The sequence below is a fragment of the Pseudomonas sp. QS1027 genome (assembly GCF_002814235.1).
GTDB lineage: Bacteria > Pseudomonadota > Gammaproteobacteria > Pseudomonadales > Pseudomonadaceae > Aquipseudomonas.
This window is the reverse complement of record NZ_PHSU01000027.1, coordinates 57,258-170,183: the sequence shown is the minus strand read 5'-3', so window position 1 is coordinate 170,183 and position 112,926 is coordinate 57,258. Positions and strand designations below refer to the sequence as shown.

The following is a 112,926-nucleotide window of genomic DNA, read 5'->3' as shown; positions in this document are numbered from 1 at the left end:
GCTTTCACTCAGGCTCAGGCTGCGGGCCGGCAGCCACGGCACGTCGGCCGGCCAGGTATCGGGCTGCGGCTTGACCTGCAAGAGCATCTGCGCGGAGCTGACGCGCATCAACTTGCCGGGCTTGGCGCCCTGGGGCACCTGGCCCTGGTTTTGATTCGGCTGGGCGTCCACCAGGGTCGCGGTAAACACCTGCGCGGGGATCGTCAGTTCGCCGCTGTGTTGCGGGTAGATCGCATAACGCCACTCGATCACGCCATGGCGCACGCCATTGATCAGCTTTTCGTAAGTGCGCGACTCACCCAACTGCTCGATACGGGCGTCGGGGATTTGCAAGGGGGTCAGGCTGCTGTCGTCATACAGCGACACCGAGTGATAGATGCGCAGGGTCAGCACGGCCTGGGCCTGGACGTAGACGCTGTCCTGGTCGAGGCTGGCGTCGATGAACACCGGCGCCAGGTTGTTGACCGCCGCCTGGTCCTCGCCTTGCACCACCTGCAGGGTGATCGGTTCGCTGCTGAGTTCGCCCAGGTGCAATTGCGGAATCACCACGCTGCCGTTTTCCTTTGGCGTCAGGGTGACGATCCAGCGCGTGGTGGCCTGGCTCTCGCCGCCCAGGGTGGTCAACTGGTTGACCTGGCGGGTGCCGCGCACTTCGAACTGCGGGTCCAGCGGCGCCAGGTCGGGTTTGCCGAACTGGGTGACATCCTTCGATTCGAGGGTCAGCTCCACCGACTCGCCGGAGTTCAGGCGCGTGCGGTCGACGCTGGCCAGCAAGCCCTCGGCATGGGCCGACAGGTTGGCGCAGAGCAGCAGCGTAAGGAACAGGGAGAAGCGCAGGGTCATCGGGTCTTGTCCTGATGGAGCTGTTGTTCGTACCAGAATTTGCGCCGCAGCAGCTCTCCCGGATCATCGGGGATCTGTCGCAGCCATTGTTCCAACGCCTGATGGCGTTCACCGTCGATGATATCGGCGGCGGCCCGCAAGGGCGGGTGGGTGGTCTGTTCGTCGCCCAGCTCGCTGCCCGGTACCTCGTTGCCGCCGGGCTGATTGCCCGCCTGGCTGGCCTGGGCGTCCGGCGGCTGATTGCCGGTCGGTGGGTGCTGCTCCTGGGGTGTGGACTGCGCCGTGGCGTTGCTGGACGAGTTCGTCCCGGCCGGGGCCGATTGCGCGGCGTTCTGTTCGTTGCCGGTCTCGGCGGAATCGGCGGGTTTGCTCGGCTCAACCGGCTTCGCGGCCTGCTTTTCCCTGAGCAACTCTTCCACCAGTGTCCGGTTCTGCAAGGCCGGCCGCAAGTCCGGCTGACGTTCCAGGGCCTGTTCGTAGGCGTCCAGCGCTGCCTCCAGCTCGCCACTGCGGGCCAGGGCGTTGCCCCGATTGTAGTGGGCGTTGGCATCGTCGCCTTCGGCAAACTTCTTCGCGGCGGCGGCGTAGTCGCCGGCTTCATAGAGGGCGAGGCCTTGCCATTGCGGGTCCTCGAAATGCCCGGCGGCTTCGAGCGGGCGCTTTTGCTCAAGCAACTGCTGGCCCTGTTGGTCCGGCCGCAACCACAGATCCTTCAGCTCAAAGGCCTGGCTCGGCTGTGGGAATACAAAGAACAGCGGCAGGCAGAACAGCCAGCCACGCCGTCCGGCACAAGCGGCCAGCAGCAGGAGCGGCAGCAGCAGCCAGTAACCCTGGTCGGCCCAGCTGTCGAGCTGCACGGTCTGGCCGTCCTTGCGCAGGTGGCGCGGGCCATCCAGCAGGCCGAGGCCTCGCAGGTCGCTGTCATCGAGACGGGCCTGGCGGTAGCGGCCGCCGATTTCGCCGGCGAAGTCCTTCAGGCTCTGGCTGTCGAGATGCGGCACCAGGATCGTGCCCTGGGCGTCCTTGAGGAAACCGCCGTTCTCCTGGGCCACCGGCGCCCCATCGCGGGTGCCGATCCCGAGGATCAGCAGGTCGTGGGGCTTGCCGTCCAGGGCCTGGCGGATACCTTGGCGCTCCTGTTCGCTGAGGGACGAGCCGATCAGCAGCAGCCGGCCTTCGCCGAGGGCGCCGCGTTCGAGCAGGGTCAGGGCCCTTTTCACCGCGAGGTCGGCGCGATGGCCTTCCTCGGGCATGATCGAGGGCTTGATGGCGTCCAGCAGATTGCGGCTGGTGCCCAGGTCATCGGACAGCGGCACCAGCGTGTGGGCGCTGCCGGCGTAGACGATGATCGCCGTCTGCGAGTCGCTGCGGGCGCGCAACAGGTCGAAGAGTTTGCGCCGGGCCTGTTCCAGGCGATTCGGCGGCGTGTCGGTGGCGAGCATGTCCGGGGTCAGTTCGAGCAGCACCACCAGCGGGTCCAACGGTTTCTGGGTGGACTCTTCGACCCGTTGCCAGCTCGGGCCGAACAGGGCCAGGGCGGCCAGGGTCCAGCCCAGGCCGAGGGCGATCAGGTGCAGTTTGCTGCTGTTGCGGCTGCCGCCATTGAGCAGGACCCGATGGAATGCCGTCGGCAGGATCATCTGCCAGCGGCCGGCGCGTTTCTGCCGGTGCCAGAGTTGCCACAGCAGCCAGCCCAGCAGTGGCAGGACCAACAGCCAGAGGGGGCGGAACCAGTGCGGCCAGAGGACTTCGATCATCGACGCCTCCGCAAACGCAGGCGTTCCAGGCGCTGGCGCCATTCCGGGCGCTGCGGCAGGAACTGTCGGCGTGCCAGCCAGCGTTGCAACAGATTGTCCGGCCAGCGTTCGCGGATCACCAGCAACACGCTGACCAACAGGGCCAGGCTCAGGGGCCAGTGATACAGCGCCCGGGCGGGGCGGGCCTGGGTCGGCTGCTGGGCGACAGGTTCAAGCTGGTCGAGGGTTTCCTTGATGGTTTTCAGCTCCTGGCCGTCGCGGGCACGAAAATAGCGCCCGCCGGTGATGCTGGAGATCTCCTTCAGCGCCGGTTCGTCGAGGTCCATGCTCGGGTTCAGGCCGAGCATGCTCAGGGTCCCGGTTTGTTGCGGATCGGCACCCATGCCGATGGTGTAGATCTTCACGCTTTCTTCGGCGGCCAGGTGCGCGGCGGTGATCGGATCGATTTCGCCAGCGTTGTTGGCGCCGTCGGTGACCAGGATCAGCACCCGGCTTTGCGCCGGCCGCTGGCGCAGGCGCTTGATGGCCAGGCCAATGGCGTCGCCGATGGCGGTGTTCTTGCCGGCGATGCCGATTTTCGCTTCGTCCAGCCAGATGCGCACGGTGCGTCGATCGAAGGTCAGCGGTGCCTGCACATAGGCCTTGCTGCCGAACAGGATCAGGCCCACGCGATCACCTTCGCGGTGTTCGAGAAAATCGCCGAGCAGGTGCTGGACGAGGCCCAGGCGACTGATGTCTTCGTCCTCCCAGCGCATGTCGGGGTATTCCATGGAGCCGGACAGGTCCACCGCCACCAGCAGGTCGCGACCGCTGGCAGCCACCGGCAAGGGTTCGCCCAGCCATTGCGGCCGTGCGGCGGCGGATAACAGCAGCAGCCAGAGCAGGACGTAGGGCAATTGCTGGCGCCAGCTCGGCAGGCTGACCCGGGCGCGGCGTCGGGCCAGGCTTTCCAGGTCGGCGAGAAAACTGATCTTCAGCGATGCTTCGCCGCTGTCGGCCACGGGCAGCAGGATGCGCATCAGCCAGGGCAGCGGCAACAGGGCAAAGAGCCAGGGCCAGGCGAACTCAAACATGTTTGCGGATCCAGGTGTCGATCGCCTGGCTCAACCCGGCGATGGCCTTGTCGTCGAGCTTGCATTCGGGCTTGTAGGCGCCTTCCACCAGCACCATCCAGCGGGTCAGGCCGGCGGCCGGACAGCGGTTGTCGAGGAACGCCAGCCATTTGCGGCCATTGAGGGTGTGGCTCTGGCTGTAGGGGTAATGGTTGCGGCACAGGCGCTTGAGCAAACCGTTGAGTTGTTGCAACCAGGCCCCGGCCGGTGCGCCGTCATAGGGTTTGGGCAACTGCGCGAGCTCCGCCAGGGCGGCCAGGCGTACCGGGTCCAGCGGCTGCTCGGCGCGGGCGACGGGGCGCTTGGCCGGGAGGAAACGGCGCAGGTACCAGAGCCCGACGCCCAGCAGCGGAATCAGTGCCAGCAGCAGCCACCAGCCCGGTGCCGGCGGCCAGAAACCCTGGATCGGCGGGGTGATCAGCGGTTGCAGTTGCTCCAGGCTGCTCATGGCTGTTTCCCCGGTCGCTGCGGGTTCAGGTATTCGCGCAACTGCTCGACCATTTCGCTCTGGGTGCTCAAGGGCATCAGCAGCACCCGCAGTTTCTGCGCCAGCAGCTCCCAGCGGGCAATCCGTGCTTCGCCCTGGGCGCGATAGGCCTGGCGCAGTTCCAGGTTGAGGGTATCGAGTTCCAGTTGCGCGCCGCGTTCGGCAAAGCGCAACAGGCCGGCGGCGGGGAGGGCGTGGTCGAGGGGATCGGAGACCGGCAGCATCAGCAGGTCGCAATGGCGCGAGAGCAGGTTGAGCTGTTGTTCGGCGGCGTCGGTCAGGGCTCGCTCGTCACAGATCACGATCACCAGGCTGCCGGGGCGCAGTACTTTGCGCGCGCGGATCAGCGCCAGGCCCAGGGCATTGGGATCGGCGGCGGTTTCGGTATGCAGCGAGTGGTTGACCCGCACCAGGCGGTTGAGCAGTTGCAACAGGCTTTGCTTGCTGCGCCGGGGCTTGATTTCGTAGTGCTCGTTGTCGCCGTAGACCAGCCCGCCGACCCGGTCGTTGTGGCCCAGGGCGGCCCATCCGATCAGGCTGGCGGCCTGGGCGGCGAGCACCGACTTGAAGGTCAGGCCCGAGCCGAAGAACAACTGGCGGCTCTGTTCCACCAGAATGAAGATCGGCCGTTCGCGCTCTTCGTGAAACAGCTTGGTATGGGGTTCCTGGGTCCGGGCGGTGACGCGCCAGTCGATGGTGCGCACATCGTCGCCGGCCTGGTAGACCCGCACCTGGTCGAAGTCGACCCCACGCCCACGCAACTTCGAGTGGTGCAACCCGATCAGCGGGCTGCGCTGGCTCGGCGTCGAGAACAGTTGCACTTCGCGCACGCGATGGCGCATCTCGATCAGTTCGGCGAGGGTGGTGCGGATGCCGGGTTCGGCGGGCAGGGGCGCGATCATGGTCCGGGTCAGGCGACGGCGACGACATCGAGGATGCGCTGCACCACCCGATCCTGGTCGATCCCGGCGGCTTCGGCCTCGAACGACAGGATGATGCGATGGCGCAGCACGTCGAACAGCACCGCCTGGATATCCTCGGGGCTGACGAAGTCGCGACCGGCCAGCCAGGCATGGGCCCGCGCGCAGCGATCCAGGGCGATGGAGCCGCGAGGGCTGGCGCCGTAGGCGATCCACTCGGCCATTTCCGGGTCGAACTTGGCCGGCGTACGGGTCGCCATCACCAGTTGCACCAGGTACTCCTCCACCGCATCGGCCATGTACAAACCGAGGATTTCCTTGCGCGCGGCGAAGATCGCCTGCTGGCTGACCCGGCGCTCGGGCTTGGTTTCGCCGTTCAGGGCTTCGCCCCGGGCCTGTTGCAGGATGCGCCGTTCGACCGCGGCATCGGGGAAACCGATCTTGACGTGCATCAGGAAACGGTCGAGCTGGGCTTCGGGCAGCGGGTAGGTGCCTTCCTGCTCGATCGGGTTCTGGGTCGCCATCACCAGGAACAGCGGCGACAGGTCGTAGGTGCTGCGCCCGACGCTGACCTGGCGCTCGGCCATGGCTTCGAGCAGGGCCGACTGGACCTTGGCCGGCGCGCGGTTGATTTCATCCGCCAGCACCAGGTTGTGGAAGATCGGGCCTTGCTGGAACACGAAGCTGCCGGTTTCCGGGCGATAGATCTCGGTGCCGGTGATGTCGGCGGGCAGCAGGTCGGGGGTGAACTGGATGCGATGGAACTGCGCTTCGATGCCTTCGGCCAACTCCTTGATGGCCTTGGTCTTGGCCAGGCCCGGGGCGCCTTCGACCAGCATGTGACCGTCGGCCAGCAGGGCGATCAACAGGCGCTCGACGAGTTTTTCCTGGCCGAGGATCTGCGCTGAGAGAAAGGTTCGCAGCGCAAGCAGCGCTTCACGATGTTCCATCGATGAGTGTTCCTGGAGAGGGTCGCCGACGGCATTCGAATGAATGTCACGGCTGGGGGCGTTACTTTAATGCATCGGGGGCGGTGGCGACTAACGGCTATGGGGATTTTTATGGATTTTGAGGAAAAGTCTTACCTTGTTGGGAATCATCTCCTGCAAGTAGCCCCACCCGGGCGATTTTCCACTGGGCGGGGCGAGGTCGCGCTACGGGTTATTGGGCCAGTGCACAGCCATAGTCCTGGATCTCACCGGCGGAGCCGCGGCTGAAATCCCTCAGGCTCAAACGGTTGGCCAGCAACAGCAAGTCACCGCCGGGTGCCACCACCAGGGCCAGGCCGTAGTGGGACAGGCTGTCGCCCTGTTGGCGGGCGTACTCACCCAGCACCCTGAACGGGTTTTCCTGTTTCAGGTCCTGGCTGTCCAGGCGTTTCGCCAGGTACTCATGGCCGTTCAGCCTGACCGCCAGTGGCTGCCACGCCTGGGTCACCCGTGGGGCTTGTTCGACCAGTTGCTGGTAGACCTCGGGGCGCAGGCAGGCCAGATGGATATGCAACTGGCCCTGGGAGCGACCGTATGGCGAGTTGATCGCTAGGGAAAGGAACTCATCCTTGATCGGTTTGCCGGCTTCGGCGGACAGGCGCCCACGTTGCTGCCAGGCACTGGCGAAAAAGGCGTAGGCATTGTCCTCAAGTAGCAGCGGACTCTCGATGCCGGTGACCCGGTCCGTTGGAATGGTCAGGTCATGCAACGGCCCCTGGCGATCCTTGAGCAAGGCAACGTGCTGTTGCAGATCCACCCTCAGGCATGGCGCGGGGTTCTGGGCGTCCTGCTGATGGGGTACGCATTGCTGGCTGACAATCTGCCAAAGCGCATTGCCTTTACCGAGCCCCCAGATCAGCCAGGACCCCGCTGCCAGTACTGCGACCACCAACACCAGCGCAAAAACCTTCAGCCACTTGCTCATGCCACTTTCCCGATCAGAAGTAAAAAACCGCCACACTCTAAACCACAGCTTCGTACTTTTTTGTGTCGGTTCTGATCGCAGATGTTTCAGGACAATCCGCTGTCAGCCCAGCTCGCTGACATAGGTGCCGGTGCCGGCGAGAATATTTTTCAGGGTTTGTTCGACTTCGGCCAGGTCGGCCGCGGCGGTCTGGTGCTGGATCTCGAGATGATCGTCACCATTGAGGGCGTCGGCATCGGCGGCGGCGATTTCGATCAGCAGGCGCGTGGCGCTCAGGGTGACCTTGATCCCGTCCAGGGTCGACGGTTCGCCATCGAGGGTGATCTCCAGCTCGTCCTCGTCGGGGTAGCGGGTCATCAGGAACATTTCGCCCTTGTCGCTATGGCAGCAGAGCATCGCCATGTTGTCTTCTTCATCGTCGCAGGGGTTGGCGATAAGGTGGGCGGTGCTGAGCTGCATGGGGGCGTCCTGTCTGGGTGGGGGGAGCGCTATTTTGCCTGTATCCAGGATATTTTTCAGGGCTGAATGACTGGAATGCTCAAGGGTTATAAGCAGCCTCCCGATGCGGTTTAACTATTTTCATCGTCAGGAGCACTCGTACAGACCTGTCATTTCTGACAGTAGACGCTAGCGACGGAAGTCTTGATACTCACCCTCAAGCCGAGTTCCAGCGTTTGTCGTCCGGTTGAAGATTTTTCATAAAAATCTTTTTGCGGAGGACGAGGCCTTGAAAGTCTCAATCTTGATGTGTACCTATAACGGTCAGCGTTTTCTGGCCGAACAGATCAATTCCTTTGAGCGTCAAAGCCATTTCAATTGGAGCCTGGCAATATCCGACGACGGCTCTACGGATAAAACCCTGGAAGTCGTCCGCAGTTGTGCCAGTGATTGGCCGCGAGAGCGCCTGAAAATATTTTCCGGGCCGAAGAAGGGCTTTGCGGCCAACTTTCTCTCGTTGACCTGTCGTGCTGAAGTTCAGGCGGACTTTTACGCCTGGTCCGATCAGGACGATATCTGGAACGAAGACAAACTCGAAACGGCGTTGATGTGGCTGCAAAGTGTGCCTGAGCAGGTCCCGGCACTTTATTGTGGTCGCACCCAATTGATCAGTGAGTTGGGCATCGCCGCCGGCCAGTCGCCAAAGTTTTCCCAACCACCGAAGTTTGCCAATGCCTTGGTACAGTGTATCGGCGGTGGCAATACGATGGTGTTCAATCATGCCGCCCGGGAGCTTCTGCGCGAAGCGGGCCCGCATATCGCCATTGTTTCCCATGACTGGTGGGCTTACCAACTGGTGTCTGGGGCCAAGGGCGGCGTGGTCTTTTACGATCCCCATGCCAAGACCCTCTATCGTCAGCACAAGAGCAATCTGGTGGGCAGCAATGCCGGTTGGTATGCGCGTCTTTATCGGCTGTGGATGGTGCTCCATGGGCGATTTAATGAGTGGAACAGAAAAAATATCCGAGCGCTGGAAGTGATGAGCCACCGCTTGGACCAGCAGAGTGTTGAAACCCTTTCAAACTTTAAAGCGGCTCGCGATCAACCACTGTTTCCTCGGCTCGCCGGTATTCGCCGTTCCGGCGTCTATCGACAGACAATCGGCGGCAATCTGGGGCTGCTGTTTGCCGCCTTGATTAGAAGGATTTGAACGCTTTTTGCGATTGGCTGTTTGTTTGGTTCGGCTGAGAAGTCGTCGTTTTTTTTGTTTTTCAGAGGCATTGACCGCATGGATGAATTCACCAGCAGGTCGAAGGAGATGTCGAGGGGCGTGTGGCATCACCGAGGCGTCTCTCTAATGTTGTTGCTGGCCAGTCAATGGGAGGCGGGGCTCGGGTGGGATTTTTTCCAGAGCGGCCGTGGGGGGATTACCCATGTCCTCTGATATTGCTATCTCCGCTGAGGGGCTCAGCAAGTGTTATCCAATTTACAACAAAGCCAGTGATCGGCTCTTTCAAGTGCTGTCGCCGAGGCGAAAGAGTCATTATCGGGAGCTCTGGGCGCTGAAGGATGTCTCGTTCGAGATAAAAAGGGGCGAAGCCATTGGTCTCATTGGTCAAAAGGGTTCTGGCAAGTCGACCCTGCTGCAACTGATTTACGGAACCTTGAGCCCCACTTCCGGAACTCTCCGCGTTCAGGGACGTGTTGCGGCGTTTTTGGAGTTGGGAGCAGGTTTCAATGCCGAGTTAACCGGGCGTGAAAACGTCTATATGGCGGCATCGCTGTATGGACTGAGCCTTGAGGAAATCAATCTGCGCTTTTCCGCGATCGCGGCCTTTGCGGATATCGGCGGATTCATGGAGCAACCGCTCATGGCCTACTCGAGCGAAATGTACATCCGCCTGGCTTTTGCGGTTATCGCCCACGTAGACGCCGATATCCTGGTGATCGATGAAGCCCTTTCCATGGGCGATGCCTGTTTTCTCCAGAAATGCATGCGGTTTCTTCGCAAGTTCAAGGAGGAGCATTCGCTGATTGTGGTCAGCCACGACACGACGGCGATTATCGATCTGTGTGATCGGGTGATCTGGCTGGACCAAGGGGAAGAAAAGCAGATGGGACCAGCCAAGGTGGTCTGCGAGTCGTACCAGAATCATTTGTTTCGTTCTATGAATGACGAGTTGGCAGAGTCAGTGGTTGTTCATGGCGATGGGCATGAAAGCATGACCAAGTGCCACTGCCATGATGGCCTGGCGCGGCGAGATCCGCGCGCTGACAGGGTCAATTCGAATGACCTGGAGGTTTTTCGGTTCGACCCGCAGGCGCCTGGCGTCGATGCATTTGGTGGGGATGATGCGCGCATTCTCGACGTCAGGCTCAACGACTCTTCGGGGGCTGGATTGACATGGGTGCTGGGGGGGGAGCGTGTCACGCTCAACATCGAGGCGCAGACCTTTGTTTTGCTGGAAGGCCCCATTATCGAGTTTTTTCTCAAGGATCGCTTGGGGCAGACGCTGTTTGGCGACAACACCTATATCAGGCAGATCGGAAAGGATCTTAGCGCCCAGGCAGGCTCGCTGTTATCGGCGGAGTTCGAGTTCTTCATGCCTTGGCTGGCCAAGGGCGACTATGTGATTCAGGTCGTGATCGCCGACGGCGAGCAACATGACCACAGGCCACTGCACTGGTGTCACGAGGCCCTGTTGATCAGGGCGCATCATGATCCTGCGTCGAGGTAGATGAATGAACCCGCATTCGCGAGCGCCCATCTCCCCTTGGGCATTGATCAAAAACCTGTGGCTGCAAAGAAGCCTGGTTTTACAAATGACCCGCCGGGAAGTGACGGGGCGTTACAAGGGGTCAGTGATGGGACTCTTGTGGTCGTTCCTCAACCCGCTCTTCATGCTGGCGGTTTATACGTTCGTCTTTTCGGTCATTTTCAAGGCGCGCTGGACCAACTCGCCACAGGAAAGCAAAGGTGACTTCGCCATCCTGCTCTTTGCCGGCATGATCGTTCACGGGCTATTCGCTGAAGTACTGAATAAAGCCCCCGGCTTGATCCTGGGCAACGTCAACTACGTCAAGAAAGTAGTCTTCCCCCTGGAGATACTGCCGGTCATTTCCATGTGTGCCGCTCTCTTTCACAGTGGTGTCAGCCTCCTCGTGCTGATCTGTGTAATCGTGCTGATGGATGGCACCTTGCATCCGACCCTTTTGTTCCTTCCCCTGATTGTCCTGCCATTCATCATTTTTACCCAAGGACTGGCCTGGATCCTCGCTTCGCTGGGGGTCTACTTGCGCGACGTGGGGCAGACCATCGGCATCATCACCACGATCATGCTGTTCTTGTCTCCGGTCTTTTTTCCGGTGAGCTCTCTGCCCGAAAACATGCGCCCGTTGATGATGGCCAACCCGCTGACTTTCATCATTGAACAAGTTCGTGCCGTGTTGATCTGGGGGAATACACCTGACTGGAGCGGATTGGTTCTGTATTCAATCATGGCTCTGCTCACTGCATGGGCAGGTTACGCGTGGTTCCAAGGCACTAGAAAAGGCTTCGCCGATGTCCTATGAATCCCTACGCCAAGATGAGCCAGCCATCGTTGTAGATGCTGTCGCCAAATGCTTCCACATCTATGATCGGCCGCTGGACCGCTTGAAACAGTCGATCATGTCGCGCATCGGGCGCATGTTCGGCGCCCAGGCAAAATCTTATGGCCGAGAGTTCTGGGCACTGACAGATGTCTCGTTCACCCTGGAAAAGGGTGAAACACTTGGCATCATCGGGCGTAACGGTTCAGGTAAGTCAACGTTACTGCAACTGATCTGCGGCACCCTCAGCCCCAGCCACGGACAAGTGCAGACATTCGGCAAAGTGGCTGCTCTGCTGGAACTGGGTGCCGGTTTCAACCCCGAGTTCACGGGCCGGGAGAACGTCTACCTCAGTGCGGCCTTCTATGGCTTGAATCGAACAGAGATCGACGCCAGGTTTGACAACATCGTCAAATTCTCGGAGATCAAGGATTTCATCGACCAGCCGGTCAAGACCTATTCCAGCGGCATGTTCGTCCGGCTGGCGTTTGCCACTATCGCTCATGTGGATGCTGACATACTGATCATCGACGAAGCACTGGCGGTCGGCGATGCGGTCTTTACCCAGAAATGCATGCGTTTCCTGCGTCACTTCAAAAAAGACAAGACGCTTTTGTTTGTCAGCCATGACAGCAACTCGGTGATCGCCCTCTGCGATAAGGCCCTTTGGCTTTCAGAGGGGAAGATGAAGGAGTTGGGCGAGGCCAAGAAGACCTGCGAAAACTACCTGACGCATATCTTGGGGACTGGCAACAAAGAGCTGAAGGCGCAAACCGACGAGGCCGGAGAAGCCGCCCTGGCCGCGGGAAAAATCAGAGAAGTCTGGGCCAACGAGAAGCACTACGAGTCCAATGGCGCAGGTGCTCTGTTTCAGCTCAACATCAGCGACTCCGCACAGATGGGGCCATACGGCGCCGAAATCAGACACGTGCGCATTAAAGCTGAAGACGGCAGCGAAGTCAGGACCTTGAAAGGTGGAGAAATCATTACGCTCTCCATCCACGCCCTGGCTCACAGCACGTTGCAAAGCCCCATTATCGGATTTTTTGTAAAAGATCGGCTCGGTCAATTTCTGTTTGGCAGCAACACCTTGAATATCAAAGACAGCCTCTCGCGGCGCGTTGAGGCCGGGCAGGCGCTCACCGCCAACTTTACCTTCGCCATGCCCTGGCTCGCTCAAGGCGACTACTCCGTTCAGGTCGCGCTTGCCGATGGCGACCAACGAGATCACACGCAACATCATTGGATTCATGATGCCGTGATTTTTCATTCCAGCAACGATCCGTCCGCGTCCGGGCTGATCGGTATTCCCATGCTGAAAATCCAGTTGAATATTAATAGTTGAGGCTGGTATTCACATGCATCCTTCAGCACTGAATTATGGTCGCCTGTTCTTTGAAACCTATCGTGCCAACTTGCCTGTCCGCGCAAAAGTCGTAGACATCGGTTCCCAGAACGTAAATGGCTCCATCCGCGACGTCTGCCCCGATGGCTATGAATACATCGGCGTGGACTTCGTGGCTGGCAACGGCGTCGATATCATTCTCGATGACCCGTGCTTACTGCCTTTTGAAAACGAGAGCATTGACGTCGTGGTGTGCAGTTCGTGCTTTGAACACTCGGAAATGTTCTGGCTGGTCTTTAACGAAATTCTGAGAGTCCTCAAGCCTGTCGGCCTGCTCTACGTGAATGCCCCCAGCAATGGTTACATACACCGCTACCCGGTCGACTGCTGGCGCTTTTACCCGGATGCCGGGCATGCACTGGTTACCTGGGCCAAACGCAATGGCTACAACCCGGTGCTGCTGGAGTCCTTTGTCGGCCCCAAATCATCTGAAGCCGCGGAGGGCGCCTGGAACGACTTCATCTCGATCTTCGCCAAGGACCAAGCGCTGGAGCAGCAGTTCAAGCGCAAGATCATCGACTCGCTGGAACACTTCGACAACGGTCAAATACCCGGCTCCAATGAGCTGATCAACTTCAATGCGGCCCCTGAAGATTTCAGGCTGATTGAACAGTTACGCCTTGACCGCAACACGCTGGCCGCACAAAAACTGGACCTGGAAGTACAAGTCGAAGACGCCAGCCAGCAGATTGTCAGACTCGAGTCCCTCAACAAGAGTAGCGCCGAAGAAGTCAACAGTATCCGTAAGGAATTGCAAAGCCTGCGCCTGCAGCTTATGCAGGCCGTCGAACATAACAATGAGAGGTCCGCTCAACTCGAGACGACCATCCGTAGTATTCACCAATCTACCAGCTGGAAGGTGACGGCTCCCCTACGGCTCGCCTCTCGTGCCATTCGGGGCGAACATCCACTGGTCGCGGGAGGGCTGCGCGCACGCGCGCTCAGTAAAGTGAAATCCCTCTACTGGACGATTCCACCTAAATACCGCACAAAAATCTTGCATTGGGGCTACCGGAATCTCGATATCGTTTTCCGTGGCAGTGCCCACTATGAACAGTGGAAGCATGGCAGCCAACACCATGCCAGTATTGCCCACAATAGCGACAACACCTTGATCATGATGGACACTGTATCGCCCATCGGTCAATTTGAAGGGCGTATCGCTATTCATCTGCATATGTATTATCACGACCTGGCTGTGGAATTCGCCGGTTACCTGAGCAACATGCCGTTCGTCTACGACCTTTATGTGTCGGTTAAAGACAGTGAAGGCGAGAAGGTTTGTCGCACCCTGTTTACCAACCTGGAGCACTGTAACGCGATCACCGTCGAAATCGTTCAAAACCGCGGCCGAGACATCGCACCGATGTTTTGCGCTTTTGGCGAGTCGCTGAAAACATACGATTATGTCGCACACTTGCACAGCAAAAAGTCCCTGTACAACGCCGGTGCTACCGAAGGCTGGCGGCAATATCTGCTCAGCAACCTGTTGGGCAGTCCGACCACCATTCGAAAAATTTTCAATCTGCTGTGGAATGGTCGAGGAATTGTCTATCCACAGAACTACAAGCGCTTGCCTTATCAAGCGAACACCTGGCTTGCAAACAAGGCAATGGGCGCTGCCTGGTGCGCTCGACTCGGCATAACACCGGTCCCACGAGGCTATTTCGACTTTCCTGCGGGCTCGATGTTCTGGGCCAGGGGCGATGCCTTGCAGCCGCTATTTGGTGCCCACATCACCCTCGGTGATTTTGCCGAGGAAACCGGCCAGACAGACGGAACATTTGCGCATTGTTTAGAACGACTACTGGTCTTGTCCGTAAAAAAACAAGGCCTGCAACCGGCTATTATCAAAGATTTGGAAAGCCCTGCGTGGTCACCCTGGAGACTGGACCAATACACCAATCGCTCTTTTGCAAGCATGGTGGAGCAATTCTCCAATCCGAATATAAAATACATTGCATTTGATATTTTCGATACGTTGGTGGTTCGACCATTAATTGATACGGAATCGATAAAGGCCATCGTCTCGGCTAATCTCTCCACGCCGCTGGCGCAGCTGTACTCCAGCTACAGGAGTATTGCCGAAGCCGAGGCACGGCAACAGAAAGGGAAAGATGTTGGCCTGGAAGAAATATACGCCAGGTTCCAACAGCTGACACGCTTACCCGCAGAAGATGTCAGCAATATCCGCACAGTTGAAGAGCGCACCGAGTATGAATCGCTTTCGGCACGTAGCGGCGGGGTGGAGCTCTTCAACAAGGCCAGAGCGACGGGCAAGCCGGTCATCCTGATGTCCGATATGTTCCTGCCAAAATCACTGATTGTGAAGGCGCTCAGGACTCATGGCATTGATGGCTGGTCGGAGTTCTTTCTCTCTAACGAGGTGGGCCTGCGTAAAGACAGTGGCCAACTTTATGATCACCTGCTGAAGACATACGATCTTCGGCCAAATGAATTGCTGATGGTCGGAGACAATGAACGCTCCGACTTTCAAATCCCTTGTGACAAAGGCATTGTTGGCCTGCACGTACTGCGTGCGACTGAACTCGCCAGGAGTCTGCCAAGATTGCACACGTTTGTCGAAACCTATGAGTTTGCTCACGACCTGAATGCAGAGCTGACACTGGGGCTCCTGTTTTCGAAAAATTTCTCGGCCGTCTCCTACCCCAACATCAACCCCAGCTCCTTGTTTGATGCCACGCCTTACAACCTGGGTTACAGCCTGGTCGGTCCGATGCTGACCAGCATGGCCCAATGGTTGGTCGATACCGCGGCCAATGATGATGTCGAGCGGCTGTACTTCCTGGCGCGCGAAGGCCAGTTGATGAAGTCGGTGTATGACGTCTGGGCGAAAGATCTTACCGATGTCCCTGTCGCGGACTACCTGGTGGTATCTCGACGCACCTGCAGCGTACCGCTGCTAAAGCAGATTGAAGACATTCATCGGATTGCGAAGAGTGACTACCACCTGAACACCGCCGCCAACTTCCTGATTGAGCGCTTCGGGCTGGAACTGAGCGACGCGGAATGGGAAGAGGTGTTTAAAGATACCGGCATCGGGAGAACGACGTTTATCGAGGTCCACCACGGGCACCTTGATGCCGTACAGCCCCTATTGCTTAAGATTGCGGACGATATCCTGACGCAAGCCGCCACCGAACATCAGGCACTGGCGCTTTACCTGAAGTCCATGAACCTGATGAGCGATCAGAAATCGGCGGTGGTAGACATCGGTTACGGTGGCACCATCCAGGGCTACCTGTGCCAGCTCACCGGCAAGAAAATCGACGGTTACTACCTGGTGACCGATGTTCGCTCGGTTGACGTTGCAAAAGCCAATGATGTGACGATCCGCGGCTGCCTGCTGGAAAACGTGGCACGCAATCAGACCGCACCCATGCTGTACCTGCGCAGCTTTGAACTGGAAAAATTGTTGAGTTCGAGCAATGCGCAAATCATGAAGTACACATCCGCCGATGGTATTACCGTCCAGGCCCACCGCCGTGAGCTGTCAGAGCAGGAAATAAGCTGTGTCGCCTTCCGCGAAGATCTGCAAAAGGGCGTCATTCAATTCGCGGAGGATGCAGCCCATATCAGGAAGACCCTGCTGAAAAGCTACGCACCACCGGTTGAAATCAGCAAGGCACTCGTCAACGAGTTTTTCTCCAGGCACTCGAGCGATGAGTCGGAGTTATTGGCTCAAGTGGTATTGGATGATCACTACTGCGGTCGTGGGGTTGTGTAAAAAAGGGCGGTCATGCTCAGGTGATCGCTCTTTTTTCATTGGATCGCCAGCCCTCGGTGCTTGAGGCTGTAGACCAAGGCTTTGGCGATGGTGGTACCCGACGTGAGCAACCGCCCTGCGGTGGGAATGTGTCTGATTTTGCCCGCACTACCAGCCAATGTCCGAATATGTCGCAGCGCCGCAAGCAGCGGCGTTCGCGCACTCGTTAAGCTGCGCAACGGAGAGTCGCCCTCGAAATGACAGCCTGTGCACCCGGCCGTTGCCGTCGTGTGCGACTATCTTGAACGTGAATGTGACCCCTGGGTCGCGGCCAGCTTCATCAACCTGTCACTCTGTACTGCCCAGCTTTACCCTGCAGAGTGATGCAGGTCCCCTTTTCCGGGGAAGAAAACGCGACGCTTCTCTCTATATAACAAGCCCAAGCGGAGTACCACAGATGGCGTTCTTCACCGCAGCCAGCAAAGCCGACTTCCAGCACCAACTGCAGGCGGCACTGGCGCAGCACATCAACGAACAGGCACTGCCACAAGTGGCGCTGTTCGCTGAGCAGTTCTTCGGCATCATTTCCCTGGACGAGCTGACCCAGCGCCGGCTCTCCGATCTCGCCGGCTGCACCCTTTCGGCCTGGCGTCTGCTGGAGCGTTTTGACCACACCCAGGCACAGGTTCGCGCCTACAACCCGGATTATGAACGCCATGGCTGGCAGTCGACCCACACCGCCGTCGAGGTCCTGCACCCCGACCTGCCGTTCCTGGTCGACTCGGTCCGCACCGAACTGAACCGCCGCGGTTACAGCATCCACACCCTGCAAACCACCGTGCTGAGCGTGCGTCGCGGCAGCAAGGGCGAGTTGCTTGAAGTCCTGCCCAAGGGCACCCAGGGCGAGGGGATCGACAAAGAATCCCTGATGTACCTGGAAATCGATCGCTGCGCCAACGCCGCCGAGCTGAGCGTGCTGTCCAAGGAGCTGGAACAGGTCCTGACGGAAGTGCGTATCGCCGTCGCCGACTTCGAACCGATGAAGACCAAGGTCCAGGAGCTGCTGGCCGGTATCGACGCCAGCCAGTTCGCCATCGACCCGGAAGAAAAAACCGAGATCAAGACCTTCCTGCAGTGGCTGGTGGACAACCACTTCACCTTCCTCGGCTACGAAGAGTTCGTGGTCCGTGACGAGCAGGACGGCGGTCATATCGAATATGACGCCAACTCCTTCCTCGGCCTGACCAAATTGCTCCGCGCCGGCCTGACCCCCGACGACACCCGCATCGAAGACTACGCCGTCAACTACCTGCGCGAACCGACGCCGCTGTCGTTCGCCAAGGCCGCGCACCCGAGCCGTGTGCACCGCAACGCCTACCCGGACTATGTCTCGATCCGCGAGATCGACGCCGACGGCAAGGTCATCAAGGAATGCCGCTTCATGGGCCTCTACACCTCTTCGGTGTACGGCGAAAGCGTGCGGGTCATTCCTTACATCAGCCGCAAGGTGGCTGAAGTCGAGCGCCGTTCGGGCTTCCAGGCCAAGGCCCACCTGGGCAAGGAGCTGGCCCAGGTGCTCGAAGTGCTGCCCCGCGACGATCTGTTCCAGACGCCGGTGGACGAGCTGTTCAACACCGTGATGTCGATCGTGCAGATCCAGGAACGCAACAAGATCCGCGTGTTCCTGCGCAAAGACCCGTACGGCCGCTTCTGCTACTGCCTGGCCTACGTGCCGCGTGACGTCTACTCCACCGAAGTGCGACAGAAGATCCAGCAAGTGCTGATGGATCGCCTGAAAGCCACCGACTGCGAGTTCTGGACCTTCTTCTCCGAGTCCGTGCTGGCCCGTGTGCAACTGATCCTGCGGGTCGATCCGAAGAACCGTCTCGACATCGACCCGCTGCAACTGGAAAACGAAGTGATCCAGGCCTGCCGCAGCTGGCAGGACGACTACAAGAGCCTGGTGGTCGAAGGCTTCGGCGAGGCCCAGGGCACCAACGTGCTGACGGACTTCCCGAAAGGCTTCCCGGCCGGCTACCGCGAGCGCTTCGCCGCGCACTCGGCCGTGGTCGACATGCAGCACCTGCTGAGCCTGAGCGAGAGCAATCCGCTGGTGATGAGCTTCTACCAGCCGCTGGGCCAGGTCTCCGGCCAGCGCGAGCTGCATTGCAAGCTGTATCACGCCGACACACCGCTGGCCCTGTCCGATGTCCTGCCGATCCTGGAAAACCTCGGCCTGCGCGTGCTCGGCGAGTTCCCGTATCGCCTGCGTCACAACAACGGTCGCGAGTTCTGGATCCATGACTTCGCCTTCACCGCCGCCGAAGGCCTGGACCTGGATATCCAGCAGCTCAACGACACGCTGCAGGACGCCTTCGTCCACATCGTCCGTGGCGATGCCGAGAACGACGCGTTCAACCGCCTGGTGCTGACCGCCGGCCTGCCATGGCGCGACGTGGCACTGCTGCGGGCCTACGCCCGGTACCTGAAACAGATCCGCCTGGGCTTCGACCTGGGTTACATCGCCAGCACCCTGAACAACCACACCGACATCGCCCGCGAGTTGACCCGGTTGTTCAAGACCCGTTTCTACCTGGCCCGCAAGCTCAGCGTCGAAGACCTCGACGACAAGCAACTGCGCCTGGAACAAGCGATCCTGACCGCCCTGGACGACGTCCAGGTGCTGAACGAAGACCGCATCCTGCGTCGCTACCTTGACCTGATCAAGGCGACCCTGCGGACCAACTTCTACCAGACCGACGCCAACGGCCAGAACAAGTCGTACTTCAGCTTCAAGTTCAACCCCCACGCGATTCCCGAGTTGCCCAAGCCGGTACCGAAGTTCGAAATCTTCGTCTACTCGCCACGGGTCGAGGGTGTGCACCTGCGTTTCGGCAACGTCGCCCGCGGCGGCCTGCGCTGGTCGGACCGCGAGGAAGACTACCGCACCGAAGTCCTGGGCCTGGTAAAAGCCCAGCAAGTGAAGAACTCGGTGATCGTGCCGGTGGGCGCGAAGGGCGGCTTCCTGCCGCGTCGCCTGCCACTGGGCGGCAGCCGTGACGAGATCGCGGCCGAGGGCATCGCCTGCTACCGCATCTTCATCTCGGGCCTGTTGGACATCACCGACAACCTGAAAGACGGCGCCCTGGTGCCGCCGGTCAACGTCGTGCGTCATGACGACGACGACCCCTACCTGGTGGTGGCGGCGGACAAGGGCACCGCGACCTTCTCCGACATCGCCAACGGCATTGCCATCGACTACGGCTTCTGGCTCGGCGACGCCTTCGCCTCCGGCGGCTCGGCCGGCTACGACCACAAGAAGATGGGCATCACCGCCAAGGGCGCGTGGGTCGGCGTACAGCGCCACTTCCGCGAGCGCGGCATCAATGTCCAGGAAGACAGCATCACCGTGGTGGGCGTCGGCGATATGGCCGGCGACGTGTTCGGCAACGGCCTGTTGATGTCCGACAAGCTCAAGCTGGTCGCGGCCTTCAACCACCTGCACATCTTCATCGACCCTAACCCGGAGCCGGCCAGCAGCTTCGCCGAGCGCCAGCGCCTGTTCGACCTGCCGCGTTCGGCCTGGTCGGATTACGACGTCAGCCTGATGTCCGAAGGCGGCGGCATCTTCTCGCGCAGCGCGAAGAGCATCGCGATTTCCCCGCAGATGAAAGAGCGCTTCGACATCCATGCCGACAAGCTGACCCCGACCGAACTGCTGAATGCCTTGCTCAAGGCGCCGGTGGACCTGTTGTGGAACGGCGGCATCGGTACCTACGTCAAGGCCAGCAGCGAAAGCCACGCCGATGTCGGCGACAAGGCCAACGATGCACTGCGCGTGAACGGTAACGAACTGCGCTGCAAGGTGGTGGGCGAGGGCGGCAACCTGGGCATGACCCAGCTCGGTCGCGTCGAGTTCGGCCTCAATGGCGGCGGTTCCAACACCGACTTCATCGACAACGCCGGTGGCGTGGACTGCTCCGACCACGAAGTGAATATCAAGATCCTGCTCAACGAAGTGGTGCAGGCCGGCGATATGACCGAGAAGCAGCGTAACCAGCTGCTGGGCAGCATGACCGACGAAGTCGGCGGCCTGGTCCTCGGCAACAACTACAAGCAGACCCAGGCCCTGTCCCTGGCGGCCCGTCGCGCAGTCGAGCGGATCGCCGAGTACAAGCGCCTGATGAGCGATCTGGAAGCCCGTGGCAAGCTGGACCGTGCCATCGAGTTCCTGCCGTCGGAAGAGCAACTGGTCGAGCGCGTCGCGGCAGGCCAGGGCCTGACCCTTGCCGAGCTGTCGGTGCTGATCTCCTACAGCAAGATCGACCTCAAGGCGGCATTGCTCGAGTCCAAGGTTCCGGACGACGAGTACCTGACCCGTGACATGGAAACCGCGTTCCCACCGATGCTGGTGAGCAAGTTCGCCGACGCCATGCGCCGTCACCGCCTCAAGCGCGAGATCGTCAGCACCCAGATCGCCAACGACCTGGTCAACCACATGGGCATCACCTTCGTGCAGCGCCTGAAGGAGTCCACCGGCATGAGCCCGGCGAACGTGGCCGGTGCCTATGTGATCGTGCGTGACATCTTCCACCTCCCGCACTGGTTCCGTCAGATCGAGGCCCTGGATTACAAGGTGTCGGCCGAGACGCAACTGGAGCTGATGGATGAACTGATGCGCCTGGGCCGTCGTGCCACGCGCTGGTTCCTGCGCAGCCGTCGCAACGAGCAGGATGCTGCCCGTGATGTCGCGCACTTCGGTCCGCACCTGGCGGCGTTGGGCCTCAAGCTCGACGAACTGCTGGAAGGCCCGACCCGTGAAGTCTGGCAGGCCCGTTACCAGGCCTACGTCCAGGCCGGTGTGCCGGAGTTGCTGGCGCGTATGGTGGCGGGTACCACGCACCTGTACACCCTGTTGCCGATCATCGAAGCCGCCGACGTTTCCGGCCACGATGCCGCCGAAGTGGCCAAGGCCTACTTCGCGGTGGGCAGTGAGCTGGACCTGACCTGGTACTCCCAACAGATCAGCGACCTGCGCGTGAGCAACAACTGGCAGGCCCAGGCTCGCGAAACCTTCCGCGACGATGTGGACTGGCAGCAACGTGCGATCACCATCTCGGTGCTGAAACTGGCCGACGCGCCGCAAGACATGGAAGCCCGCGTGGCGCTGTGGCTTGAGCGCAACGCGAGCATGGCCGAGCGCTGGCGTTCGATGCTGGTGGAAATCCGTGCCGCCAGCGGCACCGACTACGCCATGTACGCGGTAGCCAACCGTGAGCTGATGGACCTGGCATTGAGCGGCCAACCGGTGCTTTGATAGCCTGAAGCAAGTGGTAACCAAAAGCCCCGGCTCGTGAGAGTCGGGGCTTTTTTGTGGGGGCGATATAAGAATGTTTGCGGTTTTATAAGCGTGCTGTGATCAACCGAAAAACCGTTCACGGGTTGAACTGTTGAAGGGCGTTAATAGATATGTCATGGGTAAGTAATGTAGATTGGAAAGTAGAGGAAGCGATTGATTATTTGAACTTTTTATCGCGTGGATGAAGATTAGTATAAGGGTGTTTAAGTTATTTAAGGTTTTTTGGAAATGGCTGTTTCCGCGCTTGAAACATCGGATGTTGCAGTGGCTGTTGAGGGGGAAGAATATTTCACCCTGGTGAAAAGCCGACTGCCGGACTGGCTGAAGGACGCGCCCTTCGAACCCCGTAGTTCCTATGTGGACAACATGCGCCGCAATCAGGCGAACAAAGCCGATTTGAGCGCTTATCTGGAGGGCTTGCAGAGCCCGGAGGACTTTGCCGCACCGCGCTTGCAACGTGCCCTGGACAATGAGTTCGGCACGGGTCTGGATGTGTATGAAGACCAGCTCAGGCATGTGCATATCCTGGCGGCACAAACACCCTCCACGCCGTATCAGCAAACGCTCACGCAACAGACGCTGTTACAGGCGGCCTTGCAGAACTTCGAAGAAAGTGAAACGACTTACTTTGGCTTCGATCGAGGTTCGCAGATACTTCGCAAAGGGCAAGGTGTCTTGCTGAAGGCCTTTACGCCACGGGCGTTCGCGCGGTTATGCCGTGAGCTGGATCTGGGCGGGAAATATAAAGAACATATTGAGTCTTTTCTGTTGCGCAAGAGTGCTTCCGGGCAACGCGACGATGAGTTTCGTCGATTGTTCGTGGCTCACGAGGTCTCCGAATTGGCGCTCCAGGCCGATATCGCCGTGATGAAAGGGCATATCGACGACTCGGCTTACCGGATGCTCAAGCAATGGGTTGGCGGAAGTTCAAGCCCTCTCTGGAGCCTGCACGCCGTGCAGTTTCATGAGCTCAAGATGCTCGATGTACGTATTCCCGAAAGCGGCTATCGAGGCGCCTTGCTCAAGGGCGTGCTGCTGATCCGTTTCGATGTCGCGGCCGCCCGCGAGTCTTGTCCTTGTGTGGTGTACCTGTCCGGCGATTCCGAGCAGGCGCTCAAGCAGTATTCCAGCCTGGCGGCCTTCGAGGATGACCTCAGGCGCAGGTTGCGCGACCAGGGTTATCTGCAGGAGTTTCGACGCTACCTCCATTTGCGCACGCAACCGGTGTTTTTCACCGCGTTGAACGAGCGCCTGAATCCCTTGAGTACCGAGACGCGCCGGCGTGCGCCCGATGAGCAGGCGCGCCTGCAACTCCAGCTCGCGCAAATAACCGGAGATCCCTTCTTCGAGCTTTATGTGCAGCACACCGACAAGATGCTCGATGATGCCCGGATGCTGGCGGTATCGACGGACGCGGAAGACAAGAAGGCCCGTAGCGCTCGCTGGCATGCCTTTCTGGACTGGGGTGTCAATCTGCTGTTTTTCGTGCCCGGACTCGGTGAGGCGATGCTGACGGTGGCCGGTGCCCAGATGATGGTCCAGCTTTACGAGGGGATCGAAGAATGGGAACACAGCGACAAGAAGCAGGCCGTGCTGGTGTTTCTCGGTGTGGTGCTGAACCTGGAGCTCGGTGCCTTCATGCAGGTCTTGGCGCGCGACGACGAAGCGGCGGCTTTTATTGACTCCCTCAAGCGGGTCAAGCTGCCGGATGGGGGAGACCGGTTATGGAAAGCCGACTTGGCGCCCTATCGACATCAGCCGGCCTTGCCCGAGGGACTCAAGCCTGACGAATCAGGACTGCACCTGCGCAATGGCAATACTTTCCTGGATCTGGACGGCGACTACTACAAGCTCAAGCCCAGTCGCGTCAGCCATGAGTTTCGCGCCGAGCATCCCACCCGGGCGACCTATTCGCCGTTGTTCAGCCATAACGGTTCAGGCGCCTGGACCCATGAGTTGGAGGAGCCGTTGCGCTGGGACGCATTCACGCTGTTCAAACGCCTGGGGCCTGACCTGGCGGACTTTTCCCCGGAGCAGGCGACTCGCATCATGACCATCAGCGGCGTGGAGGCCGATCAGTTGCGTCCGATCTACCTGGACCAGACAAGCCGGCCGGCGCTGCTGAGCGATACGGTGGAGCGCTTCAGGGTCGATGCGGATATCCAGCGGTTTATCGAGACTGGTACCACCAATGGCGGCGTTGTCGATTGGCGTATCCAGGAACAGTTGCTGGAGGCCTTGTGGCCGCCGACCAAGGTCTTGCGCTTCGTCAATCGCGAGGGGCGGGTGTTGAAGGAATATGGCCCGGTGGCTAACGCGGGGTTGCCGGTGGTGATCGTCAGCGAAGCCCAGATACGTGACGCCGAACTGCTGAACGTGGTGTTGCAGGGGCTTGACCCTGACGACGTCAATATCCTGCTCGGGCGTCGGCCGGGTGAGGCGCGGTTGAGCCGCGCGGAACAGCTGTCGGCGTTGAACCGGCGGCTTGCCGCCGAGGCGCAGAACCAGCGCAGTGCGCTGTTCGAGGCCTATTACGAGTTTCGTACCCGCTCGCGAAATGCCTTTGTCGCCTTGTTCAAGCAAGACAGGTCCATCTTGCCGACGGTAATTGCCGATGAGTTGGTCAGCGCGGCCAACGGCTATGAAGTCGCGTCGCTGGAAGCGGGGAGGGTGCCGCTGCGCTTGGCTGAGGAGAGTCGCTGGTATGCGCAACAGGTCCGTATCGCGCGGGCCTATGAAGGGCTTTTCATCGAGTCATCGGTCAGCCTGGACAGTGACCGGTTGTTCCTGCATTCACTGGAAAACCTGCCGGGCTGGTCGAACGGCCTGCGCATCGAGCTGTATGAGCCTTCCGCACTGGCCCCGGGTGGGCGACGCCTGGTCGACAGCCTGGGGACGACCTCATCCGAAGCCCCCCTGGCGTTGGTGCGCAAGTCGGGGGGGTATGAGATTGAAGGGCAGGACCGGCCTGGCAACCTCCAGGTGGCGTTATTGCAGGCTCTGCCGGATAACGAACTGCGGGCACTCGGTTTTTCGCGCAGCACCCGCCCGCAGTTGTTCAAACAGGCGGTGGTGAGCCGCCTGATGCTGTCGCGCGCGCGCGTTCGTGCGTTGCTGAACATACAAGCGATCAAGCCCGGATTCAGCTCGCCCATGCGTTTGAGCGACGGGCGATTCGGTTATCCGCTCGGTGGGGTGAAGAGTACGCAGGCCGTATCGCCGAGCCATTTGCGGCTGCTGGTGGACAAGCTTTATCCCGGCAAGGACCTGGAGACGGTTCGCCGGTTCCTGTCCCTTGAAGGGCTGGATGACAAGGCGTTCCTGAAGGTCCTCAAGAAGCAGCAGGTCGAGTACCACAAACTGAAACTGATGCTCGAATACTGGCGCATCGACAGTGAGTATGAGCATGGCAGTGGCGGAGTCGGTAATTGGCTGGTCGGCAGGGCTTCCAAGGCACGGGTAGTGGAGCGGATAAAAAAGTGCTGGCGCCGAGAGTCAGAGCTTGTGCTCGATGCCAACGGCCAACCGCTGGGGTATGAGCTTGACCTGTCGAGGGAGCACCTGCTGAAGCTGCCTGAACTGGAAGAGGGCAGTTTCGAGCATGTGGTCTCATTGAAGCTGGCGGTGGTCGGACGTCGGGAGCGCCGTGACTTCGATGCCTTTCTCAAGCGGTTTCCCAAGCTGCGTGAGTTGCAGATCACCGGGGGCAGGCTGACGCAGTTGCCTTCAAGCCTTGGTGGGATGGGGGAGCTGCGCAGGTTGCAGCTCAACGACAACCGGATCGTCTGGACCCCGTTGCTGGGGCAGCAATTGCGCAGTATGACGCGCCTGAGGCGCCTGAACCTGGACGGCAACCCCCTGGGGCTGTTCAGCGCCAGGGGCATGCTCCAGCTGCAAGGGCTCCAGTTGCAGCGTACCGGCTTGTCCGCCTGGCCGACCGGGGCGCTGGAACTGCTCGACCTGGCGGTGCTGGATTTGCAGGGAAACCAATTGACCTCCATCCCCTGGAGCTTTTTCAGCCTGAGCAGTCGCAGGATGCGAACGGTATTGCTTTACGGTAATCCGTTTGATGACACGACACGCTATATGATTGCCCGGTTCATTGATCGACCCTCGATACGTTTCGCCTTGCCGGGGGACATCGACGCCCCGGAACAGGGGGTGCCGAAGCTGACGCCTTTCGTGGAGAACTGGCTGGACAGCAGTTTTTCGATTGAGGAGCAGGAGCGCAAAAGGGCGTTGTGGGACATGGTGGCCCAGGAGCCTGGGAGCGGAACCTTCCTCGAGTCGATTGCCGCACTGCGTTCCTCGGCGGACTATCGCATCGAATACCGGGGGCAGTTGAGCCGGCGCGTCTGGCGAATGATCGAGGCGGCGACTGCCAGCACCCGCTTGCGCCAGATCCTGTTCGACTGGACGACCGACCTGGACACCTGTGCCGATGGGTTTACCGAGGTGTTCAGCCGGTTGGGCGGCGAGGTATTGCTCTACGAGGCGGATCAACTGGTGGGCGATGCCAGGGAAGCGGCGTACCTGGCCTTGGCCCGGGGACGCTCGCGGTTGGCGCAACTGAACGATATCTCCAAAGTCGAAACCTCCAGCCAGGAGATTGCCAGGGCCGCCCGCATCGAGGATGCCAGGGCGCAGGCCATGGCCGCGGCGCGTGAGCGTCACCAGAGCGAGGCCGACATCGAGGCCGCAGGGCGTGTGGCCGCCGAGGCCGCCGATGAACGCTGGCCCCATGTCGATGAAGTCGAGATCTACCTGGCCTACCGTGTCGATCTCGCTGTGCGCCTGATGCTCCCTTGGCAACCTTTGTCCATGCTGTATCGGGGGAGCAGCAACGTCACCCGGGAGATGACCCGGGAAGCGGGTGATCGGATCCTGGCGGCCGAGACAGTGCCGGGCAGACAGGTCGAGCTGCTGCTTGAACAACCGGTCTGGAAGGATTACCTGAAGACCCTGCCCGAGACGCAGCGCCACGGGGCTGTTGCACAGGAGCAGTTGCAAACCCTGGAAGAACTGCGTGAGGCGCTGGAGGAGCTGGCACGGCAGCCGCAAGCCTCGCCGCCGGAAATCGCCACTTGGACCGCGACGGTGTGGCAGGGGGCAAGTGTCTTGGGTATCGCCGCGGCGGACATTCCCATCGGCCGGGAAATGGACGATACGGTGTATGAACGGGCGCTCGAAGAGATCGATCGTCAGCGAAAAGCCGGGGAGGTACGGATTACCCAGCGAGCGCTGGACCGTTCTCAGATGCCCGAGAGTTCAGACCTGTGAAACCCGCCCCAGGAAAACAGTTTCGGCTGTCTCGCAGGGGACGGGTTGGTGCGTAGCCCTGTTCAGATACCGATATTGCCCAGGGTTTGCACGATACTGCGCAAGGTCACGGCGATGGCCGGGTGTTCGAGCTCGAAGCGCTCCACGGCGAGGTTGACGCCATCCGCCAGGTTGGCGTCCTGGGTGGAGGTTTCCAGTTTGATTTGTGCGTCGATCTGCTGCATCAGCACGTGCAGGTGTTCACGCTCTTCCGGTGAGAGAGGTGGATTCTGCTCCAGTTGCTCGCGCAGGGTATTGAGTTGGTCTTGCAGTTCGCGGGCAGGCATTGTGGTGCTTCCTCTTTGGATAATCTCTGGCACATAGACCGCCATGTGGCGATAAAGGTCTGTACCTGATGTCAGAGTAATCCACTCGCGCGCGGCCTGCATGACCTTGATCAAGATCGCCGTGTCAGGGCTTCTCGCCCTTGAGCCGGCGCAGGGCGATATCGTCCAGGCAGGTCGACAGTTCGCCCAGGTGATCGATCACCGAGTGCACGCCCAGGCCGAACAGCTCGACGGTGGCCTTGCCGCGTTTGCGCTCCCGTTCCTTTTGCGGCAGCGCCTGCCATTCCACGGGCGACAGGCCGCACAAGGGCCCGCAGGAAGCCAGGCCGATGGTCCAGAGCCCGGCATTCAGGCCCGATTGCAGCAGGCGGGGTTCGCCGCTGACCAGCACGCAGCCGTCCAGTTGGCCCACGCCGAGGGTCATCAGCGCATGCCAGCAGGCGTTGGGCGCCGGCCATTGGGCGCAATTGGCGGGGGTGAGGGAGGCCTTGACCCAACTCGGCAGGGTTGCGGCGAGGGGTTGGCTGATCGTGTGGGGCAATTCATCCAGCCAGACACAAGGTACACCGCGTTGCTGTAGGCCTTGGAGGACGTCCAGTGCACCCGGTGTCGCGTGGTTGTGCTCGCCCGGGTCCAGGTGAGGGCGGGCGCGGGCGCCGAAATCCACCAGGCAACCGGTCAAGCCGAAGAGCAGGGCGGTGGGCGCGGGCAGCGGTACGGCAGCGGGTAATGGCATGGCAACGTCCCTGAAATGACTCCGCAGGTTAAGACACCGCCATGACAGTTGGATGACGGGGACCCCGCGCCCTGAATCTGTAAATCTTTGTAGGACTTGTCTCGACCAGACTGCCTAATCGAAGTTATCCGCTTTATACTGGCCGCTTTTCGAGGGCCCGGTTGCTCAGCCCCGTTTTATCCAAGGAGTTCTTTTTATGCGCTGGATCAATCGTCTAGCTCAACTGTCCCTGTGTGCCAGCGTTGCGCTGGTGCCATTTGCCGCACAGGCGGCAGACGAAGATCCGTGGGAGAGCGTCAACCGCCCTATCTTCAAGTTCAACGATGTGCTCGACACCTACGCACTGAAACCACTGGCCCAGGGTTACCAGGCGGTGACGCCGCAGTTCGTGGTCGACGGCATCCACAACATGTTCCGCAACCTGGGCGACGTGAAAAACCTCGCCAACGACGTGTTGCAGCTCAAGCCGCACGCGGCGGGCGTGGACACCTCGCGGATCTTCTTCAACACCATCTTCGGGGTTGCGGGTTTCTTCGATGTCGGCACCAAAATGGGGCTGCAGCGTAACGACGAAGACTTCGGCCAGACCCTGGGACACTGGGGCGTGGGCAGCGGTCCGTACGTGGTCATCCCGTTCTTCGGCCCGAGCACCTTGCGTGACGCGCCTTCGCTGTACATCGACACCTACACCGAACCCTATCGCTACATGAACGACATTCCGGCGCGTAACATCGCGTTTGGCGCGGACATCATCGACGTGCGCACCAGCCTGTTGTCGAGCGAGAAGCTGATCACCGGCGACAAATACATCTTCATCCGCAACGCCTACCTGCAGAACCGCGAGTTCAAGGTCAAGGACGGCAAGGTTGTAGACGATTTCTAGTTTTCACCGGGTAAATGAAAAAGGCGACCTCAAGGGGTCGCCTTTTTCGTATCCGCCGGTCCTCAATTCATCTTGAGTATCTGCAACCCCAGCCGCTGGCCGCCGCCCTCGTCATGGACCCAGACCACCTCCGTCTCGGCCTCCAGGCCCTTGAGCGCCGGGTGATCGGAGTCAATACGCACCAGCAACTGGTCGCCGGCCTTGAAGGCCCGTGGCGCGGCGATCTGCATGCCGCTGCTCGAGAGGTCCAGGCAGGTGGCGGAAATCTCCAGTCCGGCGTGGATCAACGTGACGTCGGCGTCGACGCGCATGCGGATGTAATCACGCTTTTCACTATAGTCCTGATCGGTTCGGCTCATAACTTCAGTCCTTCGATTCCGTTGTGGTTTGCACTGTTCTTATAACTCCCGGTGATTTGAGGTGTAAAGACGTCAAGCGACCATCGGCATGAGCTTGAAACGCCCGGCGGATGGGAGTACCGTCTGCGCCTTAGAAGGGCACCTCTGATACCGATGCACCGGACGTGATCGTCCGACCCGATTCGGGACAGAGAGGCTAGAAAGCGAATCCAGTAGTACGAGTCGGGCACGTTGCCTTGCTGTCTACGCCAACCTAATTCTGGCGCCGTTTGCCCACATGCAAAAAACCAGTGCCACGCTGCTGATAATTGATGACGACGAAGTAGTGCGTGCAAGCCTTGCGGCCTACTTGGAAGACAGCGGATTCAGCGTCCTGCAGGCCGGTAATGGCTTACAGGGTCTTGAGGTATTCGAGCAGTCCAAGCCTGATCTGGTGATCTGCGACCTGCGCATGCCCCAGATGGGCGGCCTCGAGCTGATTCGTCAGGTGACCGACCTGTCGCCGCAGACGCCCGTTATCGTGGTGTCCGGCGCGGGCGTCATGAACGACGCTGTCGAAGCGTTGCGCCTGGGCGCTGCCGACTACCTGATCAAGCCCCTTGAGGACCTCGCCGTCCTGGAGCACTCCGTGCGCCGGGCGCTGGATCGTGCGCGCCTGCTGCTGGAGAACCAGCGCTACCGCGAGAAGCTGGAAACCGCCAACCGCGAGCTCGAAGCCAGCCTGCACCTGCTCCAGGAAGACCAGAACGCCGGTCGCCAGGTGCAGATGAACATGCTGCCGACCAGCCCGTGGAGCATCGACGACTTCCAGTTCGCGCACCAGATCATTCCGTCGTTGTACCTGTCGGGCGATTTCGTCGACTACTTCCGCGTCGATGAGCGCCGCGTGGCGTTCTACCTGGCGGACGTGTCCGGCCATGGCGCGTCGTCGGCGTTTGTCACCGTGCTGCTGAAATTCATGACCACGCGCCTGCTGTTCGAATCCAAGCGCAACGGCACCTTGCCGGAGTTCACCCCGTCGCAAGTGCTGGGTCATATCAACCGCGGCCTGATCAACTGCAAGCTGGGCAAGCACGTGACCATGGTCGGCGGCGTGATCGATGAAGAAACCGGCTTGCTGACCTACAGCATTGGCGGGCATTTGCCGTTGCCGGTGCTCTACACCCCGGACAGCGTTCGTTACCTGGAAGGGCGTGGTTTGCCGGTGGGCTTGTTCAACGAGGCCACCTATGAAGATCACATCCTGGAGTTGCCGCCGGCGTTCAGCTTGACGCTGATGTCTGATGGCATTCTGGACCTTTTGAAGCAAGATACACTCAAAGAGAAAGAGGCTGCTTTACCTGAACTGGTAAAAACAGCCGGGGGCAGCCTGGATGGCTTGCGCCAGGTCTTTGGATTGGCCACGCTAGGGGAGATGCCGGATGATATCGCCCTGTTAGTGTTGAGCAGGAACATTTGATGAGTACCGGTAGAATCCAGTTCGCCGAGCAGGATGGCACCTTCGTTCTGAAGTTTGTCGGTGAAGTTCGCCTGACCCTCTGTTCAGCGTTGGATGCAACAATTGAAAGGATCTTCACGGCGCTGAACTTCTCGGCGATCGTGATCGACCTGACGGAAACCCGCAGCATCGACAGCACCACGCTGGGTTTGCTGGCCAAACTGTCGATCCTGTCGCGGCAGAAGGTGGGCTTGTTGCCGACCGTGGTCACCACCCACGACGACATCACCCGGTTGTTGCAGTCCATGGGTTTCGACCAGGTCTTCAACATCGTCAACCATCCGATCCCGTGCACGGATTGCCTGACCGACCTGCCATCGCAGGACCAGTCGGAAGAGGTGGTGCGGGTCAAGGTGCTGGAAGCGCACAAGATCCTGATGGGCCTGAACGACTCGAACCGCGAAGCCTTTCACGACCTGGTGAATGCGCTGGAGCGTTCCTGACCGATTGACGCCACGCGCGTACAAAAAAGGGCGACACCTTCCCAGGTGCCGCCCTTTTTGCGCTTATCTCGAACCTAGAGCCGGCTTGAACCGGCGATAAACGACAATACGGTCCTACGCGGTCCCCTGTGGGAGCGGAGCTTGCCCGCGAAGAACGATAACGCGGTCCCTAGCCGATCGCGTTACCGCCCCTCCAACAACTCCCCAGCCTGATCCAGCAATGCCAGCGGATCCTTGGCCTTGTGAATATCCACCGACAACAACTGCCGAAACCGCCGCGCTCCCGGAAAGCCGGTACCCAGCCCCAGCACATGCCGGGTGATATGGTGCATCGCACCACCATCCGCAATATGCGCCGCCACATAAGGCCGCAACTGCACCAGCGCCTCAGCCCGTGAAATCACCGGCGCCTCACTGCCAAACAACTGCCGATCCACCTCAGCCAGCAGATACGGGTTGTGATACGCCTCACGGCCCAGCATCACCCCATCAAACGTCTGCAAATGCTCGTGGCACTGCTCCAGTGTCTTGATCCCACCGTTGAGGATGATTTCCAGCGCCGGGAAGTCCTGCTTCAACTGGGCGGCCACGTCATACCGCAGTGGCGGAATATCCCGATTCTCCTTCGGCGACAGGCCTTCCAGAATCGCGATTCGCGCATGCACGGTGAAACTGTGGCAACCGGCTTCCTGCACCTTGCCGACGAAATCGCAGAGTTCGGCGTAGCTGTCACGGCCGTTGATACCGATACGGTGTTTGACTGTGACTGGAATCGACACTGCGTCGCGCATGGCTTTCACGCAATCAGCTACCAGCTCGGGATGCCCCATCAGGCAGGCACCGATCATATTGTTCTGCACGCGGTCGCTGGGGCAGCCGACGTTGAGGTTCACTTCGTCGTAACCGGCGTCCTGGGCCATACGGGCGCAGGCGGCCAGGTCGGCAGGGACGCTGCCGCCCAGTTGCAGGGCCAGTGGGTGCTCGGCTTCGTTGTGACGCAGGAACCGCTCATGGTCGCCATGAAGGATGGCGCCGGTGGTGACCATTTCGGTGTAGAGCAGGGTGTGCTTGGAGAGCAGGCGTAGGAAGAATCGGCAATGTCTGTCAGTCCAATCCATCATCGGGGCGACGCTAAAGCGTCGAGATGGCTCGGAGCGGGAAGGTGTAGCGTCGTTCAAAGGCATGGAAGGTCTGTCGCTGTAGGCGCAGCCGGCGCGGATGGGGCAGGGCGCGGGCTTGAGTGGCGTGAGGCTGAATGGGGCGGAGTTTATCAGGAAATGGGTTTGATCGCCGGGGCTGGCAAGGGCAGCAGGCGTTTGAAATGTTTCGCTTCAAATGCTGGCTTGAGCGCTTCGAGTGCTCCACTACCCTTATTGTTGCTGCCCATTCTCCCTTCTGCTGTATTGCGCGAAAGCACTCTCCTTGGGTGCCGCGCTGGAAGCAGTTGAAGAGCGCGACGCTGAGGCCGGTAAACTCAGCTGCTCGCATCGCGACATTTGGCGCTATGATTGTGCCAAATGTCGTAGGGAGGTCACCGCTATGTCCGCAGCGAAGCCAGCTAACAAGCCAACCGTTAAATCCACAGGAAAAACAGAGAGGGTGCCCGGGACAGCGAGCGTCACCAGAAAACCTACTGAGGTGCTATTACACGGCCGCAAAGGTGATGAGCGCATGCTGATCATCCGGTACACGCAGGAAGGCTTTGACCTGAGTGACGTCAGGGACATGCTTTCAACATCCGCTCTGTACATGGAGCACGGCCTGGTTCAGCGCATTACAGGGAAGTCTGTCAGGACCGTCCAGCGTTTGGCGAAAGAGACCAAGCCAGTACGCCTGAACCAGCAACAAAGTACGGTTGCGTTTCAGTATGCCCAGACCTTGGAGCACGCCACCAACGTGTTTGGCAGCCAGCAGTTGGCTGAGGATTGGCTGAAGAAACCCTGCAAGTACCTGGACGGTAACGTCCCGCTGGAACTGATCGAAAACTCGCTTGGCTTCCAGGTGGTGGAGGATTACCTGACCCGGATTGAACACGGGGTCTACCAATGAATCCATTGCCCTGGGACGGGCGGTGGCACGCTTGGCGCCTTGATCGCGAGATTTACAAGGACACGTGGGACAGTGGCATTGGTGCGCAACGATCCGGTGGCCGATGGAACCCACCCGGCCGCCGGGTGATTTATGCGTCGTCGGACCCGTCCACGGCTATTCTGGAAGTTGCGGCCCACTTGGGATTTGATGCACTGGATAGGGTGCCCCATGTGCTGACGTGCTTTGAGGTGCTGGATTCGTCGCTTATCAAGGTTGTGCAGCCAGAAGATGTGCCGAACCCGAATTGGCTTGTCCCTTCGTTACCCTCGCCCAATCAGCGACAGTTTGCTGATGAGTTGTTGGCGCAGCATCCCTTCGTGCTGATCCCTTCGGCGGTGACTCGGCATTCCTGGAATTTGCTGGTGAGCTGCGATTTGGCGGCTGAGCAGTTCAGACTTGTGTCGCAGGAGCGGTTTGGGCTGGATACTCGGTTGCTTAAGTAAGCGGTGATTGGCCAGTAGGGACTCAAACCAGTGCTTATCTATGAGACATAGCGGAAAGGCTTGGCTTTTTATGGGCATGTTATCTCTCACTTTACTCTAGGTGCTGAGCGATTGTTGCTGAAGGTTGCTGCTTCGCTATTTCTGGTTGCCTGGTCCCTCCCAAGCGTCTTATGGTTGGCCTTCGCGGCAAATCCCGCGACGACCTTGGCCGGTCGGAATGGCAACAGCTCTTCGCAATCAACGGGAGCTTCACTCAATGGACTACACCCCTCTCGATTCATCCAAACCCACCGAACACACCATCCTCTTCATTGACAGACAAGCCCCACTGCATGATCTGCTGGCCTGTGCGGCCCAACGCATTACGTCTGCGCGGGATATGTTGGACAGCGTGTCGTGCATGAGCACTCATCATTCGGACGGCATCGATTTGATGCGCATTTCTGGCGTGGCCGCGCTGTTGCTACAAGATGGTTGTGATGTGCTGCGGGTCGTTGAGCAGCGCTTAATGGCCTGACCCTGTATCGGGTGGCGTGTCGCTCAACGAAATGATCAGGTGTTATCTGATGGCGATCGAGCAGGCACGCCCCCTTGGAAAACTGTCCTCTTTTCAGAGTTCCGGTTCATAGATCATCAAGGGAGATCTTTATGGTTGGCGCGCTCTCACGTTCATGGCAGATAGCGACCAGTTCCATGTCCTCCAAGAACTCCATCATAGCCTCATACTCTGTATCGGGAACGCAGTAGAGTGCCGGCTCGTTGCGATTGATGGGGGACACAGGGAAGTTGCCATCAGCCGTCACGGAGTCAATTGGAATTTTCTTCAGGCTGGAGATTCTTGCGACCGTTTGTGACAGAAAAATATGAGTCACGAAAGAGCTCCTTGCGGATATTAACGGAGGATTGGCTACCATTCTTGGCAGCCTACGGGAGCTTAACTTTTCTAGTGTGTAGGATGTTTCTGGTGGTCGGCTAAGAACTGTCTCAAACAGCGGTATCGCTCTTCTTTTGGTGTTTATCTGCCTTTATATCTAGCGCCATTTTTCATACATCAAGGATGTGAAACATGGCTCACGGATTCATCAATGAAAAGACCACTCATTACCCCAGTCTAAAAAGCCAGCTGCTGATACAGCGCGGCTCACATGCGCTCACCAAGTTCGACACGACCAATAGTCACCTGCGCCGCTCGATGGTGACCCCAGGGCAACTGGTGATCGTGCCCGACGACAGCACGGCCTCCTGCACCTTTGAAGAGGCCTGGTTGATGACACGGGCCCGGGAAGTCGATCTGGCTCTGAGTCTCGACCCCAGAGCGGGTGTCGAGATCCTGAACAACTATGATTTGTTGCAAGGCTTGCTGGGCTACAGCTCGATTGGCATCGGCAGTTCCACTGCGGCCTGGGGACGGCATTTGACCGGGGTTGAGGACACCTTGAAGCAAATCGAAAAGCTGCATCAGCAGCATCTGAAAGGTGGCGCTTCGGCCAGGGCCGAGTTCATCGCCAAGCGCCAGGCATTGTTCCAGAAGCTGGACATGCAACTCCAGGGCGTCGGTCATTACGGCACCAGCCTGCGGCACAACAAGTCGATCAAGAAGATGCTCGGCATTTCCACCCGGAGCTACCTGCATCGCCAGGAAATCGACGGGTATGCACAACGGATCAACAAGATTGCCAGCACCTCCCGTTTCCTGGGCAAAGGTGGCTATGTGGGCATGGCGCTGGACGTGGGCGCTGCTGGATTGGAAATTCAGGAGGCATGTTCGACGGGGCGGGAGGATCAGTGCAGGAAGGCGCGGTATGTGGAGGGAGGTAAAGCGGCGACAGGGATTATAGGGTCTCACTTCGGAGGAAGGCTTGGAGCCCATGCCGTGGGAGTTGTATGCGTCTTTGGACTCGGTGTCGTCTCGGGAGGATGGGGCGCTTTGAGTTGCGGGATTATTGGTGGCGCTGCCGGTGGCTATACCGGCGGGATCATCGGTGGAGGACTGGGAGAACGTTTCGGTAATTTTATTTATGAAAGGGCGTACTGATGGAGACGTTGAGGTTCGTGGCTGATGTTCTATTCTTGTTTTCTACCTTCTTTGGTACGGGACTTTTAGCCTATCTCGCCAAAACCAAACTGGATGTGGCCGAAGCATATTTTAAGGATAACGCGACGATGATCGGTCATCACCGCTGGTGGGGTGGTAACTCCTATGACAGTCGAATCATGCGAGTGTACTTTGTCGGCTCATTCTTCATGTTTCCAAAGCTTTACATACGACGAGGATTACTCACCGAACAGGAGCTTGAACCTGTTCCGATAGCCCTGCGGCGCTGGTTCAAACTTCCCCAGTATTTTGGAATATTGTTTATTTTGCTCTGTGTCTTTCATCTGGTGGTGCCCGTATTCGATGAATAACGCAGGCTCCAAGAAATCCTGATATTGCTTCCTCTCCAACCATCTCTGGAGCAGCGTAAAGCAAATTGGCGAGATGTGTACTACACTGCTCGCTGGCGCGGGTTATGTAGCCATTAGCTCGTATTTGTCGAGAATCTTATACATCTTCAACGTCAGGGGGTGGTATGCCTTCAACCGTTTCGCAGCCTCGATACCAAGAGCAAGTGAATCTAATAGATGGAATTTTGGTGGATAATGAAGTGTTCACCAAACTGATGAGTGATGCAAAAAAATGGGTCAGGACAAATGTAGGCAGGACAGTGTTTCCCGAAGAGGCGGGAAAGGTGTGTGTATATTTGTTGGAAAATCAGTCGGAGTTGATAAAGAACTTTAATATTCTTCGATTCTGGAAGTACGGGTTTGCAGATGAGCCGTACACAGATAAGGATAATGAAAAAATATCGATGCTTGCTGCTAGGTTGCGGCGTGCGACGAATTTGGTTTTCCATATGGCAAATGAAGCACAATGGAATACGAATCAACTAAAGAAAGGTGGCTACGTAGAAAAAGATATGAAGACGCCACTACTCCAATGGGCTGAGAGGCTGAGAACGCTTGTCGCGGTCGCTGACACTTGGCAGGAAAGCATAAAGTGGGCCGCCAGCCTCACGCCTGGGAACGTTGTGGATGTTAGTCTGGATTCCGACTAGATGTGTGGATGCTATGAGCCTCTCGTTAGGTTCAAGTCCCCAGGTAATATTGGGGCGAGGGGGAGACTTAATAAGCTGATAGCTAGTAAAAAAGTGACAGATCCTTCTTGCAGGCGCAAGCGAGGCCAGCCCCGATGTTTGGAAAAAGACACCGGGGCCATCCCCCTACGACTGTTGCTCGTTCCAGGCCGTGCCCTGCACCGGCTTGCCTTTGAAGGTCCCGCTGGCCTTGGCCACGCCTTCATAGGTATCACTGGGCTTGCTGCCAGGAAGCGTGGGGAAGGGAAAGTCTTGCGCATCCACCAGGCTGACGACATGGAGCACGGCATCGAACGATGGAATCTCTACCTTGAACTCCATGAAGAACACCACACCGGTCGGACCGGTCCAGGTCTTTCCGGTCGGCGTCATCGTGCAATCGGTCTGGAAGTAGGTGGTCCCGTCGGGGAACTCGATCGTTGCCTTGCTCGGCACCGGCACATCGAGCTTTGGCGCAGGAGCACCCTTGCTGAAGGTCGTGTAGTGCGAGATGTGCACTCCGTTGTCCAACTGCATGGTCTGCAGGAACCACAGGGCCGGGTGGGCAGCGTCTCCGAAGTTGCCATACTCGTGGTCCATCCACGTAAGCCCCTCTACTGCAAACACATCGTCGCCGACGGTCAGTGTCCCCTCCGTGTGTATCCGCGTCAGCGAGTAGTAGTAGTTGTTCTGCTTCAGGCCGCCCGGTTTTTCCGGGTAGTCCAGCACACCATGGCCCCATACAAACAGCGGGCGCCCTTCCTGTGACATCTTCAACGAAAACTTCACGACCGTCTTGGTGTCCGTGTCCACCATCACGGCTTCTATCTGCATGTTTTTTGTCGGATCAGCCTGTGGTGCTTTCATCGTCACATACGACACGCCGTCAAGGCCTGTCTGCTTCACCCACCAGTCCTTGCTCGGGTCGCTTTCCGCCCAATCCTTGATACCCGGAATCAAGGACGTCAGTTGATAGTGCTTCTGGTTCTCTACATCCGTCAGCATCACCTGGAAGAAGCCCAGCGGGTAGAACGCCGCCGTGTTGATCTCAAAGCCGAAGACACGCCCGCCCGCCTTGAGCGTGCCGGTATGCCACCACCATTCGGTGGGTGCGCCGATGTGCAGGTACTGGTCCTTGGGAAGATGGAGGACCACTTCGGATGGGGGAACGGGGACAGGAACAGGAGTATGCGCAAGCTGCGATGACTTCATGATGTCGCCTCTCTCTATGGAAACCAGGTTGTGGGTGTCGACCGCGCCTGTACCTGCGCACTGCTGTGCGCTTGTGCGGGCGAAAGAGATCTACTGTCAGCGAAGGCTGGGGAAGGGCTGTCAGGGCGAAGAAGGGGTGTCGCACACTCGAGGTGACACCTGGGCTGGTCATGTCTTCTTCCATGAAAGAGGAGCAGCGTGAGTGGCCGGTTATCGGGACTGTGAGCTTCAAGCGTCCTGGCCGATAAGGCTAGCTGATAATTCTGAAGCAGCAATATCAATTTGATGTCATTGGTTGTTCAGGACTGGACGCCGAAAGGACATTGTCGGTATGCCCCCCCCCCCCAAGGGTGAGTGCTACTCCGACCCGGCTTGCTGCACGGGTGGCAATCATGCTTTCCTGCCATATCCGTGGGATCGGTGGCCTGCACACGCAATGTGCAATCAAACTTCTGAATACCAGCATGGGGCCTGTTTATGTCGAATGAAGTGAAGCTGGTTGTTTTGATTTCCACGCAGGTAGGGCGAGGGCAGGCGCAAATTGATGCATTTGAAAAACTTGCCCCACTGGTCAGAAATGAAGAGGGATGCCTGCAATACGATCTTCATCGGGTTGCTGGCAATGACGACCAGTTTGTTTTGATTGAGCGATGGGCATCGACATCAGCGCTGGAGGCTCATGACCTTGCGCCTCATATGATTGCGGCGGGTACACACAACCCTACCTTCAGGGCTGGTCCCGCAACCGTTTTGCACCTTGGTCCAACGATTCCGGCCTAGCTGACTCTGTATTGGTGTCAGCGGAAAGCTCTATGTAACGCCTCGAAACGAAAGGCTCCAACCCATCTAGTTCTCAGACGTTATTCTGGCGGCAATCAGCATTGTCCCGTTGGTTTTGCATGTCTAAAAATCGTGGAAATGGATACCGCTACCAGATCCTTCGATCGGAAGCTCGGAAGGCCGCCCAACAGTGGGCTCGGGAAAATCAGAACTTGATCTCCAGAGGGATAGATACGTCGAAGATCAGCTATGAGCCTATTACTCATGCTGCCGTGGAAGCATCAGGTCTCTGGGGTGATGAAGATACTTTGTATCCTTGGCATGAAGTACATGATTGGAAGCAAGGCGATACGAGAGGCTTCGACGTATCCCTATGGTTCGATCAAGAGCTTTGCGGCTTGTGCTACGCGTCTCCCTGAAAGAGCAAGCTGTGCATCAAAATTGTTATTCTCGAAGGGAAACCTGACCGGACCCACCCTTTGCGGGGCGCTGTCGCGGCCCCGGCTCTGACGGCGCTTGAAAACTATGCTGTGATGATCGGCTGCACTTACATTGAGGTGCAAGAACCAGCCGTTGGTGCGGTGCGTGTCTACGAAAGCCTCGGTTTTGCATTCGATCCGACCGGCCGCCCTGTTATTGCCGTTGAGCAGTAATACTATTCCATCAAATCTCAAGGCCCGTGAGGTGTCTATGAAAAAGCCTAAGCATGAACCCAAGCCGATGATGGCCGCTCGCTTCCAGGCTGAGGCCCGTGCCGCATTGACCAAGCGCTCTGACAAGCGCAGCCGTTTCCTTGACGTTGCCCTTGCTCAGGGTGCCGAATTCGAGCCTGTCGGCCGCCTTGCCGGCTGAAGTGCCTCTGAATCAGCAAAAGCTGCCCTAATCGGCGGCTTTTTTTGTGTCTTGCGATTTACACCCTGACATAGGAACGCCAATGCTTCGGGGACACCACAGATCTCCGAGGGTCGGGCCTTGGTGTTCAGTCTCGGAGAGTCATGGAGGCAGGGGCTGATAAACATGATGATCATGTTTCCCAAGATGTTTATCTGGCGTGGGATTTTGACCCAACAAGAGGTCGATGCCATTATTTTGAAAATCCTTTTTTCTTGCTGCTATCGTCTTCTGTATATGGGAGCAGTTTCAATAAGCTCGTTACTTATAAGTTTGTATCCGATTGTAGTCATTCCTGACACATTTCTTCATGTTCCCTGATGTTGGTTTGTGTATGCCAGAACAACTTCCGTAAGCTTCTTCCGAGTGGCTGAACGTTCCTTTCGTCCGCACGGAAAGTTTCATGTTCGGACGCTTGAGCTGTTTCAGCGCATCAGCGAATATCACCGGCTAAGCTATACCCACGTATTGGGTCCTCAGACTCAACAGCCAAGATCCCGGACTAACGCCCCATGCCGGGACGTGACTTTCAATTCGCAGAAGAGGTTTCGCGTCTATGCAAGACAGCCATATCACCGTCAGGCCGCTGTCGGAGATTGACGCGCAACCGTATAGAGAAATCCGCCTTCGTGCGATTGTCGATTCCCCCGCCACCATGTGGCCAACCGTTGAGGAAGAACTGGCGTGGCCCGTGGCGCAAACCGAGGATCTGCTTCATGCCACGGTGCACAAGATTGTGTTCGGGGCCTTTGCCGGAAAAGATCTGGTTGGGGTCACCAGCCTGCACCGTGAGCCTGTTCGACAGGCCGAGCACACCGGCTTTGTATGGGGGGTCTTTGTTGATCCGGCTTACCGTCGACAAGGAACGGCCCGAAAACTCTTCGAAGCCGTCGTCGCGCAGGCCAAGGCGACTGGGGTCATTCAGCTCCATCTGTGCGTCAATACCGAGAACTTCGCCGCCAGCAGCTTCTATCGCTCACTCGGCTTCGAGTCCTTCGGCATCAAGCCACGGGTGCTGTGGATCGGCGGACGCTTTTATGATGAAGAGCAGATGGGGCTACGCCTCGATGACTAACGGCTAGGTGTCGGGATCCTGGGCAACCCTGATGGGCAGCAAGAGTGCCGAGTAAAGACCACTTTGTCGGCACGGCGCCAATCTAGGTTCTATCGGGAATGTCCGCTTCTTCCACCATCACGCAGTTCCGGCCATTCTGCTTGGCCCGATACAGCAGCTTGTCCGCCTTGTCGAATACCGCGGCGATGGCCCCCCTCTCTGGCGTCCAGAGGGCAACGCCGAATGAAACCGTGATATGTCCGACGGTATCGATGGATTCGCTTTCGATCGAGGCCCGAAGCCGTTCGGCCACTTCGGCCGCCGTCTTGAGTGAGCTGTCCGGCAGTAGCAGTACAAATTCCTCACCACCCACCCGACAGGGCAAGTCGTTCGCCCGTGAGTTCTGTTTCATCAGGCCGGCGACGACGCGCAGGGTTTCATCGCCCGCACCATGACCGAAGGTGTCGTTTACCCGCTTGAAGTAATCGATGTCCAGAGACACAACCGCGAATGAATGACCGGTTTCCTCCCAGAGCGTCAGCGCATCCTGCATGGCCCGGCGATTGGCCAGCCCGGTGAGTGCATCGCTCTGGGCCTGCCGGTTCAGCCGGCCGATCTTTTCCTGGAGCAACCCGACGCTGAACAGCAGGGCGCGACGGATCTGCCAGGCCTCGTTGAAAAAAGCTGAAACCGCGCTGATGCGCTTATAGCTGTCAGGAGCATCCAGGCGTTTCGCATACCTGGCCAGTAGAGAAAGGGGGCTGGCTATCTTCGTCCCCGACCACCAGATGAGAACGAGGCCGAGCAGTCCCAGCGGCGCTATTCCCTTGCCGACCTTGGCCATCAGGTGATTCAGTGTGGCGAGGGTATTGTTAAGCGGCTGTTGTGAAACGACGCCCCAGCCGCTGCTGGGAACGGTTTCGAAACCGGCAAGCATCTCGATGCCGCTGGCATCGTGCGACTGGACGCTACCGCTCTTTTTTTGCAAGACGGCATCCACGATGGGGTCATTTCCCACGATGACGCCGATGTTGTCGGGTCGAGGGTGATAGAGCACGCGACGTGTTTTGTCGACCAGATAAACATAGGCCCCGTCATGACGGATATGTTGATCGACCAGGGTGTGCAAGGCGTTTTCCTGGTCGAGCCGGACGGTCCCGCCGATAAGGCCCAGGTATTCTCCCCTGGCGCCGAATACGGGATAAGAGATGAAGATCACGAGATTGCCGGCGATGGACTTGAATGAGTTGCTGATCTGCGGCTCGCGGCTTTGCAGTGGCTCTGTGTTGCGCAGCGCCTGGCCATTGATGTTCAGACCTTCTGGCGCCGACGCCACGACCGTGCCGGAGGCGTTGGCTATCAGGATGGAATTGAAACTGCTGTCCTGCTTCAGCAATCGCAGGGCTTCGCCACCCAGGCGTCCCTGGTCATTAAAACCCTTGCCGATAACACTGGCGCTGTATTTGAGCTTGTCGATGTCGGAGCTGAGGACTTGCTCGATGCCGGCGGCGATTCTTGAGGCGTAGTCCTTGTTGTTATCGAGTGCGTGGGTGATCAGTTCCTGTTTCTGAACCTTGTAGATAACCCAGAAACTGTTGGCCAGGGTGGTGACTGCGGAGAGTAGTGCAATCATCAGGATGAGAGTGCGCAGGTTAAGCGTTGGCTTTGGCCGGGTGGGCATTTGATGAGATCCGGATAGACATGGAAATATCTGTGGCGTTGGTGAAACACGGGCGGCGATGGGCGCGCGGGGCTTACGCTGTCCTATCGCCTCCGGGTTTGCTATTGCTGGGTGGACCTTCAACCGCGGCGTGTCAGCCCCGTTAGTGTATCGGCAATTGTCCTGGTCCGCCGCGAGGTCCCTTCGGTCATCTGGCCGGAGTCTTCCAGGGCGTCGAGCAAGCTGCGCAGGGTGCCCGACGACGAGGAGTGGGTTCGGTTGGGCAAAGGAGAGAGATTCATCAAGGACTACCTCGGGGTAAACCGCGGATTGTTATTGTGGATAACAGCGGTCCATTGCCGTAGGGGCGCTTGCAGGGCTTGGCGATGCTGATTTGAGCGTTGCCTCGGCGTAACCCGTGCTGTTCAGCGTGATATCTATATGATTTTAGATGTTGATTTTGGTCAATGAAACCACTCAGGGGGCCGGGCTTTTGCGGGGCACCTTCGCGGAGATGGTCGTGGGATTGAGGAAGACAGCGAAAGGCCAAGGTTGGTAGCATTCGGCCACTGTTGACTCTTTGATCGTATAGAGATGTGAATTGATGAAAAAGAAGCTACTGGCAGGCCTGTTCTTGGGTATGGGGATGGCGGCCTGTTCGTTGAATGCCGCAGCCAGCGACAACCTCTTCAAAAGTTACGCGTACGGAACGCCAATGGCCGATTACAAAACGGCTGATGGTTACTACGATTGCTCTGCCGAGATTGGGGCGACAGCGCTTTGTCTTGATAATGTCGATTTCATTGAACACAAGTTTATGGCGGCGTTGGTGTTTTCCGGCGCCAAGTTGATTATGGTTTCCCTGGTCAGCCCGTTTGATCAGGACTTGTATGCCAGTGCTGCAGGGACACTGGGCAAGACGTTTAAGCTGTCTGCCCTGTCGGATGGCAAGTCCCAGTTGGATGTGATTCAGCTTGCCGCGACCTCCCCAAGTCGAGAGGTGTTCGCGTCCAAGCTTCAAAACTACGAGTCTGGCGGGCTGAGTGGTGGCACGTTGAGCTATACCTTTATTGAAGGTGTGGACCGCGACAAGAAATTTACAGATATTGCCGCGCAGTTGGCTGCGTTGCCAGACAACGTACGTTCGGCAGAACTTATGTTGACAGGTGAAGGCTCTGACTCGGCGCTGATTATCAGGTTCGGCTTCCCAAAGCTTGAAGCGAATAAAGTGGCTGAGGCGGCCAAAAAGCCAGCCGAATCCTTCTAGGTACAAGAGGGAAGGGAATACCCAAAGCCCCACAGGCTAAACCGAGAGGAGCTGTCCATGGTCCGAGATATCCTGGTTCTGATCGAGCTGGCTCCCGAGGGCCTTGCTCATCTGGAAGCTGCCGGCTTCAAAGCCCATGTGGCGCTGTCAGCCGAAGCGAAGGTCAGCACGCTCAAGACCCTGGGCCCTCAGGTTCAAGCGGTTCTGACAAACGGGTCTACAGGGCTCTCGGCCGATGAAATGGCCTCTCTACCTCAACTGAAAATCATCTGTGCCCAGGGCGCGGGTTACGAAAAGGTCGATCTGGTTGCGGCTCGTGTGCGTGATATCGTCGTAACCCATGGCCCTGGCACCAACGATGCTTCGGTCGCCGACCATGCGATCGCACTGCTGATGGCGATTGTCAGAGGTATCCCGCAGGCTGACGCCGCCGTCCGTCAAGGCCAATGGTCTCGATCCAGGCAGCCGCGTCCCATGCTCTCGAAAAAGAACCTGGGGATTCTGGGGTTGGGGAATATCGGACAGCAGATTGCCCGGCGCGGTGCCGGTGGGTTCGAGATGTCGGTGGGGTACCACAGTCGTCATCCACGATACGACTCGCCTTTCACCTATTTCGATACGCCGGTGGCCTTGGCCAGCTGGGCCGATTTCCTGATCGTGGCCACGCCCGGTGGTGCGGGGACATTTCATCTGGTCGACGCCACGGTCCTGAAGGCCCTCGGCCCCGACGGCTACCTGGTCAATATCTCCCGAGGCAGTGTGGTGGATACCGCTGCACTGATCTCGGCACTGACCAACAGGGAAATCGCCGGGGCGGCACTGGATGTCGTGGAAGGCGAACCCGATGTGCCAGTGGAGTTTGCCAATCTGAACAACCTGATCCTGACGCCGCATATAGCGGGGCGCTCACCGGAGGCGGTCACCGCCACGCTGCAACTGGTCATTGAAAACCTGACGGCGTATTTCTCAGGGCGCCCCGTCCTGACACCGGTGCCATTGGCTTAGTCACGATTTCATGGTTGTTCATGATCGACTGGTCGCCGCCCTCAGCCCCTTAAAGCTTGAACTGTGCGACCAGGACATTGAAGGCGACGGCCAGGCGTGACAGGTCCTGGCTGGAGGCGTTGGTCTGGTTGGCGCCAGCCGCGGTCTGGGTCGAAAGGTCCTGGATGTTCAGCAGATTACGGTCGACCTCGCGGGCTACCTGGGCCTGTTCTTCGGACGCCGAAGCGATCACCAGATTGCGCTCACTGATGCTGACGACCCTGTCGCTGATCTTCTCCAGCGCCGCCCCGGCGCTCTGGGCCAGTTCGTGGGTGCTGGTGGCCAGCGACAGACTCTTGCCCATGGCCGTGACGGCTCCATTGGCACCCGATTGCACGCTACTGATCATGCCTTCGATTTCTACGGTTGAGGTTTGGGTGCGGTGTGCGAGCGCTCGCACTTCATCGGCCACCACCGCAAACCCGCGCCCCTGTTCGCCAGCACGGGCGGCTTCGATGGCCGCATTGAGCGCCAGCAGGTTGGTCTGTTCGGCGATGCTGCGGATGACGTCCAGTACTTTGCTGACGCTCTGAATATTCCCGGCCAGTTCGATCACCGTCTCGGTGGACTCGGTGATCTCTTCCACCATGGTGCTGATGCCGGTGAGCGTATGGTTGACCTGGCTGCGGCCATGAGCGGCGTCGTCGGTTGCGGCTTTGGAGGCCTCGGAGGTCGACACGGCATTGCGCGCCACTTCCTCGACTGCCGCCGTCATCTGATTGATGGCGGTGGCCGCTTGCTGGATTTCATCATTCTGCCGCGTCAGGCCATGGGTGCTTTCCTCGGTCACTGCGCTCAGCTCCTCGGCTGCCGAGGCCAACTGATCCGAGGCACTGGCGATCTGCTGGAGGGTGTGCCTCAGGCCGTCTTGCATGTCCGCCAAGGCATTGAGCAATTGCCCCGCTTCATCGCCACGGGTCGTGGAAATGCTCTGGGTCAGATCGCCACGGGCAATGCGTTGCGCATGCTCGACCGCTACCGCCAGTGGGCGGGTGATCATGCGTGTAATCAAGATGCCAAGAGCGGCGGCCACAAAAAAGGCGATCACAATCCCGATCAACAACATCAGTGTGGAGCTGGTTTTGAGTTCCTGCGCGCCCTCGGCACCTTCTTTGACCTGCCGATTGTTCGAATCGATCATGATTCGCAGGTCATCGCGGGCGTTGTTGAACACGTCAAGTGACAGGGTGTTCAAGCGAGTGCGTGCCTGGGCAAGATCGTTGGCGTCCATCAGCTCAATGACCCTCTGGGCACCTGCCACATAACTGGGCCACCGCGCTGCGTACTGGTCTCCCGCCGCCCGCTCATCAGCTTCCAGGGGCGTGGCACGGTAGGTCGTGAAAGCCTTTTCCGCACGAGCCAGATACGTTGCCAGGGACTGGCGAATACGCGTCTTGTCCGCTTCGGACACGCCGCCGTCCTGAGCGTCGAGCAACCGGTAGAGCTCGCGGTTGTGAGCGATCAGGCTGGACAGCGTCTCGTTGACGTTGCCTACCGAAACCAGGTTGTTGGAAAAGGTGAATGACAGCGCAGCGGCCAGGCGGTTGATCCCCGCCATGCCTAATCCACCCACGGCGAGGGTGATCAGGGCGCAGATAGCAAATGAGGACAAAAGCTTGGTCGAGAATTTGGATTGATTCAGAATGTTCAAGTGGCAAGCTCGGTGGATTAGAGGTGATTATCTCGGAGCTTAAACGATTCTTCACGACCTGATCCGAGTGATGTCAAAATAACATCATTCTCTTGGCGGTGCTCGCCGATCCTGACACCGGCAGGTCGGTGCAGCGGGTGTTTCCTGCCACCTTTTGAGGCTTGGTGCATGTCACGCTGCGCTATATTCATGGGCCCCGGCGGGCCGCACAGATAGTGCGGCAGTTGTCGGGGGCTTGCAGTCCTGATTCGAGACCCGCTGATGGGTGTCCCCGCTTTTCGGGTCAAGGGCGCCCCTTCAGTCCATCTCCAGCAGCAGCTGTCGCGCCGATGGCTCCCACTGCTCGGCGTAGCCGGGAACGATGGCGTCATTGCGCGTAATAACGATGGGGAATGCCTGAATGTCGTAGACGGTGAAACGTTGCGGATCAAGTGTCATGGGTTTTCTCCAGGGATGGGTATTGAAAGGACGCAGGCGACCACGGTTCATGCCTTGGCCCTCGGGATGAAAGGCGGCTTGGCAAACCACACCAGCGCAATGGCCAGCAGAAACGCCGCACCCAGGACGAGCGCGACATCGTTGAAGGCGATCTGTGAAGCCTGGACATCGACCATGCGGTTCAACAACTCATGGCCGAGCGTCGGGTTGCCATGCCCCAGGGTCGAGACCGCCTGCCGGGTGGTGGCGTCATAGGCACTCAGCGACTCACCCAGCCGTGCGTGGTGTTCCGTGGTGCGCCGGTCCCACAGCAGCGACGTGATAGAGACCGACAAGCTCGCGCCCAATGTGCGCAGGAAGGTCGACAGCCCGGAGCCGGCGGCGATCTGCTCGGGTTTCAGGTCGGACAGCAGGATGACGTTGATCGGCATGATGAACAGCGCCAGGCCAAGGCCCTGCAACAGCTGGATCAGGGCGATGTACGGGAAGTCGATCTCGACCACGAAGCCCGCCCGCAGGAATGACGCACTCGCCAGCAGCACAAAGGCGCCGCACACCAGCAGGCGCATATTGAAGCGCGCCGCATACTTGCCCATGAACGGGGTCAGCAGCACCGGCATGATGCCCATCGGCGCCAGTGCCAGGCCGGCCCAGATCGGCGTGTATCCGAGCGTGCGTTGCAGCCACAGCGGCATGATCACGTTGACCGCGTAGAACGCCGAGTAGGCGAACACCAGGGCCAGCGCGCCGGCCGCGAAGTTGCGATGGTGCAATAGCCGCAGATTGACGATGGGTTCACGCTCGGTCAGTTCCCAGATCAGGAAAAAGATCAGTCCGATCACCGCGACGATGGACAGCACAACGATCAGCGGCGAGTTGAACCAGTCCGCTTCATTGCCCCTGTCCAGCACGATCTGCAACGCGCCGACGCCAGCGATCAACGCCACCAACCCGATCACATCCACCTTGACCCGCTCGGTTGCCTCCGGCCGGCCACGCAGTTGGCTGGCCACCAGGCTGCAGGCGAAGAGGCCGACCGGAATGTTGACCAGAAAGGCCCAGCGCCACGAATAGCTGTCGGTGATCCAGCCTCCCAGCAGCGGTCCGGCGATCGGCGCCACCACGGTGACCATGGCGATCGTCGACAGGGCGAAGCCACGCCGCTCGGGCGGGTAGATCGACAGCATCAGGGCCTGGGTGGTCGGGATCATCGGCCCGGCCACCGCCCCTTGCAGGGCGCGACACAGGATCAGCAGGCCCATGCTTGGGGCCAGGCCGCAGAGGAGCGAGGCCAGGGTGAACAGTCCGGTCGACCAGAGGAACAGCCGCAGTTGGCCGATGCGGCGTACGAGAAAACCGGTCAGTGGCAGGGCAATGGCATTGCTGACCGCAAAGCTGGTGATGACCCAGGCGCTCTGGCTGCTGCTGACCCCCAGGTTACCGGCGATGGTGGGCAACGAGACATTGGCGATGGTGCCGTCCAGTACTTGCATAAATACCGCCAGCGCCAGGCCGACGCTGGTCCAGCCGACACTGGCCGGACGAAAGCTCCCGAGCGGAGCGGGGCGGCTCATGAGCGATCCGGCGTGGGTTCGCCGGTAGTGTGGTGGGCCTGGTTGCTGTTGGTTCGGATGATGCGTTCGATCAGTGCATCGGCCTGGGCCAGTTGGTCGCGGTAGACCCGGGTGTCGAGCACCGGCTGGGTGGGTGATTGCTGTGACAGGAGGGCGCCGCGAGTGTCGTGCAAATCGACGCTGACGCTCGTGGACAGGCCGATGCGCAGCGGGTGGCTGTCCAATTGCTCGGGCCGGGTCAGGACGATACGCACCGGCACGCGTTGCACGATCTTGATCCAGTTACCGGTCGCGTTCTGCGCCGGCAGCAGGGCAAAGGCGCTGCCGGTGCCGATGCCCAGGCTCTCTATCCGGCCGTCATAGTGCACCGCATTGCCATAGACATCGGCGTGGATGTCGACCGTCTGGCCGATGCGCATGTCGGTCAACTGCATTTCCGTGAAGTTGGCTTCGATCCACACCTGGTGCAGCGGCACCACCGCCATCAGCGGCTCCCCGGGCTGGACCCGTTGACCGAGCTGGGCGCTGCGTTTGGCGACGTAGCCGCTGACCGGCGCCATTACCGTGGCCCGCGCTTGCCCGAGGAAAGCCGTGCGTAGCGTGGTGACCGCTGCCTGTACCTCGGGGTGCGAGATCAGCACCGTGTCATCGACCAGGGATTTGCTGGCCTGGTAACGCTGGCGCGCCGCCTGCCTCGCGCTTTGTGCCATCAGCAGGCTGTCGCGGGCATGGGCCAGTTCTTCGGCGGGGATCGCCCCTGAGGTCGCCAGCATCTTGCGCCGCTCGTAGTCGGCCCGCGCCTTGTCCACCGCGACGCCGAGGGCAACCCAGTCGGCTTCTGCGCCATCGACGCTGCTGTACAGGCCGCGGACCTTGCGCACGATAGTCGCCAGGTTGGCTTCGGCACTCGCCAGGGCGAGTTGGCCGTCGCTCGGGTCCAACTGCACCAGCACGGCACCCGCCTGGACGAAGTCGCCATCGTCGGCGCCGATCGACACCACGGTGCCGGGGATCTGTGGCGTGATCTGCACGACATTGCCTTGGGCATAGGCGTTGTCGGTGGTCGCGTACCAACGTCCGTACAGGCCGTACCAGCTTCCCCAGGCGATGGCGCCGAGCACGACGGTGGCCCCGAGCAGGCGCAGTAGCCAGGGGCGTTTACTTTTGGCAGGTGCTGCAGGTGGCGCGCTACTCCCGCTGGTGGGTGCCGTAGCGGGTGGGGAGAGGGGCTGGGTGTCGCTCATGGGAAGGCCTTGGCAAGTTCGTCTGAAGTGGGTGGACGGCGTTGAAGCCACGAAGACAGTGTTGGACGACTTCATCAAAGGCAGATAACGTTGTTTTATCTAAAAATACTGAATTTGAATCATGCCGCTAGCAAGCGAGATCCCCACGATTCCAGCGCTGGATCACAGTGAGCGCAGCGACGGCCCCGCGTTGATCGCCTTGAGGGGAGAGGACGCGCCGGACAACGAGTTTCGACTGGGGACCCGCGAATACGACTGGCACCATCACTTGCGTGGCCAGTTGTTCTGCGTCGAGAGCGGTCTGGTCCATGTCCGAACGGTGCAGGGTTCCTGGCTGCTGCCGCCCAACCGCGCGGGTTGGATACCCGGCAATGAAGCGCACAAGGTCAGTATCAGCGGCGCCATGAGCGGCTGGACGGTCCTGATCACTCCGCAGGCTTCCCGCGAGCTGCCGGATCAGCCTTGTGTCATTGGCATCAGTGAGTTGATGAACGCCCTGGTACGCCGGGCAGTGTCCTGGTCGGCACAAGAGGTGTTGGACGCCTCGCAGGAGCGGATGATTGCGGTGCTTCTGGACGAGATCCGGCAGGCGCCCCATGAACCGTTGCATCTGCCCATGCCCAGTGATCGGCGTTTGTTGCGCATTGCCCACGCGGTGCTGGAGCAGCCGCAAGACACCCGCACCCTGCAGGCCTGGGCATCCTGGGCGGGACTGTCGCCCAGCACGTTGTCACGCCTGTTCCTGGCCGAAACGGGAAACAGCTTTGCCCAGTGGCGCCAGCAGGCGCGCTTGACCCATGCATTGGAAATGCTCGCCAAGGGTGTTTCTGTCGCCGAGGTGGCGGACGCGCTGGGATACGCCACCCCCAGCAACTTCATTGCGATGTTCCGGCGCTGCTTCGGCGATTCTCCGGCGCACTATTTTTCGAAAAGATCGCGCTGAGGCCAGTGCGGGAATTGCCGGGGGAGGCTCACACCTCTTTAGGTGCCAGGTACGCGCAGACCAGGTGGAGCAACTCTTCTTTCAGCTCGGGGGATTGCAAGGTTCCTCTTCGGGCCGCGCTATGGATGACTCCTTCAACGGCGGCGGAGAGGACTTGCGCCACCATCGGACTTCGTGACCCAGGGTAGGCCGCCACAACGGCGGCATAGCGCGCCAGGTATTCCGTTTCGAAGACGCTTTGATCGGATACCGAGTTTGCGTACGGCGAGGTTTCTTCAAGCAGCACCCGATGCAGTTCCGGGTGAACGCTGTGTGCCGCGATCATGCCGCCGACCAGGTCCTCCACCAGTTGCCTGGCGGACTTTTCACCGACCCGCACCGCACGAATGACTGCCAGCACCTCATTGAGGTGACGTTGCCGAATGGCTTCGATCAACGCCTGCTTGTCCGGAAAGTATTGGTAGAGCGAGCCAATGCTGACGCCGGCCACCTCGGCGACCTCGTTGGTATTGAAACCGGCCCAGCCTCGCTCGCTCAAAACGCGAGCACCCGCTTGGACAATGGAATCGACCGTGGCCCGGGAGCGCGCCTGGCGTGGTTCCTTGCGCATCGGGGAGGGCGGCGATGGAATACGAGTAGTCAAAAAATACCCCTGGGAATCAAAATATAAACATATTACTCACATTCCATAACGTCAAAAGGGATCACTGATCATGAGCTCGTTACCCTTGCTCCGCAGGCTGTTCAGCTATCAGGAATGGGCCAACGGCGAGCTGTTGAAAAAGATGGAAGGCTTTGATCCCGAACGCCACAAAGACGAACGCCACAGCGCCTTGCGCCTGATCAATCACTCCCTTGTCGTCAGCCAGATATTTGTTGCACATCTCGTTGGCAAGAAGCACGAATTTTCCACCGACAACACAGCGGATACGCCGTCGCTGGCGCAGCTGCGCGTCGCGGTAGTCGCCTCCGATCGTTGGTACCTCGAGTATCTGGACACGGTGACCCCGGCATTGCTGGCCGAATCCGTGCCTTTCGTTTTTACCGATGGCGATCGCGGGTATATGTCACGCGAGGAAATGCTGGCCCACGTCGTCACGCATGGCGGCTACCACCGCGGTGAAGTGGGGCAAATCATGAAGCAGCTGTCCATTGAACTGCCCTGGGACACCTTCGCGGTGTACCTGCATCGCACAGAACCTTCACGTCGGTTGACCGTATCGTGACGCAAGCCCCCACCTTCCATCAGGAAATCACCATGTTTTCGCTACCCCTGACCTCTCGTGAAATCAAACTCGTGCGGCGTCCCGATCACACACCAGGCCCCGAACATTTCGAGATCGTCGAGTCGCCGATGCCGCATCCTGCCGCCCACGAGGTGCTGGTGCGCAATCGGTGGTTCCGCATCTCGATTTCCGCGCGTCTGATGATGAGCATCGGTGCACAGGACATCAAAGGCATCCCGTTTGCGCCGATCAATCCGGGAGACACGCTGGCCGACGGGGCGATTGGTGAGGTGGTATCGGCACCGCCCGAGAGCGGCTTGCAGCCTGGCGATCTGGTTTCACACCATTGCGGCTGGCGCGAGTACGCGGCCGTCGCCCTGGACCAATGTGTACCGCTGCGCTCAGGGCCCGTCGATCCGGTGTCCCATCTTGGTCATGGTTGGACCGCCTATGCCGCGCTGACTCGCGGTGTCGAGGTTCGGCAAGGGGATACGGTTTTCGTTTCCAGCGGCGCGGGTGCCATCGGCTCGATGGCGGGGCAGATTGCCCGCCGGCTCGGGGCAGGGCGTGTCATCGGCAGCACCAGTTCCCATGACAAGGCCGCGTGGATGAAATCCGAACTCGGCTACGACGAGGTTATCGTCACCGGTAGCACGCCGATGGTTGAACTGTTGGCCGCTGCTGCGCCAGAGGGGATCGATGTCTATGTGGACATCGTCGGCGGCGAGCAATTGCGTGCCGCGGTGGAGGTCGCCCGGCAAGGGGCGCGCTTCGTGCTGCTCGGTGCCTTGAGCGCAGAGCTGGCGGCCAAGGGCGCGACAACAGTCGCACCGGTGGAGCTCGATTCGTTTCAGCTCATCCTCAAGGGCATGACGCTACGTGGCTACAGTGCCGACAACGATCCCGACGCGTTCAACGAATGGATCGAGCGCCTCGCCGTATGGCAACGCGATGGCGGTCTCCATCTGCTGTCCTCGAAGTTCAGCGGGATCGAGAGTGCGCCGCAAGCCTTGCATGACGCCTGTATCGGACGGCTCAAGGGATTGGTGTATGTGGAGTTGTAGACATGGATCAAACAGGTGACTCCATGCCCGATAATCCGCTCGCCTCTGTTTTATTCGTAATTAATATTCAGGGCGCTGTACGCCACAATAGCCGCCTCTCCGGCGGCATCGGAAGTCTGGTTGTAATTGCCGGCTTTGAAATACAGGTTCACGCCGTCCCAGCCTGATTTCGGAAAGGTGAACGTCTGGGTTGATGTTTGCCCCTGCGCTGTCACTTTAACCAGCACGGTCATTTCGCTGGCAGAACCTTTGGCTTCTATCGTGTAATCTATTTTGTCGTTAAGGCGGATGCCTGATAACAAGGTTGATCGGCTCTCTTTGTCGCCATAGTGTGTTTTGGTTCCGGCGATAATGGCACCGTCTTTCCAACGGAGTTTGAGCAACTCCGATCCCCCGGGTTTATCGCCATGAATCTGCGCGAAGATAATGGATTTGGTTTGTGGGTTCTGGACGATATAGGCTTCACCGGATTGGCTGGCATTCAACGGGCCGCCGATGGCGAATTCTCGTTTGCCCCTTAGCTCAACGCGGGGGTAGTCGCTGTGGGCCGTGGCTTTGAGCCCTGAAGGCGTGTTGAAGATGATGGCGCCTTCAGGCACGCCTTTGTGGCAATTGTTTGCGGTATAGCAGTTTGTGTAGAAGTAGGCATTTTGCAGATTGTCAGTGATCGATACTTCCTCCGGCAGATTGGCGCCATTGAAATCCTGGAGAAGGTACGAACTGGTCAGAATGGGAAAGTTGTGGCCCGGTGCTTTGCTCGCATCGAGTGAAAAGGCAGAGGTGCAACTGAGTGTCATGGCGATGGCGGCGATGGAGTTGATAATGGATTTGGTGTTGAACAGTTTGTAGGGGCTCACAATCATCTCGTGCTGCTCCAGGTATTGATTTTGATTAGGTCACTTTAAAAGATCGGGACCTTAGTGTTCCACGATAGCGTGCCGGGTTCCGCTCGCCAAATGAAACATGAGCAATCATCGTTTCTGGTCTGAAAGCTATTCGTTTATGATCAAGCCAACTTTTACGTTTTCCAGAGGATTGGCGATGGCGGAACTCTTGGCTGTGATCTCCATTACCCTATTGGCTGTCATCAGCCCTGGCCCCGATTTTGCCATGGTGACGCGTAACAGCCTGATGTTGTCCCGCCGAGCGGGCGTGCTTACGGCACTGGGCATCGGGCTGGGCGTGCTGGTCCACGTCAGCTACACCCTGATTGGCCTGGGGCTGCTGATCCAGCAGTCGCTGTGGCTGTTCAACACCATCAAGCTGGCAGGGGCTGCATACCTGATCTGGCTGGGCCTGAAGATGCTGCGGACCCAGCCCAGTGGAACGCTGGCCGAGAGCGCTGTTGCACCGCTGTCGGATTTTGCCGCGCTGCGCACGGGTTTCCTGACCAATGTCCTGAACCCGAAGACGACGATCTTCATCATCAGCCTGTTCATGCAGGTGGTTCGTCCCGATACGCCGATGGCTGTGCAGATCGGTTACGGGGCTTTTATCTCGGGGGCGCATATGGCCTGGTTCAGTGTGGTTGCCTTGTGCTTTTCGGCGAGCGCCGTGCGTGAACGGTTGCTGGCGGTGCGGCATTGGATCGACCGGGCGTTCGGCGGGTTGCTGGTGGGCTTTGGTGTTTTGCTGGCGGTTGCCAGAGGGGTGCGCTGACGGTGCATGGGTTGCAAGATGCATTCAAGATCGTAAAGGAACTGTCTTGATTGCAATCAATGCTTAAAATGCGTTCATTGATGAACGGTAGGATGTGCCAAGACTAGCATGACGATTCGTAATGTTGATGAACAGCTAAAAGCGCGCTTGCGAGTGCAGGCGGCGCTACATGGTCGCTCCATGGAGGAGGACGCCAGCTATATTCTGCGTCCGGCATTGCCTGTAGTGTCCGAGCGCTCCGGCTCGCTGGTCGATGCCATTCGGGCACGGATCGAACCTTTAGGCGGTGTGGATTTGGACATCGTGCCACGCGAGGTAATGCGTGAACCTCCGGATTTCGATGCGTGATCATTCTGGAGTATTAATGTACTGTCCGAAATAATGCGACCTGATAAAGAAACTCCAAATCCATGAGCACTCGTGGACTCCAGGCGTCATTTCCCCGCCCCTAGGCACAAACCTTGGCAATCTGCTCACGCAGCCAGGTGTTGGCACTGTTTTGCTCGGCTTTCCTGTCCCACAGCATGTCGATTGTGAAACTGGGCAAACCCGATGGCGGCTTGCAAAAAGCGAACTTTGTTTCATCACAGATCCGCCTCTGGAGACGGCGAGGCAACATCAGAACCAGATCGGTTCCACTGATCATTTCAAGTGCCGCCACATAACTATTGGCGCGGGCGACAATCTGCCGGGTATAGCCTTGTTTGCCGAGCCAGCCATCCACCATATTGGTGTCTGAGGTCCAGGGCGTCGGAAAGATATGCTGACGTGCGACAAAGGTGTCCAGATTGAACTTGTTCTCTGGCGGCGTGAAATGCTTGTCGACCACGCACACCAGGTCATCGTCCAGCAATATCTTTGATTTGAAGGGCTTGGCGTCACGGTGAAAATTCGGACCGGCACAAATAACCAGGTCAATGCGACCGTCTACCAGTTGTTCGACCGGAACATCCTTATGGAATTTGTGGGTGTTCACGATGATTGGCAGATGACTCTTGATAAAGCTTTTCAACAGGTCGGGAAGGATCAGGAGTTCGAAGTACTCCGGTGCGCAGATATTAAAAATGATCTCTTTTTCGGTTGGGTCAAATACGTTTATTCCGGAATGACACAGGTTGATTTTTTTTATGATGTTGACCACATGGCTGTACATGCTGGTGGCCTTGCTGGTCGGCCACATGGCATTACGGGTGTGGATGAACAGCTCGTCCTCGAAGCTGGTCCGCAGCTTTTTCAGGCAGTAGCTCACGGTGGACTGGCTGACGCAAAGGGTTTCGGAAACCTCGGTGACGCTGCTCTGCTCATAGACTGCGACGAATACCATCAGGTCCTGCATGTCCAGCTTTCTGAGCAAATTGCTATTGAGCATAAAATCCGTCTCGGTCAGGTTCCATAGGCGTTACTTTTGCTCATATTTTTAGCCAAGCAGCCGATTTATATATTAGGGGATGGAATTTGTTTTTTAAATAGCGTGTGGGCGACCCCTTCACTATAAAGGTCTGGCTCTCGCGTTATCCTTGCCAAGAAGAAAATCGCCATGATTCATGATTGTGTCTCCCTCGTTGTGGTCGTTAGCGACGCCTCGGTCCTTCAGGCTCACGAGGGATGAGCATGAATATTGCCAACTGGCTGGACGCCGCCGGCCAGCGTTGCCCGGAGCGGCCGGCCTTGTTCGAAGGGCAGCGGCAAGTCGCCAACTATGGCGCCTTTGCCGCCCTGGTCCGCTACCGCGCTGCGTACCTGATCGACGAACACGGGATTGTCCCTGGCGACCGTGTTGCCCTGTTCATGGAGAACTGTTGCGAATATCTCGAGCTGCTCTACGCCATCTGGTGGGCCGGGGCGGTAGCGGTGCCGATCAACTGTAAGCTGCACCCCGTCGAAGCCGGCTGGATCGTCGGTAACACCGAGGCCCGGCTGATTTTCACCGATGGCGGCCAGGTGTTCTCGCCCGAGAGACTGCCCCTGGGTTGTCTGGAGTTGGATCGAGAGGATATGGGCGCGCTTGTTTCGACCGCTGCGCCCCCCGACAGGCCTTGTCCGCGTCAGGCCGATGACCTGGCCTGGTTGTTCTACTCCACCGGCACCACCGGCGACGCCAAGGGCGTGATGCTCAGCCACGGCGACCTGACGGCCATGTCACTGCGCTATCCGGCCGATACCGATCCGCTCGGCGCGGATGATGCGGTGGTGTATGCCGCGCCGATGTCTCACTGCGCGGGCCTTTACCACTTGATCCATGTGCGCCGCGCCGCCCGCCATGTCGTTCCCGAGTCTCGTGGTTTCAAGGCTGACGAGTTGTTTGAGCTGGCGGGCACGCTGGGCAATATCAGGTTGTTCGTGACCCCGGCCATGTTCAGGCAGATTGTCGAACGGGGCCGTCAGCAGGGTTACGGCGGTGAGGGTATCAAGACCATCGTCTATGACGGTGCGCCCATGTACCTCTCGGATCTGGCGGGTACGACGCAGCTGCACCCGTGGTTGAAGGTGAGTGCAAACGATACTTTCGTTCCTTGAATAGATTTTCACGGATGCCCGGCCATCTCCGTCTTTGCCTCCAGAAGGTTTCCTCACGGGCTGATCAGCCCATGTGGAAACCTTGAAAGGACCTTCGATGACTATTGGATGTGCCGTGCGTAATGCTTCGGGTTGAAGCGCAAGACCATCACGATCATCACGGCCATCACCGCCGTCAGCGACCACCAGGCCCACTCGAAGCTGCCCAACTGGTCACGAATCACCCCGGCAATCAGCGGCGAGAGCCCGGCGATCAGATAGCCGATGCCTTGCACGAACGCGGTCAGGCCGCCGGCACGACGCGGGTTGTCCAGGTGGTCGAGGGAGACGATCAGGCTCATCGGGAACAATCCGCCGATACCCAGGCCCAGCAAGCATGGCCAGAGCAGGGTGAAGTGTTGCGGGCTGAGGCTCAGGCCGCAGAAGCCGGCGATGATCAAGAGCAGCAATACCGCCAGCACCAGGCGGCGGTCCTGGCTGCGGTTGGCAATGGCCGGGGTGACCAGGCCGGACACCACTTCCATGGCGGTCAGCAGGCCCAGCAGCAAGCCGGCGCTTTGTTCGCTCCAGCCTTTTTCCACGTAATAGGGCGCCAGCCAGGCCAGCACGCAGGTGTAGGACGCCGTGCCGAGGCCGAAGAAGATCGCCAGCAGCCAGGCCCTTGAGTTACCGAAGAACGACTCCTGTTGGGTGCTCGTCGAAGTCTGCGGCAAGTGCGGGACCGCCGAGCGCTGGGCGAACCAGACCACCAGGCCGACCAGCGCCAGCAGCGCCCAGATGGCCAGGCTGATCCGCCAGCTTCCGGTTTGCGCCAGGACGAACGGCGAGAACGACGCTGCGAGCGCGGCACCGCCCATGATCGAGGTCACGTAGCCCCCCATGAACAGCGAGACGTTATTGCTGAAGCGCGACTTGATCAGCGCCGGCATCACCGCTTGGATCAGGGCGATGCCGAGGCCTGCCAGCACCGCACTGAGGATCAGCTCGACGGTGCTGTCCAGGTAGAGTCGCGAAGCCGTCGCCAGGCCGATGATCAGCAAGGACAGGACAATGGTGCGGTGTTCGCCGAAGCGCTGGGCAAAACGCATCCCGAGGAACATCGCCAACCCCATCGCCATGACCGGCAGCATGGTCAGCAGCGAGGCCGCGCTGAAACTCAAGGGGATATCGCCGCGAATCGCCGATAGCAAGGGCCCGACCGCGGCCATGGAAGGCCTCAGATTGAGGGCGACCAACACCACACTGACCATCAACCATGCGGCGTGGGTGCTTGAAGCTCGTACATTTTCCATTGGTGAGCCTTAGTTAACAAAGCTCTGATTAGGTCATCGCAGGTGGGCAGGTGCAATTTGATAAATAGGGTGGGGGTATCGAGAAATTAGGATTCGGTCTTTTCCAGGGCCGAAAGGTGCCCGTGCGCTGTCAGATGGAGTTGACGGTAGGCGGCCACCAGTTGATCAAGGCTGAACGCACGATTGCGCCCACTGGGATTGGGCAGGACCCAGACCGCGGCATTGCCGAAGGTCTGTGGCTGAAGGCCCCAGGCCACGTCCCGTTGGCCGGACAATCCGCAGTACGCCGCCTTGCCGAGAAAGGCCACGAAACGGGGCGCGTAGCGGGCGATCTTGTGTTCAAAGTCCTGGGCGATGGCGGTGAACTCAGCAGGGGACAGCTGATCCGCGCGCGCCGTGGGCCGTTCAACCACGGCGGTCAATCCACACCCATGCTGCAAGATCGTCCGATCGTTTTCCGGGTGGATTTCCTCGGGGGTAAATCCGGCCAGATGCAGCGTGCGCCAGAAGCGATTGTTTCGGCCCGCAAAGTGATGCCCCTGGGCGGCTGCCAGCAGTCCCGGATTGATGCCGCAGAAAATCACCGCAAGGCCTTCATCAAGAATGTCTTCGAGTCTTTCAGCCACACCACACCTCACAAGCCCGGCGGGTGCCGAGCAGTCCATTCGATCTCACCCGCAGATCACCTTGACCGCATTGCCTGCCAGCTCCGTCAGCTCCGCTCGGGACTTGCCCGCCCGGGCCCGTATCGAAAGGCTGTGCAGCAGGGAGGAGGCGAGTACGGCAAGGGCGGCCGGGTCGGCATCGGCTTTCAATTCGCCGGCGTCGACGGCCAGGCGCAGGCGTGCTTCGAGATCGGCATCGAGCTGGCTCAGGCGATCCGCAAGCAGGTCGCGTATTTCACGGTCTTCGGCGGCCTCGGTGGTGGCCGTGCCGATCACAAAGCAACCCCGTGGCTGACCGTCACCCGAGAAATAGATCGACAACTGCCCCTCGTAGAAACCCAGCAACGCCTCGCGCAAGGTCAGCCTGCTGTCCGTCAGTGCCTCGTGCACGGCGGCCGAGGCCTGCGCCCAATACTGCTCGAATGCCTTGATATAGAGGGCGTGTTTGTCGCCGAACGCCGCATACAGGCTGGGACGGTTCATCCCGGCCGCCGTGGCGATGCTGTCCAGCGACGCGCCGGCATACCCGGTACTCCAGAAAACCCCAAGCGCCTGCTGCAGGGCTGTCTGCGGGTCATACGCACGAGGTCGGCCACGGCCTTTGGCCTCGGTAATTTTATTTTGTGCCATGTTGTATAAAAATCCTTGAGTGAAGGCTTGCGTGGGGATATTCTTACACCATCGCACAAAATTAAGGAACCAGAAGTTCCTGAATCTCAGGTTTGTTGTGGCGGAGCTCGAAGCGGGTGGTGCTGCGATGAAACAGGTGCGGTGGAGCAACCCTCCAGACCGCGCATGGACTGCTTTCTCACAGCAACGATTGATCTCGGGACCGCAGGTGATTTCGCGGTTTCGATTTCCCGGTTAAAGGTGCATTCGATCATGACCCAACAGTTCGACATCCCCGCTTCGCAGAGCTTCGAGCACCCCGGGCCGAACCCGGCTGGCACGTTTGTCCGCAAACCCATCAAAGAGCGGTTGCGGCCACTGCTGATGGTCGGTGTCCCGGTACTTTTCGCGGCGGTCGGGTATGCCCGCTATCTGGCCGGCGAGCCCTATGTCTCGACCGACAACGCCTACGCCCGGGTGGCGAAGGCCTCGGTCAACGCTCGGGTTTCCGGGCAGGTGGTGGAAATCGCCGTTGAGGACAACCAGTGGGTGCGCAAGGGCCAGGTGCTGTTTCGGATCAATCCGGAGCCGTTCCAGATCGCGGTCAACCGCGCCGAAGCCCAGTTGAGCGTGGTGCGGCTGCGCATCCAGGGGCTCAAGGCCAGCTACCGCCAGCAACAGGCTGAACTGCAATCGGCCAAGGAGTCGGCCGGCTTCGATCAAAAGGAGCTCACCCGCAAGCAGGCGTTGGTGGCGACCGAGTTCGTCTCGCGTTCTGTCTACGAGCGTGCGGACACCGACCTTAAAATGGCACGGCAGCACGTGGCGTCTATCGAACAACAGATCGCCAGCACGGTGGTTGCGTTGAACGGTAATCCGGATATCGAAGTCGATAGCCACCCGGCGATCCGTGAAGCCAAGGCGCAACTCGACGAAGCGCAGCTCTACCTCTCGTACGCCACGGTTTATGCGCCGGACGATGGCATCGTCGCCAAGGTCGATGATCTGCAGGTCGGCAACTATGTCAGCAACGGTGCGCCGGCTTTTGCCCTGTTGTCCCGGCGGGTTTGGGTCGAGGCCAACTTCCGTGAAACGGAGTTGACCCATATGCACCCGGGCCAGGCCGCGACCATCCGTATCGATACCTATCCGGGGCACGCCTTCAAGGCCCACGTGATCAGCATGAGCCCGGGGGCCGGCGCGGACTTCGCCCTGTTGCCGCCGGAAAATGCCACCGGCAACTGGGTCAAGGTGGTCCAGCGGGTTCCGGTTCGACTCGAACTCGATCAAGCCGATCCGGATCTGCCGCTGTTCTCCGGTACCAGTGCCACGGTCAAGGTCGACACCGGCTATCGCTCGTCCTGGTGGCAGCCGCTCGCGGCGCTGTTGAGCGCGGGGACTGACCAATGAACGCCAAGCCCGGAGGGGAGGGCGCGCGTACCCTCAGGTTTGCCGCGCTGTTCGTGACCTATATGCAGTCCGCCAGCCTGCCGCTGCCGAATGCGGTGCTGCGGTTTATCCAGGGCGCCCTGTCGATGAGCGACGACCAGGCGGGTTGGGTCTTCACTTCGTACCTGGCGGCGAGCGCGATCACCCTGCCGCTGGCGCAGTGGCTCGCCGGTCGCTACGGCTTGAAGGTGGTCTATCAAGCCGCGATAGCGTTCTTCATCCTTGGCCTGCTGCTCGCGACCCAGGCAACCACTGCGCTGGAGTTCGTCGGTGCACGGATTGTCCAGGGCGCCGCAAGTGGTGTGCTGGCACCGCTGTCGATGGCCATCGCCATGGAGACTTTGCCGCCTGCACGGCGTGGGACATTTGGCCCTAGGTGGACGGCCATTGTGCTGCTGGGCATCGTCAGCGGCCCGAGTCTCGGTGGCTGGCTCGGCGAGCTTTACGGCTGGCGCTCGATCTTCTACATCAGCGTTCCGTTGTCGGCGTTCATCTTCCTTGTGGTGACCCTTTTGCTCCAGGAGAAAAAGGCCGAGCAACGCCCACCCTTTGATTTTTTCGGCTTCGGCAGCTTCACGCTGGGCATGATCGGCCTGCAAATGTTGCTCGACCGTGGCGAGCGCCTGGAGTGGTTCGCTTCACTGGAGATCTGGCTGGAAGCTGTGGCCTGTGCGTTGGGGCTCTACCTGTTCGTGGTGCATGTGTTGACCGCCAAGGTGCATTTCCTCAGCAAGGGCTTGTTCCGGGACCGCAACTTCGTGCTGTCCACCGTGATGTTTTTCGCCCTCGGTTTTGTGCTGCTGTCGACCATGGCGCTGACCTCGCCGATGTTGGATGAACTGCTCGGCTTTCCGCCTGACACCACGGGCTATCTGACGATACCGCGCGGTGTCGGGTTGGTCGGTGCCTTCCTGTTGATGGGGCGCGTTCCCGAACGTCTCGACCGTCGTCCCTTCGTGGCCGGGGGCATCGCCGTGGTGATCTATGCCAACTGGCTGATGCTCGGTTATTCGCCGTTGATGGATGGGTGGCCAGTGGCGGTTGCGGGTGCGCTCCAGGGCGCCGGTCTCGGGGTATTGATGCCGGCGCTGAGCAAGGTGGCGTTCAGCACCCTGGACCCGAAGCTGCGCCCGGAAGGGACGGGCTTTTTCAATCTGGCCCGGGTCTACGGCAGCACGATCGGCGTGGCGGTGGTGCAGGCCTGCTTCTTCAACAACACGCAGGCGATGCACCAGGCGCTGGCCAGCCATCTGACCGCGTATCGCGTGGCGGCCTCGACGTCGTTGCCGACACTGGGTGGGCTCAACGAACTGATCACCGGCCAGGCGGCTTTTATCGCCATCGTCGACCAATTCAAGATTTTGATGTGGGCGATGCTGCTGGTGAGTCCGCTGGTCCTGTTGCTTCGCAAACCCGTTCCGACCAACTAGTTTTCGTGGAGTCTGGCAAATGAAACCCCATGCGTTCGTTCTCAACAGACAGCGGTTCCCTGTGACGGTCGGTGCGGTGTCGGCGGCTTTTTTCCTGTCTGCCTGTACCGTCGGCCCTGACTACAAGGCTCCACCGGAAAGCCTGTCGCAGCACTATGACCAACAGGCCGAGCAGGGGCTGGGTCAGAGCGGCAGGATTGACCTGGGCAAGAAGGCCAGTGGTGACTGGTGGTCGGCCTTTCAATCACCCAAGCTCGATCAGGTTGTCCGTCGGGCAATCGATGGCAATCTTGAGCTGGTGGCGGCTGACGCGACGCTCCGGCAGGCGGCTTCGTCCGTGCTTGCTGCGCAGGGCGCGCTCTATCCGCAGGTCGACTTTGCCGCCCAGGCCGGTCGCCAACGGGTCCATACCGCCGCCGACCCATCGGTGGCCAATTTCTACAGCATCGGGCCGCAGGTCAGCTTCGACCTGGATGCGTTCGGCGGTAACAAGCGGCGGGTTGAACAACAAGCCGCCCTTGTCGATCTTCAGACGCATCGCTACGAAGCGGCCTATCTGACCCTGACTGGCAACGTCGCCAGCCAGGCGCTGCTGCTGGCCTCTGCCAACGCGCAGAGGGTGGCGGTCGAGACACTGCTGGCCAATGACAGCAGGAATCTTGAGCTGGTGCGCATGGCCCACCTCAACGGCAGCACCACGCAGATCGATGTTGCACTGGCCGAGACGCGCTTGGCGCAGGATCGCACGCTGTTACCGCCCCTGGCCCAGCAGCGGGATGCGGCACGCCATGCGCTGTCGATTCTGACCGGGAAGGGGCCGGCTGACTGGATCGCGCCGGACTTCGATCTGGCCGAGTTTGTCTTGCCCTCCGGCGTGCCGGTCAGTGTGCCTTCGGAAATGGCCCACGACCGACCCGATGTCCGGCAAGCCGAAGCTGACTTGCACATGGCCAGTGCCGCCGTGGGTATCGCCACCGCGAACCTGTATCCGCACGTCGAGCTTTCCGCGTCCTTGGCGCAGGCCGCTTCCGGCAATGGCGGCGCGGCGCTCTGGGGTTTCGCGGCGGGGCTGGCGGGGCCGATCTTCGATGGCGGAACGCTCAAGGCTGAACGCCAGGCGGCAGTTGACGGCTACAAGGCGTCTCTCGCCGGCTACCAGCAAACGGTCATCCAGTCGTTCGGCCAGGTCGCCGACACGTTGCAGGCGATCAACCATGACGAGCAGGAAAACCTCGCCCAAGGGGACGCGCTGCGCGCCGCCGAAACCAGTTTGCGCTTGAACCAACAGGCCTACGCGCAAGGCGAGAACAGTGTGCTTCAAGTGCTGGAGGCCGAGCGTGCGTACCAGCAGGCGCTACTGGGACAGATCCGTGTGAAGACCGCCCGGTATCTCGACACGGTGCGGCTGTTCGTGGCGCTCGGCGGTAACTCTGTCGGTGTTCTTGAGCAAAAAGTGGCGGGTCGCTAACAGCGGCAACGCCCGAACCCCTGGCCAAGCCATGTATTAGCGGACCTTCTTCGCGTACTGGCCGGCATCCCCAAGTTTTATGAACGGTCACTGCCGTGGTTGCGGTTGTGGCCCCAGGCAATGGAGTAAAGGCATGACTTATCACGATGCGCTTCGCGACACCAGATTCCCTATTGCTCACGGAACCGGTGAGATGCCTGCCGTTGGTTTTGGCACGCTGTTTCGAGACCTCTCGGTGACCACGCAAGCGGTCAAGGCAGCGTTGGAAACGGGCTTTCGTCATTTCGATTGTGCGGAGCGCTATCGCAACGAGGAAAGTGTCGGTGTAGCCCTACAGGAGGTTTTGCAGACCGGTAAGGTTCGGCGAGAAGAGCTGTTCATCACCACGAAGCTGTGGAATACCAACCATCGTCCCGAACGCGTCGAGCCGGCGTTTGCCGCCAGCTGCCGCCGACTTCAGGTGGATTACATCGATTGCTACCTGATCCATACGCCCTTTGCCTTCCAGCCCGGCGATGACCAGGACCCGAGGGATTTTCAGGGGCATGTCATCTACGATTCGGGCGTCACCTTGATCGAGACCTGGAGGGCGCTTGAGCGCCTGGTGGATGAAGGTCGGTGCAAGTCCATCGGCCTGTCTGATATCACCCTGGAAGCGTTGAAAGCGCTGGTGGCCGTGGCGCGGATAAAACCTGCCGTCGTACAGGTTGAATCCCACCCTTACCTGCCTGAATGGGAACTGCTCGAGTTCTGCCAGGAGCACGGCATTATCCTCCTGGCGTTTGCGCCGCTTGGACATGGCATGGAGCCCAATGTGCTGGAGGAACCGGTGATGACCGCAATCGCCCAGCGCTTGCAGAAAACCCCGGCGCAAGTCGCATTGGCCTGGGCAGTACAGCGGGGAAGCGCTTTTCTGACCACCTCGGCGACACCAAGCCATATCCAGGAAAACTTTGATATTGCCACCTTGCCGCACCGGGCCATGGCTGAAATCCGCGAAGAAATCACCACCCGGATACGCTTCAACTCGGTGGTGGAAACCGGCGTGCCCGGGTTTATTGCGCGCAAGAAATAACCCGTAAGCAGGGGCGGCTGTTGTAGGGCCGCCCCTTTTTTACGAGCCATTCTCCAGGCTGGGCTATGGTAGTTTTGCCAATTTCCCGAGGTGGAAACGATGGATGTATTTCAGACCATGCGTTTTTTCACGGTGGTCGCTCAAAGCGGCAGCTTTACCGGGGCCGCCGAGATCCTGAACAGCACCACCGCCAACGTCTCCAAAGCCATCTCCAGCCTTGAGGCCAGGCTGCAAACCCGCCTGATCAACCGGACGACCCGGCGCCTGGCACTCACCGAAGCCGGTGTGCGTTATTTGCAGCGCTGCGAGAAAATCCTCGATGAGGTGCGTGAAGCGGAAGAGGAGGCCGGTACGGCTCAGGTCATGCCGGCTGGCCGGCTGAAGATTCACGCCATGTCGGCCATCGGCAATCACTATGTGATCCAGGCCATCGCCAAGTATCGAGAGACCCATCCCTCGGTGATGTTTGATCTGGTCCTGACCAATCGGCTGCCCGACTTGCTGGAGGAGGGCTACGACATGTCGATTGTGCTGGCGCGGGATCTGCCCGATTCAGGCTTTGTCGCGCAGCGGCTCGGCAGCACCTACAGCATTCTCTGCGCTTCGCCTGCCTACCTGGAAAAACGCGGGCACCCCGAGTCTCCGGGAGATCTTTGTTCACACGATTGCCTGAGAATCGTGAACACGGTCATGCCGGCTGAAAACTGGATATTCGAAGGGCCCGAAGGCATGGAGAGCGTCACGACGCCATTGTCTCCCTTGCACATCAATACCGCCGATGGCATGACCGTCGCGATAAAAAGCGGAATGGGGATCGGGATACAGCCTATTGCGTCTGCTGTCGAGGGACTGAGGAGCGGAACATTGGTGCGGGTACTGCCCAACCATCATCTTGAGGAGTTGAATTTGTTTGCAATCTACCCTTCGCGAAAGTTTGTCGATGCCAAGATAAAAACCTGGGTAGAGTTTCTCAAAGGTGCGATTCCGGAGTTGTTGGCGGTCAATAAGGAAGTGGTCGGTTTGCAACAACGATAGTGGCTTTTTTATCTGGCCGTGCGGGGAAGGAGTGTCGACCCTCCATCGTCCACAAAAGCACTCAGCCGTTTGAGCAGCCCGTGCCCATCACTTGATATTGCAGGATGTGGCGCTGGCCATGGGAGTCCTCATAGGTCATTTGCACGGGCACCGGCGCGCATTGGTCGGCGGCCTCGGTGATGGCAATGATTTTTTCAATATCGGGTTTTGCTTCGGATGTGTAAGTTTCTACAGGCAGCTTGCTGGTGGCGGCGGTTGAATAGCTGTCGTCGGCAAATGCTTGCGTAGCTGCACTGCCAAGAACAAGGATAAGTGCGATTTTCGAGAAGTTCATGATGTTCACCGTATCGTCTGGGATTTCGAGTGTTTACCGCGTGAGTGGTGAATGCTTATTGCATTGGCTCACTGGGTAGTGACGATACTAGGTGCTTGTTATTCCCTCACATAGTGGCTCGCTGGACAAACACTGTTGCCAGATTCCACATCAATGACCGACTGGAAAAGACAACGGCCCCAAATCAGGGGCCGTTGTCGTTTTGCGAGGCAATGGTGCCGAGCTGCCTTATTCGGTGGTTCGCTCATGGTGGCTGGAGACGAATTGCTTGAAGCGTTCGGTGGGCAAACCCTCGAACAGTTCCGTCGGCGTGCCCTGGACGTCGATCAGGCCGCCGTGCATGAACACCACGCGGTTTGACACGTGGCGGGCAAAGCCCATTTCGTGGGTGACCACCAGCATGGTGCGGCCTTCTTCGGCCAGGGAGCGCATCACCCGCAGCACTTCGCCCACCAACTCAGGGTCAAGGGCCGAAGTCGGTTCGTCGAACAACATCACCTGCGGGTTCATCGCCAGTGCACGGGCAATCGCCACGCGCTGCTGCTGGCCACCGGACAGGTGCGCCGGGTAATAGTCGCGGCGGTCGTACAGGCCGACCTTGTGCAACAGGGCCTCGGCTTCCTCGACGCACTCGGCACGGGAACGCTTGAGCACCCGCATCGGGCCTTCAATGACGTTTTGCAGCACGGTCATGTGTGACCACAGGTTGAAGCTCTGGAACACCATGCCCAGGCAGCTGCGCATGCGCTCGACCTGGCGGGCGTTGCTCGGGGTCTGGCGGCCGTCGGCGTGCTGCTTCATTTCGATCATTTCACCATTGACGGTGATGATGCCCTGGTCGGGGGTTTCCAGCAGGTTGATACAGCGCAGGAAGGTACTTTTACCGGACCCACTGGCGCCGAGGATCGAGATCACGTCGCCCTTGTGGGCGTCCAGGGAAATGCCCTTGAGGACATGGGCGCTGCCGAAGGACTTCTGAATATTAGTCACCGACAGGGCAGAGGCGGACTGAGTGCTCATGGCAGGCTCCGTATCAAATCAGGAATGGGTAGGCAGCGAAGGGCTGGCTTTTTTGATGGCGTCGACTGGCCGTTCACGCAAGTGCGGCGAGAGACGATACTCGAGCCAGGCGACTGCACGAACGACCAGGAAATTCAGCACCAGGTAGATCAACGCTGCGCAAATGAACACTTCCATCGTGCGATAGGTGCGCTGGATGATCTGTTGCGCGACGCCCGTGACGTCCCACACCGTCACCAGGCTGGCCAGCGCCGTGGACTTGACCAGCAGAATGGCTTCGGTGGAGTAGGCCGGCAGGGCCTGGCGCAGGGTGACCGGCGCAATGATCCGGCGCAGCAGTTCCCACGGCGACATACCCACGGCCTTGCCGGCCTCGATCTGCCCCTGGGGCACGCTGAGCAGCCCGCCACGAATGATCTCGGCGGTATAACCGGCGGTGCACAAAGCCAGTGAAACCACCGCGCAGCCATAGGGCGACTTGAGCAGGACCCAGGCGAAGCTGTCGCGGATGGCCGGGAACTGGCCCAGCCCGTAGTAGATCAGGAACATCTGGATCAGCAGCGGCGTGCCGCGAAACAGCATGATGTAGAAACGCGCCGGGTAGCTGAAGAACCACCAGCGGCTGACCCGCAGGCTGACAATGCCGACGGAAAGGGTAAGGCCGATCACCAATGAGCAGAAAAACAGCGTCAGCGTAGTGGGCAACGCGGCCAACAGCTTGAGCATGGTGTCAGCAAGGAACGGAAAATCGATCATAAGTAGTCCTTCCGACTCTGACTAGACTGGGCTGCGCTGCTGCGTGCGACGCACGCGAGCCTCGGCCATGTTGAAAAGCCGACCGGACAGGCCAGTGAGAACCAGGTACACGATGCCCCCGATGATGTAGAACGTGAAATATTGCCGGGTCGATCCGGCCGCGACCTGACTGGCCCGCATCAATTCCACCAGGCCGATCACGGAAATCAGCGCGGAGTCCTTCAGGCTCATTTGCCAGACGTTGCCCAGCCCGGGCAGTGCAAAGCGCAGTACCTGGGGGATCAGGATCCGTTTGAAACGCATGGCCCGGCTCATGCCGATGGCCAGCCCGGCTTCCAGTTCGCCCTTGGATACGGCGAGAAAGGCGCCACGGTAGACTTCGGCCTGATAGGAGCCGGAAATCAGCCCGACCGCCAATGCACCCACCAGGAAAGGCGGCACGTCGATATAGCCTTCGCCGCCGAACCAGTGGCCAACCGCGGTGACCACACTGGCGCCGCCGAAGTAGAACAGGTAGATCACCAGCAGCTCAGGGATGCCCCTGAACAGAATCGAATACAGGTCTCCGAGCCAGCGCAGGGTGCGCCGACGGGATAGCTTGGCCGCAGCGACCAGGCTGCCAAATACCGCACCCACCAGCAGCGCCGCCAGGGTCAATATCACGGTCATGCCTGCTGCCTTGAGCAGCGCCATTCCCCAGCCTGAGTCACCAAAACTGAGTAGCTGCAAGAGGTTCATAGAAGGTCCCACTTATGATGAAGGTTCAAGCAACCCGGCAACCGTTACGTTGCCGGGCCATTCAGAATCACTGCTTAGGGGTAAGGTCTGCCTTGAACCACTTCTCGCTCAGTTTCTTGATCGTGCCGTCAGCCATGGCTTCCTTGAGGGCTGCGTCGAACTTGGCTTTGAGCTCCGGGTCTTTCTGACGGAAGCCCAGCGCTTCGCCTTCACCCCAGATCGGGCCTTTGATGACCGGGCCGGTAAAGACCAGCGGCTTGTTCTCTGGCTTGTCCATGACCGAATTGAAGAAGGTTACGTCGTCGAAGGCGACGTCGATACGACCGGCCAGCAGGTCGAGGATGGCTTCGGCCGAGCTGCCGTACTCGCGAATGGTCGCGACATCCTTGAAGTTTTCATCAATGAACGGGGTGTAGATGGTGCCGGAGGCGATACCGATGGTCTTGCCTTTGAGGGCCTTGCGCAGGTCTTCAACGCCGGCGCGGACTTCCTTGGCATCGGTGCCCAGGGTGATGGCGGCGGCGTCACCGGTTTTGCCCGGCAGCAGATCGGCTTTCAGCGAGACGAAGCTGGCCGGGGTCTGGGCATAAGGCGTCGAGAAGGCCATGACCTTCTGGCGTTCGTCGTTGATGACGATGGCGTCCATCAGCACGTCGAATTTGCCGGCATTGAGGCTGGCGATCATCCCGTCCCAGTTCTGCACCACGACGTTGCACTTGAGCTTCATGCGCGGGCAGATGATATCCATCAGCTCGGGTTCGAAGCCGCCGATCTTTCCACCTGGGAGCGTCAGGTTCCAGGGCTCATAGGCGCCTTCGGTGGCGATATTCACCGAGGTCCACTCTTTGGCCTGCAGTGCCGGGGCACAGGCCAGAACCATTGCACTGAGCGCTACAGAACCCAACCAGCTTGATTTCTTCGACATCTTGATAACTTCCTGCCTAATCAATGGAGTGTTGCGAACTGATCCGGCTCAGGCCGAATCTCCAATGCTTGCCTGCGCAACGGTTCGTGTGCAGACAAGACAAAACCATAAACAGCCAACCTGCCAGTCAAGCGGGTTAATTCGCACCCCTGATGGTTTCAGCCTGGCTGGCTGCCCCCTCTCCATGTGCCCCTGATCGATCGATCAAGCCGTGATCATCGGCAGGTTTGTGACCTTGCTCCCAAGCGTAAACAGGTGCTGCGCATGGACCTTGCTACCAACTTATACGCACACACATTTACTTGTACATACAAGCATATGCAATCAAGCGGCCAACTTGAGGGGGCGCCGCTCAATAAAACCTGGGATTTGGCTGTAGGGCTTGCAGGACAAGGGCTTGCTGAGGGGAGTTTTTTTTGGGGGAGTTTTGCCGAGGGGATAAGTATTGTTACCTAGGCTGGGAATTGCGCTACGTTGGGGCGCTCGGTGACAGTTTGAGAGATCTTAGTGCGCGTTGGGGAACGCTGGGTGTGGGGGCTTGTGTGACGGAAAAAGCCGTCCTCCAGTCGTCGAGAGGCAGCGAAACGCCTGCCTTGACGGCCAAAGGACGGCCTTGGGGTTCAACCGGTTTACTTGAGGTTTTTCTGCACCGTGGCCAGCACCTCACCACTGCGCACCTGTTCGGTAACACTCACCATGTCCACATAGAAGGCACGATCATGGTCGGCGACCGGCACGCGACTGCGTACCAGGTCATAAACCGCCTTGGTCACGCTGGACGCCTTGTGCACGTCATGGAAGTCCAGCGCCTGGCAACCCACCAGCAGCTCGATCGCCAGCACCGATTCGAGCTTTTCGGACACTTTATAGGCCTTGATAGCGGCGTTGTACGCCAGGCTGACCAGATCCTCCTGGTTGGCACAGGTCGAGAAGCTGTCGACCGTGGAGGGGAACGACAGTGCCTTCATTTCCGCATACAGGCCCGCCGCAGTGTATTGCAGAATCATATAGCCGCTGTTGAGGCCCGGGTTGCGCACCAGGAAGGCCGGCATTTCGCTGAAGTGCGAGTTGACCATGCGGTCGATACGGCGCTCGGAAATCTTCGCCAGGCTGGCCAGCGCCACGCACAGCGAATCCGCCGACATGCCGATATAGCTGCCGTCGAAGTTGGCGCCGGAGATGGCAATGCCGTCGCCGTCTTCAAGCGGGTAGATGATCGGGTTGTCGCCCGAGGAGTGGATTTCGTTCTCGATGTTTTCCCGGGCGTGATCGATAAAGCGTTTCGACGCGCCGTGCACCTGGGGAATGGCCCGCAGGCTGTAGGCGTCCTGTAACCGGTAGTCGATGTTTTCGGCGATCAACTGGCTGTCGTGCAGCATCGCCTTGATATCCCTGGCGGTTTGCGCCTGCTCCTTGTGAGCCTTGATCGAGTGATAACGCGGGTCGAAGGCCCGAATCGTGCCCTTCAGCGCTTCCAGGGAAAGGGCGGCGACGACGTCGGCCAGGGCCGCGCTCTGCATGGAATTGTAGAGGGCCAGGATGGCGATGGCGGTCACCGACATGGTGCCATTGAGCATGGCCAGGCCTTCCTTGCACTGCAGGTCCGTCGGTTGCAGGCCGACCTGCTCCAGTGCGGTGGCGCCATCGACCCATTCGCCGCCATTGACCCGGGCCTTGCCCTCACCAAGCAGGACCAGGGCCAGGTGCCCTTCGACAGCGAGGTAACCCACCGAACCCTCGCCGGGCGCAAACGGCACGACGTCATGGTTGAGCAGCCCGGCAATCAGTTCCAGCAACTCCAGGCGCACCCCGGAAAACCCTTTGCCGAGGCTGATCAACACCATCAACTGGATGGCCCGAACCTGTTCACGCTTGAGCGGCTCGCCGACGGCGACGGCGTGGGAACGCACGATATTGACCTGAAGCTCCTTGGCATTCTGCGGCGAAATCACATGCCGGACGTTGTCGCCGAAGCCGGTGGTCACCCCATAGACCAGTCGATTCTCATCGAGGAAACGCTCGACCAGACCCCGGGATCTGTTCACGCGGTTCTTGTAGGTCTCGGAAAACGACACCTTGGCGGAGTAACGGGCTACCGCGACGAACTCTTCGATGGAAGGTTCCCTGTCGCCAAGAACGACCTGAGTGATCTGCTGAGGATGAGCTGTCATTGCGAACTCCCGAGAAACGAAATGATTGAGGGGCCGGACCGGCTGAGTCATCGCTCGATTGAGCGTGGGAGAAGGCTAAAGCGATTTATCGATGAAGAAAATATGGCAATTTCTGTCAGTTTTAATAGAATTTCTAAACTTAAAATGCCTTCGAGAGCTTTTTACTGCCATGAGCCGTCTACCGCCTTTGCGAGCCCTCCAGGTGTTTGAAACCGTCGGTCACTGCGGTGGCATCTCCCAGGCGGCCAAGCGCCTGAACCTCTCCGTGGGCGCGGTGAGCCAGCAGATGAAGTTGCTGGAAGAGGCCCTGGGCATGAGCCTGACGGTCAAGGAGGGACAGCGCCTGCGGCTGAACGCCATTGGCCTGCGTTTTCATGCGCGATGTTCTGGCGCCTTTGAAGAGTTGAGAGCCGCGGTTTCCGAAGTCGAGCGTTCGAAAAATCCCAACAACCTGTATGTCAGTGGCCTGCCTTCACTCATGACCAAGTGGTTGGGGCCCCTGACCTACGAATGGCAGCATGAGCATGGGGACCTCGACATCTATCTGGATAGCACCCTGGCGGATACCTCGGAGGAGGAAAACGCCGATTTTCGGATCGGTTATGGCGAACCAGGCCAATATGCCGAGCACAGCGTCGTGCTGTTTCGCGATTGTGTGGTGCCGGCCTGCTCACCGACGCTGTTGGGCCTTCCAGGCTATCCAGGCCAGGTGGAGCAGGCCGCTGACCTGCTCCAATACCCGCTGATCCGTATCGATTCGCGGCCTAAATTCGACTCGCCACCCTCATGGGCCGAATGGTTCGAGCACGAAGGTGTCACCGTCGAACAGGCGATTGTCATCCGTCGCAGTTTTTCTTCGTCGAGCATGGCGATCCAGGCCGCCATCGATCACCAGGGCGTGGTGCTGGCGCAGTTTTCGATGATTTCCCGCGATATTGATGAAGGGCGCCTGGTCATTCCCTGGGGCCGCGCCATGCCGCTGCCTTCGCCGTATTACCTGAGTTGGCATCCCAACACCCTGCAGAAATCCCAATGCCGGGCCTTTCAGCGCTGGTTGATTGGCCGGGGCAGGGCACAAGAAGAAATCACCGCCGGCTTGATCGTCGCCCTCTGAGCGAGCCAAAACCAAGTATCGTGAATGTTGCGCGGGGTTTTGGTAGATTCCCCGCGCTTACAGCCTGCCTCGCACGGCAGCTTCAGAGACTGAGCTTCAGATTCGGAAAGGTTCATGGCCAAGAAACCCGCGGCGTCCTCCACTGACACTTCGATCAACGCTTCCAAGAAGGGCGCCAGCCTGACCTTGATTGATGTGGCAAAGGTGGCCGGCGTTTCGCCGATGACGGTTTCCAGGGCCTTGCATCGACCGGAACTGGTGACCGAGGAGACCCGGGAAAAGGTCCGTGAGGCGGTGCGCAAGACCGGCTATGTTTCGAATATGCTGGCCGGCGGCCTGGCGAGCAACAAAAGCCGTCTGGTGGCGATTTTCCTTCCGACCATTGCCAACTCCATTTTTGCCGACACCGTGCAATCACTGATGGATCGCCTGACCCAGGCGGGCTATCAAACCTTGCTGGGGCTGACCGGCTACTCCGCCGAGCAGGAAGAAAAACTGCTGGAAGCGGTCCTCGGCCGCCGCCCGGACGGTATTGTCCTGACGGGCACGCTGCACACCGAATCCAGTCGTCTGCGACTCGCCCAGGCGGGTATCCCGGTGGTTGAGTCCTGGGACTTGAGCGAAGATCCCCTGGATATGCTGGTGGGCTTCTCCCATGAAAAGGTCGGGGAGGAGACCGCCCGGCATTTGCTGAAAAAGGGCTACAAGCGTTTCTCGGTGGTGACCATCAGCGACCCCCGTGGCCTGCGCCGCTGCAACAGCCTGATTGCCGAGCTTAAGCGCCAGGGCATCGAAGAGGTGCCGATGGAGATCCTGGCGCCACCGGCCACCCTTGAAGTGGGCAGGGAAGGGCTGCGCCGCCTGCTTGAACAGCCCGTGCCGCCGGACATTGTGGTGTGCAGCTCCGACACTGTGGCTCAGGGCGTCCTGGCCGAAGCCGCCAGTCGCGGGATGAATGTACCGTCGGACCTGGCAGTCATGGGCTTCGGCGATCTGAGCAGCGCGGCCCAGGTTCACCCGGCCTTGTCGACCGTCAGCGTCGATGGCAAGAACATTGGCCTGCAAGTGGCCCAGGCGCTGCTGGAGCGCTTCGAGTATCCCGCCGGCAGTCATCATCCCGTGCGGATCGACACCGGTTTCACCCTGATCGACCGCGCCAGTACCTGATCCTCAAAACAGCTTTTCCCGATAACCACAGGGTTGAATGATTGCGCAATCAGTGTAGTATCGGCGCAAAGGTCATCTGCCCTGCCGGGCGGGACCTTTTTTTGAATCTCTCGATGATTGCGCAATCATTTGCCGATCATGCTGCTATCAGGAGCCGTAAGGGCCACATGGATTCGCCGCTGTACTCACAATAAGGAAAATAATAGTGATCACGCCTACGCCATCGGTCGCGAAGACCAACGTCCGCTATCTCATCCTCGTGATGATCTTCATCGTCACCGTATTCAACTACGTTGACCGCGCCACGTTGTCCATTGCCGCACCGAGCATGCGCAGCGACCTTGGTTTCGATGCCATGACCATGGGCATTGCCTTCTCGGCCTTCGGCTGGGCCTACACCTGGATGCAACTGCCCGGCGGCATCGTCCTCGACCGCTTCGGCTCGCGTCTGGTGCTCGGCATGAGCCTGATCATCTGGTCGGTGTTTACCTTCCTGCAGGGTTACGTCGACCTGTTCAGTTCGGCCTTTCTGGCGCTGTTTGTCCTGCGCTTCATGATGGGGGTGGCCGAAGCACCGGCGTTTCCAGCCAACAACCGCCTGACGGTGATGTGGTTCCCGCGGCATGAACGGGGCCTGGCCACGGCGGTGTTCCAGTCCGCGCAGTATTTTGCCCTGGCGGCGTTCACCCCGGTGATGGTCTGGCTGGTCAGCACCTGGGGCTGGCAGCACGTGTTCTGGGTCACCGGTGTGGCAGGCATCCTGATCGGCCTGCTGTGGTTTCGCATGGTGCAGGAACCGCGCAAGGACAAGCGCACCAACCAGGCTGAAATCGACTACATCGAAGCGGGCGGGGGCCTGCCCACCATCGGCGACGTGAAGACGCCTTTCAGCTGGAAAAGAATGAAGGCCATCGGTGGCAATCGCATGATGCTGGGGATCTACCTGGGTCAGTTCTGCCTGACCTCGATCACCTGGTTCTTCCTGACCTGGTTCCCCACCTACCTGATCGAAGCCAAGGGCATGACCCTGTTGAAGGTCGGGCTGGTGGCCGCCATTCCCCCCATCGCCGGTTGCCTGGGCGGCATGATCGGCGGTGTCTGGTCGGACTGGATGCTGCGCAAGAATTTCAGCCTGACCGCGGCCCGCAAGACGCCGATCATCTGTGGCCTGTTGCTGTCGAGCAGCATCATGGTCGCCAACTACACCCAGTCGATCCCCCTGGTGATCCTGGTGATGTCCATTGCCTTCTTCGCCAAAGGGGTCGGCAACCTGGGCTGGTGCATCGTCGGTGACGTTTCGCCGGCCCGGGCCATGGGCGTCAGCGGGGCGATGTTCAACTTCTGCGGCAACCTCGCGAGCATCGTCACTCCCATCGCCATCGGCGTGATGATCAACCAGTTGGGCTCTTTCGACGTCGCGTTGATCTACGTGGCCGGCATGGGGCTGCTGGGGGCGTTTTCCTATCTGTTTATCGTCGGGCCGCTCAAGCGCCTGGAGCTCGATGATTTCGAGGATCCACCGGCCAAGCCTGCCGACGAGGCTGCACTGAGCAGCGAACTGACACCACAGCGTACCTGATCCTTTTCAAGACCTCATCACCGTTCAAGGAGAGCCCCATGCTCGCAGCACAACACGCCATCAAATCCTCCGACGACGACCGTATTGCCTGGGTGCGTGTGTTTTCGGTGATCCTGCCGCTGGCCAACCCGATCAGCGATGCCAAGGTGCTCACCGGACGGCAGAAGCCGATGACCGAAATCGTCATCCTGTTCGCTGAAATCGAAACCATCGACGGTCATCGTGGGCTCGGCTTCAGCTATTCGAAGCGGGCCGGTGGGCCGGGGCAATTCGCCCATGCCCAGGAAATCGCCCCGGCGTTGATCGGCGAAAACCCGAGTGACATTGCCAAGCTGTGGACCAAGCTGTGCTGGGCTGGCGCTTCGGTGGGACGGAGCGGCCTGTCGACCCAGGCCATCGGTGCCTTCGACGTGGCCTTGTGGGACTTGAAAGCCAAGCGCGCCAATCTTTCCCTGGCGCGCCTGCTCGGTGCCCAACGTGATTCCGTGCGTTGCTACAACACCTCCGGTGGTTTTCTGCACACGCCGCTGGATCAACTGATGAAGAACACCGACCTGTCCCGTGAAAAGGGCATTGGCGGTATCAAGCTGAAGGTCGGCCAGCCGGATTGCGCCATCGATATCCAGCGTGTCAGCACGGTTCGCAGGCACCTGGGGGACGACTTCCCCTTGATGGTGGATGCCAATCAGCAATGGGATCGCCCGACGGCCCAACGCATGTGCCGCCAGTTTGAGCAATACAACCTGATCTGGATCGAAGAGCCGCTGGACTGCTACGACGCCGAGGGCCACGCCGCCCTGGCCCTGCAATTCGATACGCCGATTGCCACCGGCGAAATGCTCACCAGCGTTGCCGAGCACGCCGAGTTCATCAAGCTGCGTGGCGCCGATTTCCTGATGCCCGACGCACCGCGGGTGGGCGGGATTACGCCTTACCTGAAGGTCGCGGCCATGGCCGAACACGCGGGCCTGATGCTGGCGCCGCACTTCGCCATGGAACTGCATGTTCACCTGGCGGCGGCTTACCCGACGGAGCCTTGGGTCGAGCATTTCGAATGGCTTGAGCCGCTGTTCAACGAGCGCCTGGAAACCCGTGACGGTCGCATGCTCGTGCCCACTCGTCCCGGTCTGGGCCTGACGCTCAGCGCGCAGGTCAAAGCCTGGACTGCACAAGTCGCCGAGGTGGGTATTCGTCCATAAGCCCCTGTTCGAGAAGGTGCGTGAAGCCGATGAGCACCTCACCAGAGGTGCCTTTGGCAAAGTCGTTATCAAGGTCGCTGGAGCCTGATCTGTTTCAACGACCGATTGATACGCACACAATCAAAAGTCGTCGGATCAAAGCCGTTATCGCCGAACCACTCCAGCACGCTCTCATGCTCGGGGTGGTCGGCGTCATTCAGGGCCGTCAGGAACTCGTCGTAGCCCAGCATGCCGCCGATATCTTCCGGCGGCCGGGCGTTGGCGCCGTCGATGCAGTAGGGCAGCTGCGGGCAAACGTCAGCGGGGATGATTTTTTCCAGCCTGATCACGTGTTCCCAACCATCCCTGAAATCGTAGACATAGCGGAAAGTCCGATTCCCCCGCAGGGCGCCGATCAACGTCTTGCGTTTCTCCGCAACGATCGGCGGTTTCCAGCCGGTGCTGGAGTCGGAAACGCCGTAGCTGTCACCGGAAATTTCAAATTCATGCAGGTGCGTGTCCGTCCAGCCCATCGTCGTCTGAATAACCTGGTGCAGGTTGCCCAAGGTGATGCTTTCGGGGACCGCCACCTGGCGCCAGATTGTGGGTGTTATCCACTTCAGCTCAATACGTAAAATCAGCACACGGTCGGTTTGGGGTGTCGGCAGTTGGGCAATCTGGGTCATGAGTCAGGCAGCCTCTCGAAGGTCAATGGGCAAGGAGCGAGGTCAGGGATCGCTCTGGGCTTCATCAGTCATCCACTTCAAGTGTTCTGTCTCTGGAGTATCTGTTGTAGGAGCTTGATGGGTGGACGCCATACTCCGATGGTAGCGACGTTGTTCATCGGCGAAAATCAGACTGCAAGGACAAGTTTGGTATGAATTGACCTACAGAAACAGGGCTGTATTTAAACGTATCGAACTGGGAGGAACCATTTACTCTTGTCGGGCTGTTAGCGTTTCGAGTGTTTTTTGGAGCGTGTTGATATCCATCGGCTTTTGTATGCATTCATTGAATAGGGAGGCCTGGCATTTTCTTCGCACCTCCTCCGGCGGGTTGGCGGTGATGGCTATAATGGGCATGCTCTGCGGATCAAACCCTTGCTGGCGAATCTTCATGGCGGTTTCAATGCCGTCCATTCCGGGCATTTGAATATCCATCAGGATGGCATCGTAGGATTTGCACAACATACCCAGGGCTTCATAGCCATTGCTGGCCATGTTGACGCTGCAATTAAGGCTTTTCAAGATATTGCAGTGAAACTCACGTACTCGCTCATCATCGTCAACGATCAAGATGGAGAGCCAAGTGCTCGGCTTGGATGGGGTGTCGGTAGGGCTGGTTTCCTTTAGCTGCCGATTAGGGGATTGCTGGCTGGTCGGGAGCCTGATGCGGTTCGGGTGGGTGTTTTGGCACATAGAAGATCCCTCTGTTCCCTGGGACGATTTGCTTTGTGATTCGCTTTGAAATTTATAAAACGAATGGGCTTGTCGTTCAAGAGGGCGGTATATCGTTGGTTGCTGGTGTTTCTGTAGGTCAAATCTTGTTGATGTGTAGGGCGCAAGATCATTTTGTGCGACCAGGTTGATTTCTTGGTGTGTCCATTGCCAAGTTAGGCAAAGTGTGCAGAAATTGATTGAATCAAGGACTGAAGGCCCAACTCATGCAGATTGATAAGACATGGCATCTGGCTGCCACTGATAGTGAAGTGGATTGGACTGAGTTCGAGCTGCAGCTTTGGAGGGTATTCAATGCCTTCAAGCGTTGGCAGTTGGAGTGCGAAAAAATGGCCAACGATAATAAAATGTCAATTGATGAGCTTGCGGTACTTCACGTTATTCGGATGAATGATCGCCCTAAAACCATTGCGGAGGTGGGGCAACTGTTGAATCGCTCGGATTATTTTAATATTAATTACAGTGTGACAAAGCTCAGCGAGCGAGGGTTGATCAAAAAATATCAGCCGTTCAAGAACCGGCCGGTGCAACTCAGCGTTACCGAGGAAGGTCGCAAGAACACGGAAAAATACACAGAGGCACGCAAAAATATACTGTTTGGGGAGTTCTCGCGCGAAATCGGTGGTATCAATCTCCAGGAGGTCGTTCTCGGACTCAGGCAAATCAAGGGTGTGTATGAAGAGGCTCATCGAGCGGCTTCGACTTACAAGCCTGTCAAGGCGGAGTCTGGTTGAGTTCAGTAGTATCCCTTCATGGAGCATGGTCGGTATGGCAATTCTGCGCTAGTTTTGACGACCTCAAACCCCTGAGGTCCTCATGATCACTATCCGTCTACTCGATGCTCAGGATGCACAGCGTTTCACCCAGCTACGCCTCCAGGCTATTGAAACCTCGCCCACTGCCATATGGCCTACCTGGCAGGAAGAGCTGTCCCGTTCGACCGAGCAGACGGTTGCACGGATTCAATCGACCTCCACCCAGGCCGTGTTTGGAGCCTTTCTCGGTGACCTGTTGGTCGGCTTGACGGGCGTACGCCGCGAGCCGCTTTCGCAAGTGGCGCACAAGGCGACGATCTGGGGTGTGTTCGTTGATCCTGCTCAACGGGGCAAGGGGATTGCTCAGCTCGCTCCTTCGGCACGCGCAACCTCGCCGCGCAGGGCATTGGCCAGCTCTTCGCAGCAGCGGTAATAGGTTCGCTCGGCGATCTTGACGGCTTTGAACCCTTCTTCCAGTGTGTCTTGGGGCGACTTGCTCAAGGCGGCGACCGTTGTGCGCCATGCCATGCGGGCGTTGTCTGCTTCGGTCAGGTAGGGTTTCAAGAGATCTGCGTCAATCATCGTCATAGAGGGCGATTCCTGTCTCTGGTTTTTCTGTGGCAGGCCTGCTGTCGGACTGGATATCCGTCGCCGCTGTTTTTTCTTCGTTCAGCTTAGGGGGCGGCGGATGAACTGTCGACTGTTCGTACGTGTGCCTGAAGCCCCGCTTGTCGTCCTGTCGATACCGGGCTTTGTCGACGATGAGGCATACTCTGCGCCGCCGAGATGAAAAGGATCAAACCATGTTGTTGAGTAAACGCGAGCAGGCGCAAATCGAGCGCCGCCTGGTTGCGACCCTGACCGAGGCCTGCGAGACGGCCAAGGCCCGAATCGTCGGGTTTGTCTGGCTGACCCACGAAGTGGACTTCGCGCACTTTCCTTCCAGCCTGCGGGTGACCTGGGTTTTCGATACCCGGGCCAACCGCGATCAGGCGCTGGCTGGCGAGTCCGCCCAGATGCTCGAACTGACCGCCGAGGCCTTGCGCGAAGCAGACGTTGAGGTCAAGCAGGTCGCTGCCCATCTGGCGTTCGACAGCGAGGAACATTGCCAGCAAGTGAGCGCCGGCAACTGGCAACAGCACCTTGCTCGCAGTCCGCGGCCGGGGCGCCACTGAACCATGGCCAAGGATATCGACAATCCCTGTATTTCCGTGTGCCAGCTCAACAGCGAGATGTGCCTGAGCTGTGGGCGCTCCAAGGAAGAGATCAAGCAGTGGAAGCGCATGAAGCGCCCGGAAAAAATGGCCGCGGTGCAACGCGCGGCCCTGCGCCTGAAAAGCCTGCAGAAAAAGAAGCGTTAATCCGCGTCAAAGTCCGTGGAGCGGGTCAGCGCCTCCCAGGCGTCGAGTTCCGCAGCATAGCTGGCGAGCTTTTCCCGAACCAGTGTGAGCGCATCGCTGCCCAGTAGCAGATGAGCCGGCGGCTGCTCGCTGGCGATCAGGGTGAGCATGGCCCTGGCCGCCTTGGCGGGATCGCCCAGTTGTTTGCCGCTCTTGGCTTCGCGGGCCGCTCGGATGGGTTCGAACAAGGCGTCGTAGTCGGCGATGCTGCGGGGCGAACGAACCATGGAACGGCCCGCCCAGTCGGTACGAAAGGATCCCGGGGCAACGGCGGTGACCGCGATGTTGAACGGCCTGAGTTCCTTGCCCAATGCCTCGGAGATCCCTTCCAGTGCGAACTTGCTGCCACAGTAGTCGGCGACCCCGGGGAAGGTGATGAACCCGCCCATGGAGGTGATGTTGATGATATGGCCGCGACGACGCTGACGCAGGTAAGGCAGCAGCGCCTTGGTCACCGCCACGGCGCCAAAGACATTGACCTCGAACTGTTGGCGTATCTCTTCGAGCGATGACTCTTCGAAGATCCCCTCGTGACCATAACCGGCGTTGTTGACCAGGACATCGATCGGTCCCACGGTGGACTCCATCTCGGCAATCGCTGCATCGATCCGCCCGAAATCGGTGACATCGAGCAAGCGCCCGAAGGCTTGGGAAGGGCCCAGGGCTTCAAAGGCTTGCCTGGCCGACTCGTTGCGCACCGTACCGATCACGCGATGGCCGGCGGCAATCGCCTCGATGGCGAGGGCTCGCCCGAAGCCGCTGCTGACGCCGGTGACAAGCAGGGTTTTGACTGAGGACATGCTGATTTCTCTCATGGCAAAGGAATGGGTTCGGCAACGGGAGGCCCCGCTGTACGAATGCCTCAACTTTAGTCCCCATGCGTCGCGAGGGAGAGCTCGCTTCCTCTGAATGTCTAGCCTATTCCTATGAGCGGTCTGTTATTCCGGGCCAGCCTTGAGCACAATCGATGACAAGGCCAGTGAGGACGGGAAACCAGGTGAACGCCGAGACGTGGGACGGGAGTGACGTGCGCAAGCGCATGATTGCACTGATGGACAAGCTGACACCCGAGGAAGGTTACAACCTCACGGTGCTGCCGCAGGTGCGTTTCCTGCGTTCCAATCGGCCGTTGAGCCTGACCCCGGTGTTTTACCAGCCCGGTATCGTCATTGTCTGCCAGGGTAGCAAACGCGGTTTCTTCGGCGACCAGGTCTACCTCTACGATGAGCAGCATTACCTGGCCGTTTCAGTGCCGGTGCCGTTCACCATGCAAACCCAGGCCAGCGAGCAGGCGCCGTTGCTCGCCATCTACCTGTACCTGGATTTCAATGTCGTCGCGGATCTGATCCTGCAAATCGACCAGCAGGGCGGCGTTGCTGCGTCCAAACCCCAGGGCATGCTCTCGACCCCCATGGACCGGGCGATGAGCGAGTCGGTCCTGCGTTTTGTCGAGGCCATGGGGCGGCCCCTGGAGGCGGAAATCCTCGGCCCTTCACTGGTCCGTGAAATCTACTTTCGGGCGTTGACGGGGGAGCAGGGCGGCGCCATGCGCGCGGCGCTGACCCTGCAAGGTCAGTTCGGCAAGATAGCCAAGGCCATTCGCCGAATTCACGGGGCCTTCAGCCTGCCACTCAGTGTGGAGCAACTGGCGGCTGAAGCGGGCATGAGCGTTCCTTCGTTCCACAGTCATTTCAAGTCGGTCACCCAGACCTCACCGCTGCAATACCTCAAGTCGATCCGGCTGCACCAGGCACGGCTGCTGATGGTCCGCAACGATGTAAGCGCCGCCAGCGCCGCTTTGGAAGTGGGCTACGAAAGCGCTTCGCAATTCGGCCGTGAGTTCAAGCGGTTGTTCGGCAACAGCCCGATTGAAGAGGTCAAGCGCATGAAGGCCAGTTTCGTGGTGCCGCCGCCGGGATGGCCTGCCAGCGCCAGCCCGATACCGTCCTTCGCACGCCCGGCAATGATCCTGCCATAAAACCCGCCTGTCGCCCCACGCGGGCCGTTCTGCAAGACGCCTTGAGCTGAACTATGTTGTTAACAACCACGCCTGCATTTTGCGGCCTGGGGGACGAGTGACTCTTGGCGTTCAAGCAATCTGCGGCGTCAGTTCGAGGCGACCGATGGTCTCAGTGATTGCCCGGTTACACCGATAGTCTTGGAATAACACGGCAAAAGGGATTCTTGCAGTCATGTTCAATACTCATCTGAAGAAGAGATTAGAGAGCAAAGAAGAAGAGCTTTTCAAGTTGCACCAGTTGTTCCACGGCATGACGGCAGAAATGGTCTCACTGGTGCTCGACCCGCAGTTCCGCATCATCGACTTCAATCAACGTTTTCTCGACCTGCTGGGGTATAACGCCGAGCAGGTGCGGGATCGGCCGTTGGACCAGATGGTTCCTGCCTATGTCAAAACCCTGGACTGCTACCGTAACCTCCAGGCGGCGGTGGCCAAGGGCGAGTCGGTCAGCGACAATTACCGTTTCCTGCGCGCCGATGGCAGCCTGGCCTGGTTGCAGGGCTGTTGGCAGCCGGTCCGGAACGAGAAGGGCGAGTTGTTGCATATCCAGTGTTTCGCTCGCGATGTCAGTCAGACCGTTGAGACCATGAAGGAGAACGAGGCTTTTATTCGCGCGCTGCTGCGTTCCACGGCGGTGATCGAGTTCAATCTCAAGGGCGAAGTGATCACCGCCAATGACCAGTTCCTGCGAGCCATGGGCTACTCGCTGGCGCAGATCGTCGGTAAACATCACCGCATTTTCTGTTCTCCCGAAGAAGCGGCGTCCAGTCAGTACCAGGCCTTTTGGGCGACCCTCAATCGTGGGGAGTTCGTCGCGGATCGGTTCAGGCGCGTCGACAGCCAGGGGCGCGATGTCTGGCTGGAGGCCACTTATAACCCGGTCCATGATGCCCAGGGTCAACTCTACAAAGTGGTCAAGTTCGCCAGCCTGGTGACCGACCAGGTGGAGCGCGAGAAAGAGGTCAGCGAGGCGGCGGGCATTGCCTACGACATCTCGTTGCAGACCGACACGACCGCACAGCGCGGGGCCACGGTGGTCAAGGACACGGTGCTGACCATGCAGGCTATTTCCGAGGAAATGCAGTCGGCGTCGGAGGGCATCGAAGCGCTGGGCAAGCAGTCGATGTTGATTACTTCGATGGTCCAGACCATCGGCGGCATTGCCGCGCAAACCAACCTGCTGGCGCTCAATGCCGCCATCGAGGCGGCCCGGGCCGGGGAGCAGGGCCGTGGTTTCGCGGTGGTGGCCGACGAGGTCCGGCAACTGGCGGGACGCACCAGCGCCGCCACCGAGGAAATCGTCACTGTGGTCCAACAGAACCAGAAGCTGGTGGACGAGGCGGTGCGGGACATGTCCACCAGCCGGCACAAGGCCGAGCAGGGCGTGTCCCTGGCCAATCAGGCCGGCGAGGTGATCATCGAGATCCAGGATGGCGCCAAGCAGGTGGTAGGCGCGGTGGGGCGGTTTGCCAATCAGCTGAAGTGAACGACAAGGGGCGTCTGATACTCAGGCGCCCCTCGTTTTAGAACACCGCCCGCAGCGCCAATATCGCCAGGTAGATCAGGGCCACTCCGCACAGGCCATGGCTGAGCCGCTGCCAGCCCGGGGACGCGGCTTTCCTGAGGACGTTGACCAGGGCCGCGATGACAAAGCAGCAGGCCACCGAAGCGAACATGAAGCCGGCAAAGAACATCAGGGTTTGCCCGTGGCTCGGGGTCTGGCCGACGATACCGGAGAGGGCGCTGCCCAGCGCGCCCCAGTAGACGACATTTTTCGGGTTGGCGATGGAGATGGTCGCGCCGACCATCAGGGCGTTTGTCCCCGGCCGTTCGGTCGCGCTTTCGGCCTCGGGCAATTGCCAGGCGTCCCTCAGGCTGCGGATACCCAGCCACGCCAGATAGGCCGCGCAGGCGCTCGTGAGCGGAATCCGTACCTGCTCGTGTTCCAGCAGCAGCGAAAGCCCCGTCAGCCCGATCACCGCCCAGAGCGCGTCGCCCACCAACGAGCCGATTTGCACCAGCAGCGCCGGCTTGAAACCATGAAGCAAGCCGCGGCGCAAGGTTTCCGCCAGGACAGCCCCCGGCGACAGGCAGAACACCACGCCGAAGATCAGCGCGCAGAAGAAGATCGTGAGCATGCAAGCCTCCAATAACCGTTTGGCGGCATTGTCGACGCAGACCTGAAAGCGATCTTGTACCGGATTGCGCTTTTCAGCGTTTCACGGCGCTTTGATAACGGCCGGGCGTCAGCCCATAGGCCGCCTTGAAATGCCGGTTCAGATGGCTCTGGTCGGTAAACCCCAGGGTGTAGGCAATGTCGCCAGGCGCTGCGCCGTTGCGCAACAGTCCCTGGGCACGCCGGGTCCGCAGTTGCATGGCCCACTGTCGCGGGCTGAGTCCGGTTTCGCGCTGGAAGGCTCGCAGGAGGTGGAATTTCGACAGGCCGAACTCGTCGCTCAACTCTTCCAGGCTTTGCGGAGCCTGCAAGCGCTCGGCGATGATGTCCTGGGTCCGGTTCACCAGGCCGCGCCCCACTGCGGCGGTGCCCGGCAGGCGCAACCCGCTCAACGTCACGATCTCCCCCAGCAGCACGACCAGGGTCTCCTCGGCGATGGCCCGGAGCAATGGGTCTGGCAGCAACGACTGTTCCACCGCCCGCGCGAATTTTTCCGCGAGCTGCGGCTGATAGCAGAGCGCCCGGCCAAACTCCAGATGCTCCAGCCCCAGGTCCGTCGCCAGTTGCCCGGCACTGACATAGAGGCTCACGAAACGCCAGGGCGTATCGGGCGCGGCACCTCCGCCCTGGATCTGGCCGGGATTGTAGAGGGTGATGTTGCCGGCGCCAGCGCTGAAGGTCCGCCGGTCCAGCCAGACCTTTTCCTCGCCCAGCAGATTGACCCCGATCACGCATTCATCGTGGCTGTGCCTGGCGAAGTTCAGGCCTGTGCAGGCAGTGCTGGAAATCTCGTACTTGTCCAACCAGGCATAACGTATGGAGTTCAAAGGGAGGGCCCGCCATTGCACTGTGGCGCTCAGGATACCCAGCCTTTGGGGGGTGATCCATGGGTGTTTAAAAATATCTTGTTACGTTTTATGGGTGTTTGTGGATAATTTTTTCATGAGCGGTATGACCAGGGTTTATTGCGAATAGGGCATGTAATCTATTCGCCGTGTTGTGCGTAAGTCTTGTCGTTTATTTTTTAAAAATTCAATTTATTCAGAGGGTTATAAATTAACGATTAAGTTCAGTGTTTTGGCATTAGATGGACATTCTTGTTGTTTGAGCTAGGTTGAAAGTTCTCCCTGAGTTGGAGAGATTTCTATCAAAGGAGTGAGAAGAATGAACAAGCCTTTATCCAAACCTGAACTTAAACATGGTCGTGTCGTTTCGCCGTCCAGCCGTGGATCGGTGGCTGTGGAACTGGGGCTGCTCGGTACCTGGCAGGTCAATGAAATGGAGGGTGGGAAGAATTTTCCGGCGCTCACCGCCGGGCCGTTCCCCAAGCCGTTTGAAACCGATGACCAGAGCGTCGTCCCACCCGCTGACGGTTACATCCTCAGTGGCGGGAAAAACGATGCCCGTGACTGCATCAATTTCACCGACGAGGAGTTGAGCAAGAAGCTCAACCGCCCTTATGCCTGGCCACTGTTGAACGTCAATCCGGGGCAGGCCTTCCATGTGCAGTGGGAATACACCGCCGCCCACGTCACCCGGGGCTATCGCTGGTTCATCACCAAGGACGGCTGGGACCCGAAACAACGCATCAGCCGTGCGCAACTGGAAGCCAAGCCGTTTTACGAGGATTTCTACACCCAGGTGCCGTACTACCAGCACAGCGATGAGTTGAAGGCCAAGGTGGAGCACGAGGTGAAACTGCCGGCGGGCAAGAAGGGCCGGCACGTCATCGTCCTGTTGTGGATCGTCGCCAATACCGGCAACGCCTTCTACCAGGCGTTTGACGTGGATTTCAAATGACCTTGCCGCTGGGCAATCGATCTCATGCAAATTTCTAAAGGACTGGAATGTGACCACAATCGATTTTTCACTGCTCAAATCCAAGGCCAGCGATGCGGCGTCGGCGATGCCGAGCCTGGCCGGCAAGAAAATCCTCATGGGTTTCTGGCACAACTGGGCCGCGGGGCCGAGCGATGGCTACCAGGGCGGGAAGTTCGCCAACCTGGCGCTGACGGATGTGCCCACGGAGTACAACGTAGTGGCGGTGGCCTTCATGAAAGGCAACGGCATCCCGTCGTTCAAGCCGTATAACCTGTCCGATGCGGAGTTCCGCCGCCAGGTCGGTGTGCTCAACGGTCAGGGCCGTGCGGTGCTGATTTCACTGGGCGGTGCCGATGCCCATATCGAACTGCACAAGGGCTCCGAGCAGCCGCTGGCCAACGAAATCATCCGCCTGGTGGAAACCTACGGTTTCGATGGGCTGGATATCGACCTGGAGCAGAGTGCCATCGACTATGCCGACAACAAGACGGTGTTGCCCGCCGCCCTGAAACTGGTGCGCAACCATTACAAGGCCGAGGGCAAGCACTTCATCATCAGCATGGCCCCCGAGTTCCCCTATCTCACCACCAACGGCAAGTACATCGATTACATCACCGCGCTCGACGGCTACTACGACTTCATTGCGCCGCAGTATTACAACCAGGGCGGTGACGGCGTCTGGGTGCCGGAGGCCAATGGTGGCAGCGGGGCCTGGATCGCGCAGAACAATGATGCGATGAAGGAGGATTTCCTCTACTACCTGACCGATAGCCTGGTCACGGGGACGCGGGGCTTTACCCGGATTGCGCCGGACAAGTTCGTCATTGGCCTGCCGACCAATAACGATGCGGCGGCGACGGGTTACGTGATCGACCCGGCGGCGGTGGTCAATGCGTTCAAGCGACTGGATGCCGCCGGCCATTCGATCAAGGGGCTGATGACCTGGTCCATCAACTGGGACCAGGGGCTGAGCCGGCAGCAGGTGCCTTACAACTGGGAGTTCCGCAATCGCTATGCGCCGCTGATTCATGGCGCGTTGTCGGCGGCTGAAGTGCCAGCGGGCAAGCGGCAGGCCTGAGCTGAAAAACAAAACCCGGCGCTTGCGCCGGGTTTTGTCTTATTTCTGTCTAAGCCTTAGCGCCAATGCCCAGGCACCCAGAGCCACTGATTACCACCCCAGCGATAATGTCCGGCGACCCAGTGATAACCAGGCCCAGGCATGACCGGTACGACTTCGACAATCGGCGGCGGTCGACGCGGATGCACGGGCTCGACAATACAACCGGCCAGTGAGGCGGCCATCAGGGTGGCAACAAGCGTGGTCTTGAATATTCGCAACATTGCGTAACTCCTTGCTGGGCATTTAGTCGTCGCCTTGTTGGCGGGCTTCATGAGTTAAACGTTGCTACACGCCAAATCCGTCGCGGCTACAGGTTTTTCTGCATGGCCTTGCCTTTGCCCTGCGCGCGGAAATACAGCGAGTCGACCAGCTTGCGCCGCTCCTCCTGGGGCAGGGTGCCGGCGAATTCCGCCAGGGTGTTGTCCACCAGCGAGCGGAGTGCGACATCCGCCTCACGGGCCTTGCCCAGATCCGCCAGCAAGGCCGGCCGGTCCAGTGTCGGTGCCTCAAGCTGCTTGATCACATCCTGACGAGCCTGGCGGCCTGCCATGATCAGCGGCTGGCTGTCGGCTCGATTGCGGCGTAGCAGTTGGCGCAACTCATGCTGTCGCGCCTCGGGCAACTGCACCATGGCCTGGCGCAAGCCGTGCTGGTTGACGGCGGCCATGGCCGGTTTCGCATTGACCAACCAGTGGTAGACACCACCACCGATGCCACAGATCAGGAAGACATTGAGCATCAACGACATCAGGAGGAAGTTCTTGATGGTCTTGGACGGTTGACTCATTGCTCGCTTTCCTCGGCGTTTACGGTGAAGACGATATCGGCATCGCCCTGGTCGAAGACGCTCGGCAGCGCTTCGGATGCAGTGGACAATGGCAGGCTCAGCGAGACCACCAGGATGCCGGTGGCAATCCCCGCCAGGCCCACGCCGACGAAGCCGACACTGGACAGCCAGTCGGCATAACGGCTCCAGAACGACACCGGCTTGGTCATGACCGCTGAAGCGGCGATACGCCGGACCAGGGCCGGGTCGGGAGGCGCCAGTTGATAGCTGTCGAGCAGGCTGTCGAGCTGCCGGGCCTGTTGCAGCACCTGGAGCGACGTGACATCGCCACGCTCGAGCAAGCCCAGGGCGGCGCCGCGCTCGGCGACCGGCCAGCGTTGCAGGTCAGCGCCGTAGGCGTCGGCCAGGTAAGCAAATCGTTCGGGCGTCATCGTCTTCCCCTTCCTAGGCTATCTGGGCCGTGCGTTTCGGCGAGGTAGCTGCGCAGGTTGCGCCTGGCCCGCGATAGCAGGCTTTCCAGTGCATCGACGCTGATGTTCATCAGCGCCGCCGCTTCGATGTTCGACAGCTCCTGGTAGTACTGCAACACGATGGCCTCGCGTTGACGATCGGGCAACGCGGCCAGGGCCGCGGCCATCTGTTCACTGCGCGCGGTCGCCTCCAACTCTTCATCGGGGCGGGGGGCGCTATCGACCAACTCGTTGCCGGGTTCGTCGTCCTCCAGCGGGCGCTCCTTGCGCTTGCGCAGGCGGTCGTGACAGAGGTTCAGCACCACCCGGTGCAGCCAGGTGTCGAAACGCGCCTCGCCACTGCGCCAGTTCGCCGCCTGTCTCCAGATGCGCAGAAAGCTTTCTTGCGCCACATCCTTGGCCTCATCGGCATCGCCCAGTATCCGGCTGGCGAGGGCGAGCAAACGGGGCAGCTTGCGCGACACCATCTCGTTGACGGCGGCCGGCTCCTTGTTGCCAATACGGGCCAGCAGCTCAACGTCCGGATCAATTTCTTTCAATCGGGCAAGTCTCGGTCCGGTGATGGGTTCGGGTAGGACAAGGCCGGACGGCGCAGAGGTGCCGTCCGGCCCGCAGGTCAGCGGATCCAGTGTCCTTCGACCCAGCGCCAGTTAGGTCCACGGGGTTCCCAGTGGCCCGGCTCCCAGCGCGCATTACGCATCACTGGCTGCCAGTGGCCCGGGAACCAGACGTAACCCCGGCCTTCCCAGCGCCAGTGGCCGCGGTCCCAGACGTAGCCGGGACGCCCCATGGGTTCGGCCTCGACGCGCATCGGTGGTGGCGCTTCACGGATGATGACTTCGGTTTCGGCAAAAGTCGGCATGCTGGTCAGCGCGGCGAACGCCAGCGGGATCAGCAGGAGGGCATGGCGCAATTTGGCCAGGGGTCGTGTAGGTCTCATGACAACTCCTTCAGGCTGCGTACGAAAGTGAACGCTGCTGATGAGTTGAACGATAGGTGCCAGGAAAATCCGTCGCGAGAAAAAATCATTTTTTTATCGATACATTCCGAGGAAGGTGCAAGGGCAGTATTGCGTAGGGAAGGCGGGCACTTGATGAAATTGTTCGGGGCAGCGACGGATTGTTCGCTGTGGTGACGTTCAACTGGTAACCGTAGCAATCGGCAGGTGCCTTGGCCCTGTGCATTGAGCGGCTTTGCCTACTGAACTTCCTGAGGAAACCATCATGTCACGTCGCCTTTCGCTGTTGGGTGCAGCTGTGTTGCTGCTGAGTCTGAGCGGTTGTGTGATCTTGCCAGGCCATCGGGATCATTGCTGCTGGCGGTATGGGTATGTGGCGCCGGTCACTGCGACCACGGCGGCGACCGTTTAAGCAGCGGCGCCCCGAACACACACATACCCTGTAGGAGCCGGCTTGCTGGCGATTCAGGCGACGCGGTTTTGACCGGACACCGCGTCGATACCATCGCCAGCAAGCCGGCTCCTACGGGGGGCTCTATTGGCTTGTCATAAAATGAAGTAATTCCCAGCTTGTGTTTTGCGCCTCGTTGAGACTGGAAAATCATAAAAAACAGGCCCATCATTCCCGTTGCTGTCTAAGCTTCACAGGTCTGCGCCGCGCCTCTTGGAGAGCGGTGGGAAATTAGCCTTCTTCCGGGAAATTATTTTGTCTAACGTCTGCTCCAGCGGCCTCGATATTGGCTTCGCTTCGCTGAATTATCTGCAAATCGGCATTCTGGGTATCATCCAGGGCATCACGGAATTGCTGCCTATCTCGTCCACGGCGCATATGCGCGTCGTGCCGGCGGTACTCGGCTGGCAGGATCCGGGCTCGGCTTTTTCGGCCGCGATGCAATTGGCCGCGCTGGCGGCAGTGGTCAGTTATTTCTGGCGTGATGTGCGCGATGTGGTCGGCGGCAGTATCGGCGCCGTGCGCCAGGGCGACTACAACAGCCCGTGGTTCAAGCTGGCGGTGGCGATCATCCTGGCGACCATCCCCATCGGGATCGCCGGCCTGGCCTTGTCCTCGACACTCAATGCCTGCGACTCGCCCCTGCGCGGGCTGACGGTGATCGGCATTTCCTGCCTGGTGATGGCGGTGTTGATGGCGGTGTCCGAGTTCAGTGCCCGCCACCAGCGGGTGGTGGGCGAGATGCGCCTGCGCGATGCGCTGATCGTCGGTATCGCCCAGGTCGGCGCGCTGATCCCGGGTGTTTCCCGTTCCGGCTCGACGCTGACCGCGGCCCTGTTCCTCAACTTCAAGCGTGAAGAGGCCGCCCGGTTCTCCTTCCTGCTGGGCTTGCCGGCGATCGCGCTGGCCGGGCTCAAGGAGTTGCTGACGTTACACCATGCGCAGATCCCGGCGGAGGCCTGGAGCCATCTGCTGTTCGGCTTGGTGGTCGCGAGCGTCTCGGCGTTCTGTGCGATCTGGGGCCTGATGCGTTTTCTGGAACGCTTCTCCACCTGGCCTTTCGTGATCTATCGCGCAGCACTGGGGATTTTCCTCCTCGTCGGGGTCAGCACCGGCTTTCTGTCGTAAGCGACACGCCCGAGCGTAGCCTGCGGGCTACGCTCTTTTTGCCGTCCCCAGCGCGTAGCGACGGCAATGCTCCAGATACCCCTGCTCATGGTTGCCCACCAATTGCACGACGCTGGTCCACAACCAGGACGGTGCATCGAGGGTTTTCGAGCGATTGAGCTGCAGCTCGTCCCGCCAGCTTTTACGCGTGGCTTCATCCATCTGCCGGGCATGGGCGATGCCGATCACCCGGGCCAGATAACCCGCCGCGTGCATGGCGTCGGTTTCATTGAGGGTGTCCAGTTCCAGCTTGAGGTCCTGGGGCAGCAGCTCACGAATGAACATCCCGTGGTCGAGAAAACGCGTGGCGATCATCCGCTCTCCCAGGCCGGGGGAAAGATGGCGTGCCCCTTCAACCACCCGCCGCGCATTGTCCCGTGGCATATGCACGTGGGCACCACGGGGAGCGGCTGCGGCGACGGCTTCCTTGACGTCGATCAGGCAATAATCCTGCTCGTCATGACCACCGACGCCCAGGAGCACGGCGTAACGCAGCAGCCCCAGCGAACTGCACCCCTTGACCCAATAGGCGCAGTCGAGCAGTTCGACACTGGCATCATTGGGACGCCCCTTGAGCGAGGTCACCAGGGCCTGGATCTCTTTCCCGGCACACAAGGCCTTGATCTCGGCTTTTTCGCTGCGGGACATCGGCCAGAAATGCCGTCCGATCGGCAGGGTCGGTTTGGTGTTCTCCATGCGCTCCCGGGCCAGGTTCTTCCAGGTGCGCTTGACCGCGTCCCGCAGGCCGGCCTTGACCTGGGACGGGCGCTCGGGCGTACGGTCGGTCTCGTCCATCAGGGCCTGTTCGTAGCCCACCATCATTTCCTCGAGCATCCGCGCGGTGGTCACGCCGGGCAGGTCCGAGCCGCGGGCGGCGGTCGCCAGGGACAGGGCCAGGCGCACCAGGTCATGGGTGGGGTTGCCGATCACGGTCTGGTCGAGGTCGCGGATATGGATGTCGATACCGCCGTGCCTGTCCCCCGTGGGGCCCAGGTTGCCGGCGTGACAGTCGCCGCAGATCCACACATTGGGGCCATGGGGCAGGCGTCTGCCGCGCTGGCTGTGCAACCACTCATAGAACTGGACCGTACTGCCGCGGACATAGGCGTGGGCCGAACGGGCCATTTTCTCATTGCGCAGGTTGGCGAGGATGGCGTTGCGGTCGGCGGGACGAGGTGGTTTCAAGGGCGGGCTCTTCGATCGGGTGAGAAGGTGATACACATTTCGTATAGAGCCTAGACCGCGGTGTGGATGCGTTCGATCCCTGTCCCGATGATTTTCTGCGATTTTCAGACAAAAAAAGGCCCGCAAAGACTGCGGGCCAATAAGAGGTTTCACCAAAGAAGCAGGTAGAAATATAAACACCCCGGCTCTCGGTCACAGTGAAAGAAGTTTTATTCGTTAAGAAATAAAATCTAATATTTTCAATGGCTTGTATATGAATGGCGGACTGTTTTTCCGGTCGCCCCTGAAGATTTTTTCATTATCGCCCTGGGCTCCATGGACGGCCGCGAAGGCGCTACCGGTGCAGGTTCTTTTCCAGTCCCAGGCGAACATCGGGCCACTCTTCATCGATGATGCTGAAGCGTACGGAATTGCGCTTGCGTCCGTCCGGCATGATCCGCTCGTTGCGCACGATACCTTCCTGCTTGGCGCCCAGGCGCAGGATCGCCGCGCGGGATTTTTCGTTGATCTCATCGGTGGTGAACTGCACGCGCACGCAATCGAGCACTTCGAAGGCGTGGCGTAGCATCAGGTACTTGGCTTCGGTATTGACGAAGCTTTTCTGCCAGCGGGTCGAGATCCAGGAACTGCCGATTTCCAGCTTGCGGTACTGGCGATCGATCTTCCAGAAGCGCGTCGAGCCGATCACTTCGCCGGTGGCCTTGATCACGATGACAAACGGCATCACCGCCCCGGCCTCCCGACCCGTGAGGGCCTTGTGCAGGTAGGACTCGACCGTATCGGGCCCCGGTACGACGGTAAAGGGCAGGTTCCACAGTTCGCCGTCCCGGGCAGCCGCCACCAGTGCGTCGGCATCGTCGGCCTGGAGTGGGCGCAGCAGCAAGCGCTCGCCTTCAAGGGATTGCAGCAATTGCAGGTTTTTCACGGGGCAGGCGCTCGCATTGCGGGTTTCAGCGAGCATTACAAAGTAGCCGGGATCGGGTTTGCAAGGGCCATTCAAGGTTAAAACGGCCAGGCCAATGCTGCCATGGGATCAGGCCTGGCTCACATCGAGCAACTGCGGCTTGGCAATCGCCAGGTAATCCTGGGTGTCGAGCACCATGGACGCATCCAGCCGGCCGGCATTGAAGGCGATTTCGCCGTAGCGGCTGGTCAGGGCCGGATCGACGATCAATTGAATCCGCTCATCGAAGACGAAAGGCGGAATGGCGCCGATCCGGCAGCCGGTCAGTTCCATGGCGGTTTCGGCCTTTACCAGTTCGGCTTTTTTCCCGCCCAGGGCCGCACCGACTTTCTTCATGTCGAGCTTCTGGTCCCCCGGCAATATCACCAGGGCATAGGGTTCGGCCTGGCCCTTGAGGGAGCAGAGCATGGCCTTGGCCCCCTGGCCCGGCTCGGTGCCACGGATTTCGGCGACCCGCGCCGACTGGCCCTCGGCATCGTGCATCAACACCCGGTAGGAGGCGGCGCGGGCGTCGAGCAGCGCCACCAGGCGATCGAACATCGGATACATGGAATTTTCCTCGGGGTTACAGGATCAGGTTTGCAGGATCAGGTCGTAGGACAGTTTGCTGATCAGGATCACCAGCAACACCAGGAACAGCGCCCGGACAAAGGGTACGCCTTTGTGCACCGCCAGCCAGGTGCCGGTCAGCGCACCGAGGATGTTGAAGACGGCCATGGGGATGGCGATCAGGTAGAGCACGTTGCCGGTTGGAATGAAGAAGATCAGTGCCGCGACGTTGGTCGCGATGTTCACCACCTTGGCCGACGCCGAGGCGTGCAGGAAGTCGAAGGCGAAGCAGCGGATAAACAGGAAGATCAGGAAACTGCCGGTGCCGGGGCCGAACAGCCCGTCGTAGAAGCCGATGGCCCCGCCGATCACGATCGCCAGCAGTTTTTCCTTGGTGCCGATGCGCATGGGTTTGTGCAGGGCGCCGAAGTCCTTCTTCCAGAAGGTGTAGATGGCCATCAATACGATCAGCACCAGCACCGCCGGACGGATCACCGACTGGGGCACGGAGGACACCGTGGCCGCGCCGAAGAAGGCCATGGCAAAGGCCGCGCAGGCGGCCGGGACCACCAGGCTCCAGTCGATTACCACCTTGCGTACGAAGGACCGGGCCGCGAACGCGGTGCCGCAGGCGGCCGCGACCTTGTTGGTACCCAGCAACGCTGCCGGTGATGCCGTGGGCAGCACGTTGAACAGCGCGGGTATCTGGATCAGTCCGCCGCCGCCCACCGCCGCATCGATCAGACCGGCGGAGAAGGCGAAAACGCAAAGGATGACAATATCGACCATGAAATCAGGCTCTGACGATGAAAGGTTGGTGAGGGTCCAGCGGCACCACGCGTGCCGGGTCGTTGACCCCGAAGACGCGCAGCATCCAGCGGTCGCGGCCGTCGTAGCGGGGGGTGAAGCCGTCCCGGGCATGCAGGGTTTGCTGGTTCTTGAAGATCAGCATGTCCCCCGGTTGCAACAGAATCTGGTGCACGACATCGGGATGATTGGCGGCGGCGGCGAACAGTTGCAGGGCAAACTGCGCGTTGGCGCAGGTCGCGGCGACACTGGCCTTGTTGTAGCGGCAATACAGGCCACCGCTGGCGTTTCTGTACAGCAGGGGGACGTTTTCCAGCACATTACCCTGTTTGCCGAAGGAGGCCGGTCGGCGGATGGCGAAGTGCGGCCGCGACAATTCTTCTTCGACCGAAGCTGGCAGCATGGCCAGCACGTCGGCAATGGCGACGATGCTTGTCGGCACGCCGAGCTCGCAGCGCAGACCGGTCAGGGACAGGTACTCCGGGCAGGCCGACAAGCGCGCGAGGGGTTCGCAGGTCAGGGGCAGGTGCGGGTTGTCGACATGCATGCCCAGGTCCATGCGCGAGCCATAGGAGCTTTTTTCACTCTCGCGCTGTTGCTTGGGCGAGACATGGCGGAACACCGTGTCGTCGCTTTCGCCTTCGTACGCCACCGGGCGGGTTTGCAGGGTTTGCAGCACGGACAGGATCGCCCCGGCCATCACCGGCAGGTGCTCGATACCCGGCGTCATGTCGTAGGGGGTGGGCGGTAGCTGCAGGTCCACCGGCAGCCCGCGGACGATCATCGCCACCTCAGGGGACTGGGGAAAGTCGCGCAGTTGCCGGACTTTCTCGGTGCCCAGGGTGCTCTCCAGCAACTGGCCCAGGGCCGGCATGCAGCGGATGCCCGAAGCGCTGTCGGTCACCGCCAGCGACGCCAGGCCGGCGTGCAGGCCACGTTGTTCTTCGAACGATACATGAACCTGCGGTATCCCCTGTCGGGTTGAGGTCGCGGACTTTTTCCCCAGCCATTCGCGAATTTCTTCACCGATAAGCGCCGCAGATTTCCCGACTATTTCATCCAGCTTTGACACGTCCGTTTGCTCCTGTTTGCCTACGTCCCTGTGGGTTGAACGGGAAGGCTAACGGAAGGGCTTTTTTTGTGTTGCAATGCCGCATTGTGAAAAGTGCAATGAGGTGGGGAATGGCCCTGGATATGTTGGGGGAGCTGGAAGCCTTCGCGACGGTGGCGCGCAAGCGTAGCTTCGTTGCCGCGGCGCGTACCCTGGGACGCTCTCCCAGCTCGCTGACCCGAGCTGTGCAGGCCTTGGAGGAAAGTGCCGGGGTCAAGTTGTTCAATCGTTCGTCGAATGCCGTGAGCCTGACAGAGGCAGGTGAACGTTTCCTACCTCATGCTTACAAAATGCTGGATCTGCAACGTGAGGCGGATGAAGACCTGGCCGGTCTCAGCGGCCTGGCCCACGGCTGGATTCGCTTTTCCGCCCCCGAGTTTCTCGGGCACGGGGTCTTGCCCCGGCTGATCGCGCAGTACTGCGAGCATTATCCGGACGTGAACGTCGATGTGATTTTCACCGATGAGACCATCGATCCGGCCAAGAGCAAGCTGGACTTTTCGATTCGTGGTGCGTTTCCGCAATCGAGTGACCTGATCGGTTTTCCGCTGTGGAGTTATTCACGTTACCTGTATGCCAGCCCCGGCTATCTGGAGCGGCGCGGCATGCCGGATTCCATCGAGGCGCTGGAGGCGCATTCGCTGATCCTGCATACCGCGCCGCGGATCCTCAAGGAGTGGAATTTTCGCAGCGAGGAGCAGGCCATCAGCTTTCGGGTGCATCCGAAGTTTCGTTTCAGCTCCGGTGCGGCGGTGTTCCACGCGGCCCTGGCGGGTGTCGGCATTGCCCGCCTGGCGGATTGGCTGGCGGAACCCGAGGTGGAGGCGGGGCGCCTGGTCCGGGTCTGCCCCGAATACAAGCTCACCTCCAGCAGTGGCGAGAGTCCGCAGATGCACGCCGTGTACCCGGCGGGGAGTCTGCCACTGCGGGTGAAGTCGCTGCTGGAGGTGATTCGCGGCTTTGGCGAAAGCCTGGATCGCAAGCATTCACTGACGTTCTAGCGCGCGGTTTGCCTGAGTGATTCAGGGATTTTCAAGAGACCGGGTCGGGTCCAGGCCTTGCCGAATCAAGGCCACGAAGCGCGTCGCGGCGGGGGACAGGGGCTGGCCGCTGCGGCTGATCAGGCCGATCTCGCGGCTGACGCCGGGGTGTTCCACGGGGCGTTTTTGCAGGCCGCTGAGGCCGTCATCCGCCGATTCCGGCAACAGCGCCATGCCCAGCCCCTGGCGCACCAACGCCAGGACCGTGGACATGTAGTTGGCTTCCAGCCCCGGCACCAGCGTCAGGCCTTGTTCGTCGAACAGTTGCTCGACCCGTTCGCGCACGCTGCTGTCACGTCCGGTCAGGATCATCGGCTGGCCACTCAGGTCCGGCAAGTTGACCGTGGTCTTGCGCGCCAGTGGGTGTTCGTCGGGCAGGAACAGGCACAAGCGGTCGACCATGACCACTTCGAAATCCAGGCCATGATTGAGCCGGGCCCGTACCCCCAGCCCGAAGTCCACTTCATTCTCCCGTACCAGGCTGTCGATACGTTGGGCGACCACGTCCCGCAGGCGGATTTCGATACCGGGATAGGCCTGGCGAAACAGCTTCAAGACCGGTGGCAGGGCGCCGGAGCAGATCGACGGCAAGGCGGCCAGGGTTACCACGCCCCGTTGCAGACTGGCCAGGTCGCGGGAGCCGCTGACGATATTGTCCAGGTCCAGCAACAGTTTCTCCATGGGCCCACGGGCCTGTTGGCCGGCGCCGGTCAGGCTGACCTGGCGCGGGCTGCGCTCCAGCAGGGTGACGCCGAGCCACTCTTCCAGTTGCTGGACCTGTACCGTCAGCGCCGAGGGCGAAAGGTGCAGCACGGCGGCGGCGCGGGCGAAGTTGCCGGTCTGGGCGACCGTCAGGAAGGCGCGGATATGCTGGACGGCGTTCTTCATTCTGTTTTTCCGAATGCATGGGAGTGAACATTCCAATTTACAAAGCTTAACCGCGTTCCAATACTCCGGGGAAAACAATAACTGTCCGCCGTCGAGCGGCCCCGGAGTCTTCCCATGCTCGCCACGCTGGGTGTCATCACCATCGTCTGTCTGCTTGCGGCTGTCATGAGCAAGCGTCTCTCGCCCCTGGTCGCGCTGATCGCCTTGCCGATCATTGCCGCGCTGCTCGGTGGTTTCGGTCTGCAAACCAGTGCCTTTATCGTCACCGGCATCAAGAATGTGGCCCCGGTGGTCGGCATGTTCGTGTTCGCCATCCTGTTTTTCGGGGTGATGACGGATGCCGGCATGCTCGACCCGATCATCGACCGCATCCTGCGCACGGTGGGCACGCGGCCTACGCGGATTGTCATGGGCACGGCCTTGCTGGCGTTGCTGGTGCACCTCGACGGTTCCGGGGCGGTGACCTTTCTGGTGACCATCCCGGCGATGTTGCCGCTGTATACGCGGCTGGGCATCGACCGGCGCATTCTGGCCTGTGTCGCGGCGATGGCCGCCGGGGTGAATTTCCTGCCCTGGACCGGCCCTGTGCTGCGTTCGTCGGCAGCGTTGCACGTGCCGGTGGCGGACCTGTTCCAGCCGTTGATTCCGGTGCAGATCGTCGGTCTGCTGTTTGTCTTCGCCTGTGCCTGGTGGTTGGGCCGGCGTGAAGAGCAGCGTCTGGGCCTGGGCGCTGGCCTGGCCACGGGCAGCGTGCCGAGCCGGGTGATCAGCGCGGATGAAGAAGCCCTGCGCCGTCCACGGCTGTTCTGGGCCAACCTGCTGCTGACGGTGCTGGTGATGGCGGTGATGATCGCTGGCTGGGTCGACCCGGTGGTGATGTTCATGCTCGGCACCGTGGTCGCGCTGTGCCTCAACTATCCGAATGTCGACGCCCAGCGTGCCCGCATCGATGCCCATGCCAAGACCGCCCTGACCATGGCCAGCATTCTCCTGGCCGCCGGGGTCTTTACCGGCATCATGCAGGGCACCGGCATGCTCAAGGCCATGGCCGAAGTGGCGGTGGCGCAGATCCCGGCCGGCCACGGCAAGCTGATTCCGGCGGTGGTGGGTTTCCTGTCGATGCCGCTGAGCCTGTTGTTCGATCCGGACTCGTTTTATTTCGGCGTGATGCCGGTGATCGCCGAGGTCGGCAAGGCCTTGGGCGTGGAGCCGTTGCAGGTGGCCCAGGCGTCCTTGCTGGGTGTGCACACCACCGGTTTCCCGGTCAGCCCGCTGACCCCCGCGACCTTTCTGCTGGTGGGCCTGTGCAAGATCGAACTGGCCGATCACCAGCGTTTCACCATTCCTTTCCTGCTCGCCGCCTCGGTGCTGATGACCCTGACGGCGTTGCTTCTGGGCATCTTTTGAAATGAGGGACCTTGCGATGAAAACCTTGCGTATCGGCTCCGGTGCCGGCTATTCGGGCGACCGCATTGAACCGGCGGTGGAACTGGCGGCCAAGGGCGAGCTGGATTACCTGGTGTTCGAATGTCTGGCCGAGCGGACCATTGCCCTGGCGCAGCAGGCCCGGCTCAGCGATCCCGAGGCGGGTTATGACCCTTTGCTGCGTGAGCGGATGGAGCGCGTGCTGCCGTTCGTGGCCGGTGCCGGGCGACGTCTGCGGATCATCACCAATATGGGCGCGGCCAATCCCCTGGCCGCCGCGCGGGAGGTCCGGCGGATCGCCGCCGAGCTGGGCTTGCACGGACTCAGGATTGCCGCCGTGACCGGTGACGATGTGCTTGAGGTGCTGCGTGCCGAGCCGAGCCGTTTGCTGGACAACGGCTTGCGGGTCGAGCAGTTGGGCGACCGGCTGGTCTCCGCCAATGCCTATCTGGGGGCTGAAGGCATTATCCAGGCCCTGGCGGCCGATGCCGATGTGGTGATTACCGGCCGGGTGGCCGATCCATCGCTGTTCCTCGCACCGCAGTGCTTCGAGTTCGGCTGGGCGGCTGACGATTGGCCGCGCCTGGGCCGTGGCACGCTGATCGGCCATCTGCTGGAGTGCGCTGGGCAGATCACCGGCGGTTATTTTTCCGACCCGGGCGTCAAGGAGGTGCCGGACCTGGCGCACCTGGGCTTTCCCCTGGCCGAGGTGGATGCCGGGGGCCGGGCGACCATTACCAAGGTCGTCGGCAGCGGCGGTCGGGTGGACGCGGCGACCTGCACGGAGCAGTTGCTCTATGAAGTGCATGACCCGGCGGCCTATCTGACGCCGGATGTCACGGCGGACTTCCAGGGTGTGAGTTTTGTCGAGGAGGGCGTGAACCGGGTCGGCGTGCAGGGCGCGAGCGGGCGCCAGCGTCCGGAAACCCTGAAGGTCTCGGTAGGTTACCTGGACGGTTGGATCGGTGAGGGACAGATGTCCTACGGTGGTCCGGGTGCCCTGGCCCGGGCTCGACTGGCGCGGGAAATTGTCTTGCAGCGCCTGGAAATCATCGGCGTAAAAACCGAGGAAGTCCGTGCGGAACTGATTGGCGTGGATGCCTTGTATGGCGAAGCGCTGAGTGCACGAGGGCAGGGCGAACCCTGGGAAGTGCGTTTGCGGGTGGCGGCGCGTTGCGTTGAGCGGGCCGATGCGTTGCGCGTCGGCAATGAAGTGGAGACGCTGTACACCAACGGCCCGTCGGGCGGCGGCGGTGCGAGCAAGAGTGTGCGGCAGGTGGTGGCGGTGGCGTCGCTGCTGTTGCCACGGGAAAACCTGACGGCAACGGTTCATCTGGAGGAGCGGTCATGAGCGGTCTGGAATTGCGCGCCTTTGCCCATTCGCGCACGGGCGACAAAGGCGACACCTCGAATATCTCGGTGATCACCTATCGGGTCGAGGACTACCCCAGGTTATGCGAATGGCTGACGGCCGAGCGGGTGGCGGACTACTTTGCGCCGCTGCTCGATCCGGCAGCCGGACCGGTACGCCGTTATGCGATACCGGGCGTGCGGGCCTTGAACTTCGTCTTGCCGGGCATCCTTCGGGGCGGGGTGACCCGTTCCCTGGCGCTGGATGCCCACGGCAAGAGCCTGGGCTCGGCATTGCTGGATATGCAGTGGGAGCGCGATTAACCCACTTGTTTCAAACGCTGGGCAACACGCTCGGTGATCAGGCCGCGCTGCTTTTGCGGCTCCGCCACCCGTTGCAGGGCAATCGCCAGCACGTCCGCGGGCGCCGTCTCCGGGCTGCCGGCGTTGAACGGCGGCGCCGGGGCGTATTCCAGCTGCAACTGGATCGCCTGGGCCTCTTGCGCCCCTACCAGTTCAGCGACCAGGGCCAGGGCAAAATCGATCCCGGCGGTGATGCCGCCGCCGGTCAACAGGTTGCCGTCACGTACTACACGATCTTTCACGGGGATTGCACCGAGAGGCGCCAGCAGGTGGTGATAGGCCCAGTGAGTGGTGGCCTTGCGGCCTTGCAGCAGCCCGGCGGCGCCCAGCACCAGGGAGCCGGTGCAGACCGAGGTGACATACCGCGCCTGGGCGGCCTGGCGGACGATGAACGAGAGGGTCTCGGCATCTTCCATCAACGCTCCAACGCCGGCACCGCCCGGAATGCAGATCACGTCCAGGGGCGGGCAGTCTTCGAAGGTCGTCGTCGGCGTAAAGACCAGGCCGGTGCTGGAGGTGATGGGAGCCAGGTCCTTCCAGATCAGGTGGATCCGCGCATCCGGCAACGAGGCCAGGACGTCATAGGGGCCGGTGAGGTCGAGCTGTTGGACTTTGGGGAACAACAGAAAGCCGATATGCAGCGTCATGTAATAGCTCCTTGGAAGTAAATAAGCGGGTCCTGCAAGGCTGGACGGCTTCACTGTAGTTCCGTAGGCTTTGGCGTATCCGCCATTGACCCCACGTTTCACGCCAACTCCCATGAGCACACCCAGAACGATCCGCATCCTGGCTTTCCCCAATGTGCAGGTGCTCGATGTCACGGGGCCGCTGCAGGTCTTTGCCTCGGCCAACGATCTGGCCCGTGCCGAAGGCCTGCCGCTGCCTTATGCCGTGAGTGTGATTGCCGACCAGCGCGAGCCGGTGATGAGTTCGGCGGGGCTGGCCCTGGTGGCCAACCCTTTGCCGGCGACGGGCGTGCCTTGCGACACCCTGATCATCTCCGGTGGCTGGGGCACCTATGCGGCGGCCGAGGACCCGGCCCTGGTGGCCTGGGTGCGCCAGCAGGCCAGTTGCGCGCGCCGGGTCGCTTCAGTCTGCACCGGGGCGTTCCTGCTGGCGGCCAGCGGTTGGCTGGACGGGCGGCGGGTGGCGACCCACTGGACCCGCTGCGAACAACTGGCGGCGCAGTACCCGCGGGTGCGGGTCGAGCCCAATCCGATTTTTATCAATGACGGTCCGGTCTGGACCTCGGCGGGGGTGACGGCGGGTATCGACCTGTCCCTGGCCCTGGTTGAAGCGGACCTGGGGCGTCCGGTGGCGCTGGAGGTCGCGCGGCATCTGGTGGTGTTCCTGAAACGCCCCGGCGGGCAGTCGCAATTCAGTGCCACCTTGTCCTTGCAGAAGGCCGGCAGCCGCTTCGGCGATTTGCAGGCCTGGATCGCCGAACATCTGGCGCAGGACCTGTCGATCCCGATCCTGGCGCAGCAGGCGGGCATGAGCGAGCGCAGTTTCGTCCGTCATTACCGCGCCGAAACCGGGCAGACACCGGCTCGGGCCATCGAGCAGATCCGCGTGGAAACCGCCCGGCGCCTGCTGGGCGATACCGCGCTGCCGATCAAACGGATCGCCACCCGCTGCGGTTTCGGCAGCGAGGAAACCCTGCGCCGCAGCTTTCTGCGGGCCATGAGCATCACGCCGCAGGCCTATCGCGAGCGCTTTTCGCTGCGTCCATAAGATGCCCGCCGAGTGACACCGTCGATCCACTTCGTTGACCTAAGCCATCCCCTGAGGTCCGATTGCGCCTAAGCTGCTGGAATATCGGACGTAGTTCTCAATAAAACCTGTACGTTGAGCATGTTTTGTAAAAGTTATGGCATCATGCCATTAATGCTTTCCCTGATACCCCAATAAGATGAGCACCGGTCTGTGTCAGTGATTCCCCTACTTGTGTGTGATGACTCCAACATGGCCCGTAAGCAGGTTTTACGGGCGCTGCCGGCAGACTGGCAGGTCTCGATTACCCAGGCCAGCGATGGTCGACAGGGGATGGATGCCATCCGCAAGGGGTTGGGGCAAGTGGTGCTGCTCGACCTGACCATGCCGGAAATGGATGGCTACCAGGTGCTTTCGGCGATCCGTGCCGAAGGTTTGCAGGCACAGGTGATCGTGATCTCCGGTGACGTCCAGGAAGAGGCCGTACGCCGGGTGCACGAGTTGGGTGCGCTGGCGTTCCTGAAAAAACCCTTCGACCAGGACGAACTGCGCGAGACCCTCGACCGGCTGGGGCTGCTGAATGCCCCCGGCCAGGCGCAGTTGGCTGCTCGCCCTGAACCAACGGCTGAAATCAGCTTTCGCGATGCCTTTCGCGAAACGGTCAACGTCGCCATCGGTCGTGCGGCGGCACTGATTGCCAAGGTGTTGGGCGTGTTCGTGCACTTGCCGGTGCCGAACGTGAATATCCTCGAAGTGGGCGAGTTGCACATGGCGCTGATGGATGCCGGCAACGGCAACCAGCTCACCGCCATTTGCCAGGGCTTTATCGGCAGCGGGATTGCCGGTGAAGCCTTGCTGATGTTCCATGACTCGGAAATCGCCGACATGGCGCAGTTGATGCAGCGCCAGGGCACCGAGTATTCGGACCTGGAAATGTTGCTGGACCTCTCCAGCGTGCTGATCGGCGCGTGCCTGAGCAGTATTGCCGAGCAGATCGACGTGGTGTTTTCCCAGGGCCACCCGCAGATTCTCGGGCAACACGCGGCCATCGACGAACTGATCCGGGTCAACCAGCAGCGCTGGAAAAAGACCCTGGCGGTAGAAATCAGCTACAGCCTGGAAGGGCACGATATTCATTTCGACTTGCTGTTGTTGTTCACGGAAGACTCCATCCAGCGGTTGACCGACAAACTCGCCTACCTGATGAGCTGAGCCATGAACGACACTCTCGATCTGAACGAGTTTCACTGGTTGCTGGCGATTGTCCAGAGCATCGACGTCGGCGTGGTGGTGCTGGACCGCGACTACTGCGTGCAGGTCTGGAACACCTTTATGGAAAACCGTTCCGGGGTGCAGCCCAAGGACGCCAACAGCCAGTCTTTCTTCAGCCTGTTTCCCGAAGTCGATCGCGAGTGGTTCAGCCGCAAGGTGGAGAGTGTCGCGACCCTGGGCACGCCGGCGTTCACCATCTGGGAGCAGCGGCCTTACCTGGTGCGGTTCAAGAACTACCAGCCGATCACCGGCCAGGAAGACTTCATGTACCAGAACACCACGTTGCTGCCGTTGCGCTCCACCAACAGCACCATCACCCATATCTGCCTGGTGATCTATGACGTCACCGACGTGGCCACCAACCGCCACCAGCTCCAGGCGGCGAATGCCAAGTTGCAGAAACTCTCCAGCACCGACCGCCTGACGGGCCTGTACAACCGTGGGCATTGGGAAGAAAGCCTGAAGGCCGCCTATGCCCGCAACCAGCGCTATGGCAATGCCACGAGCCTGGTGATGTTCGACATCGACCACTTCAAGCGGGTCAACGACACCTATGGCCACCAGGCGGGGGACAAGGTGATCGAGCACGTGGCCGATCTGGTCCGCGAGCATGTGCGCGACAGCGACGTGGCCGGGCGTTATGGCGGCGAGGAGTTTGGCGTGGTGCTGTCGGACACCGACAAGGCCGGCGCACGCTTTTTTGCCGAGCGCTTGCGCAAGGCCATCGAAGACCTGGAAGTCGTGCATGAAGGGCAGAGTATCCGCTTCACCATCAGCCTGGGGGTGGCCGACCTGAGCCTGCCTTCAATCAGTCACGCCGACCTGATCGCCTGGGCGGACCAGGCCTTGTATGCGTCGAAGAAGAACGGGCGCAATCGGGTGACGGTTTACGAGTAAACCGACCCGATCGGCCACGCCATTCCTCAGAGTGTGAATCTTCCTACCAGCGTCTGCAGGTGAGCCCCGAGCCGGGCGAGTTCGACGCTGGACGCCGCGGTTTGCTCGCTGGAGGCTGCGGTCTGTTCGGAGATCTCACGGACACTGGTCACGCTTCGGTTGATCTCTTCCGCCACCGCGCTTTGCTGCTCGGCAGCCGTGGCGATCTGGTGGTTCATCGACTCGATGGCCTGGACCGACTGGGTGATACCGTCCAGTGAGGCGCCGGCCCGGCGAGTGAATTCGACGCTGCTTTGTGCCAGTGTGCGGCTGCTCTCGAGGCTGCTGGCGACCTTTTCGGTGCCGCTGTGCAGCCCGCTGATCAGTTGTTCGATTTCTTCGGTCGAGGTCTGGGTGCGTTGTGCCAGGCTGCGCACCTCATCGGCCACTACCGCAAAGCCGCGCCCGGCTTCCCCGGCCCGCGCTGCTTCGATCGCGGCGTTCAATGCCAGTAGATTGGTCTGCTGCGCGACGGACTTGATGACATCGAGGACACTGCCGATCTTGTCGCTTTCCTGTTTGAGGTCGCCCATGGCCGTGGTCGAGTGATTGACCTCATGGGCCAGTTTGTCGATCTGGTTCATGGCCTGGCCGAGCACCTCGCCACCTTCGCGGGCTTCACGGGTTGCGCTGACGGCGGCGCTGGAGGCCTGTTCGGCGTTGCGCGCAACCTCCTGGACCGTTGCGGCCATTTCGTTCATGGCGGTGGCGACCTGATCGGTTTCCTGGCGCTGGTTGTTTACTCCGGCACTGGTTTGCTCAGTGACCGCTGATAGTTCCTCGGCGGCGCTGGCAATCTGTACGACGCCTTCACGCAGGCCACCGATCAGTTCACGCAGATTGAGCGTCATGCGCTGCATGCTCAGTTGCAGCGCGCCGAGTTCGTCGCGACGGGACACCGTAACGTCACCGCTCAGGTTGCCGGCGGCCACGCGTTCGGCCCGACGCAGGGTTTCCGCCAGCGGGCCGACGATCAGGCGGGTGATGGTCCAGGCCGCGATGATGCTGAGCAGCAAGGTCGCCAGAAAGGCACCTGCCAGCCAATTGCGGGCGTTGAGGACGTCAGCGAGGCGCTGTTCGGCCTGGTTCTGCGCCAACTGCTTGCTCGCTGCAAAGAGAATGGCGATGTCATCGTTGAGCAGCGCTTGGATTTTCTCCGCCCTGATCTGGGCTTCGGCGAACTGGCCGACGGTGGCGCGATAGCCAGCCATCGATTGTTGCAGGCGCTGTAGGCTTTCAGGCTGGGCCGATGGCAGCAACTCGTTGAGGGTCTTTATATAAGCGCCGGCCTGGTCGATGGCCTCTTTGGCCGGTTGTTCAAGCTCGGCTTTCAGGCTGTAGCTGTAGCCCCTGAGCTGAAACCGCGCTTGCTGGACCAGCATCTGCGCGGTGACGACTGCGTCGATCTGGGCCTGATTGCCGCTCGCCGATGCAGCGCCGTCCTTGAGCTTTTGCAGTTCGGCCACGGCGGCGTCGGCATGATTGCCAAACACGGCGCGCGTAGCATCGCGGGCCTGGATGGCCTGGCTGAAATCGTTGAAGTGTGTGCGATAACGTTTGACCGAATCGTTGGCGGATTCGATCTGCGCAAGATCTCGCGGGGCTACGAAGGTCGAGCGGTTCTCGGCAAGGTGACTGTCGAGACTGTCCAGGAGCTTGACCACGTTCGCGGCATGCTGTGGGTCGGCGGTCAGTGTGTAGGACAGGCGCCCGATACGTACGTCCTTGGCCAGATCGTTCAGCTTGGCGATATCCAGGATTCGGTCACTGCGGTTGCTCAGTGACTGGATCCCCAGCCAACCGGTCATTGCAATCAACAGGGTCAGCAGTATGACCACGCCGAATCCTATGGCGAGCTTGGTCCTGACGCTGATGTTTTCCAGCATCCTGTTGATGGGTGCAAGCATTGAGCAATCTCCTCCATATCAAACCGCAAGATCAAACCGCAAGTATGAGGGCTTTTCCGCCCTCTGACAGGTTAGATCGGCCGGAACACTCAAAGCTTGATGTGTGGAGACGGGGCGCACTGGTGAGTCATCACCACGGGACGGTACCGTCGTGCCCCCATACGTTCATACGATTGGCGCGGCGATTAGTGAACGGATAAGCACAGTGCGGATCATCGCAGCAGTTCTCGCAGCGGCTAATGCCAGTCAGCCAAGCTGACTGGCATTAGCCATCAAGAGCCGGTTCTTGAAATCCCCGTCTGTCGACGAAGTGGCTGGCCGTCTCCGTCCTTCACGGCACCTGGAGCGCTTGCGGTCAGGTCGGCCAGATCGTGGCTCGGGTCGGCTGGCTGTCGAGAGGGTATTTGTAGTCCTTGGTGTCCGAGGCCTCGATCTTGAAGTGCTTCAATGCATCGGCCACCCATACGGCAGAGAGGTCGTGATTGGCATATTTCTCTTTGCTGCAGTAGGTAATGCGGGTCGATTTCTGCAGAAACGACTGGTATCCCTTAGGCATTTCAATGTTCCTTTTCAAATAGGGGGGCGGAGCAAACAGGGGTCAGAGCACACGACTGACTTCACTTGGCGACCAGCGCAGCTCTGTGTCCTCGCTCCGGTACGACGCCACTTTCACGCGCCGATCTTCAAAGGCACGCAGGTCCCAGCTCGGCTGGTAAGACAGGCACAAAATAAAGGGGTAGCGCAGGTCCCACAGGTTGATGTCGAGATTGGGGGCGAAGGGGCGCAGCACGGCTTCCGCCTTTTCGGCCGCTCCGCCACTGTCCCATTGCAGAACGCCGCAGGTCTGGGCGTTGATCAAGTAGAAAGGGTGCATGCCGTATTTTGGCCCTGCCGGCTGCGCGTACCACAGTGCCTGGCTGGCATCACCCGCACTATCGTTTTCCAATATGATGCGCTCCGGGACATGAGGGTCGACGGCGATCTGCCAGGTGCTCCAATGTTGGCTGCGGAACTTCAGGAAACGGATCGCTTCCCCCTGGAAGATATCGTTGCAAGTGACCTTCGCCGTACCGTCTTCATGGGTATGGAGGTCAGCGGAAATCTGAAGCTCCAGCCGCAGCGTTTCCCCCGGATTGCCGAAGCCGATCACGTAGGCATCCCCACCCTTGTCCTGGAAGGTGCCGCTGCCGTAGCCGATCAGCCCATAGCTGACGCCGGCATAGGGGCATGGCACGCAGCGAAGGGAATCATCGCGCCAGCGATGCAGTGTCGCCTCCGAGCCGCCGCATTTATGCCTGAGGAAAGCGATGATGTGATCCGGCGGGCTGTAGCGGCTTTCCCGTGGCCAGAATTCCGTCGCCAGCAGTACGATGGCGCGCTCGAGTCCCATGGATTCGACACCGGACTTGAACGTATTCCAGAACTGGTTGATGTCGGACACGGCGCTACCGATAGCGGGGGCCGCGAAATACTCTTCCCGTCCCTCCAGCGTCTTGCGGTCGATCACGCGTACCTTGATACCGGGCCTGCCGACGGCACCGGCGGCCGATTCTTGCCGTGTCATGTTGCCGACGGTAAGGCTACTGTAAGCCCAGGTCGAATGGACGTTCAGGTTGCGGCCCAGATAGTGGTCCAAGGCCGTCTGTGCCGCGATGCGTCGCTTGTCGTCGGCAATGAAAGCGTAGACCGGCTTGAATTCCCGTCCGACGACGACCGGTTTTTCCCCGACGGAAGTCACCCAATCGTTCGTCTTGTCGGCATACCTCACCGGCTTCGTGAAGATGGCGTCGGAGAAGATGTTGTTGTTGCCGCCCTCAGTGGTGACTGAGGCTTCACGGCTCTCCATGTACTGCTTGCGCTCGACCGTATCATCGATCGAACCGTCAGCCTTGAAGAAGCTGCCGTACTCGGCCTCCAGCTCGACCTTGATCTTTTCGAGCTCCGTCACTTTGGATTTCTGCACCAGGACCTGGAAGTACAGATTGCCGCCCAGAGAGATCGAGGTCACCACGTCGGTCCCGAACATGTCGAAGAACCTGTAGAATTTATGCGCTTCTTCGTGGTTGAACAGCGTAGGCAGGCGGTCGACTTCTGCGCTGAACTTGGACGAAAGCACCGCGGCCGAGACCGCGTCGAGCTTCGCGCCGCCGAAGACCAGGCGCAGGGTCCGCACGGCGGCCGTGTTGTCTTGATGGGAGGTGTATTTACTTTCAAAGTTGAAGTGAAATTCGGCGGAAAATTTGCCATAGCTGGCAGTCGTATTGAATTCGAGCTTTGTTTCGCGACGATAATCCAGAATCGATTTGTAGAACGATGAGTAATCTTCGCGACGTGTGTCTGTGTGCCGCTGGATGCCTGCGCTGGATGCCGGATCAAATACGCGTTCTCTCGGTGGCTGGGCTGCGCTGAGGCGGTTTCGACCATGGCCGAGATCGCCGTTGAGCTTCTTGTAATCCGCAGTTTTGATGACTTTGGCTGTGTCTATTTCGCCATTCATGGCTTGCTCCTGCCCAGTGGTTGGTTAATTGATCATTGCGTCATTGAGTTGGGTCTTGGCCTTATCGGGGCGAGTCAATATGGGGGCGGTGGCACTCATGGCGCCAGGCCATGGCGGGATCACTTCGGTATCAGTTCGGTATCAGACGCAACGATGAGAAATGAGTGAGCCGCCGCCCTGCGCCGATGGGGCGAGGGCTGGGCTTCGCCAGAGGACCTTATCCAGGCGCAATGGCTAAGCGTTCAGGGGCAGGAGTGCTTACACAGCCGCTTCTGCTCTGGCTGCGATGTGCGAGACGATGTGCTGATCAGCGACTTTGATTGAATGAGCACGGTTCCAGCTATGGCCCGGCCGTCTGTGCGTTGAATCAATGGTCGCTGGAAGACATGGTGTCGGCCTATCACCTGTCGAAAGCCGAGTGCATCAAGCACCTGCTGGTACTGGAGCGGATGGGCCTGGCTGACCTGAAGCCGGGAAACCGAATCAGGCTGCTGGTCGCACGGGATTTTGACTGGCTGCCGGACGGACCTATCCGGCACTTCTTTGTACAGCGGGGGCTACCCGATTTTATGGCAAGCCGCTTCGACGTTGCCGACGAGACCCTGGACTTTGCCCATGGCATGTTGACGAAGGCCGCGTACGCCCAGTTGCAGGTCGAAATGCACAGGTTGCGCGGCAAACTGGCAGCGCTTCATAGCGAATCCCTGAGCGCACCCTTGTCCGAGAAACGCGGCACGGCGCTGCTGCTGGCCATGCGTGTCCGGGAGCCACAGGCGTTCAGAAAGCTCAAACGGACGGTGGCCGACCGAGGTCAAGAATAAGTAGCTGTTTTTAAAACAAATTTGTTCGCCTTGGGACTTCCCAGACGCTGCGAAAGTTGATAAATTTCCGCGCACTCCTGCAGTGACCCTTCTCGGGTTCGCAAGCTGCAAGATCAACAAGCGAGTGTTCAGCACTCGTCGCAACAGCTACAGGGGCGTCGCCAAGCGGTAAGGCAGCAGGTTTTGATCCTGCCATGCGTTGGTTCGAATCCAGCCGCCCCTGCCATTTTCCTTCTCGTACCTCAGATCATCCCAGCCGCTGACGCATCTGCTCACTGGCCGCCGGCCCGGCCTGCACTGTGCTGCGGTTCAACGGTACCGCACGCCCATCGGCGATATCCGCCATCATCAATTGCAACGGTCGTCCGCTCTCGCGTTCGACGATCTGCACGCTTTCGCCTTCCGGCGCGTAATGGCGATTGCCCCATTCGACAAACGCCATCAGCACCACGCGAAAATCCTCGCCCTTGGCGGTCGGCACATATTCATGGCGCAGCGGACGCTGGCTGTAGGGCACGCGTTCGAGCAGGCCCGCCTCCACCAGTGCATTCAGGCGCCGGGTCAGCATGTTAGGGGCAATTTCCAGGCTGCGGGAGAATTCGTCGAAGCGCTTCAGACCATGCAGGGCGTCGCGCATGATCAGGATATTCCACCACTCGCCTACCCGCTCAAGGCTGCGGGCAACCGGGCATTCGGCATGGCTCAGGGTTTTGCGTTGCATGGTGGCTCCTGTCGGGGCGCTCGGATATTTGTGAGGCAGGTATGTTACTTTCATGATGATAGTAGCGTCCACAAGCCATTACCTCACTCAAGAAACGGAAGGAGTTGGATCGTCATGAGTAAACGCATCGTCGTCACCGGCATGGGCGCACTGACCCCGTTGGGCTGTGGAGTCGAACAGGTCTGGCAGCGCCTGCTGGCCGGACAGTCCGGTATCCGACAGTTGCCGGCGGAGTTGATCGGCGACCTGTCGATCAGTATCGGCGGCCAGGTCCAGGACCGTGCCCAGGACCCGGAAGCCGGCTTCGATCCGGATCAACTGCTGTCCGCCAAGGAGCAGCGCAAGATGGACCGCTTCATCCTGTTCGCCCTGGCGGCGGCGGATGAAGCCTTGGCCCAGGCCGGCTGGGCTCCTGACTCTCCGCAGGCGCAGGAACGCACGGCAACCATCATTGCCTCGGGTGTCGGTGGTTTTCCCGCCATTGCCGAAGCGGTGCGCACCACGGACAGCAAGGGACCGAAGCGTCTGTCGCCGTTCACCATTCCTTCGTTTCTCAGCAATATGGCGGCCGGTCACGTCTCGATCCGCTACGGTCTCAAGGGGCCACTGGGTTCTCCGGTGACCGCCTGTGCCGCCGGCGTCCAGGCCATCGGCGATGCGGCCCGGATGATCCGTGCGGGGGAGATCGATGTGGCGGTCTGCGGTGGCGCGGAAGCGTGTATCCACCGGGTCAGTCTGGCCGGGTTCGCGGCGGCCCGGGCACTTTCAAGTGATTACAACGAGACGCCGCAGCTCGCCTCCCGACCCTTCGATCAGGCTCGCGATGGTTTTGTCATGGGAGAGGGCGCCGGCCTGTTGGTGATCGAGGAGTTGGAGCATGCCCTGGCGCGCGGTGCCAAACCGCTCGCCGAGTTGGTGGGTTATGGCACCAGTTCCGACGCCTACCACATGACGGCCGGCCCGGAAGATGGCGATGGTGCTCGTCGCGCCATGCAGCAGGCACTGCGCCAGGCCGGTATCGAGCCGTCCCAGGTCCAGCACCTGAATGCGCACGCGACCTCGACGCCGGTGGGCGACAAGGGTGAGTTGGCGGCGATCAAGGCGGTGTTCGGGACAGCGGGCGGTCCGGCCATCAGTTCGACCAAATCCGCCACCGGGCATCTGTTGGGTGCTGCGGGAGGGATCGAGGCGATCTTCACGATTCTGGCATTGCGTGATCAGGTGGCGCCGGCGACGCTCAATCTGGATAACCCCGATGAGCTCGCCGAAGGTCTTGATCTGATTCGTGGTCAGGCCCGGCCGTTGCCCATGGAGTATGCGCTCTCCAATGGCTTCGGTTTTGGTGGGGTCAATGCCAGCGTGCTGTTCAAGCGCTGGGGGTAGGGCGATAGCCTGGCCTACCTTGAGCATTTCCTTGCGCCGGCCACGCAGAGGATCACGGCCACCGTGACCCCCAGCATGCCCAGGCTGACGTGCTCGTGCAGTAAAGTCGCCGCCAGGGCCAGGCCGAAAAACGGCTGCAAAAGCTGCAACTGGCCCACGGCGGCAATGCCGCCCTGGGCCAGTCCGCGATACCAGAAAACAAAACCGATCAGCATGCTGAACAGCGAGACATACGCCAGGCTCAACCAGGCCGGTGTGCTGATCCCCGTGAACGAGGCGGGTGCCAGCAACCCCGTCAGCACGAGCATCACCGGTAGCGACAGGACCAGCGCCCAGGAAATCACCTGCCAACCTCCCAGCGTCCGGGAGAGTTTCGCCCCTTCGGCATAACCCAGGCCGCAGACCAGCACCGCCAGCAGCATCAGGAGATCGCCCCGGGGCGAGGCGCTCAGCCCCTG

Annotated in this window: 108 protein-coding genes, 1 tRNA gene and 4 pseudogenes (2 of these 113 running past the window's edge); 58 read left to right on the top strand and 55 right to left on the bottom strand. The window is 60.0% G+C overall.

Features of this window, described 5'->3' with window-relative positions:
* The 8 genes from CWE01_RS23495 to CWE01_RS23460 all read right to left on the bottom strand — a co-directional run.
* Positions 1–843, bottom strand: partial view of a BatD family protein gene (locus CWE01_RS23495; RefSeq protein WP_100942936.1) — the 5' portion only. 807 nt of this gene lie to the left of the window's left edge; only the first 843 of its 1,650 coding nucleotides appear in the window; it begins with the start codon at positions 841–843; the stop codon falls past the left edge of the window.
* Positions 840–2,600 (bottom strand): VWA domain-containing protein, encoded by a 1,761-nt coding sequence (locus CWE01_RS23490; protein WP_100942935.1) that lies wholly within the window; start codon positions 2,598–2,600, stop codon positions 840–842. Before CWE01_RS23490 ends, CWE01_RS23495 begins: the two co-directional genes overlap by 4 nt.
* Complete coding sequence (locus CWE01_RS23485; protein WP_100942934.1) at positions 2,597–3,673, bottom strand: VWA domain-containing protein; 1,077 nt, start codon at positions 3,671–3,673, stop codon at positions 2,597–2,599. The genes CWE01_RS23490 and CWE01_RS23485 overlap by 4 nt, the downstream gene beginning before the upstream one ends.
* Positions 3,666–4,160: a DUF4381 domain-containing protein gene (locus CWE01_RS23480; RefSeq protein ID WP_100942933.1), complete on the bottom strand. Its 495-nt coding sequence runs from the start codon at positions 4,158–4,160 to the stop codon at positions 3,666–3,668. The genes CWE01_RS23485 and CWE01_RS23480 overlap by 8 nt, the downstream gene beginning before the upstream one ends.
* Positions 4,157–5,101 carry a DUF58 domain-containing protein gene (locus CWE01_RS23475; RefSeq protein ID WP_100942932.1) on the bottom strand — a complete coding sequence of 315 codons (945 nt, stop codon included), beginning with the start codon at positions 5,099–5,101 and terminating at the stop codon, positions 4,157–4,159. Before CWE01_RS23475 ends, CWE01_RS23480 begins: the two co-directional genes overlap by 4 nt.
* 8 nt (positions 5,102–5,109) lie before the next feature.
* On the bottom strand, positions 5,110–6,069 hold the full coding sequence (locus tag CWE01_RS23470) for a MoxR family ATPase (protein ID WP_100942931.1): 960 nt from the start codon (positions 6,067–6,069) through the stop codon (positions 5,110–5,112).
* A 211-nt stretch (positions 6,070–6,280) separates the two neighbouring features.
* The gene (locus CWE01_RS23465) at positions 6,281–7,033 is read right to left on the bottom strand and encodes a CDP-diacylglycerol diphosphatase (RefSeq protein ID WP_100942930.1); all 753 of its coding nucleotides are present in this window, start codon (positions 7,031–7,033) and stop codon (positions 6,281–6,283) included.
* A 102-nt stretch (positions 7,034–7,135) separates the two neighbouring features.
* Positions 7,136–7,492 carry a hypothetical protein gene (locus CWE01_RS23460; RefSeq protein WP_100942929.1) on the bottom strand — a complete coding sequence of 119 codons (357 nt, stop codon included), beginning with the start codon at positions 7,490–7,492 and terminating at the stop codon, positions 7,136–7,138.
* Positions 7,493–7,760: 268 nt separating this feature from the next.
* Here CWE01_RS23460 and CWE01_RS23455 point away from each other — a divergent pair, with 268 nt between their 5' ends.
* The 7 genes from CWE01_RS23455 to CWE01_RS23420 all read left to right on the top strand — a co-directional run bounded on the left by CWE01_RS23455 (position 7,761) and on the right by CWE01_RS23420 (position 26,833).
* Entirely contained in the window at positions 7,761–8,681 is a 921-nt protein-coding gene (locus tag CWE01_RS23455; RefSeq protein ID WP_305884384.1) for a glycosyltransferase family 2 protein, read from the top strand.
* 223 nt (positions 8,682–8,904) lie between these two features.
* On the top strand, positions 8,905–10,209 hold the full coding sequence (locus tag CWE01_RS23445) for an ABC transporter ATP-binding protein (protein ID WP_100942926.1): 1,305 nt from the start codon (positions 8,905–8,907) through the stop codon (positions 10,207–10,209).
* 4 nt (positions 10,210–10,213) lie between these two features.
* Complete coding sequence (locus CWE01_RS23440) at positions 10,214–11,044, top strand: ABC transporter permease (protein ID WP_100942925.1); 831 nt, start codon at positions 10,214–10,216, stop codon at positions 11,042–11,044.
* A complete protein-coding gene (locus CWE01_RS23435) occupies positions 11,034–12,407 on the top strand; it encodes an ABC transporter ATP-binding protein (RefSeq protein WP_100942924.1) in 1,374 nt (457 codons plus the stop codon). Before CWE01_RS23440 ends, CWE01_RS23435 begins: the two co-directional genes overlap by 11 nt.
* A 13-nt stretch (positions 12,408–12,420) precedes the next feature.
* Positions 12,421–16,215 carry a rhamnan synthesis F family protein gene (locus tag CWE01_RS23430; protein WP_100942923.1) on the top strand — a complete coding sequence of 1,265 codons (3,795 nt, stop codon included), beginning with the start codon at positions 12,421–12,423 and terminating at the stop codon, positions 16,213–16,215.
* Between the two features lie 436 nt (positions 16,216–16,651).
* Positions 16,652–21,511, top strand: coding sequence for an NAD-glutamate dehydrogenase (locus CWE01_RS23425; RefSeq protein WP_100942922.1), 4,860 nt, complete (start codon positions 16,652–16,654; stop codon positions 21,509–21,511).
* Positions 21,512–21,817: 306 nt separating this feature from the next.
* Positions 21,818–26,833 (top strand): dermonecrotic toxin domain-containing protein, encoded by a 5,016-nt coding sequence (locus CWE01_RS23420; protein ID WP_157815264.1) that lies wholly within the window; start codon positions 21,818–21,820, stop codon positions 26,831–26,833.
* A 62-nt stretch (positions 26,834–26,895) separates the two neighbouring features.
* Here CWE01_RS23420 and CWE01_RS23415 read toward each other — a convergent pair whose 3' ends face one another.
* Positions 26,896–27,159, bottom strand: coding sequence for a DUF4404 family protein (locus CWE01_RS23415; RefSeq protein WP_100942920.1), 264 nt, complete (start codon positions 27,157–27,159; stop codon positions 26,896–26,898).
* A gap of 124 nt (positions 27,160–27,283) precedes the next feature.
* Positions 27,284–27,895, bottom strand: a complete 612-nt coding sequence (locus CWE01_RS23410) for a phosphatase (RefSeq protein ID WP_100942919.1) — start codon at positions 27,893–27,895, stop codon at positions 27,284–27,286.
* Between the two features lie 196 nt (positions 27,896–28,091).
* Between CWE01_RS23410 and CWE01_RS23405 the strand changes: the two genes are divergently transcribed.
* Entirely contained in the window at positions 28,092–28,778 is a 687-nt protein-coding gene (locus tag CWE01_RS23405) for a VacJ family lipoprotein (protein ID WP_100942918.1), read from the top strand.
* Positions 28,779–28,840: 62 nt separating this feature from the next.
* Here CWE01_RS23405 and CWE01_RS23400 read toward each other — a convergent pair whose 3' ends face one another.
* Positions 28,841–29,137 carry a PilZ domain-containing protein gene (locus CWE01_RS23400; protein WP_100942917.1) on the bottom strand — a complete coding sequence of 99 codons (297 nt, stop codon included), beginning with the start codon at positions 29,135–29,137 and terminating at the stop codon, positions 28,841–28,843.
* 277 nt (positions 29,138–29,414) lie between these two features.
* On the opposite strand from CWE01_RS23400, the gene rssB reads away from it, so the two are divergent.
* Both rssB and rssC read left to right on the top strand, forming a co-directional pair.
* Entirely contained in the window at positions 29,415–30,596 is a 1,182-nt protein-coding gene (rssB, locus tag CWE01_RS23395) for a two-component system response regulator RssB (protein WP_100942916.1), read from the top strand.
* Positions 30,596–31,078 carry an anti-sigma factor antagonist RssC gene (gene rssC / locus CWE01_RS23390; protein WP_100942915.1) on the top strand — a complete coding sequence of 161 codons (483 nt, stop codon included), beginning with the start codon at positions 30,596–30,598 and terminating at the stop codon, positions 31,076–31,078. Before rssB ends, rssC begins: the two co-directional genes overlap by 1 nt.
* Positions 31,079–31,260: 182 nt before the next feature.
* On the opposite strand, the gene dusA is transcribed toward rssC, so the two are convergent.
* Positions 31,261–32,262 (bottom strand): tRNA dihydrouridine(20/20a) synthase DusA, encoded by a 1,002-nt coding sequence (gene dusA / locus CWE01_RS23385; protein ID WP_100942914.1) that lies wholly within the window; start codon positions 32,260–32,262, stop codon positions 31,261–31,263.
* Positions 32,263–32,617: 355 nt separating this feature from the next.
* On the opposite strand from dusA, the gene CWE01_RS23380 reads away from it, so the two are divergent.
* The 3 genes from CWE01_RS23380 (at position 32,618) to CWE01_RS23370 (ending at position 34,129) form a co-directional block, all read left to right on the top strand.
* Positions 32,618–33,127 carry an antitoxin Xre/MbcA/ParS toxin-binding domain-containing protein gene (locus CWE01_RS23380; protein WP_100942913.1) on the top strand — a complete coding sequence of 170 codons (510 nt, stop codon included), beginning with the start codon at positions 32,618–32,620 and terminating at the stop codon, positions 33,125–33,127.
* Complete coding sequence (locus CWE01_RS23375; RefSeq protein WP_100942912.1) at positions 33,124–33,612, top strand: RES family NAD+ phosphorylase; 489 nt, start codon at positions 33,124–33,126, stop codon at positions 33,610–33,612. The genes CWE01_RS23380 and CWE01_RS23375 overlap by 4 nt, the downstream gene beginning before the upstream one ends.
* A 256-nt stretch (positions 33,613–33,868) precedes the next feature.
* The gene (locus CWE01_RS23370) at positions 33,869–34,129 is read left to right on the top strand and encodes a hypothetical protein (RefSeq protein WP_100942911.1); all 261 of its coding nucleotides are present in this window, start codon (positions 33,869–33,871) and stop codon (positions 34,127–34,129) included.
* Between the two features lie 106 nt (positions 34,130–34,235).
* On the opposite strand, the gene CWE01_RS23365 is transcribed toward CWE01_RS23370, so the two are convergent.
* Positions 34,236–34,484: a plasmid stabilization protein gene (locus tag CWE01_RS23365; RefSeq protein ID WP_100942910.1), complete on the bottom strand. Its 249-nt coding sequence runs from the start codon at positions 34,482–34,484 to the stop codon at positions 34,236–34,238.
* Positions 34,485–34,678: 194 nt separating this feature from the next.
* Here CWE01_RS23365 and CWE01_RS23360 point away from each other — a divergent pair, with 194 nt between their 5' ends.
* The 3 genes from CWE01_RS23360 to CWE01_RS23350 all read left to right on the top strand — a co-directional run bounded on the left by CWE01_RS23360 (position 34,679) and on the right by CWE01_RS23350 (position 36,707).
* Positions 34,679–35,647, top strand: a complete 969-nt coding sequence (locus CWE01_RS23360; protein WP_100942909.1) for a hypothetical protein — start codon at positions 34,679–34,681, stop codon at positions 35,645–35,647.
* 17 nt (positions 35,648–35,664) lie between these two features.
* Complete coding sequence (locus CWE01_RS23355) at positions 35,665–36,018, top strand: hypothetical protein (RefSeq protein ID WP_157815263.1); 354 nt, start codon at positions 35,665–35,667, stop codon at positions 36,016–36,018.
* A gap of 227 nt (positions 36,019–36,245) precedes the next feature.
* A complete protein-coding gene (locus CWE01_RS23350; protein WP_100942907.1) occupies positions 36,246–36,707 on the top strand; it encodes a hypothetical protein in 462 nt (153 codons plus the stop codon).
* 165 nt (positions 36,708–36,872) lie between these two features.
* On the opposite strand, the gene CWE01_RS23345 is transcribed toward CWE01_RS23350, so the two are convergent.
* Positions 36,873–37,937, bottom strand: coding sequence for a lipocalin-like domain-containing protein (locus CWE01_RS23345; protein WP_100942906.1), 1,065 nt, complete (start codon positions 37,935–37,937; stop codon positions 36,873–36,875).
* 477 nt (positions 37,938–38,414) lie between these two features.
* Here CWE01_RS23345 and CWE01_RS23340 point away from each other — a divergent pair, with 477 nt between their 5' ends.
* The 3 genes from CWE01_RS23340 (at position 38,415) to CWE01_RS23325 (ending at position 40,683) form a co-directional block, all read left to right on the top strand.
* Positions 38,415–38,717, top strand: coding sequence for a putative quinol monooxygenase (locus CWE01_RS23340; protein ID WP_100942905.1), 303 nt, complete (start codon positions 38,415–38,417; stop codon positions 38,715–38,717).
* A gap of 585 nt (positions 38,718–39,302) precedes the next feature.
* Positions 39,303–39,569 carry a hypothetical protein gene (locus CWE01_RS33370; RefSeq protein ID WP_157815262.1) on the top strand — a complete coding sequence of 89 codons (267 nt, stop codon included), beginning with the start codon at positions 39,303–39,305 and terminating at the stop codon, positions 39,567–39,569.
* Between the two features lie 595 nt (positions 39,570–40,164).
* Positions 40,165–40,683 (top strand): GNAT family N-acetyltransferase, encoded by a 519-nt coding sequence (locus CWE01_RS23325; RefSeq protein WP_100942903.1) that lies wholly within the window; start codon positions 40,165–40,167, stop codon positions 40,681–40,683.
* 82 nt (positions 40,684–40,765) lie between these two features.
* On the opposite strand, the gene CWE01_RS23320 is transcribed toward CWE01_RS23325, so the two are convergent.
* The gene (locus CWE01_RS23320) at positions 40,766–42,343 is read right to left on the bottom strand and encodes a sensor domain-containing diguanylate cyclase (protein WP_100942902.1); all 1,578 of its coding nucleotides are present in this window, start codon (positions 42,341–42,343) and stop codon (positions 40,766–40,768) included.
* Positions 42,344–42,462: 119 nt separating this feature from the next.
* Positions 42,463–42,624, bottom strand: coding sequence for a hypothetical protein (locus tag CWE01_RS33365; RefSeq protein ID WP_157815261.1), 162 nt, complete (start codon positions 42,622–42,624; stop codon positions 42,463–42,465).
* Between the two features lie 302 nt (positions 42,625–42,926).
* Here CWE01_RS33365 and CWE01_RS23315 point away from each other — a divergent pair, with 302 nt between their 5' ends.
* A complete protein-coding gene (locus tag CWE01_RS23315; protein ID WP_100942901.1) occupies positions 42,927–43,589 on the top strand; it encodes a hypothetical protein in 663 nt (220 codons plus the stop codon).
* A 57-nt stretch (positions 43,590–43,646) separates the two neighbouring features.
* Positions 43,647–44,594 carry a 2-hydroxyacid dehydrogenase gene (locus tag CWE01_RS23310; protein ID WP_100942900.1) on the top strand — a complete coding sequence of 316 codons (948 nt, stop codon included), beginning with the start codon at positions 43,647–43,649 and terminating at the stop codon, positions 44,592–44,594.
* 49 nt (positions 44,595–44,643) lie between these two features.
* On the opposite strand, the gene CWE01_RS23305 is transcribed toward CWE01_RS23310, so the two are convergent.
* The 4 genes from CWE01_RS23305 to CWE01_RS23295 form a co-directional block, all read right to left on the bottom strand.
* Complete coding sequence (locus CWE01_RS23305; protein WP_100942899.1) at positions 44,644–46,284, bottom strand: methyl-accepting chemotaxis protein; 1,641 nt, start codon at positions 46,282–46,284, stop codon at positions 44,644–44,646.
* Positions 46,285–46,581: 297 nt separating this feature from the next.
* On the bottom strand, positions 46,582–46,722 hold the full coding sequence (locus CWE01_RS33360) for a hypothetical protein (protein WP_157815260.1): 141 nt from the start codon (positions 46,720–46,722) through the stop codon (positions 46,582–46,584).
* A gap of 47 nt (positions 46,723–46,769) precedes the next feature.
* The gene (locus tag CWE01_RS23300) at positions 46,770–48,296 is read right to left on the bottom strand and encodes a DHA2 family efflux MFS transporter permease subunit (protein ID WP_100942898.1); all 1,527 of its coding nucleotides are present in this window, start codon (positions 48,294–48,296) and stop codon (positions 46,770–46,772) included.
* Positions 48,293–49,540: an efflux RND transporter periplasmic adaptor subunit gene (locus CWE01_RS23295; protein WP_100942897.1), complete on the bottom strand. Its 1,248-nt coding sequence runs from the start codon at positions 49,538–49,540 to the stop codon at positions 48,293–48,295. The genes CWE01_RS23300 and CWE01_RS23295 overlap by 4 nt, the downstream gene beginning before the upstream one ends.
* Before the next feature lie 121 nt (positions 49,541–49,661).
* Between CWE01_RS23295 and CWE01_RS23290 the strand changes: the two genes are divergently transcribed.
* On the top strand, positions 49,662–50,483 hold the full coding sequence (locus CWE01_RS23290; protein WP_100942896.1) for a helix-turn-helix domain-containing protein: 822 nt from the start codon (positions 49,662–49,664) through the stop codon (positions 50,481–50,483).
* A gap of 28 nt (positions 50,484–50,511) precedes the next feature.
* On the opposite strand, the gene CWE01_RS23285 is transcribed toward CWE01_RS23290, so the two are convergent.
* Positions 50,512–51,126, bottom strand: a complete 615-nt coding sequence (locus tag CWE01_RS23285; RefSeq protein WP_218176960.1) for a TetR/AcrR family transcriptional regulator — start codon at positions 51,124–51,126, stop codon at positions 50,512–50,514.
* A 70-nt stretch (positions 51,127–51,196) separates the two neighbouring features.
* On the opposite strand from CWE01_RS23285, the gene CWE01_RS23280 reads away from it, so the two are divergent.
* Together CWE01_RS23280 and CWE01_RS23275 are read left to right on the top strand one after the other, a co-directional pair.
* Positions 51,197–51,709 (top strand): DinB family protein, encoded by a 513-nt coding sequence (locus tag CWE01_RS23280; protein WP_100942894.1) that lies wholly within the window; start codon positions 51,197–51,199, stop codon positions 51,707–51,709.
* 32 nt (positions 51,710–51,741) lie between these two features.
* Positions 51,742–52,773, top strand: a complete 1,032-nt coding sequence (locus tag CWE01_RS23275) for an NADP-dependent oxidoreductase (protein WP_100942893.1) — start codon at positions 51,742–51,744, stop codon at positions 52,771–52,773.
* Positions 52,774–52,823: 50 nt separating this feature from the next.
* On the opposite strand, the gene CWE01_RS23270 is transcribed toward CWE01_RS23275, so the two are convergent.
* Positions 52,824–53,636 carry a polysaccharide lyase family 7 protein gene (locus CWE01_RS23270; RefSeq protein WP_100942892.1) on the bottom strand — a complete coding sequence of 271 codons (813 nt, stop codon included), beginning with the start codon at positions 53,634–53,636 and terminating at the stop codon, positions 52,824–52,826.
* A 178-nt stretch (positions 53,637–53,814) separates the two neighbouring features.
* On the opposite strand from CWE01_RS23270, the gene CWE01_RS23265 reads away from it, so the two are divergent.
* Together CWE01_RS23265 and CWE01_RS23260 are read left to right on the top strand one after the other, a co-directional pair.
* Complete coding sequence (locus CWE01_RS23265) at positions 53,815–54,432, top strand: LysE family transporter (RefSeq protein WP_100942891.1); 618 nt, start codon at positions 53,815–53,817, stop codon at positions 54,430–54,432.
* 108 nt (positions 54,433–54,540) lie between these two features.
* The gene (locus CWE01_RS23260) at positions 54,541–54,780 is read left to right on the top strand and encodes a plasmid stabilization protein (protein WP_100942890.1); all 240 of its coding nucleotides are present in this window, start codon (positions 54,541–54,543) and stop codon (positions 54,778–54,780) included.
* Positions 54,781–54,880: 100 nt separating this feature from the next.
* Here the strand turns inward: CWE01_RS23260 and CWE01_RS23255 are convergent, their stop codons facing one another.
* Positions 54,881–55,801: a LysR family transcriptional regulator gene (locus CWE01_RS23255; protein WP_100942889.1), complete on the bottom strand. Its 921-nt coding sequence runs from the start codon at positions 55,799–55,801 to the stop codon at positions 54,881–54,883.
* 242 nt (positions 55,802–56,043) lie between these two features.
* Between CWE01_RS23255 and CWE01_RS23250 the strand changes: the two are divergent.
* A pseudogene (locus CWE01_RS23250) lies at positions 56,044–56,886 on the top strand (class I adenylate-forming enzyme family protein); the annotation flags it as partial.
* 164 nt (positions 56,887–57,050) lie between these two features.
* On the opposite strand, the gene CWE01_RS23245 reads toward CWE01_RS23250, so the two are convergent.
* From CWE01_RS23245 to CWE01_RS23235, 3 genes are all read right to left on the bottom strand, one after another.
* Complete coding sequence (locus CWE01_RS23245; RefSeq protein ID WP_100942887.1) at positions 57,051–58,241, bottom strand: cyanate transporter; 1,191 nt, start codon at positions 58,239–58,241, stop codon at positions 57,051–57,053.
* A gap of 86 nt (positions 58,242–58,327) precedes the next feature.
* The gene (mug, locus tag CWE01_RS23240; RefSeq protein ID WP_100942886.1) at positions 58,328–58,867 is read right to left on the bottom strand and encodes a G/U mismatch-specific DNA glycosylase; all 540 of its coding nucleotides are present in this window, start codon (positions 58,865–58,867) and stop codon (positions 58,328–58,330) included.
* A 45-nt stretch (positions 58,868–58,912) separates the two neighbouring features.
* The gene (locus CWE01_RS23235; RefSeq protein ID WP_100942885.1) at positions 58,913–59,536 is read right to left on the bottom strand and encodes a TetR/AcrR family transcriptional regulator; all 624 of its coding nucleotides are present in this window, start codon (positions 59,534–59,536) and stop codon (positions 58,913–58,915) included.
* 252 nt (positions 59,537–59,788) lie between these two features.
* Between CWE01_RS23235 and CWE01_RS23230 the strand changes: the two genes are divergently transcribed.
* From CWE01_RS23230 to CWE01_RS23210, 5 genes are all read left to right on the top strand, one after another.
* Positions 59,789–60,925 carry an HlyD family secretion protein gene (locus CWE01_RS23230; protein WP_100942884.1) on the top strand — a complete coding sequence of 379 codons (1,137 nt, stop codon included), beginning with the start codon at positions 59,789–59,791 and terminating at the stop codon, positions 60,923–60,925.
* Positions 60,922–62,394, top strand: a complete 1,473-nt coding sequence (locus tag CWE01_RS23225) for a DHA2 family efflux MFS transporter permease subunit (RefSeq protein WP_100942883.1) — start codon at positions 60,922–60,924, stop codon at positions 62,392–62,394. The genes CWE01_RS23230 and CWE01_RS23225 overlap by 4 nt, the downstream gene beginning before the upstream one ends.
* A 19-nt stretch (positions 62,395–62,413) precedes the next feature.
* A complete protein-coding gene (locus CWE01_RS23220; protein ID WP_100942882.1) occupies positions 62,414–63,862 on the top strand; it encodes an efflux transporter outer membrane subunit in 1,449 nt (482 codons plus the stop codon).
* 133 nt (positions 63,863–63,995) lie between these two features.
* Positions 63,996–64,937, top strand: a complete 942-nt coding sequence (locus tag CWE01_RS23215) for an aldo/keto reductase (RefSeq protein WP_100942881.1) — start codon at positions 63,996–63,998, stop codon at positions 64,935–64,937.
* Between the two features lie 99 nt (positions 64,938–65,036).
* Positions 65,037–65,972 carry a LysR family transcriptional regulator gene (locus CWE01_RS23210; RefSeq protein ID WP_100942880.1) on the top strand — a complete coding sequence of 312 codons (936 nt, stop codon included), beginning with the start codon at positions 65,037–65,039 and terminating at the stop codon, positions 65,970–65,972.
* 61 nt (positions 65,973–66,033) lie between these two features.
* Here the strand turns inward: CWE01_RS23210 and CWE01_RS23205 are convergent, their stop codons facing one another.
* From CWE01_RS23205 to CWE01_RS23185, 5 genes are all read right to left on the bottom strand, one after another.
* Positions 66,034–66,306, bottom strand: a complete 273-nt coding sequence (locus CWE01_RS23205; RefSeq protein ID WP_100942879.1) for a DUF2790 domain-containing protein — start codon at positions 66,304–66,306, stop codon at positions 66,034–66,036.
* A 228-nt stretch (positions 66,307–66,534) separates the two neighbouring features.
* Entirely contained in the window at positions 66,535–67,326 is a 792-nt protein-coding gene (locus tag CWE01_RS23200; RefSeq protein WP_100942878.1) for an ABC transporter ATP-binding protein, read from the bottom strand.
* 18 nt (positions 67,327–67,344) lie between these two features.
* Complete coding sequence (locus tag CWE01_RS23195) at positions 67,345–68,082, bottom strand: ABC transporter permease (protein WP_100942877.1); 738 nt, start codon at positions 68,080–68,082, stop codon at positions 67,345–67,347.
* Positions 68,083–68,103: 21 nt separating this feature from the next.
* Positions 68,104–68,775: an ABC transporter permease gene (locus CWE01_RS23190; protein ID WP_281438657.1), complete on the bottom strand. Its 672-nt coding sequence runs from the start codon at positions 68,773–68,775 to the stop codon at positions 68,104–68,106.
* 112 nt (positions 68,776–68,887) lie between these two features.
* A complete protein-coding gene (locus CWE01_RS23185) occupies positions 68,888–69,652 on the bottom strand; it encodes a transporter substrate-binding domain-containing protein (protein ID WP_100943033.1) in 765 nt (254 codons plus the stop codon).
* 357 nt (positions 69,653–70,009) lie between these two features.
* Here CWE01_RS23185 and CWE01_RS33355 point away from each other — a divergent pair, with 357 nt between their 5' ends.
* The gene (locus CWE01_RS33355) at positions 70,010–70,201 is read left to right on the top strand and encodes a hypothetical protein (RefSeq protein ID WP_157815259.1); all 192 of its coding nucleotides are present in this window, start codon (positions 70,010–70,012) and stop codon (positions 70,199–70,201) included.
* 173 nt (positions 70,202–70,374) lie between these two features.
* Here CWE01_RS33355 and hutH read toward each other — a convergent pair whose 3' ends face one another.
* The gene (gene hutH, locus CWE01_RS23180; protein ID WP_100942875.1) at positions 70,375–71,916 is read right to left on the bottom strand and encodes a histidine ammonia-lyase; all 1,542 of its coding nucleotides are present in this window, start codon (positions 71,914–71,916) and stop codon (positions 70,375–70,377) included.
* Between the two features lie 169 nt (positions 71,917–72,085).
* On the opposite strand from hutH, the gene CWE01_RS23175 reads away from it, so the two are divergent.
* The 5 genes and pseudogenes from CWE01_RS23175 to CWE01_RS34375 all read left to right on the top strand — a co-directional run.
* Positions 72,086–73,030: a LysR substrate-binding domain-containing protein gene (locus tag CWE01_RS23175; RefSeq protein ID WP_100942874.1), complete on the top strand. Its 945-nt coding sequence runs from the start codon at positions 72,086–72,088 to the stop codon at positions 73,028–73,030.
* A gap of 114 nt (positions 73,031–73,144) precedes the next feature.
* Positions 73,145–74,197 carry a LacI family DNA-binding transcriptional regulator gene (locus tag CWE01_RS23170; RefSeq protein ID WP_100942873.1) on the top strand — a complete coding sequence of 351 codons (1,053 nt, stop codon included), beginning with the start codon at positions 73,145–73,147 and terminating at the stop codon, positions 74,195–74,197.
* Between the two features lie 262 nt (positions 74,198–74,459).
* The gene (locus tag CWE01_RS23165) at positions 74,460–75,776 is read left to right on the top strand and encodes an MFS transporter (protein ID WP_100943032.1); all 1,317 of its coding nucleotides are present in this window, start codon (positions 74,460–74,462) and stop codon (positions 75,774–75,776) included.
* Between the two features lie 38 nt (positions 75,777–75,814).
* Positions 75,815–76,975, top strand: coding sequence for a mandelate racemase/muconate lactonizing enzyme family protein (locus CWE01_RS23160; RefSeq protein ID WP_100942872.1), 1,161 nt, complete (start codon positions 75,815–75,817; stop codon positions 76,973–76,975).
* Positions 76,956–77,063, top strand: a pseudogene (locus CWE01_RS34375) (NAD(P)-dependent alcohol dehydrogenase); the annotation flags it as partial. The gene CWE01_RS23160 and the pseudogene CWE01_RS34375, both read left to right, overlap by 20 nt.
* Here CWE01_RS34375 and CWE01_RS23150 read toward each other — a convergent pair.
* On the bottom strand, positions 77,044–77,640 hold the full coding sequence (locus CWE01_RS23150; RefSeq protein ID WP_100942871.1) for a plasmid pRiA4b ORF-3 family protein: 597 nt from the start codon (positions 77,638–77,640) through the stop codon (positions 77,044–77,046). The pseudogene CWE01_RS34375 and the gene CWE01_RS23150 overlap by 20 nt on opposite strands.
* Positions 77,641–77,889: 249 nt before the next feature.
* Positions 77,890–78,372, bottom strand: coding sequence for a response regulator (locus CWE01_RS23145; protein ID WP_100942870.1), 483 nt, complete (start codon positions 78,370–78,372; stop codon positions 77,890–77,892).
* Positions 78,373–78,617: 245 nt separating this feature from the next.
* On the opposite strand from CWE01_RS23145, the gene CWE01_RS23140 reads away from it, so the two are divergent.
* Together CWE01_RS23140 and CWE01_RS34370 are read left to right on the top strand one after the other, a co-directional pair.
* The gene (locus CWE01_RS23140; RefSeq protein WP_100942869.1) at positions 78,618–79,145 is read left to right on the top strand and encodes a winged helix DNA-binding protein; all 528 of its coding nucleotides are present in this window, start codon (positions 78,618–78,620) and stop codon (positions 79,143–79,145) included.
* Positions 79,146–79,227: 82 nt separating this feature from the next.
* A complete protein-coding gene (locus CWE01_RS34370) occupies positions 79,228–79,599 on the top strand; it encodes a GNAT family N-acetyltransferase (RefSeq protein WP_100942868.1) in 372 nt (123 codons plus the stop codon).
* Here CWE01_RS34370 and CWE01_RS23130 read toward each other — a convergent pair.
* Positions 79,530–79,754, bottom strand: a complete 225-nt coding sequence (locus tag CWE01_RS23130; RefSeq protein ID WP_100942867.1) for a hypothetical protein — start codon at positions 79,752–79,754, stop codon at positions 79,530–79,532. The two genes, CWE01_RS34370 and CWE01_RS23130, sit on opposite strands and share 70 nt — an antisense overlap.
* A gap of 215 nt (positions 79,755–79,969) precedes the next feature.
* On the opposite strand from CWE01_RS23130, the gene CWE01_RS23125 reads away from it, so the two are divergent.
* Together CWE01_RS23125 and CWE01_RS23120 are read left to right on the top strand one after the other, a co-directional pair.
* On the top strand, positions 79,970–80,341 hold the full coding sequence (locus tag CWE01_RS23125; protein WP_100942866.1) for a hypothetical protein: 372 nt from the start codon (positions 79,970–79,972) through the stop codon (positions 80,339–80,341).
* 3 nt (positions 80,342–80,344) lie between these two features.
* Positions 80,345–80,527 carry a DUF1289 domain-containing protein gene (locus CWE01_RS23120; protein ID WP_100942865.1) on the top strand — a complete coding sequence of 61 codons (183 nt, stop codon included), beginning with the start codon at positions 80,345–80,347 and terminating at the stop codon, positions 80,525–80,527.
* On the opposite strand, the gene CWE01_RS23115 is transcribed toward CWE01_RS23120, so the two are convergent.
* Positions 80,524–81,366, bottom strand: a complete 843-nt coding sequence (locus CWE01_RS23115) for an oxidoreductase (protein ID WP_100942864.1) — start codon at positions 81,364–81,366, stop codon at positions 80,524–80,526. The genes CWE01_RS23120 and CWE01_RS23115 overlap by 4 nt on opposite strands.
* Positions 81,367–81,605: 239 nt before the next feature.
* Between CWE01_RS23115 and CWE01_RS23110 the strand changes: the two genes are divergently transcribed.
* From CWE01_RS23110 to CWE01_RS34360, 3 genes and pseudogenes are all read left to right on the top strand, one after another.
* Positions 81,606–82,544 (top strand): AraC family transcriptional regulator, encoded by a 939-nt coding sequence (locus CWE01_RS23110; protein WP_100943031.1) that lies wholly within the window; start codon positions 81,606–81,608, stop codon positions 82,542–82,544.
* 214 nt (positions 82,545–82,758) lie between these two features.
* Positions 82,759–83,535: pseudogene (locus tag CWE01_RS34365) on the top strand (PAS domain-containing protein); the annotation flags it as partial.
* The gene (locus tag CWE01_RS34360; protein ID WP_371315539.1) at positions 83,518–84,072 is read left to right on the top strand and encodes a methyl-accepting chemotaxis protein; all 555 of its coding nucleotides are present in this window, start codon (positions 83,518–83,520) and stop codon (positions 84,070–84,072) included. The pseudogene CWE01_RS34365 and the gene CWE01_RS34360, both read left to right, overlap by 18 nt.
* 37 nt (positions 84,073–84,109) lie before the next feature.
* On the opposite strand, the gene CWE01_RS23100 is transcribed toward CWE01_RS34360, so the two are convergent.
* Both CWE01_RS23100 and CWE01_RS23095 read right to left on the bottom strand, forming a co-directional pair.
* A complete protein-coding gene (locus CWE01_RS23100; RefSeq protein ID WP_100942862.1) occupies positions 84,110–84,724 on the bottom strand; it encodes a LysE family transporter in 615 nt (204 codons plus the stop codon).
* Positions 84,725–84,797: 73 nt separating this feature from the next.
* On the bottom strand, positions 84,798–85,589 hold the full coding sequence (locus CWE01_RS23095) for an AraC family transcriptional regulator (protein ID WP_100942861.1): 792 nt from the start codon (positions 85,587–85,589) through the stop codon (positions 84,798–84,800).
* A gap of 337 nt (positions 85,590–85,926) precedes the next feature.
* Between CWE01_RS23095 and CWE01_RS23090 the strand changes: the two genes are divergently transcribed.
* Positions 85,927–86,562 carry a lytic polysaccharide monooxygenase auxiliary activity family 9 protein gene (locus CWE01_RS23090; RefSeq protein WP_100942860.1) on the top strand — a complete coding sequence of 212 codons (636 nt, stop codon included), beginning with the start codon at positions 85,927–85,929 and terminating at the stop codon, positions 86,560–86,562.
* Between the two features lie 49 nt (positions 86,563–86,611).
* Positions 86,612–87,643 (top strand): annotated as a pseudogene (locus CWE01_RS23085) (chitinase); the annotation flags it as partial.
* A 74-nt stretch (positions 87,644–87,717) separates the two neighbouring features.
* On the opposite strand, the gene CWE01_RS23080 reads toward CWE01_RS23085, so the two are convergent.
* The 5 genes from CWE01_RS23080 to CWE01_RS23060 all read right to left on the bottom strand — a co-directional run bounded on the left by CWE01_RS23080 (position 87,718) and on the right by CWE01_RS23060 (position 89,900).
* Positions 87,718–87,924, bottom strand: a complete 207-nt coding sequence (locus CWE01_RS23080; RefSeq protein WP_100942858.1) for a YXWGXW repeat-containing protein — start codon at positions 87,922–87,924, stop codon at positions 87,718–87,720.
* 86 nt (positions 87,925–88,010) lie between these two features.
* Positions 88,011–88,490: a periplasmic heavy metal sensor gene (locus CWE01_RS23075; protein WP_100942857.1), complete on the bottom strand. Its 480-nt coding sequence runs from the start codon at positions 88,488–88,490 to the stop codon at positions 88,011–88,013.
* Positions 88,487–88,921, bottom strand: a complete 435-nt coding sequence (locus CWE01_RS23070; protein ID WP_100942856.1) for a hypothetical protein — start codon at positions 88,919–88,921, stop codon at positions 88,487–88,489. Before CWE01_RS23070 ends, CWE01_RS23075 begins: the two co-directional genes overlap by 4 nt.
* Positions 88,918–89,499, bottom strand: a complete 582-nt coding sequence (locus CWE01_RS23065) for an RNA polymerase sigma factor (RefSeq protein WP_100942855.1) — start codon at positions 89,497–89,499, stop codon at positions 88,918–88,920. The genes CWE01_RS23070 and CWE01_RS23065 overlap by 4 nt, the downstream gene beginning before the upstream one ends.
* A 77-nt stretch (positions 89,500–89,576) precedes the next feature.
* Positions 89,577–89,900 (bottom strand): YXWGXW repeat-containing protein, encoded by a 324-nt coding sequence (locus tag CWE01_RS23060; protein ID WP_100942854.1) that lies wholly within the window; start codon positions 89,898–89,900, stop codon positions 89,577–89,579.
* A 724-nt stretch (positions 89,901–90,624) separates the two neighbouring features.
* On the opposite strand from CWE01_RS23060, the gene CWE01_RS23055 reads away from it, so the two are divergent.
* Positions 90,625–91,497: an undecaprenyl-diphosphate phosphatase gene (locus CWE01_RS23055; protein ID WP_100942853.1), complete on the top strand. Its 873-nt coding sequence runs from the start codon at positions 90,625–90,627 to the stop codon at positions 91,495–91,497.
* Between the two features lie 27 nt (positions 91,498–91,524).
* Here the strand turns inward: CWE01_RS23055 and CWE01_RS23050 are convergent, their stop codons facing one another.
* The 5 genes from CWE01_RS23050 to CWE01_RS23030 all read right to left on the bottom strand — a co-directional run bounded on the left by CWE01_RS23050 (position 91,525) and on the right by CWE01_RS23030 (position 96,113).
* On the bottom strand, positions 91,525–92,721 hold the full coding sequence (locus CWE01_RS23050) for a DUF2252 family protein (protein ID WP_100942852.1): 1,197 nt from the start codon (positions 92,719–92,721) through the stop codon (positions 91,525–91,527).
* A gap of 334 nt (positions 92,722–93,055) precedes the next feature.
* Complete coding sequence (locus tag CWE01_RS23045) at positions 93,056–93,628, bottom strand: GNAT family N-acetyltransferase (protein WP_100943030.1); 573 nt, start codon at positions 93,626–93,628, stop codon at positions 93,056–93,058.
* A gap of 126 nt (positions 93,629–93,754) precedes the next feature.
* Positions 93,755–94,234, bottom strand: coding sequence for a YbaK/prolyl-tRNA synthetase associated domain-containing protein (locus CWE01_RS23040; protein ID WP_100942851.1), 480 nt, complete (start codon positions 94,232–94,234; stop codon positions 93,755–93,757).
* A 24-nt stretch (positions 94,235–94,258) separates the two neighbouring features.
* Positions 94,259–95,023: a TSUP family transporter gene (locus CWE01_RS23035; protein WP_100942850.1), complete on the bottom strand. Its 765-nt coding sequence runs from the start codon at positions 95,021–95,023 to the stop codon at positions 94,259–94,261.
* A gap of 4 nt (positions 95,024–95,027) precedes the next feature.
* Positions 95,028–96,113 (bottom strand): TauD/TfdA family dioxygenase, encoded by a 1,086-nt coding sequence (locus tag CWE01_RS23030; RefSeq protein WP_100942849.1) that lies wholly within the window; start codon positions 96,111–96,113, stop codon positions 95,028–95,030.
* A 110-nt stretch (positions 96,114–96,223) separates the two neighbouring features.
* Between CWE01_RS23030 and CWE01_RS23025 the strand changes: the two genes are divergently transcribed.
* Complete coding sequence (locus CWE01_RS23025) at positions 96,224–97,153, top strand: LysR family transcriptional regulator (protein ID WP_100942848.1); 930 nt, start codon at positions 96,224–96,226, stop codon at positions 97,151–97,153.
* Between the two features lie 21 nt (positions 97,154–97,174).
* On the opposite strand, the gene CWE01_RS23020 is transcribed toward CWE01_RS23025, so the two are convergent.
* Positions 97,175–98,080 carry a LysR family transcriptional regulator gene (locus tag CWE01_RS23020; RefSeq protein WP_100942847.1) on the bottom strand — a complete coding sequence of 302 codons (906 nt, stop codon included), beginning with the start codon at positions 98,078–98,080 and terminating at the stop codon, positions 97,175–97,177.
* Positions 98,081–98,194: 114 nt separating this feature from the next.
* Between CWE01_RS23020 and CWE01_RS23015 the strand changes: the two genes are divergently transcribed.
* Genes CWE01_RS23015 through CWE01_RS23005 form a run of 3 tightly spaced genes read left to right on the top strand, consistent with a single transcriptional unit; the run spans position 98,195 to position 101,179 of the window.
* Complete coding sequence (locus tag CWE01_RS23015) at positions 98,195–99,487, top strand: CitMHS family transporter (protein WP_100942846.1); 1,293 nt, start codon at positions 98,195–98,197, stop codon at positions 99,485–99,487.
* Positions 99,488–99,503: 16 nt separating this feature from the next.
* A complete protein-coding gene (locus tag CWE01_RS23010; RefSeq protein ID WP_100942845.1) occupies positions 99,504–100,856 on the top strand; it encodes an acyclic terpene utilization AtuA family protein in 1,353 nt (450 codons plus the stop codon).
* Positions 100,853–101,179, top strand: coding sequence for a hypothetical protein (locus CWE01_RS23005; RefSeq protein ID WP_100942844.1), 327 nt, complete (start codon positions 100,853–100,855; stop codon positions 101,177–101,179). Before CWE01_RS23010 ends, CWE01_RS23005 begins: the two co-directional genes overlap by 4 nt.
* Here the strand turns inward: CWE01_RS23005 and inhA are convergent.
* Entirely contained in the window at positions 101,176–101,865 is a 690-nt protein-coding gene (gene inhA / locus CWE01_RS23000; RefSeq protein WP_100942843.1) for an isonitrile hydratase, read from the bottom strand. The genes CWE01_RS23005 and inhA overlap by 4 nt on opposite strands.
* 112 nt (positions 101,866–101,977) lie before the next feature.
* Between inhA and CWE01_RS22995 the strand changes: the two genes are divergently transcribed.
* From CWE01_RS22995 to CWE01_RS22985, 3 genes are all read left to right on the top strand, one after another.
* Positions 101,978–102,952: a GlxA family transcriptional regulator gene (locus CWE01_RS22995; protein ID WP_100942842.1), complete on the top strand. Its 975-nt coding sequence runs from the start codon at positions 101,978–101,980 to the stop codon at positions 102,950–102,952.
* A gap of 192 nt (positions 102,953–103,144) precedes the next feature.
* Complete coding sequence (locus CWE01_RS22990; RefSeq protein WP_100942841.1) at positions 103,145–104,143, top strand: response regulator; 999 nt, start codon at positions 103,145–103,147, stop codon at positions 104,141–104,143.
* Positions 104,144–104,146: 3 nt separating this feature from the next.
* Entirely contained in the window at positions 104,147–105,100 is a 954-nt protein-coding gene (locus tag CWE01_RS22985) for a diguanylate cyclase (protein WP_100942840.1), read from the top strand.
* A 26-nt stretch (positions 105,101–105,126) separates the two neighbouring features.
* Here CWE01_RS22985 and CWE01_RS22980 read toward each other — a convergent pair whose 3' ends face one another.
* From CWE01_RS22980 to CWE01_RS22970, 3 genes are all read right to left on the bottom strand, one after another.
* Positions 105,127–107,025, bottom strand: a complete 1,899-nt coding sequence (locus CWE01_RS22980; RefSeq protein WP_177410508.1) for a methyl-accepting chemotaxis protein — start codon at positions 107,023–107,025, stop codon at positions 105,127–105,129.
* A gap of 376 nt (positions 107,026–107,401) precedes the next feature.
* Positions 107,402–107,602, bottom strand: a complete 201-nt coding sequence (locus CWE01_RS22975) for a hypothetical protein (RefSeq protein WP_100942838.1) — start codon at positions 107,600–107,602, stop codon at positions 107,402–107,404.
* 42 nt (positions 107,603–107,644) lie between these two features.
* A complete protein-coding gene (locus CWE01_RS22970) occupies positions 107,645–109,543 on the bottom strand; it encodes an MAC/perforin domain-containing protein (protein WP_100942837.1) in 1,899 nt (632 codons plus the stop codon).
* A 320-nt stretch (positions 109,544–109,863) separates the two neighbouring features.
* On the opposite strand from CWE01_RS22970, the gene CWE01_RS22965 reads away from it, so the two are divergent.
* Positions 109,864–110,364 carry a hypothetical protein gene (locus CWE01_RS22965; RefSeq protein WP_256579404.1) on the top strand — a complete coding sequence of 167 codons (501 nt, stop codon included), beginning with the start codon at positions 109,864–109,866 and terminating at the stop codon, positions 110,362–110,364.
* 151 nt (positions 110,365–110,515) lie between these two features.
* Positions 110,516–110,590, top strand: a tRNA-Gln gene (locus CWE01_RS22960).
* 21 nt (positions 110,591–110,611) lie between these two features.
* Here the strand turns inward: CWE01_RS22960 and CWE01_RS22955 are convergent.
* The gene (locus CWE01_RS22955) at positions 110,612–111,085 is read right to left on the bottom strand and encodes a helix-turn-helix domain-containing protein (protein ID WP_100942836.1); all 474 of its coding nucleotides are present in this window, start codon (positions 111,083–111,085) and stop codon (positions 110,612–110,614) included.
* A 114-nt stretch (positions 111,086–111,199) separates the two neighbouring features.
* Between CWE01_RS22955 and fabF the strand changes: the two genes are divergently transcribed.
* Positions 111,200–112,468: a beta-ketoacyl-ACP synthase II gene (gene fabF / locus CWE01_RS22950; RefSeq protein WP_100942835.1), complete on the top strand. Its 1,269-nt coding sequence runs from the start codon at positions 111,200–111,202 to the stop codon at positions 112,466–112,468.
* Between the two features lie 14 nt (positions 112,469–112,482).
* Here fabF and CWE01_RS22945 read toward each other — a convergent pair whose 3' ends face one another.
* Positions 112,483–112,926, bottom strand: partial view of a DMT family transporter gene (locus CWE01_RS22945; protein ID WP_100942834.1) — the final stretch only. 453 nt of this gene lie beyond the right edge of the window; 444 of the gene's 897 nt are visible here — the last part of the coding sequence; its start codon lies off the right edge, out of view; the stop codon is at positions 112,483–112,485.

Bases quoted from the DNA above. Each gene is read 5' to 3' on its own strand.
- CWE01_RS23490 (WP_100942935.1), bottom strand. From the start codon at position 2,600: ATGATCGAAGTCCTCTGGCCGCACTGGTTCCGCCCCCTCTGGCTGTTG.
- CWE01_RS23485 (WP_100942934.1), bottom strand. From the start codon at position 3,673: ATGTTTGAGTTCGCCTGGCCCTGGCTCTTTGCCCTGTTGCCGCTGCCC.
- CWE01_RS23480 (WP_100942933.1), bottom strand. From the start codon at position 4,160: ATGAGCAGCCTGGAGCAACTGCAACCGCTGATCACCCCGCCGATCCAG.
- CWE01_RS23475 (WP_100942932.1), bottom strand. From the start codon at position 5,101: ATGATCGCGCCCCTGCCCGCCGAACCCGGCATCCGCACCACCCTCGCC.
- CWE01_RS23470 (WP_100942931.1), bottom strand. From the start codon at position 6,069: ATGGAACATCGTGAAGCGCTGCTTGCGCTGCGAACCTTTCTCTCAGCG.
- CWE01_RS23465 (WP_100942930.1), bottom strand. From the start codon at position 7,033: ATGAGCAAGTGGCTGAAGGTTTTTGCGCTGGTGTTGGTGGTCGCAGTA.
- CWE01_RS23460 (WP_100942929.1), bottom strand. From the start codon at position 7,492: ATGCAGCTCAGCACCGCCCACCTTATCGCCAACCCCTGCGACGATGAA.
- CWE01_RS23445 (WP_100942926.1), top strand. From the start codon at position 8,905: ATGTCCTCTGATATTGCTATCTCCGCTGAGGGGCTCAGCAAGTGTTAT.
- CWE01_RS23440 (WP_100942925.1), top strand. From the start codon at position 10,214: ATGAACCCGCATTCGCGAGCGCCCATCTCCCCTTGGGCATTGATCAAA.
- CWE01_RS23435 (WP_100942924.1), top strand. From the start codon at position 11,034: ATGTCCTATGAATCCCTACGCCAAGATGAGCCAGCCATCGTTGTAGAT.
- CWE01_RS23430 (WP_100942923.1), top strand. From the start codon at position 12,421: ATGCATCCTTCAGCACTGAATTATGGTCGCCTGTTCTTTGAAACCTAT.
- CWE01_RS23425 (WP_100942922.1), top strand. From the start codon at position 16,652: ATGGCGTTCTTCACCGCAGCCAGCAAAGCCGACTTCCAGCACCAACTG.
- CWE01_RS23415 (WP_100942920.1), bottom strand. From the start codon at position 27,159: ATGCCTGCCCGCGAACTGCAAGACCAACTCAATACCCTGCGCGAGCAA.
- CWE01_RS23410 (WP_100942919.1), bottom strand. From the start codon at position 27,895: ATGCCATTACCCGCTGCCGTACCGCTGCCCGCGCCCACCGCCCTGCTC.
- CWE01_RS23405 (WP_100942918.1), top strand. From the start codon at position 28,092: ATGCGCTGGATCAATCGTCTAGCTCAACTGTCCCTGTGTGCCAGCGTT.
- CWE01_RS23400 (WP_100942917.1), bottom strand. From the start codon at position 29,137: ATGAGCCGAACCGATCAGGACTATAGTGAAAAGCGTGATTACATCCGC.
- rssB (WP_100942916.1), top strand. From the start codon at position 29,415: ATGCAAAAAACCAGTGCCACGCTGCTGATAATTGATGACGACGAAGTA.
- rssC (WP_100942915.1), top strand. From the start codon at position 30,596: ATGAGTACCGGTAGAATCCAGTTCGCCGAGCAGGATGGCACCTTCGTT.
- dusA (WP_100942914.1), bottom strand. From the start codon at position 32,262: ATGCCTTTGAACGACGCTACACCTTCCCGCTCCGAGCCATCTCGACGC.
- CWE01_RS23380 (WP_100942913.1), top strand. From the start codon at position 32,618: ATGTCCGCAGCGAAGCCAGCTAACAAGCCAACCGTTAAATCCACAGGA.
- CWE01_RS23375 (WP_100942912.1), top strand. From the start codon at position 33,124: ATGAATCCATTGCCCTGGGACGGGCGGTGGCACGCTTGGCGCCTTGAT.
- CWE01_RS23370 (WP_100942911.1), top strand. From the start codon at position 33,869: ATGGACTACACCCCTCTCGATTCATCCAAACCCACCGAACACACCATC.
- CWE01_RS23360 (WP_100942909.1), top strand. From the start codon at position 34,679: ATGGCTCACGGATTCATCAATGAAAAGACCACTCATTACCCCAGTCTA.
- CWE01_RS23345 (WP_100942906.1), bottom strand. From the start codon at position 37,937: ATGAAGTCATCGCAGCTTGCGCATACTCCTGTTCCTGTCCCCGTTCCC.
- CWE01_RS23340 (WP_100942905.1), top strand. From the start codon at position 38,415: ATGTCGAATGAAGTGAAGCTGGTTGTTTTGATTTCCACGCAGGTAGGG.
- CWE01_RS23325 (WP_100942903.1), top strand. From the start codon at position 40,165: ATGCAAGACAGCCATATCACCGTCAGGCCGCTGTCGGAGATTGACGCG.
- CWE01_RS23320 (WP_100942902.1), bottom strand. From the start codon at position 42,343: ATGCCCACCCGGCCAAAGCCAACGCTTAACCTGCGCACTCTCATCCTG.
- CWE01_RS33365 (WP_157815261.1), bottom strand. From the start codon at position 42,624: ATGAATCTCTCTCCTTTGCCCAACCGAACCCACTCCTCGTCGTCGGGC.
- CWE01_RS23315 (WP_100942901.1), top strand. From the start codon at position 42,927: ATGAAAAAGAAGCTACTGGCAGGCCTGTTCTTGGGTATGGGGATGGCG.
- CWE01_RS23310 (WP_100942900.1), top strand. From the start codon at position 43,647: ATGGTCCGAGATATCCTGGTTCTGATCGAGCTGGCTCCCGAGGGCCTT.
- CWE01_RS33360 (WP_157815260.1), bottom strand. From the start codon at position 46,722: ATGACACTTGATCCGCAACGTTTCACCGTCTACGACATTCAGGCATTC.
- CWE01_RS23300 (WP_100942898.1), bottom strand. From the start codon at position 48,296: ATGAGCCGCCCCGCTCCGCTCGGGAGCTTTCGTCCGGCCAGTGTCGGC.
- CWE01_RS23295 (WP_100942897.1), bottom strand. From the start codon at position 49,540: ATGAGCGACACCCAGCCCCTCTCCCCACCCGCTACGGCACCCACCAGC.
- CWE01_RS23290 (WP_100942896.1), top strand. From the start codon at position 49,662: ATGCCGCTAGCAAGCGAGATCCCCACGATTCCAGCGCTGGATCACAGT.
- CWE01_RS23280 (WP_100942894.1), top strand. From the start codon at position 51,197: ATGAGCTCGTTACCCTTGCTCCGCAGGCTGTTCAGCTATCAGGAATGG.
- CWE01_RS23275 (WP_100942893.1), top strand. From the start codon at position 51,742: ATGTTTTCGCTACCCCTGACCTCTCGTGAAATCAAACTCGTGCGGCGT.
- CWE01_RS23270 (WP_100942892.1), bottom strand. From the start codon at position 53,636: ATGATTGTGAGCCCCTACAAACTGTTCAACACCAAATCCATTATCAAC.
- CWE01_RS23265 (WP_100942891.1), top strand. From the start codon at position 53,815: ATGGCGGAACTCTTGGCTGTGATCTCCATTACCCTATTGGCTGTCATC.
- CWE01_RS23260 (WP_100942890.1), top strand. From the start codon at position 54,541: ATGACGATTCGTAATGTTGATGAACAGCTAAAAGCGCGCTTGCGAGTG.
- CWE01_RS23255 (WP_100942889.1), bottom strand. From the start codon at position 55,801: ATGCTCAATAGCAATTTGCTCAGAAAGCTGGACATGCAGGACCTGATG.
- CWE01_RS23245 (WP_100942887.1), bottom strand. From the start codon at position 58,241: ATGGAAAATGTACGAGCTTCAAGCACCCACGCCGCATGGTTGATGGTC.
- CWE01_RS23235 (WP_100942885.1), bottom strand. From the start codon at position 59,536: ATGGCACAAAATAAAATTACCGAGGCCAAAGGCCGTGGCCGACCTCGT.
- CWE01_RS23230 (WP_100942884.1), top strand. From the start codon at position 59,789: ATGACCCAACAGTTCGACATCCCCGCTTCGCAGAGCTTCGAGCACCCC.
- CWE01_RS23225 (WP_100942883.1), top strand. From the start codon at position 60,922: ATGAACGCCAAGCCCGGAGGGGAGGGCGCGCGTACCCTCAGGTTTGCC.
- CWE01_RS23220 (WP_100942882.1), top strand. From the start codon at position 62,414: ATGAAACCCCATGCGTTCGTTCTCAACAGACAGCGGTTCCCTGTGACG.
- CWE01_RS23215 (WP_100942881.1), top strand. From the start codon at position 63,996: ATGACTTATCACGATGCGCTTCGCGACACCAGATTCCCTATTGCTCAC.
- CWE01_RS23210 (WP_100942880.1), top strand. From the start codon at position 65,037: ATGGATGTATTTCAGACCATGCGTTTTTTCACGGTGGTCGCTCAAAGC.
- CWE01_RS23205 (WP_100942879.1), bottom strand. From the start codon at position 66,306: ATGAACTTCTCGAAAATCGCACTTATCCTTGTTCTTGGCAGTGCAGCT.
- CWE01_RS23200 (WP_100942878.1), bottom strand. From the start codon at position 67,326: ATGAGCACTCAGTCCGCCTCTGCCCTGTCGGTGACTAATATTCAGAAG.
- CWE01_RS23195 (WP_100942877.1), bottom strand. From the start codon at position 68,082: ATGATCGATTTTCCGTTCCTTGCTGACACCATGCTCAAGCTGTTGGCC.
- CWE01_RS23190 (WP_281438657.1), bottom strand. From the start codon at position 68,775: ATGGCGCTGCTCAAGGCAGCAGGCATGACCGTGATATTGACCCTGGCG.
- CWE01_RS33355 (WP_157815259.1), top strand. From the start codon at position 70,010: ATGGACCTTGCTACCAACTTATACGCACACACATTTACTTGTACATAC.
- hutH (WP_100942875.1), bottom strand. From the start codon at position 71,916: ATGACAGCTCATCCTCAGCAGATCACTCAGGTCGTTCTTGGCGACAGG.
- CWE01_RS23175 (WP_100942874.1), top strand. From the start codon at position 72,086: ATGAGCCGTCTACCGCCTTTGCGAGCCCTCCAGGTGTTTGAAACCGTC.
- CWE01_RS23170 (WP_100942873.1), top strand. From the start codon at position 73,145: ATGGCCAAGAAACCCGCGGCGTCCTCCACTGACACTTCGATCAACGCT.
- CWE01_RS23165 (WP_100943032.1), top strand. From the start codon at position 74,460: ATGATCTTCATCGTCACCGTATTCAACTACGTTGACCGCGCCACGTTG.
- CWE01_RS23160 (WP_100942872.1), top strand. From the start codon at position 75,815: ATGCTCGCAGCACAACACGCCATCAAATCCTCCGACGACGACCGTATT.
- CWE01_RS23150 (WP_100942871.1), bottom strand. From the start codon at position 77,640: ATGACCCAGATTGCCCAACTGCCGACACCCCAAACCGACCGTGTGCTG.
- CWE01_RS23145 (WP_100942870.1), bottom strand. From the start codon at position 78,372: ATGTGCCAAAACACCCACCCGAACCGCATCAGGCTCCCGACCAGCCAG.
- CWE01_RS23140 (WP_100942869.1), top strand. From the start codon at position 78,618: ATGCAGATTGATAAGACATGGCATCTGGCTGCCACTGATAGTGAAGTG.
- CWE01_RS34370 (WP_100942868.1), top strand. From the start codon at position 79,228: ATGATCACTATCCGTCTACTCGATGCTCAGGATGCACAGCGTTTCACC.
- CWE01_RS23130 (WP_100942867.1), bottom strand. From the start codon at position 79,754: ATGACGATGATTGACGCAGATCTCTTGAAACCCTACCTGACCGAAGCA.
- CWE01_RS23125 (WP_100942866.1), top strand. From the start codon at position 79,970: ATGTTGTTGAGTAAACGCGAGCAGGCGCAAATCGAGCGCCGCCTGGTT.
- CWE01_RS23120 (WP_100942865.1), top strand. From the start codon at position 80,345: ATGGCCAAGGATATCGACAATCCCTGTATTTCCGTGTGCCAGCTCAAC.
- CWE01_RS23115 (WP_100942864.1), bottom strand. From the start codon at position 81,366: ATGTCCTCAGTCAAAACCCTGCTTGTCACCGGCGTCAGCAGCGGCTTC.
- CWE01_RS23110 (WP_100943031.1), top strand. From the start codon at position 81,606: ATGATTGCACTGATGGACAAGCTGACACCCGAGGAAGGTTACAACCTC.
- CWE01_RS23100 (WP_100942862.1), bottom strand. From the start codon at position 84,724: ATGCTCACGATCTTCTTCTGCGCGCTGATCTTCGGCGTGGTGTTCTGC.
- CWE01_RS23090 (WP_100942860.1), top strand. From the start codon at position 85,927: ATGAACAAGCCTTTATCCAAACCTGAACTTAAACATGGTCGTGTCGTT.
- CWE01_RS23080 (WP_100942858.1), bottom strand. From the start codon at position 87,924: ATGTTGCGAATATTCAAGACCACGCTTGTTGCCACCCTGATGGCCGCC.
- CWE01_RS23075 (WP_100942857.1), bottom strand. From the start codon at position 88,490: ATGAGTCAACCGTCCAAGACCATCAAGAACTTCCTCCTGATGTCGTTG.
- CWE01_RS23070 (WP_100942856.1), bottom strand. From the start codon at position 88,921: ATGACGCCCGAACGATTTGCTTACCTGGCCGACGCCTACGGCGCTGAC.
- CWE01_RS23060 (WP_100942854.1), bottom strand. From the start codon at position 89,900: ATGAGACCTACACGACCCCTGGCCAAATTGCGCCATGCCCTCCTGCTG.
- CWE01_RS23040 (WP_100942851.1), bottom strand. From the start codon at position 94,234: ATGTATCCGATGTTCGATCGCCTGGTGGCGCTGCTCGACGCCCGCGCC.
- CWE01_RS23035 (WP_100942850.1), bottom strand. From the start codon at position 95,023: ATGGTCGATATTGTCATCCTTTGCGTTTTCGCCTTCTCCGCCGGTCTG.
- CWE01_RS23025 (WP_100942848.1), top strand. From the start codon at position 96,224: ATGGCCCTGGATATGTTGGGGGAGCTGGAAGCCTTCGCGACGGTGGCG.
- CWE01_RS23020 (WP_100942847.1), bottom strand. From the start codon at position 98,080: ATGAAGAACGCCGTCCAGCATATCCGCGCCTTCCTGACGGTCGCCCAG.
- CWE01_RS23015 (WP_100942846.1), top strand. From the start codon at position 98,195: ATGCTCGCCACGCTGGGTGTCATCACCATCGTCTGTCTGCTTGCGGCT.
- CWE01_RS23010 (WP_100942845.1), top strand. From the start codon at position 99,504: ATGAAAACCTTGCGTATCGGCTCCGGTGCCGGCTATTCGGGCGACCGC.
- CWE01_RS23005 (WP_100942844.1), top strand. From the start codon at position 100,853: ATGAGCGGTCTGGAATTGCGCGCCTTTGCCCATTCGCGCACGGGCGAC.
- inhA (WP_100942843.1), bottom strand. From the start codon at position 101,865: ATGACGCTGCATATCGGCTTTCTGTTGTTCCCCAAAGTCCAACAGCTC.
- CWE01_RS22995 (WP_100942842.1), top strand. From the start codon at position 101,978: ATGAGCACACCCAGAACGATCCGCATCCTGGCTTTCCCCAATGTGCAG.
- CWE01_RS22985 (WP_100942840.1), top strand. From the start codon at position 104,147: ATGAACGACACTCTCGATCTGAACGAGTTTCACTGGTTGCTGGCGATT.
- CWE01_RS22980 (WP_177410508.1), bottom strand. From the start codon at position 107,025: ATGCTGGAAAACATCAGCGTCAGGACCAAGCTCGCCATAGGATTCGGC.
- CWE01_RS22975 (WP_100942838.1), bottom strand. From the start codon at position 107,602: ATGCCTAAGGGATACCAGTCGTTTCTGCAGAAATCGACCCGCATTACC.
- CWE01_RS22970 (WP_100942837.1), bottom strand. From the start codon at position 109,543: ATGAATGGCGAAATAGACACAGCCAAAGTCATCAAAACTGCGGATTAC.
- CWE01_RS22955 (WP_100942836.1), bottom strand. From the start codon at position 111,085: ATGCAACGCAAAACCCTGAGCCATGCCGAATGCCCGGTTGCCCGCAGC.
- fabF (WP_100942835.1), top strand. From the start codon at position 111,200: ATGAGTAAACGCATCGTCGTCACCGGCATGGGCGCACTGACCCCGTTG.